This window comes from Virgibacillus carmonensis (assembly GCF_057836705.1).
The window spans coordinates 1-115,343 of sequence record NZ_JBYQFJ010000005.1 but is presented as its reverse complement, the minus strand read 5'-3'; the positions used below and the strand labels follow the sequence as shown (position 1 = coordinate 115,343).

The 115,343-nt window shown below is 36.3% G+C and carries 123 protein-coding genes, 2 pseudogenes and 1 riboswitch (1 of these 126 running past the window's edge); of the genes and pseudogenes, 18 read left to right on the top strand and 107 right to left on the bottom strand.

Annotated elements, in window-relative coordinates; all coding sequences use genetic code 11:
- Positions 1-708, top strand: the 3' portion of a protein-coding gene (locus AC3G7N_RS05795; protein ID WP_489421197.1) for a PBP1A family penicillin-binding protein. Its footprint begins 2,049 nt before the window's first position; the window shows 708 of its 2,757 coding nt (coding positions 2,050-2,757); its start codon lies off the left edge, out of view; its stop codon occupies positions 706-708.
- Positions 709-722: 14 nt separating this feature from the next.
- Here AC3G7N_RS05795 and nth read toward each other — a convergent pair whose 3' ends face one another.
- The 16 genes from nth to AC3G7N_RS05715 form a co-directional block, all read right to left on the bottom strand.
- Positions 723-1,397, bottom strand: coding sequence for an endonuclease III (nth, locus tag AC3G7N_RS05790; protein WP_489421196.1), 675 nt, complete (start codon positions 1,395-1,397; stop codon positions 723-725).
- 4 nt (positions 1,398-1,401) lie between these two features.
- Complete coding sequence (locus AC3G7N_RS05785) at positions 1,402-2,085, bottom strand: DnaD domain-containing protein (RefSeq protein WP_489421195.1); 684 nt, start codon at positions 2,083-2,085, stop codon at positions 1,402-1,404.
- Positions 2,086-2,302: 217 nt separating this feature from the next.
- Positions 2,303-3,595 (bottom strand): asparagine--tRNA ligase, encoded by a 1,293-nt coding sequence (asnS, locus tag AC3G7N_RS05780; protein ID WP_489421194.1) that lies wholly within the window; start codon positions 3,593-3,595, stop codon positions 2,303-2,305.
- 157 nt (positions 3,596-3,752) lie between these two features.
- The gene (locus AC3G7N_RS05775; protein WP_489421193.1) at positions 3,753-4,934 is read right to left on the bottom strand and encodes a pyridoxal phosphate-dependent aminotransferase; all 1,182 of its coding nucleotides are present in this window, start codon (positions 4,932-4,934) and stop codon (positions 3,753-3,755) included.
- A gap of 12 nt (positions 4,935-4,946) precedes the next feature.
- Complete coding sequence (locus AC3G7N_RS05770) at positions 4,947-5,489, bottom strand: cell wall elongation regulator TseB-like domain-containing protein (protein WP_489421192.1); 543 nt, start codon at positions 5,487-5,489, stop codon at positions 4,947-4,949.
- Positions 5,443-5,613 carry a YpmA family protein gene (locus tag AC3G7N_RS05765; RefSeq protein WP_489421191.1) on the bottom strand — a complete coding sequence of 57 codons (171 nt, stop codon included), beginning with the start codon at positions 5,611-5,613 and terminating at the stop codon, positions 5,443-5,445. The genes AC3G7N_RS05770 and AC3G7N_RS05765 overlap by 47 nt, the downstream gene beginning before the upstream one ends.
- Positions 5,614-5,822: 209 nt before the next feature.
- On the bottom strand, positions 5,823-5,948 hold the full coding sequence (locus tag AC3G7N_RS05760) for a hypothetical protein (RefSeq protein WP_489421190.1): 126 nt from the start codon (positions 5,946-5,948) through the stop codon (positions 5,823-5,825).
- Complete coding sequence (gene dinG, locus AC3G7N_RS05755) at positions 5,949-8,735, bottom strand: ATP-dependent DNA helicase DinG (RefSeq protein WP_489421189.1); 2,787 nt, start codon at positions 8,733-8,735, stop codon at positions 5,949-5,951.
- A 126-nt stretch (positions 8,736-8,861) separates the two neighbouring features.
- A complete protein-coding gene (gene panD, locus AC3G7N_RS05750) occupies positions 8,862-9,245 on the bottom strand; it encodes an aspartate 1-decarboxylase (protein ID WP_489421188.1) in 384 nt (127 codons plus the stop codon).
- A 12-nt stretch (positions 9,246-9,257) separates the two neighbouring features.
- Complete coding sequence (panC, locus tag AC3G7N_RS05745; RefSeq protein WP_489421187.1) at positions 9,258-10,130, bottom strand: pantoate--beta-alanine ligase; 873 nt, start codon at positions 10,128-10,130, stop codon at positions 9,258-9,260.
- Positions 10,131-10,155: 25 nt separating this feature from the next.
- Positions 10,156-10,956, bottom strand: coding sequence for a 3-methyl-2-oxobutanoate hydroxymethyltransferase (gene panB, locus AC3G7N_RS05740; RefSeq protein ID WP_489421186.1), 801 nt, complete (start codon positions 10,954-10,956; stop codon positions 10,156-10,158).
- On the bottom strand, positions 10,940-11,947 hold the full coding sequence (locus tag AC3G7N_RS05735) for a biotin--[acetyl-CoA-carboxylase] ligase (protein WP_489421185.1): 1,008 nt from the start codon (positions 11,945-11,947) through the stop codon (positions 10,940-10,942). The genes panB and AC3G7N_RS05735 overlap by 17 nt, the downstream gene beginning before the upstream one ends.
- On the bottom strand, positions 11,923-13,125 hold the full coding sequence (locus AC3G7N_RS05730; protein ID WP_489421184.1) for a CCA tRNA nucleotidyltransferase: 1,203 nt from the start codon (positions 13,123-13,125) through the stop codon (positions 11,923-11,925). Before AC3G7N_RS05730 ends, AC3G7N_RS05735 begins: the two co-directional genes overlap by 25 nt.
- Positions 13,126-13,142: 17 nt before the next feature.
- Positions 13,143-14,270, bottom strand: coding sequence for an N-acetyl-alpha-D-glucosaminyl L-malate synthase BshA (gene bshA, locus AC3G7N_RS05725; RefSeq protein WP_489421183.1), 1,128 nt, complete (start codon positions 14,268-14,270; stop codon positions 13,143-13,145).
- Positions 14,267-14,689 carry a methylglyoxal synthase gene (locus AC3G7N_RS05720; RefSeq protein ID WP_489421182.1) on the bottom strand — a complete coding sequence of 141 codons (423 nt, stop codon included), beginning with the start codon at positions 14,687-14,689 and terminating at the stop codon, positions 14,267-14,269. The genes bshA and AC3G7N_RS05720 overlap by 4 nt, the downstream gene beginning before the upstream one ends.
- 68 nt (positions 14,690-14,757) lie before the next feature.
- Entirely contained in the window at positions 14,758-15,057 is a 300-nt protein-coding gene (locus tag AC3G7N_RS05715; RefSeq protein WP_489421294.1) for a nucleotide pyrophosphohydrolase, read from the bottom strand.
- 206 nt (positions 15,058-15,263) lie between these two features.
- Here AC3G7N_RS05715 and AC3G7N_RS05710 point away from each other — a divergent pair, with 206 nt between their 5' ends.
- Positions 15,264-16,136, top strand: coding sequence for a YitT family protein (locus AC3G7N_RS05710; RefSeq protein ID WP_489421181.1), 873 nt, complete (start codon positions 15,264-15,266; stop codon positions 16,134-16,136).
- A gap of 344 nt (positions 16,137-16,480) precedes the next feature.
- Here the strand turns inward: AC3G7N_RS05710 and AC3G7N_RS05705 are convergent, their stop codons facing one another.
- The 37 genes from AC3G7N_RS05705 to AC3G7N_RS05525 all read right to left on the bottom strand — a co-directional run bounded on the left by AC3G7N_RS05705 (position 16,481) and on the right by AC3G7N_RS05525 (position 49,387).
- Positions 16,481-17,158: a zinc metallopeptidase gene (locus AC3G7N_RS05705; protein ID WP_489421180.1), complete on the bottom strand. Its 678-nt coding sequence runs from the start codon at positions 17,156-17,158 to the stop codon at positions 16,481-16,483.
- Between the two features lie 64 nt (positions 17,159-17,222).
- Complete coding sequence (locus AC3G7N_RS05700; RefSeq protein WP_489421179.1) at positions 17,223-17,390, bottom strand: sporulation protein YpjB; 168 nt, start codon at positions 17,388-17,390, stop codon at positions 17,223-17,225.
- 72 nt (positions 17,391-17,462) lie between these two features.
- A complete protein-coding gene (lhaT, locus tag AC3G7N_RS05695; protein ID WP_489421178.1) occupies positions 17,463-18,044 on the bottom strand; it encodes a lipoprotein heptaprenylglyceryl N-acetyltransferase LhaT in 582 nt (193 codons plus the stop codon).
- 94 nt (positions 18,045-18,138) lie between these two features.
- Positions 18,139-18,909 (bottom strand): menaquinol-cytochrome c reductase cytochrome b/c subunit, encoded by a 771-nt coding sequence (locus AC3G7N_RS05690; protein ID WP_489421177.1) that lies wholly within the window; start codon positions 18,907-18,909, stop codon positions 18,139-18,141.
- Between the two features lie 15 nt (positions 18,910-18,924).
- Positions 18,925-19,599, bottom strand: a complete 675-nt coding sequence (qcrB, locus tag AC3G7N_RS05685; protein WP_489421176.1) for a menaquinol-cytochrome c reductase cytochrome b subunit — start codon at positions 19,597-19,599, stop codon at positions 18,925-18,927.
- 3 nt (positions 19,600-19,602) lie between these two features.
- On the bottom strand, positions 19,603-20,115 hold the full coding sequence (locus AC3G7N_RS05680) for a QcrA and Rieske domain-containing protein (protein ID WP_489421175.1): 513 nt from the start codon (positions 20,113-20,115) through the stop codon (positions 19,603-19,605).
- Positions 20,116-20,265: 150 nt separating this feature from the next.
- Positions 20,266-20,736: a DUF2487 family protein gene (locus AC3G7N_RS05675; RefSeq protein WP_489421174.1), complete on the bottom strand. Its 471-nt coding sequence runs from the start codon at positions 20,734-20,736 to the stop codon at positions 20,266-20,268.
- Between the two features lie 87 nt (positions 20,737-20,823).
- Entirely contained in the window at positions 20,824-21,399 is a 576-nt protein-coding gene (locus AC3G7N_RS05670) for a ReoY family proteolytic degradation factor (protein ID WP_489421173.1), read from the bottom strand.
- A 28-nt stretch (positions 21,400-21,427) separates the two neighbouring features.
- Entirely contained in the window at positions 21,428-22,690 is a 1,263-nt protein-coding gene (locus AC3G7N_RS05665; protein WP_489421172.1) for a tetratricopeptide repeat protein, read from the bottom strand.
- 54 nt (positions 22,691-22,744) lie between these two features.
- Complete coding sequence (aroA, locus tag AC3G7N_RS05660) at positions 22,745-24,034, bottom strand: 3-phosphoshikimate 1-carboxyvinyltransferase (protein WP_489421171.1); 1,290 nt, start codon at positions 24,032-24,034, stop codon at positions 22,745-22,747.
- A gap of 13 nt (positions 24,035-24,047) precedes the next feature.
- Complete coding sequence (gene aroB, locus AC3G7N_RS05655) at positions 24,048-25,124, bottom strand: 3-dehydroquinate synthase (protein ID WP_489421170.1); 1,077 nt, start codon at positions 25,122-25,124, stop codon at positions 24,048-24,050.
- Positions 25,124-26,290 (bottom strand): chorismate synthase, encoded by a 1,167-nt coding sequence (gene aroC, locus AC3G7N_RS05650; protein WP_489421169.1) that lies wholly within the window; start codon positions 26,288-26,290, stop codon positions 25,124-25,126. Before aroC ends, aroB begins: the two co-directional genes overlap by 1 nt.
- A 112-nt stretch (positions 26,291-26,402) precedes the next feature.
- Complete coding sequence (locus AC3G7N_RS05645; RefSeq protein ID WP_489421168.1) at positions 26,403-27,176, bottom strand: CheR family methyltransferase; 774 nt, start codon at positions 27,174-27,176, stop codon at positions 26,403-26,405.
- Between the two features lie 66 nt (positions 27,177-27,242).
- Complete coding sequence (gene ndk, locus AC3G7N_RS05640) at positions 27,243-27,689, bottom strand: nucleoside-diphosphate kinase (RefSeq protein ID WP_489421167.1); 447 nt, start codon at positions 27,687-27,689, stop codon at positions 27,243-27,245.
- Between the two features lie 190 nt (positions 27,690-27,879).
- On the bottom strand, positions 27,880-28,851 hold the full coding sequence (gene hepT / locus AC3G7N_RS05635; RefSeq protein ID WP_489421166.1) for a heptaprenyl diphosphate synthase component II: 972 nt from the start codon (positions 28,849-28,851) through the stop codon (positions 27,880-27,882).
- A gap of 29 nt (positions 28,852-28,880) precedes the next feature.
- Positions 28,881-29,600 carry a demethylmenaquinone methyltransferase gene (locus AC3G7N_RS05630; protein ID WP_489421165.1) on the bottom strand — a complete coding sequence of 240 codons (720 nt, stop codon included), beginning with the start codon at positions 29,598-29,600 and terminating at the stop codon, positions 28,881-28,883.
- A 3-nt stretch (positions 29,601-29,603) separates the two neighbouring features.
- A complete protein-coding gene (locus tag AC3G7N_RS05625; protein ID WP_489421164.1) occupies positions 29,604-30,380 on the bottom strand; it encodes a heptaprenyl diphosphate synthase component 1 in 777 nt (258 codons plus the stop codon).
- Between the two features lie 118 nt (positions 30,381-30,498).
- On the bottom strand, positions 30,499-30,726 hold the full coding sequence (gene mtrB, locus AC3G7N_RS05620; RefSeq protein ID WP_489421163.1) for a trp RNA-binding attenuation protein MtrB: 228 nt from the start codon (positions 30,724-30,726) through the stop codon (positions 30,499-30,501).
- Positions 30,727-30,846: 120 nt separating this feature from the next.
- On the bottom strand, positions 30,847-31,119 hold the full coding sequence (locus AC3G7N_RS05615) for an HU family DNA-binding protein (protein WP_089532356.1): 273 nt from the start codon (positions 31,117-31,119) through the stop codon (positions 30,847-30,849).
- A gap of 455 nt (positions 31,120-31,574) precedes the next feature.
- Positions 31,575-33,053, bottom strand: coding sequence for a stage IV sporulation protein A (gene spoIVA / locus AC3G7N_RS05610; protein ID WP_489421162.1), 1,479 nt, complete (start codon positions 33,051-33,053; stop codon positions 31,575-31,577).
- A gap of 454 nt (positions 33,054-33,507) precedes the next feature.
- Positions 33,508-34,233, bottom strand: a complete 726-nt coding sequence (locus AC3G7N_RS05605) for a YphF family lipoprotein (protein WP_489421161.1) — start codon at positions 34,231-34,233, stop codon at positions 33,508-33,510.
- A 21-nt stretch (positions 34,234-34,254) separates the two neighbouring features.
- Positions 34,255-34,452 (bottom strand): DUF2768 domain-containing protein, encoded by a 198-nt coding sequence (locus tag AC3G7N_RS05600; RefSeq protein ID WP_489421160.1) that lies wholly within the window; start codon positions 34,450-34,452, stop codon positions 34,255-34,257.
- Between the two features lie 300 nt (positions 34,453-34,752).
- Positions 34,753-35,013: a stage VI sporulation protein F gene (locus AC3G7N_RS05595; RefSeq protein ID WP_489421159.1), complete on the bottom strand. Its 261-nt coding sequence runs from the start codon at positions 35,011-35,013 to the stop codon at positions 34,753-34,755.
- A gap of 61 nt (positions 35,014-35,074) precedes the next feature.
- Positions 35,075-36,109, bottom strand: coding sequence for an NAD(P)H-dependent glycerol-3-phosphate dehydrogenase (locus tag AC3G7N_RS05590; protein ID WP_489421158.1), 1,035 nt, complete (start codon positions 36,107-36,109; stop codon positions 35,075-35,077).
- Between the two features lie 14 nt (positions 36,110-36,123).
- The gene (gene der / locus AC3G7N_RS05585; RefSeq protein ID WP_489421157.1) at positions 36,124-37,434 is read right to left on the bottom strand and encodes a ribosome biogenesis GTPase Der; all 1,311 of its coding nucleotides are present in this window, start codon (positions 37,432-37,434) and stop codon (positions 36,124-36,126) included.
- Between the two features lie 129 nt (positions 37,435-37,563).
- A complete protein-coding gene (locus tag AC3G7N_RS05580) occupies positions 37,564-38,175 on the bottom strand; it encodes a YphA family membrane protein (RefSeq protein WP_489421156.1) in 612 nt (203 codons plus the stop codon).
- A gap of 147 nt (positions 38,176-38,322) precedes the next feature.
- Positions 38,323-39,456, bottom strand: coding sequence for a 30S ribosomal protein S1 (rpsA, locus tag AC3G7N_RS05575; protein WP_489421155.1), 1,134 nt, complete (start codon positions 39,454-39,456; stop codon positions 38,323-38,325).
- A 124-nt stretch (positions 39,457-39,580) separates the two neighbouring features.
- Positions 39,581-40,270 carry a (d)CMP kinase gene (gene cmk / locus AC3G7N_RS05570; RefSeq protein WP_489421154.1) on the bottom strand — a complete coding sequence of 230 codons (690 nt, stop codon included), beginning with the start codon at positions 40,268-40,270 and terminating at the stop codon, positions 39,581-39,583.
- A 159-nt stretch (positions 40,271-40,429) separates the two neighbouring features.
- Positions 40,430-41,089 carry a flagellar brake protein gene (locus AC3G7N_RS05565; RefSeq protein WP_489421153.1) on the bottom strand — a complete coding sequence of 220 codons (660 nt, stop codon included), beginning with the start codon at positions 41,087-41,089 and terminating at the stop codon, positions 40,430-40,432.
- Positions 41,090-41,220: 131 nt separating this feature from the next.
- Positions 41,221-42,558, bottom strand: coding sequence for a germination protein YpeB (ypeB, locus tag AC3G7N_RS05560; RefSeq protein WP_489421152.1), 1,338 nt, complete (start codon positions 42,556-42,558; stop codon positions 41,221-41,223).
- 15 nt (positions 42,559-42,573) lie between these two features.
- A complete protein-coding gene (sleB, locus tag AC3G7N_RS05555; RefSeq protein ID WP_489421293.1) occupies positions 42,574-43,320 on the bottom strand; it encodes a spore cortex-lytic enzyme in 747 nt (248 codons plus the stop codon).
- Positions 43,321-43,516: 196 nt separating this feature from the next.
- Complete coding sequence (prsW, locus tag AC3G7N_RS05550; RefSeq protein WP_489421151.1) at positions 43,517-44,194, bottom strand: glutamic-type intramembrane protease PrsW; 678 nt, start codon at positions 44,192-44,194, stop codon at positions 43,517-43,519.
- A gap of 98 nt (positions 44,195-44,292) precedes the next feature.
- Positions 44,293-45,276, bottom strand: coding sequence for an asparaginase (locus AC3G7N_RS05545; RefSeq protein WP_489421150.1), 984 nt, complete (start codon positions 45,274-45,276; stop codon positions 44,293-44,295).
- A gap of 31 nt (positions 45,277-45,307) precedes the next feature.
- Positions 45,308-46,285, bottom strand: a complete 978-nt coding sequence (locus AC3G7N_RS05540; RefSeq protein WP_489421149.1) for a YpdA family putative bacillithiol disulfide reductase — start codon at positions 46,283-46,285, stop codon at positions 45,308-45,310.
- A 188-nt stretch (positions 46,286-46,473) separates the two neighbouring features.
- Positions 46,474-47,754, bottom strand: a complete 1,281-nt coding sequence (locus AC3G7N_RS05535) for a Glu/Leu/Phe/Val family dehydrogenase (RefSeq protein WP_489421148.1) — start codon at positions 47,752-47,754, stop codon at positions 46,474-46,476.
- A gap of 187 nt (positions 47,755-47,941) precedes the next feature.
- The gene (locus AC3G7N_RS05530; RefSeq protein WP_489421147.1) at positions 47,942-48,520 is read right to left on the bottom strand and encodes a genetic competence negative regulator; all 579 of its coding nucleotides are present in this window, start codon (positions 48,518-48,520) and stop codon (positions 47,942-47,944) included.
- A 99-nt stretch (positions 48,521-48,619) separates the two neighbouring features.
- Positions 48,620-49,387, bottom strand: coding sequence for a metallophosphoesterase (locus AC3G7N_RS05525; protein ID WP_489421146.1), 768 nt, complete (start codon positions 49,385-49,387; stop codon positions 48,620-48,622).
- A gap of 122 nt (positions 49,388-49,509) precedes the next feature.
- On the opposite strand from AC3G7N_RS05525, the gene AC3G7N_RS05520 reads away from it, so the two are divergent.
- The 3 genes from AC3G7N_RS05520 to AC3G7N_RS05510 are packed head-to-tail and all read left to right on the top strand — an operon-like array spanning position 49,510 to position 50,608.
- Positions 49,510-49,740, top strand: coding sequence for a spore coat associated protein CotJA (locus AC3G7N_RS05520; protein ID WP_489421145.1), 231 nt, complete (start codon positions 49,510-49,512; stop codon positions 49,738-49,740).
- Complete coding sequence (locus tag AC3G7N_RS05515; protein WP_489421144.1) at positions 49,733-49,996, top strand: spore coat protein CotJB; 264 nt, start codon at positions 49,733-49,735, stop codon at positions 49,994-49,996. Before AC3G7N_RS05520 ends, AC3G7N_RS05515 begins: the two co-directional genes overlap by 8 nt.
- A gap of 42 nt (positions 49,997-50,038) precedes the next feature.
- Positions 50,039-50,608 (top strand): manganese catalase family protein, encoded by a 570-nt coding sequence (locus AC3G7N_RS05510; protein WP_489421143.1) that lies wholly within the window; start codon positions 50,039-50,041, stop codon positions 50,606-50,608.
- A 44-nt stretch (positions 50,609-50,652) separates the two neighbouring features.
- Here the strand turns inward: AC3G7N_RS05510 and AC3G7N_RS05505 are convergent, their stop codons facing one another.
- From AC3G7N_RS05505 to AC3G7N_RS05490, 4 genes are read right to left on the bottom strand one after another with little or no spacing between them, the layout of a single operon-like run.
- A complete protein-coding gene (locus AC3G7N_RS05505) occupies positions 50,653-51,015 on the bottom strand; it encodes a hypothetical protein (protein WP_489421142.1) in 363 nt (120 codons plus the stop codon).
- The gene (locus AC3G7N_RS05500) at positions 51,005-51,595 is read right to left on the bottom strand and encodes a CPBP family intramembrane glutamic endopeptidase (RefSeq protein ID WP_489421141.1); all 591 of its coding nucleotides are present in this window, start codon (positions 51,593-51,595) and stop codon (positions 51,005-51,007) included. The genes AC3G7N_RS05505 and AC3G7N_RS05500 overlap by 11 nt, the downstream gene beginning before the upstream one ends.
- A complete protein-coding gene (locus AC3G7N_RS05495) occupies positions 51,588-53,141 on the bottom strand; it encodes a RecQ family ATP-dependent DNA helicase (protein ID WP_489421140.1) in 1,554 nt (517 codons plus the stop codon). Before AC3G7N_RS05495 ends, AC3G7N_RS05500 begins: the two co-directional genes overlap by 8 nt.
- A complete protein-coding gene (locus AC3G7N_RS05490; RefSeq protein ID WP_489421139.1) occupies positions 53,134-54,195 on the bottom strand; it encodes a YpbB family protein in 1,062 nt (353 codons plus the stop codon). The genes AC3G7N_RS05495 and AC3G7N_RS05490 overlap by 8 nt, the downstream gene beginning before the upstream one ends.
- Positions 54,196-54,306: 111 nt before the next feature.
- Between AC3G7N_RS05490 and AC3G7N_RS05485 the strand changes: the two genes are divergently transcribed.
- A complete protein-coding gene (locus tag AC3G7N_RS05485; RefSeq protein WP_489421138.1) occupies positions 54,307-54,561 on the top strand; it encodes a ferredoxin in 255 nt (84 codons plus the stop codon).
- Positions 54,562-54,751: 190 nt separating this feature from the next.
- On the opposite strand, the gene AC3G7N_RS05480 is transcribed toward AC3G7N_RS05485, so the two are convergent.
- The 15 genes from AC3G7N_RS05480 to AC3G7N_RS05410 form a co-directional block, all read right to left on the bottom strand.
- Positions 54,752-55,732: a hypothetical protein gene (locus AC3G7N_RS05480; protein ID WP_489421137.1), complete on the bottom strand. Its 981-nt coding sequence runs from the start codon at positions 55,730-55,732 to the stop codon at positions 54,752-54,754.
- On the bottom strand, positions 55,732-56,265 hold the full coding sequence (sigX, locus tag AC3G7N_RS05475; RefSeq protein WP_489421136.1) for an RNA polymerase sigma factor SigX: 534 nt from the start codon (positions 56,263-56,265) through the stop codon (positions 55,732-55,734). Before sigX ends, AC3G7N_RS05480 begins: the two co-directional genes overlap by 1 nt.
- 285 nt (positions 56,266-56,550) lie before the next feature.
- Positions 56,551-57,081 (bottom strand): ECF transporter S component, encoded by a 531-nt coding sequence (locus tag AC3G7N_RS05470; protein WP_489421135.1) that lies wholly within the window; start codon positions 57,079-57,081, stop codon positions 56,551-56,553.
- 6 nt (positions 57,082-57,087) lie between these two features.
- On the bottom strand, positions 57,088-57,531 hold the full coding sequence (locus AC3G7N_RS05465; RefSeq protein WP_489421134.1) for a DUF4430 domain-containing protein: 444 nt from the start codon (positions 57,529-57,531) through the stop codon (positions 57,088-57,090).
- 197 nt (positions 57,532-57,728) lie between these two features.
- Positions 57,729-57,909, bottom strand: a riboswitch (cobalamin riboswitch).
- Positions 57,910-57,966: 57 nt separating this feature from the next.
- A complete protein-coding gene (locus AC3G7N_RS05460; RefSeq protein WP_489421133.1) occupies positions 57,967-59,730 on the bottom strand; it encodes an ATP-binding protein in 1,764 nt (587 codons plus the stop codon).
- Positions 59,730-60,449, bottom strand: coding sequence for a response regulator transcription factor (locus tag AC3G7N_RS05455; RefSeq protein ID WP_489421132.1), 720 nt, complete (start codon positions 60,447-60,449; stop codon positions 59,730-59,732). Before AC3G7N_RS05455 ends, AC3G7N_RS05460 begins: the two co-directional genes overlap by 1 nt.
- Positions 60,450-60,548: 99 nt before the next feature.
- Positions 60,549-61,730 carry a c-type cytochrome biogenesis protein CcsB gene (ccsB, locus tag AC3G7N_RS05450; protein ID WP_489421292.1) on the bottom strand — a complete coding sequence of 394 codons (1,182 nt, stop codon included), beginning with the start codon at positions 61,728-61,730 and terminating at the stop codon, positions 60,549-60,551.
- Positions 61,731-61,765: 35 nt separating this feature from the next.
- On the bottom strand, positions 61,766-63,403 hold the full coding sequence (gene resB / locus AC3G7N_RS05445) for a cytochrome c biogenesis protein ResB (RefSeq protein ID WP_489421131.1): 1,638 nt from the start codon (positions 63,401-63,403) through the stop codon (positions 61,766-61,768).
- Positions 63,404-63,434: 31 nt separating this feature from the next.
- Positions 63,435-64,007, bottom strand: a complete 573-nt coding sequence (gene resA / locus AC3G7N_RS05440; RefSeq protein ID WP_489421130.1) for a thiol-disulfide oxidoreductase ResA — start codon at positions 64,005-64,007, stop codon at positions 63,435-63,437.
- A 50-nt stretch (positions 64,008-64,057) separates the two neighbouring features.
- Positions 64,058-64,801 (bottom strand): pseudouridine synthase, encoded by a 744-nt coding sequence (locus AC3G7N_RS05435; RefSeq protein ID WP_489421129.1) that lies wholly within the window; start codon positions 64,799-64,801, stop codon positions 64,058-64,060.
- A gap of 84 nt (positions 64,802-64,885) precedes the next feature.
- Positions 64,886-65,416 carry a spore maturation protein gene (locus AC3G7N_RS05430; protein WP_489421128.1) on the bottom strand — a complete coding sequence of 177 codons (531 nt, stop codon included), beginning with the start codon at positions 65,414-65,416 and terminating at the stop codon, positions 64,886-64,888.
- Complete coding sequence (locus AC3G7N_RS05425) at positions 65,413-66,003, bottom strand: nucleoside recognition domain-containing protein (RefSeq protein ID WP_489421127.1); 591 nt, start codon at positions 66,001-66,003, stop codon at positions 65,413-65,415. Before AC3G7N_RS05425 ends, AC3G7N_RS05430 begins: the two co-directional genes overlap by 4 nt.
- Positions 65,996-66,880, bottom strand: coding sequence for a D-alanyl-D-alanine carboxypeptidase family protein (locus AC3G7N_RS05420; RefSeq protein ID WP_489421126.1), 885 nt, complete (start codon positions 66,878-66,880; stop codon positions 65,996-65,998). The genes AC3G7N_RS05425 and AC3G7N_RS05420 overlap by 8 nt, the downstream gene beginning before the upstream one ends.
- A 255-nt stretch (positions 66,881-67,135) precedes the next feature.
- On the bottom strand, positions 67,136-67,711 hold the full coding sequence (gene scpB, locus AC3G7N_RS05415) for an SMC-Scp complex subunit ScpB (RefSeq protein WP_489421125.1): 576 nt from the start codon (positions 67,709-67,711) through the stop codon (positions 67,136-67,138).
- On the bottom strand, positions 67,711-68,448 hold the full coding sequence (locus AC3G7N_RS05410; RefSeq protein WP_489421124.1) for a segregation/condensation protein A: 738 nt from the start codon (positions 68,446-68,448) through the stop codon (positions 67,711-67,713). The genes scpB and AC3G7N_RS05410 overlap by 1 nt, the downstream gene beginning before the upstream one ends.
- A 137-nt stretch (positions 68,449-68,585) precedes the next feature.
- On the opposite strand from AC3G7N_RS05410, the gene AC3G7N_RS05405 reads away from it, so the two are divergent.
- On the top strand, positions 68,586-68,669 hold the full coding sequence (locus AC3G7N_RS05405) for a YjcZ family sporulation protein (protein ID WP_489421291.1): 84 nt from the start codon (positions 68,586-68,588) through the stop codon (positions 68,667-68,669).
- A 216-nt stretch (positions 68,670-68,885) separates the two neighbouring features.
- On the opposite strand, the gene AC3G7N_RS05400 is transcribed toward AC3G7N_RS05405, so the two are convergent.
- The 19 genes from AC3G7N_RS05400 to AC3G7N_RS05310 all read right to left on the bottom strand — a co-directional run bounded on the left by AC3G7N_RS05400 (position 68,886) and on the right by AC3G7N_RS05310 (position 85,158).
- Positions 68,886-69,251 (bottom strand): GNAT family N-acetyltransferase, encoded by a 366-nt coding sequence (locus AC3G7N_RS05400; RefSeq protein WP_489421123.1) that lies wholly within the window; start codon positions 69,249-69,251, stop codon positions 68,886-68,888.
- Between the two features lie 329 nt (positions 69,252-69,580).
- Positions 69,581-70,018, bottom strand: a complete 438-nt coding sequence (locus tag AC3G7N_RS05395; RefSeq protein ID WP_489421122.1) for a peptidylprolyl isomerase — start codon at positions 70,016-70,018, stop codon at positions 69,581-69,583.
- A 337-nt stretch (positions 70,019-70,355) separates the two neighbouring features.
- Positions 70,356-71,663: a diaminopimelate decarboxylase gene (lysA, locus tag AC3G7N_RS05390; RefSeq protein ID WP_489421121.1), complete on the bottom strand. Its 1,308-nt coding sequence runs from the start codon at positions 71,661-71,663 to the stop codon at positions 70,356-70,358.
- A 100-nt stretch (positions 71,664-71,763) separates the two neighbouring features.
- Positions 71,764-73,194: a spore germination protein gene (locus AC3G7N_RS05385; protein WP_489421290.1), complete on the bottom strand. Its 1,431-nt coding sequence runs from the start codon at positions 73,192-73,194 to the stop codon at positions 71,764-71,766.
- An 88-nt stretch (positions 73,195-73,282) separates the two neighbouring features.
- Positions 73,283-73,702 (bottom strand): stage V sporulation protein AB, encoded by a 420-nt coding sequence (locus tag AC3G7N_RS05380; RefSeq protein WP_489421120.1) that lies wholly within the window; start codon positions 73,700-73,702, stop codon positions 73,283-73,285.
- Positions 73,689-74,303 carry a stage V sporulation protein AA gene (locus tag AC3G7N_RS05375; protein ID WP_489421119.1) on the bottom strand — a complete coding sequence of 205 codons (615 nt, stop codon included), beginning with the start codon at positions 74,301-74,303 and terminating at the stop codon, positions 73,689-73,691. The genes AC3G7N_RS05380 and AC3G7N_RS05375 overlap by 14 nt, the downstream gene beginning before the upstream one ends.
- Before the next feature lie 123 nt (positions 74,304-74,426).
- On the bottom strand, positions 74,427-75,179 hold the full coding sequence (gene sigF / locus AC3G7N_RS05370; RefSeq protein WP_489421118.1) for an RNA polymerase sporulation sigma factor SigF: 753 nt from the start codon (positions 75,177-75,179) through the stop codon (positions 74,427-74,429).
- Positions 75,180-75,189: 10 nt separating this feature from the next.
- Positions 75,190-75,630 carry an anti-sigma F factor gene (spoIIAB, locus tag AC3G7N_RS05365; protein ID WP_489421117.1) on the bottom strand — a complete coding sequence of 147 codons (441 nt, stop codon included), beginning with the start codon at positions 75,628-75,630 and terminating at the stop codon, positions 75,190-75,192.
- Positions 75,627-75,974 (bottom strand): anti-sigma F factor antagonist, encoded by a 348-nt coding sequence (gene spoIIAA, locus AC3G7N_RS05360; RefSeq protein ID WP_489421289.1) that lies wholly within the window; start codon positions 75,972-75,974, stop codon positions 75,627-75,629. Before spoIIAA ends, spoIIAB begins: the two co-directional genes overlap by 4 nt.
- 101 nt (positions 75,975-76,075) lie before the next feature.
- Positions 76,076-77,260, bottom strand: a complete 1,185-nt coding sequence (locus tag AC3G7N_RS05355) for a D-alanyl-D-alanine carboxypeptidase family protein (protein WP_489421116.1) — start codon at positions 77,258-77,260, stop codon at positions 76,076-76,078.
- Positions 77,261-77,392: 132 nt separating this feature from the next.
- Positions 77,393-78,697 (bottom strand): pyrimidine-nucleoside phosphorylase, encoded by a 1,305-nt coding sequence (locus tag AC3G7N_RS05350; protein ID WP_489421115.1) that lies wholly within the window; start codon positions 78,695-78,697, stop codon positions 77,393-77,395.
- 24 nt (positions 78,698-78,721) lie between these two features.
- Positions 78,722-79,540: a purine-nucleoside phosphorylase gene (locus tag AC3G7N_RS05345; protein ID WP_489421114.1), complete on the bottom strand. Its 819-nt coding sequence runs from the start codon at positions 79,538-79,540 to the stop codon at positions 78,722-78,724.
- 14 nt (positions 79,541-79,554) lie between these two features.
- Positions 79,555-80,733, bottom strand: coding sequence for a phosphopentomutase (deoB, locus tag AC3G7N_RS05340; RefSeq protein WP_489421113.1), 1,179 nt, complete (start codon positions 80,731-80,733; stop codon positions 79,555-79,557).
- Between the two features lie 93 nt (positions 80,734-80,826).
- On the bottom strand, positions 80,827-81,717 hold the full coding sequence (gene xerD, locus AC3G7N_RS05335) for a site-specific tyrosine recombinase XerD (RefSeq protein WP_489421112.1): 891 nt from the start codon (positions 81,715-81,717) through the stop codon (positions 80,827-80,829).
- 5 nt (positions 81,718-81,722) lie between these two features.
- The gene (locus AC3G7N_RS05330; protein ID WP_489421111.1) at positions 81,723-81,929 is read right to left on the bottom strand and encodes a DUF4227 family protein; all 207 of its coding nucleotides are present in this window, start codon (positions 81,927-81,929) and stop codon (positions 81,723-81,725) included.
- Positions 81,930-82,126: 197 nt separating this feature from the next.
- Entirely contained in the window at positions 82,127-82,582 is a 456-nt protein-coding gene (fur, locus tag AC3G7N_RS05325) for a ferric iron uptake transcriptional regulator (protein ID WP_489421110.1), read from the bottom strand.
- Between the two features lie 115 nt (positions 82,583-82,697).
- Positions 82,698-83,336, bottom strand: a complete 639-nt coding sequence (spoIIM, locus tag AC3G7N_RS05320; RefSeq protein WP_489421109.1) for a stage II sporulation protein M — start codon at positions 83,334-83,336, stop codon at positions 82,698-82,700.
- Positions 83,337-83,439: 103 nt separating this feature from the next.
- Positions 83,440-84,606 carry an endonuclease Q family protein gene (locus AC3G7N_RS05315; protein ID WP_489421288.1) on the bottom strand — a complete coding sequence of 389 codons (1,167 nt, stop codon included), beginning with the start codon at positions 84,604-84,606 and terminating at the stop codon, positions 83,440-83,442.
- 6 nt (positions 84,607-84,612) lie between these two features.
- Complete coding sequence (locus AC3G7N_RS05310) at positions 84,613-85,158, bottom strand: NUDIX domain-containing protein (RefSeq protein WP_489421108.1); 546 nt, start codon at positions 85,156-85,158, stop codon at positions 84,613-84,615.
- A gap of 130 nt (positions 85,159-85,288) precedes the next feature.
- Here AC3G7N_RS05310 and AC3G7N_RS05305 point away from each other — a divergent pair, with 130 nt between their 5' ends.
- The 3 genes from AC3G7N_RS05305 (at position 85,289) to AC3G7N_RS05295 (ending at position 89,243) form a co-directional block, all read left to right on the top strand.
- Positions 85,289-86,206 carry an aldo/keto reductase gene (locus AC3G7N_RS05305; protein ID WP_489421107.1) on the top strand — a complete coding sequence of 306 codons (918 nt, stop codon included), beginning with the start codon at positions 85,289-85,291 and terminating at the stop codon, positions 86,204-86,206.
- Positions 86,207-86,334: 128 nt separating this feature from the next.
- The gene (locus AC3G7N_RS05300) at positions 86,335-87,585 is read left to right on the top strand and encodes a Y-family DNA polymerase (RefSeq protein WP_489421106.1); all 1,251 of its coding nucleotides are present in this window, start codon (positions 86,335-86,337) and stop codon (positions 87,583-87,585) included.
- Positions 87,586-87,674: 89 nt separating this feature from the next.
- A complete protein-coding gene (locus tag AC3G7N_RS05295) occupies positions 87,675-89,243 on the top strand; it encodes a hypothetical protein (RefSeq protein WP_489421105.1) in 1,569 nt (522 codons plus the stop codon).
- A 73-nt stretch (positions 89,244-89,316) separates the two neighbouring features.
- Here the strand turns inward: AC3G7N_RS05295 and AC3G7N_RS05290 are convergent, their stop codons facing one another.
- The 5 genes from AC3G7N_RS05290 to AC3G7N_RS05270 all read right to left on the bottom strand — a co-directional run bounded on the left by AC3G7N_RS05290 (position 89,317) and on the right by AC3G7N_RS05270 (position 92,493).
- Positions 89,317-89,874: an NAD(P)H-dependent oxidoreductase gene (locus AC3G7N_RS05290; RefSeq protein ID WP_489421104.1), complete on the bottom strand. Its 558-nt coding sequence runs from the start codon at positions 89,872-89,874 to the stop codon at positions 89,317-89,319.
- 275 nt (positions 89,875-90,149) lie between these two features.
- Positions 90,150-90,500, bottom strand: a complete 351-nt coding sequence (locus tag AC3G7N_RS05285) for a VOC family protein (RefSeq protein WP_489421103.1) — start codon at positions 90,498-90,500, stop codon at positions 90,150-90,152.
- 233 nt (positions 90,501-90,733) lie between these two features.
- A complete protein-coding gene (locus AC3G7N_RS05280; RefSeq protein ID WP_489421102.1) occupies positions 90,734-91,183 on the bottom strand; it encodes a GNAT family N-acetyltransferase in 450 nt (149 codons plus the stop codon).
- 121 nt (positions 91,184-91,304) lie between these two features.
- Complete coding sequence (locus AC3G7N_RS05275) at positions 91,305-91,484, bottom strand: NUDIX hydrolase (RefSeq protein WP_489421101.1); 180 nt, start codon at positions 91,482-91,484, stop codon at positions 91,305-91,307.
- A 112-nt stretch (positions 91,485-91,596) separates the two neighbouring features.
- Complete coding sequence (locus tag AC3G7N_RS05270; protein WP_489421287.1) at positions 91,597-92,493, bottom strand: LysR family transcriptional regulator; 897 nt, start codon at positions 92,491-92,493, stop codon at positions 91,597-91,599.
- 139 nt (positions 92,494-92,632) lie between these two features.
- On the opposite strand from AC3G7N_RS05270, the gene AC3G7N_RS05265 reads away from it, so the two are divergent.
- The 4 genes and pseudogenes from AC3G7N_RS05265 to AC3G7N_RS05250 all read left to right on the top strand — a co-directional run bounded on the left by AC3G7N_RS05265 (position 92,633) and on the right by AC3G7N_RS05250 (position 96,815).
- Positions 92,633-93,196: a flavodoxin family protein gene (locus AC3G7N_RS05265; protein WP_489421100.1), complete on the top strand. Its 564-nt coding sequence runs from the start codon at positions 92,633-92,635 to the stop codon at positions 93,194-93,196.
- Between the two features lie 828 nt (positions 93,197-94,024).
- Positions 94,025-95,776, top strand: coding sequence for an alkaline phosphatase PhoD (gene phoD / locus AC3G7N_RS05260; protein ID WP_489421099.1), 1,752 nt, complete (start codon positions 94,025-94,027; stop codon positions 95,774-95,776).
- A gap of 36 nt (positions 95,777-95,812) precedes the next feature.
- Positions 95,813-95,903: pseudogene (locus AC3G7N_RS05255) on the top strand (twin-arginine translocase TatA/TatE family subunit); the annotation flags it as partial.
- Positions 95,904-96,188: 285 nt separating this feature from the next.
- A complete protein-coding gene (locus tag AC3G7N_RS05250; protein WP_489421098.1) occupies positions 96,189-96,815 on the top strand; it encodes a metal-dependent hydrolase in 627 nt (208 codons plus the stop codon).
- Between the two features lie 127 nt (positions 96,816-96,942).
- Here AC3G7N_RS05250 and AC3G7N_RS05245 read toward each other — a convergent pair.
- The 4 genes and pseudogenes from AC3G7N_RS05245 to AC3G7N_RS05230 all read right to left on the bottom strand — a co-directional run.
- A pseudogene (locus AC3G7N_RS05245) lies at positions 96,943-97,688 on the bottom strand (class I tRNA ligase family protein); the annotation flags it as partial.
- Positions 97,689-98,074: 386 nt separating this feature from the next.
- On the bottom strand, positions 98,075-98,869 hold the full coding sequence (locus AC3G7N_RS05240; protein ID WP_489421097.1) for an SDR family NAD(P)-dependent oxidoreductase: 795 nt from the start codon (positions 98,867-98,869) through the stop codon (positions 98,075-98,077).
- A gap of 9 nt (positions 98,870-98,878) precedes the next feature.
- Entirely contained in the window at positions 98,879-99,841 is a 963-nt protein-coding gene (locus AC3G7N_RS05235) for an MBL fold metallo-hydrolase (RefSeq protein WP_489421096.1), read from the bottom strand.
- A gap of 75 nt (positions 99,842-99,916) precedes the next feature.
- Entirely contained in the window at positions 99,917-101,542 is a 1,626-nt protein-coding gene (locus tag AC3G7N_RS05230) for a M20/M25/M40 family metallo-hydrolase (protein WP_489421095.1), read from the bottom strand.
- Between the two features lie 72 nt (positions 101,543-101,614).
- On the opposite strand from AC3G7N_RS05230, the gene AC3G7N_RS05225 reads away from it, so the two are divergent.
- The 4 genes from AC3G7N_RS05225 to AC3G7N_RS05210 are packed head-to-tail and all read left to right on the top strand — an operon-like array spanning position 101,615 to position 105,728.
- Positions 101,615-102,343: a glycerophosphodiester phosphodiesterase gene (locus tag AC3G7N_RS05225; RefSeq protein WP_489421094.1), complete on the top strand. Its 729-nt coding sequence runs from the start codon at positions 101,615-101,617 to the stop codon at positions 102,341-102,343.
- Positions 102,344-102,390: 47 nt separating this feature from the next.
- Positions 102,391-103,407: an NADPH dehydrogenase NamA gene (gene namA, locus AC3G7N_RS05220; protein WP_489421093.1), complete on the top strand. Its 1,017-nt coding sequence runs from the start codon at positions 102,391-102,393 to the stop codon at positions 103,405-103,407.
- Positions 103,408-103,419: 12 nt separating this feature from the next.
- Positions 103,420-104,340: a ribonuclease Z gene (gene rnz / locus AC3G7N_RS05215; protein ID WP_489421092.1), complete on the top strand. Its 921-nt coding sequence runs from the start codon at positions 103,420-103,422 to the stop codon at positions 104,338-104,340.
- A 17-nt stretch (positions 104,341-104,357) separates the two neighbouring features.
- Positions 104,358-105,728 carry an aldehyde dehydrogenase gene (locus AC3G7N_RS05210; protein ID WP_489421091.1) on the top strand — a complete coding sequence of 457 codons (1,371 nt, stop codon included), beginning with the start codon at positions 104,358-104,360 and terminating at the stop codon, positions 105,726-105,728.
- A gap of 60 nt (positions 105,729-105,788) precedes the next feature.
- Here the strand turns inward: AC3G7N_RS05210 and AC3G7N_RS05205 are convergent, their stop codons facing one another.
- The 7 genes from AC3G7N_RS05205 to AC3G7N_RS05175 form a co-directional block, all read right to left on the bottom strand.
- On the bottom strand, positions 105,789-107,432 hold the full coding sequence (locus AC3G7N_RS05205; protein WP_489421286.1) for a peptide ABC transporter substrate-binding protein: 1,644 nt from the start codon (positions 107,430-107,432) through the stop codon (positions 105,789-105,791).
- A gap of 436 nt (positions 107,433-107,868) precedes the next feature.
- Entirely contained in the window at positions 107,869-109,623 is a 1,755-nt protein-coding gene (locus AC3G7N_RS05200) for an acyl-CoA dehydrogenase FadE (RefSeq protein ID WP_489421090.1), read from the bottom strand.
- A gap of 29 nt (positions 109,624-109,652) precedes the next feature.
- On the bottom strand, positions 109,653-110,432 hold the full coding sequence (locus AC3G7N_RS05195; RefSeq protein ID WP_489421089.1) for an enoyl-CoA hydratase/isomerase family protein: 780 nt from the start codon (positions 110,430-110,432) through the stop codon (positions 109,653-109,655).
- Positions 110,433-110,506: 74 nt separating this feature from the next.
- Positions 110,507-112,105 carry a long-chain-fatty-acid--CoA ligase gene (locus AC3G7N_RS05190; RefSeq protein ID WP_489421088.1) on the bottom strand — a complete coding sequence of 533 codons (1,599 nt, stop codon included), beginning with the start codon at positions 112,103-112,105 and terminating at the stop codon, positions 110,507-110,509.
- Positions 112,106-112,200: 95 nt separating this feature from the next.
- Complete coding sequence (locus AC3G7N_RS05185; RefSeq protein ID WP_489421087.1) at positions 112,201-113,175, bottom strand: quinone oxidoreductase family protein; 975 nt, start codon at positions 113,173-113,175, stop codon at positions 112,201-112,203.
- Between the two features lie 22 nt (positions 113,176-113,197).
- Positions 113,198-113,761, bottom strand: a complete 564-nt coding sequence (locus AC3G7N_RS05180) for a TetR/AcrR family transcriptional regulator (RefSeq protein WP_489421086.1) — start codon at positions 113,759-113,761, stop codon at positions 113,198-113,200.
- A 165-nt stretch (positions 113,762-113,926) separates the two neighbouring features.
- Complete coding sequence (locus AC3G7N_RS05175) at positions 113,927-115,174, bottom strand: DNA polymerase IV (protein WP_489421085.1); 1,248 nt, start codon at positions 115,172-115,174, stop codon at positions 113,927-113,929.
- Between the last annotated feature and the right edge of the window lie 169 nt (positions 115,175-115,343).

Sequence of the window (115,343 nt, the reverse complement as noted above, 5' to 3'; positions counted from 1 at the left end):
AAAGGACTACAAGCAAAATATGACAAAGATTCACAGTCTATTCAAGTGAAATGGGATTATGATTCGAAAGACGTAGAATTTCAAGTAAGTTCTAGTGTTGATGGGGGTTCGATGCAAGAACTTTCCTCTACTGAAGAAAAGTCACTTGAAATTTCAAATGTTGAACCGGGATCTGAATATGAAATACAAGTTATAGCAGTAAGTAAAGATGATTCTACCAACACTAGTGAAGCAGAAACAACAAGTGTCACTGTTCCAGAAGGTAATGAAGATGAAGCAGAAGAGGAACAAGAAGAACAAACCAAGGAAGACGAAGAAAATGAAGGTGAAAATGGTAACCAAGATGAAAAACAAGCTGCAGAGCCTGTAAAAGGGTTAAGAGCAAAATATGATAAAAATGCAAATGTGATTAACGTTGCTTGGCAATATAACAGACCGTTTTCCGAGTTTGAAGTAACAGTTACTCCTAGTGGAGGATCACCGCAGATACAACAAGTTCAATCAAAAGGTCTTGTGATTGAAGGTGCTGGTGTTCAACCAGGGCAATCGTACACGATATCGGTTGTAACGATAGACGAAGCTGGTAATCGCAGTGAACCCGCATCGACTTCCGCACAAGTTCCAGAAGCTGAAGCTCCTCCAGAGGAACCAACAGAAGAAGAGCCAGCGGGAGATCAGCCAGAAAACGAAGACCAACCACCAGAATAGACACAAAAAAAAGATCACTCATAAGTTGAGTGATCTTTTTTTAGTCGACTTTTCATTCGTTTCTGCCCTTCTCGGCATATATCCAATAAAGGACATTCTGGGCAATTTGGATTTTTTGCCTTGCAATGATATCTTCCAAAGAAAATTAACCGATGATGTGTAGCGGTCCATTCTTCTCTTGGAACCTTCCTCATTAGTGATTCCTCGACTTGTGTTACAGAATCCTTCCAACGACAGATTCCTAAGCGCTTTGAAACACGTTCAACGTGTGTGTCAACTGCAATGGCTGGTTCTCCAAAAGCCACCGAGGCTACTACATTTGCAGTTTTCCGCCCTACACCAGCTAACTTTACTAGTTCTGGCTTTGTATTTGGAACTTCCCCGTTATATTCATCAATTAAAGATCTACATAATTTCTGAATATTTTTTGCCTTGTTTCGATACAAACCTATTGATCGGATATCTTGCTGAAGTTCCTCTAATGGGACAGCCAAGTAATCCTCAGGCTTTTTATACTTTTGAAACAGGCTTTTGGTTACTTTATTTACTAGAACATCCGTACACTGTGCAGAAAGTGAAACTGCAATTACCAATTCAAACGGATTTTTATGGACAAGTTCACATTCCGCATCAGGGAACATTTTCGTTATTTCATCTAAGGAGTACCTTACTTGCGCTTTTGTTAACAAGGTTCTAGTCCTCCCCCTCTAGCCAATTATAATAAAATGATGTATCTCGCTTTTCTGTCTTTTGGCTAGGTGTTGTTTGTTTTTTGTGGAACTTTTTACTCGACTGCCTTGCCTGCTCAACCGTTAAGATACCTTTCTTTTTCCATTCCCGTAAAATTCGATCAATATATTTAAAGTTTAACTTTCCCATTAATACAGACTCGCGTAGTGCTGCTTTAATCAATGACGGCTCTAATCTATCTTCGTCTAACCAAACATTAATTGTTTCAATTTCAAAAGGTGAAATAGGCCTTCCAAATTCTTGTTCAAACAAAATAAACAAGGTGCCATCCTCCAAATCGGATTTCGGCTTTGGTTTCGTGTCATTAAAAATTTGATTCCAAAGTGGATCTAAAGAATATACTTCGGATACCCGGTCTTCGTCATTTTGTTTTTGCTGAATTGATAAGTAATTTTTTTGAATTAGTTTCCTTAATGTTTTGGCACAATCCTGTTCGGTTAGGGTTAACGTTGAAGCTAATTCATATGGTGTAGGAAATTCATTTTTCTCATATAAAAACCGATGTAATTGTAAAATTAGCATCGTTTCGGTTTCGTTTAATCCCAATGATTTATATGTTGTAAGCAACTTTATCGGTATTGGTAGTTGTTCGGTTAACACGTTTTGATATTGCACTGTTTTAGTCATAATTAATTTACACCTCATTGCTAGTATAGCACGAATTACTTTGTAAAATTAGTTAAAAAAACCCTTGTACAATTATTATTGACAAGGGTTTTTTTATACTGTCTAGCTCCAGCGTTTATTCCATTCGAGGAAATCAAAACCCCTATGTGATAATAAAACCATTACTATGGTTTGACTTAAGCTTATCGGGCCTGGTCAAGGCAATTGTGCTTTTTGTTTATGGATATAAACGATTCAGTAATCGAGGAAATGGTATGGTTTCTCTTACATGATCCACCCCAGATAACCAAGCTACTGTACGCTCTAGTCCTAATCCAAATCCAGAATGCGGAACACTACCATATTTAGATAGCTCTAAATACCATTTATAAGCTTCACCTGTTAATCCATGTTCTTCAAAGCGTTCAATCATCAATTCCAAATCATCGATACGTTGGGATCCTCCGATAATTTCTCCATACCCTTCAGGTGCAATTAGATCTGCGCATAATACAACATCTGATCGTTCTGGGTCTGGTTTCATATAAAATGATTTGATGGCTTGTGGATAATTCGTGATAAATACCGGTTTATCAAAATGCTCAGCAATTGCAGTCTCATGCGGTGAACCAAAATCCTCACCCCATTCAATATCTTCAAATCCTTTTTCTTTTAATAACGTAATGGCATCATCATATGATATACGAGGAAATGGTGCTTTAATCAATTCGAGTTTTGTTGTGTCGCGTTCTAAAACCCCTAACTCAAGCTTACAGTTAGTTAACACAGATTGTGCAACAAAGCTTACATACTGTTCCTGTATTTCCAGGCTCTCTGCGTGGTCAACAAAGGACATCTCCGGCTCAATCATCCAAAATTCAATGAGATGTCTCCTGGTTTTTGATTTTTCTGCCCGAAATGTCGGTCCAAAAGAAAATACTTTTCCGAAGGCCATCGCAGCAGCTTCCATGTATAACTGTCCGCTTTGAGATAAATATGCTTCCTCCTCAAAATACTTGGTATGAAATAATTCTGTGGTCCCCTCCGCTGAAGAACCGGTTAGAATTGGCGGATCTATTTTGACATACTCATTTTTATTGAAATACTCATATGTTGCACGAATAATTTCATTACGAATTTTCATCACAGCATGTTGTCGTTTCGAACGAAGCCACAAATGGCGATGATCCATTAAAAATTCCGTGCCATGTTCTTTTGGAGTAATTGGATAATCGATTGCTTCATGAATTAGTTCAATATCACTTACCTGCATTTCATAACCAAATGGAGATCTTGTATCTTCTACAATTTTACCAGTTATGTACATCGAGGACTCTTGTGACATATTCTTTGCTAATTGGAATGTTTCTTCTGACACATCACTTTTAGCTACAACCGCTTGCATAAACCCGGTTCCATCACGAAGTTGTAGAAAAGCAATTTTTCCACTTGATCGTTTATTTGCTAACCATGCCCCAATCGTGACAGTTTGTTCTTCATTTTTTGGTGATTGTGATATTGTAATTTTCAAGTTAATTCCCTCCGCATTGCTATTAGTTGAGTGTTAAAAAAGTCTCGGTAAATTAGAATCAAGATCGATAAAATACTCGGGCGTCCTCTTTGCGTCAAATTCAAGACGAGAAGGTTCTAAGTTTTTTATCATTTGATGACTTTTTAAACAACCTTTATTATTGATGGTTCATTACAAATCGTTTCATTCGTTTGGCAGCTTCTGTTAGTGAACCAATTGAGGTAGCATAAGATAAGCGCACATTCCCATTGGAACCAAACCCTGATCCCGGAACGAGTGCAACCTTCTCTTCTTCAAGTAAGGCTGTTACCCATTCATCAACAGAATCAAATCCATTATTTCTTACAGCTTCTTCAACATTTGGAAAAAGATAAAAGGCACCTTTTGGCTTTTTACACGTAATACCAGGAATATCTGCTATCAATTCGTATAACGTATTAAGGCGTTGTTTAAATGCCTGTTTCATCTCTAGTGTCGGATCTTCTGATGATTCATATGCAGCAAGTGCTGCATATTGCGCAATAGAGGTAGGATTAGACGTAGAATGCGACGCTAGATTAGTCATCGCTTTAATAATCGTTTTATCGCCCGCAGCATACCCTATACGCCATCCTGTCATAGCATGCGATTTTGAGACCCCATTAATGATAATGGTTTGTTCTTTTAATTGCTCAGATAGCTGTGCAATCGATACATGCTTATCATCTGTATAAATCAACTTTTCATAAATTTCATCTGAGATGATAATAATATCATGCTTTAGACAAATTTCACCCAATGCTTTTAATTCCTCTTCATCATACATCATACCCGTAGGATTGCTAGGAGAGTTGATAATGATTGCCTTAGTCTTAGTAGTAATCGTATCTTCCAATTGCTCTGGAGTTAATTTAAAGCTATTTTCTTCTGCAGCTTTAACAATAACTGGATTACCTCCAGCAAGCTTAATTTGTTCTGGATAGCTGACCCAATATGGTGCAGGAACAATTACCTGGTCACCAGGGTTAATTAAAACTTGAAATAACGTATATAAAGCATGTTTTGCGCCTGTAGTGACAATTATTTCATCTGACGTATAGCTAAGGTTATTGTCATTTTTAAATTTAGTACAAATTGCTTCACGTAACCCCAATACTCCACCAGATGGGGTATATTTTGTCATTCCATTTTCCATTGCATGTTTAGCGGCATCTATGATGTAATGAGGTGTATTAAAATCTGGCTCCCCGGCTCCTAATGCAATCACATCATGTCCCTTTTCTTTCAAGCTTTTTGCCATTGCTGTTATTGCGAGGGTTGATGATGGTGTCAACGTCCTTACCCTATTTGCTAATTCCATGTTATCACCTTTCTAATGAAAAATTGATTTAAGTCGATATTGTTGCGTACGTGTTCCATCGTATATAGACAAGTAATCAAAAATATAGCGTTCTGAACCATCAACATAAGTCACTTCCCATAATGGTTCATTGCTTTCCATTGCAGGAGTAATATCTACTAATTCACACCGTTGACATTGCTGTTTCCATTGGTCCTTAATTTGTTGCTTTGTAATAATTTCTGACTCTTCAATTACGGTTAGTTCATTATTTTTCTTGTCCAATGGAACAAAAACAATTTTATTATCTCCATTTTTTGTTGCACCAAAAACCACATGAAATTGATTTTCCCCATTGTAATCTGTAATGGTTTCAATCCGCGATACATCTGTATTCCCTAATACTTGCTCTTTTGAATCTTGGTATTTAATCGTTCTGCTTTGTTGAATATCACTATATAAGAAAAAAAGATAAATAAAACAAGAAGTTAACACAAGAATTAATCCTATAATTCCCCACTTCACCCAATTACGTTCGGTAAATTGTGAATTTAGCTTGCGCATTATTCTTTTCATCTAATGCTAATCCAAACATTAGATTTTCTTCCTTTAGCGTTCGATTTAACGTATCAACAATCTTGTATAAATCTGATGAATAGGCTATTTTTACAGTAGAAAGTGTTTCATATTTTTTATCCATCAATTTCCCTCCAATTAAAACCTTCTTGTTTTATCAATTTTTTCTAGACATTGTAAACGATTCTTCGTACATACTATAAATACCGCTTAAAAACAATTCATCACCTAATTATAACAAGCATTTTGATTCGTTTGTTGTACTTTTTAACAAAATAATTCTCCTAACCCAAACTTTTTCTCTGGTGTACTTTATTTGTGCACCAGTTCTTTTTATTCTCCAGAAAGATTTAATACATAATCAGCAGCGTACAGCCTGGATGTAATTTGTGAGTGATAAGCACTTTCACCTAATGTCATTCGTTCATACAGGAATAAACGGTCGCTTCCCCTTTTCATTTAGAACCACTCTTTCGCTTTTTCCATGAGTTCATGTGTCGAGGCAAAGTTTGTTGGTACGGTTGGGATAGATTCTGTAAAGTATTTGCTGTACCGTGCTTTCATCATGCGTGCATCACACACGAAGACAATCCCTCGGTCATTTGATGAACGGATTAATCGCCCAAATCCTTGCTTGAAGCGAATGACAGCATTCGGTAATGATAATTCAAAAAAGGCATTCTTTCCCTGCTCTTTTATGTAGCTTGATTTTGCTTCATAAACCGGATGATTTGGTGGTTGAAACGGAAGCCTAACAATCATTAAGCAGGATAGATCTTCTCCAGGAATATCTACACCCTCCCAGAAAGAGCTTGTTCCAAGTAATATTGCTTTATTAAAATTGATAAAGTTTTTCTTTAACCTTGAACGACTACCACTAGAAATTCCTTGTGCAATTAACATGTATTGTGTATCTAATGTCTCCTTTAATAAATAATAGGAGCGCTTCAACATATCATAAGATGTAAATAATACTAACATACGTCCCTGCGTGATTTCCGCTAATGATAAGATTGCTTCACAGGTAGAATAAATAAAATCATCTATATTACCACCCTTTACATCTGGAAAATCATTAGGAACTAAAAGTTGTACTTGATCAAAATAAGAAAATGGAGACTTTATTTTATTTGTTAGTAAACGATCCTCAGGTATTCCTAGCCTCTGCTTAATAAATGAAAAGGATTGTTTCATTGTTAGTGTAGCGCTAGTTAAAACAATACTCTCTTTATCCAAGAACAAATCATTTGCTAATAAGTTAGAAACTTCGATTGGTTCACTGTACAAGAATGCGGCATTTTTTGCACCATATGCCTCAATTTCAATCCATTTCACATGCCGTTTATGATCATCCATCAAAAATAAATGTTCGATCCGATCAATAAACGATTGCATGGTTTGAATGGTGATAAGAAAGTCATCTTGTTTTGATTTGTCTAATGCATCTATTTTTACTAATTGCTGTTCTGTATATGCTAGTAAATGAATAATGTCACGAAGGTAAAAAGTCAATCTTGTTGCCATCTCTTTGATGGTATTCCAGTCCTTTGTGTTCTCTTTAGCTTCATCAAAACGATATTGAATTCGCCCAACATCACTAACTGCTTTCTTGCTTCGATTCTGCTCTGTGACAAACTGAAATAGCATACGAAATAAATCGTCTATTTCATACTTGGTCAGCGAGAAAGTTTCATTCCACCCAGGTAGCTGGATGTCATGACTGCCTATAATACGTGCGAGCCAATTTCCATCATCAGTTGACCCAATGTTGTTTAATGTGTATTGAAAATTAGTATAATCAAGTTTTAATCCATAGTGTTTTGAAACAGTCTCTTCTAAGTGATGCGCCTCATCAATAATGGCTTTTTGATAGGTAGGAATAAATTGAAAGTCATTAGACATATCGGTACATAATAATGCATGATTGGTAATAATAATATCTGCTTGCTGCGCATTTCTACGTGCTTTTTGATAAAAGGACTTTGTTGACCATGGTGAGTTTTGATCATAGACACCTTCAGTTTCGGCTGAGATACGTTTATTAAACAGAAAACCTTTGGATGATAATTGAATTTCTTCAAAATCACCGTTTTCAGTTTCGGTCAACCAAACGAGAATCATTGCTTTTGTTAATGTAATATCGTAATTATCATTCGTTGCTTCTATTAGTTCTTTTTGAAATTTTTCAAGGCTTATATAATGCTGTCTTCCCTTTAACAGAGCTGTTTTAAAATCAAAAGAAATCAAACGCTTCACTAATGGTATTTCACTATCCAAAAGTTGAGATTGTAGTTGTGTCGTATGTGTGCTTATGACAATTCTTTTCTTCTTTACTACCGCTTCAAACACAGCGGGAATTATGTATGCTAATGACTTTCCAGTTCCTGTTTCTGCCTCAATTAATGCGTGTTTCCGTCCTTGAAAGGCATCAAATATTTCTTCGGACATTTCCCGTTGTCCAGTTCGCTTTTCATAATGATCCATCATGCTGTCCATCGATCCATTTAATTCATAAATTGAATCCAAATATTCACCAAATGAAGGATAATCATTCGATCTTTTGACTTGCTTATCAATCACCTTTTTAAAAGCTAAACCTTTGTAGGATGTAATATCTGGTTGTTCTTCTACTGAAAATGCAAGTGCTTCTTTTCTTGTAAAAAGAAGTTCATATAAATCTGATTTCAGCTTATTTTCTAATCGAAGCAAATGGTCGACTGTTTCATACGGTAATGAGGCAAGCTTTTGTTTTAAATTTATAAATAATAAAGCTGTTACATACGCATCAGAAAGTGCGCGGTGCGGATCCATATGTTGTATATCTGCATATTCAGCAAGTTGGCTTAATTTATAGCTTGGTGCTTGCGGAAACAGAATCCGTGCAAGTTCAACCGTATCAATAAAAGGGTTTTTTAACGGCTTATTATTATTTTTGATTAATTCAGCATTTAAGAAGCCCAAATCAAACGGAACATTGTGGGCGATTAGATAACTATTATCAAAAAGTGCTACTATTTCATCAGCCTCTTCTGAAAAACTTGGTGCATCTTTCACATCTTCATCTGTTATTCCGGTTAAATTTGATATGAATGATGGAATTGACTTATTTGGATTAAGAAAGGTTGCATATTCTCCTATAATCTTATCATCTTCAACAATAACAATTCCTACTTCAATAATTTTATCATTATTTGTTGGTGAATGACCTGTTGTCTCAAGATCAATAACCACATACCTATTCATCATTCCACCTCAGTCGTTATCCAGCTTCAGTGCCCGTTGCCTTTCATGACAATTTGCGGGCGCTTCCTATATATGAAAACTCTTATCACGCGGATATGATAAGAGTTTTTTTCCATTTATACAAAACTTTTACATTTCCGTAAGTGGTGGTTCTTGTTCAATTACCTGTTCAACTTTATTCGTTTCATTCATTAATGCAACTTTAGGTTTAAATGAAACTAATTCTTCATCTGAAAGTATTGCATAGGTAACAATTATAACGGTATCCCCTGTTTGAACTAGTCTTGCTGCTGCGCCATTCAAGCATACAATACCTGAACCACGTTCACCTGGAATGACATACGTTTCTAAACGGGCACCATTATTATTATTTACAATTTGTACTTGCTCGTGCGGTAAAATTCCTACCTTATCAATTATATCTTGATCAATCGTTACACTGCCAACATAATTCAGATTAGCCTCTGTAACTCTTGCACGATGAATTTTAGCTTTCATCATGGTGCGAAACATACCTATTTCCCCCTACTTTAAACGTTTAGCTATTTTGCCACTTTTATCAAACAACAGATTATCAATTAATCTCGCTCCCTCAAAGTAAACTGCAGTTGCTAAGATCACTTGTTGGTCAATTACAGAAATTGGCTGTAACGCTGGATAGCTTAATAGTTCAACATAATCTATTTTACCACTAGTATGATTATCAATGGTATCCAAAACCTCTTTTACAACTATATCAGGATTTTTCTCTCCGTCAACTACTAGTTGTCTTCCTTGTTCTAAAGCTTTATAGATCCAAGGAGCCTCTTCACGATTGTTTTTAAGAAGGTTAATATTTCGGCTGCTTTTAGCTAATCCATCTTTTTCTCGTACTGTTGGTAATGCAACAAGCTCGATAGGGAAATTTAAATCACCAATTAAAGCTTCAACAACAGCAATTTGCTGCGCATCTTTCCTGCCAAAATACGTTTTTGTTGGTTGTATGATATGAAACAGTTTCGACAATACAGTTACCACGCCTTGAAAATGGCCGGGACGAGATCGACCACACAATACATTAACACGGTCTGTTATATCCAAATTTATTACCATTTTTGTTGGATACATATCTTGTGTATCTGGTATAAAGACGATATCAACACCTGCTTTTTCCGCGTGCATAACGTCTTCCTCTTCGTCTCTAGGGTATTGCTCATAATCTTCACTAGGACCAAACTGTAATGGATTAACAAAAATGCTAGTAATTACTATATCCGTATCTTGTCTGGCATGCTCCATTAATCCAATATGACCTTCGTGGAAAAAACCCATAGTCGGAACAAAACCAATTGTTTTATTATCTTTTAGTAATGAGAATGCAGTTTGCTGCATTTCATTCACCGTTCGAATAATTTTCATATTTTTCTACCTTCTTTTTTCTATATCAGTTAGTAAAGCTGTGCTTTTTTGTAGGGAACGTATGATTAACAACTTCTTCGCGATAGGATTCAATCGCTTGTTTAATCGTAATGTTTAAATCCGCATGCGATTTAACAAATTTCGGCAAGCGATCTACACCATATTTTAAAATATCATGATAAACTAATACTTGTCCATCACAGCTTATTCCTGCACCAATGCCAATAGTAGGTATAGATAAGGCGTCTGTGACTGTTTTTGCAAGTTCCATAGGTACACACTCCAAAACTAAAGCAATAGCGCCATTCGCTTCTAATTGTTTAGCATCCTGGACTAATTTATCAGCAGCTTCTTTATCTTTTCCTTGTACCTTATAACCACCTAAAACATTAACTGATTGCGGGGTTAATCCAAGATGTGCAACTACTGGTATACCCGCTTCCGTTAATCGTTTCGTTAAGGTTAATAACTCTGTTGAGGCGCCTTCAATTTTTAATGCCTGCGCATCTGTTTCTTGGAAGATAATACGGGCATTCGTAAGTGATTCTTCTAATGAAACATGATAAGACATAAATGGCATATCAACAACCATGAATGTATTTGTTGCACCACGTCTAACTGCTTTTGCATGGTGAATCATATCATGTACTGTTACTTTTACAGTTGAATCATATCCTAAAACCACCATACCTAATGAGTCACCAACTAAAAGCATATCCATCCCTGCTTCTTCAGCTAATTTTGCTGCTGGATAATCATAAGCCGTTAACATCGTTATTTTTTTGTTTTCTTTTGTCATACGTTGAAGGTCAATTCTCGTTTTCATATTTATCTCCTCCTCCAAACCAATCAATTTCAGCAGAATACATTTTTTTAATCTGTCCATCATCGTTTTCGATTAATAATGCACCATCGTTAGCAATCCCACTAAATTTAGCAGTCCAGGATTTTTTCAGGGTATTTATTTGAATTGCTTGACCTATTTTAAAACCATAACTTTCCCATTTTTCCTTAGCATCTGAAAAACCATTTGTTAAATAGTTATCATAAGCCGGTTCAAAGGATTGCAATAGGTGTTGTATTACACCCGTAATCGATCTTTCAAGCTTAGATGATATATATAATGAAGTTGCTTTTTCAGTAAGTTCTTCTGGAATATCGTGGATTGTATGATTTACATTTATCCCAATTCCAATCACAACATATTGAATTTGATCCTGCTCTGCTTGCATTTCGGTTAAAATACCAGCTGTCTTTTTTTGGTTAATTAACAAATCGTTTGGCCACTTTATTTGCGATTTAATTCCGAACTTCTTGTCAAAAACATCGGCAAGCACAGTTGCTGTTAAAAGGGTTAACTGTGGCGCCAAATACGGAAGAATTTCAGGTCGCAGGATAATACTCATCCAAATACCTTTATCTTTACTTGAATACCATTCTCGATTCATTCTTCCTTTTCCCTCGGTTTGTTCATCAGCAATTACAATCGTCCCATGCGGAGCATTCTCTCTGGCTAATTGATGAGCTAGATGTTGTGTCGATGTTGCAGATGTTTTATGTACGATTTTTTTCCCTAGCCAATTGGTTTGAAGTCCCCATTGAAGGGTATTCTCACTTGTTTTAGCTGGATATTCAATAATCTTATAACCTTTTTTGGTTTTCCCTTCAATTTTATAGCCGTCTTCTTCCAGTTTTTTCATATGTTTCCAAATAGCTGCGCGCGATATTTGCAAGTCATTAGACAATTGTTGTCCTGAGATATAATTGGAGTTATTTTCAGCTAATAATTTAATTAATTTGTTTCGGGTGGATTCCATTTTATCCAATCCTTCAATTCATTTTTTTTATTAGGCACAAGGTTTAGAACCACAGCTTTTTCTACATTATTTATTGCCTCTTGTATCCACGGACCTCTAACTTTGTTTGGAAATAAAGCAATCAAATCGTGACCGTTCACTTGCAACTCTTCTCTAGAATGGATGACAAGTGAATCATGTATGAAATCTATCTCTTTTTTAATAAGCATTTTAAATGGGTATAACAAGTTTAATAAGCGTACAAATGCATCAAAATATGGCGCACGTAAACAGTAAATCAACCATTTATCTAGTCCATAAGCCTTATAATAATCAATTGTTTTAATCAATTGTTTTACATCTCGCTTTTCATGATTGGAACACTTCCATGAATCAAGCCATTCCTCAATAGAAATAGATGGTTCCAAATAGTGGAAAAGAGTTACGATTTCTGAGAACCCATATAGTGGATCACACTTTGCTGGTAGTTTGTCGATTATATAAGGATAGTTTATCATAACTGGAAGGTACAGATAAATTTCTGTACTTTTTAAATAATCAATTCCATTGTTAATATAATCTCCACCAAAAAACTTGGTGATTTCTACACGAATTCGTTCAACAGCAAGCTTTGTAATTTCAGGACTAATTACAATCATATCTTTTAACGTTTTAGCGTCGATATCAAACCCGAGTTGACTTGAAAAACGAAGCGCGCGGATAATTCTAAGCGGGTCTTCATGAAACCTTTCACTGCCCTTACCAACAGTTCGAATGACCTTTTTACGAAGATCTTCAGTCCCATTACACAAATCAATGATGCTACCTGAGCTATCCATTGCTAATGCATTTATTGTAAAGTCTCTTCGTTTTAAATCCTCGTCTATTGTTTGAATGAATTTGACATCATCTGGGTGACGATTATCCGAGTATATCCCATCAATGCGAAAAGTAGTTACTTCATACGACTTGTGTAAATGTCTAACAATCACAGTACCGTGCTTTAATCCTATTGGGATTACATTTGAAAATATCGCTTGAACCTCTTCAGGTGGTGCGGATGTTGCAATATCAATATCTGAAATTGGTCGTTCCAACAGATAATCACGTACACATCCACCTACAAAATATGCTTGATAATCGTGTTTTTCTAATTTATTTATAATATAAATTGCCTCTTCAAATGTTTGATCAAGCATTTTGTTCACCACTTTTTTTAGTTTCCTGCTAAAACTCGATTATATATATCTAAATATTGATTGACAATAATTTCTGAATGAAAATATTTTCTAGCCCGGTTGTAAGCATTTTGTGAAAACTTCTGGAGTAAAACGTCATCCTGTAACAATTGTACAGCATACTTGGCAGCCTTTTCGGTATCCCCTATATCTACAATATAACCAGTTTCATTATGTGTAATTACTTCTGGTATACCACCAGCTGCAGTTCCGATACATGGAACTTCACATGCCATCGCCTCTAACAGCACTAGACCAAAGCTTTCCTTTTCTGATAAAAGTAGCTTTAAATCAGATATGGATAATAGATCACTAATGTTCTTTTGTTTACCTAAAAATAATACTTGATTACTAAGTCCTAGAGAATCAACTTTTTGGCATATGTTTGAATATTCAGGTCCATCGCCTACAAGAAGCAGTTTTGCATCTATGTATCCACTCACTTGTTTAAATGTTTCAATGACATCCTGTATTCGTTTTACTTTACGAAAATTTGAAATGTGGATCAGTACCTTTTGATTTTCTTTAATACCATATTCTTTTTTTATTTCAGGTAATGCCTTCTTTTTATACTCGTTCTCATTTACAAAGTTATACACCACATCGATATCCTTCGTTATGCCAAGCATTTCGTTTGTTTGTTTAACTAGACTTTGTGATACTGCTGTTACTGCATCAGATTGCTCAATCCCATGTGTTATCATCTTTTTAAAGGATTGATCTATACCTAATACAGTGATATCAGTTCCATGTAAGGTAGTAACTATTTTAACATCATGCTTCGCAATATCCCTTGCTAATATCGCACAGATTGCGTGTGGCATCGCATAATGTACGTGAAGGATATCTAGTTTCTCTCTATCGATTACATCCGCCATTTTATTGGCTAATGCCAAGTCAAAAGGAGGATATTGAAAGACTGGATAATGATTTAGATCCACTTCATGATAAAATATTAATGGATTAACTTTATTTAAACGGAAAGGTAGGCTGGATGTAATAAAATGAATTTCATTACCCTGCTCAGCAAGTAACATACCTAGTTCGGTTGCTATTACACCTGATCCCCCCACAGTTGGATAACACGATATTCCTATTTTCATCATTTATCTATTTCCCTTTGTTTATTTTGTTTTACAACTTCTCTCCATTGGAAGTCTCCACGCTCTAAAGCCCGAATTAATATTTCCCCAGCTGCTAAATTGGTCGCTAAAGGGATTAGATGGACATCACAAAGTCGCATTAATGCACTAACATCTGGTTCATGTGGTTGAGCTGTCAATGGATCACGAAAAAAGATTACCATGTCCATTTCATTATTGGCTACCATTGCGCCAATTTGTTGATCCCCACCTTTTGGTCCAGATTGGAATCGATGGATAGCAAGATTTGTGGCATCTGTTATTAAGGATCCTGTTGTACCAGTAGCAAATATGGAATGTTTTTTTAATACGTGACTATAAGCGATACTAAAGCCAATCATTGCTTGTTTCTTTCCGTCGTGTGCTATTAATGCAATATTCATCTTTCTACACCTACTCTACTATTTTCTAATCCATCGACCGTTTCTATTGCTGTGTACCTCATGTTTCCCTATTTTTTATCCCAACGATCTCTATCGCGTGTCTCTATTTTATTAATCGATCGATTAAATGCATCGGATAAATCAATCTCTAATGAATTAGCAAAACTAATTAGAACAAATAACATATCTCCTAACTCATCCTCAATTGCCTTTTCCTGCTCTGAATTTTTTTTTGGTTTTTCTCCATAAAGATGATTAACTTCACGGGCCATTTCACCAAGTTCTTCGGTTAATCTTGCCATTTGAGCTAATGGGGTAAAGTATCCATTTTTAAATTGTGAAATATAATCATCCACTCTTAGTTGCATTTCCACTGTAGTATACGTTTGTTTATTCGAAACCAATTATATTCCCCCATAAAAGTTTTAACTCCCTTTATGTTAGCTAAAAGGCTTTAATTTGACAAATTATTAAACTGTACATCCCATTGTACATTGTTCATTTTATTAAAATTGACTATACTAGTAAAAGTGTATTCACGCCTAGACATGAAGAAGAAAAGGAGGATTTAAGAATGGTTTTTGGAATAAAAATTAAAAATGTTATATTTATTTTAATTGGTTCGGCAATATTTTCATTTGGACTTGTACATTTTAATATGCAAAACAACCTTGGTGAAGGCGGATTCACTGGTATTACACTATTAATGTATTTCTTATGGGGCTGGGATCCTGCCGTAACAAATATTATACTAAATGTTCCCGTCTTTTTAATAGGCTGGAAGTTCCTAGGCAGAAACACGTTTATCTATACAATTATTGGCACGTTATCCGTATCCTTATTTTTAGCAGTTTTCCAAATTGAACCCTTTCAAATGAACTTGCAATCGGATATGACCTTAGTAGCGTTATTTGCTGGTGTATTTATTGGGGTAGGATTAGGAATCATCTTCAGATATGGAGGAACCACCGGCGGGGTTGATATAATTGCTCGGCTTGTTCATAAATATGTTGGTTGGAGTATGGGTAAAACTATGTTCCTTTTTGATGTAGTGGTAATAGCAACCTCTGTTATCACCTATTTGGAATTGGTTGAAGGCATGTATACTTTAGTAGCTGTTTATATAGGTGCCCGCGTAATTGACTTTATCCAAGAAGGTGCATATTCTGCACGTGGAGCAACTATTATTTCAAGCAAAAGTGATGATATAGCTAAAATCATCATTAAAGATATGGACCGTGGTGTAACAGTTTTAGCAGGAAGAGGAAGCTTTACGGGTGAAACGCGCGACGTTTTATATTGCGTGGTAGGAAGAAACGAAATAGTACGATTAAAAAATGTTATTAAAAGTATTGATCCTCATGCTTTTGTAGCGGTTAGTTCTGTTCACGATGTTGTAGGTGAAGGATTCACATTAGATGAAAATAAAAACCCCATTATCGATTAGGGCATTATAAGAAAAGCTCAGGGCGCCTTGAAAGACACGACAAGCATAAGCAGAGCGATGCAGTGTGAGTGGGTTTCATCGCGCGGAAGCGAACTGCTTATGTCTCGAGTGTCTAGGCGCTGGAGCTAGACCTAGACAGACACGAAAAGCTCAGGGCGCCTTGAAAGACACGACAAGCATAAGTAGAGCGGTGCAGTGTGAGTGCTTTGCTCGCACGTAAGCGAACTGCTTATGTCTCGAGTGTCTAGGCGCTGGAGCTAGACAGATCATCGCCAAAATTTCATACTTTCTTTGCTCTCAAAAAAAGGATGGCAAAATAGCCATCCTTTTTTGATATCCACTATTTATTCACTTGCTGTATACATTAAGATAAAACGTATTAATTCTGCAAGAGCAACTAATGCTGCTGCAACATATGTTAAAGCTGCTGCATTAAGAACTTTTTTCGTCTCACGCTCTTCATTGTTATTAATAACACCAGTCGATACCAACTGCGTCATTGCTCGACTGGAAGCATTAAACTCAACAGGTAATGTTACGAATTGGAAAAGAACTGCTGCTGAGAAAAAAACGATTCCTACTAATATAAGGTTACTCATTCCAAAGAGAAATCCACCGATGATTAAAAACATCGACATGTTTGATCCTAGGTTAGCGACCGGTACTAATGCATGTCTAAATCGCAAAAATGTGTAAGATTCAGCGTCTTGAATTGCATGACCTACCTCATGTGCTGCAATAGCTGAAGAGGCCATTGACTGCCCGTGATAGTTACCACTGGACAAGCGTAAAACTTTCTTTCTTGGATCATAGTGATCAGATAAAAAGCCACGCGTTTCTTCTACTTGTACATCATAAATACCATTATCATTTAATATTTTTCGAGCAACCTCTGCCCCAGTCATGTGAGAAGACGTTGCTTTTTTTGAATACTTTTTATATGTTCTTTTTACTCTAGATTGCGCCCAAATTGGGATGATCATTAACAAGGCAATATATACGATATATCCACCAAGTGACATTTTCATTCCTCCATAATGTAATATATCTTTCTAAGGTCAATTTTAGTCAAAAATAAGGAATAAGTCAACTGTTTGAATCCCTTTTTTGACGTTTTTTTTCTTCCTTATACTTTACCCAACTAACATAGGCTAATACCACCACAATCGTTCCTCCAACAGCGAGGATAACCCAAAATAAAGAAGTCATGCTTTGAACGAGATTCACTATCGATGAATAACTAGCATTTCTCATATGTGATCAACCTCTCGCAGACATTTACTTTATAAATTTATGTTAGAAAACGGGAGGATATAACTAGATCTATTAAAGGCTTTGCTTGTTTTTATTTTTCATCGTTAACAGATAGGCAATATAAATTGATAATATACTTAGCCAAAAAGTAAAGTAGCCAATTCCATTCGTATACTCACTCAAAGAAGAGTATATAGGCATCATTCCATATACATAATCAATAATATCATTATGTAAAGTCCAGATTGCTGCTATTACAATGTGTCGTAGCTTCATTCGATAGTAAGGCGCATACAGAAGGCCCTGGATTGCCATTGCACCATGCGAAGCGATTAACATATAGCCTTGCCAACCAATAGACCCGTCAACAATTAAGGTGAAAACATTCATAACTACGGCCCAAACACCATATTTAAATAAGGTGATAATTGCAAGTGCTTCTATATATGGTACATTTTTTTTAAATAAGAAAAAGAAGATTACAATTGTAAAGAAAAGGCTTGCGGTCGGACTATCCGGAACAAATATAAGGAAGATATCTGGTGTTGCCGCTAGTTGGTATCTATACCAGATATATCCATATATCGTTCCAAATAAATTAACAAAAAATAATAAAAGTAAAAATAATTTATCTTTCAGTATGTAATGAAACATGTCAAAATTCCTTTCTTATTACATTACTAACAATCTAAAAAGACACCTTCACCAATTCTGTTGGCAAAGGTGTCCTATATAACTATGCAATCATTTATTTAGCTTCCTCATTAACGGATACGATAAATTCTGCCAATGCTTCTAGCTCTTTATCTGTACCTTTGAAAACTCCAGCAGGCATTGTTCCAATACCTTCCTGGGCAATTTTCATAATTTCTTCTTTTGAATAGTCAATTCCAATTAATGAAGGTGCCGCAGCACCACCTTGAAGTGAATCCCCATGACAAGTCATACAGTTGCTTTCAAATACTGCATAACCAGGATTTTCTTTATCAATTTCAGTTGTAGGAACTGGCTTATTTGCTTCGGCACGAGCTTCCCAGTCTACATGAGAAGCGGATTCCCAAGTCAATAACATAACAGATGCAAGACCTAAAATCATCATTGCAACTGCAATTGGTCTTTGGTGCGGTCTACGACCTGGTCCACGATCCAAAAATGGTGCCAGTAGTAACCCACCAAATGCTAGGCCAGGGAGAATAATGATACCAAACAATGTATATGGTCCACTTGCAAAGTCATATTTTAAGAGTTCATATAGAAATAAGAAATACCAATCTGGCAACGGTATATAAGTTGCATTTGTTGGATCAGCTACACCTTCCAGTGGCGAAGGGTGTGCAAGTACCAAGCACAGAAATCCAACTAAGAATACAGCACCAACTAACCACTCTTTTAACAAGAAGTTAGGCCAGAAGGCTTCCGTTCTTCCAGGATACTCAGAATAATCTTTAGGTATATTGGGTTTACGATCGGTTGATATACGAGAATCACCGACAAACTTCATTCCTTTACCCTTATGCACAGCTTTCCCTCCTTTTTATAGTGGTCCAGAAATTCCTTGTTTACGTATTAACATAAAGTGAGCAGCCATTAATCCGAACAATCCAGCTGGTAAGAAGAATACATGGATTGCAAAGAATCTTGTTAACGTTTGTGCCCCAACAATTGATGGATCACCTGCTAGTAATGTTTTTAATTGCTCGCCAATAAACGGTACTTGTTCAGCGATATTTAGTCCAACCTCTGTTGCAAAATAAGCTTTGTTATCCCAAGGCAATAAATAGCCAGTAAAACCAAGGCCAAGCATAACAAAGAATAATAATACTCCAATCATCCAGTTAAGTTCACGTGGCTTTTTATATGCGCCTTGGAAGAATACACGCAAAGTATGTAACAAGAGCATCACGATAACAACACTAGCACCCCAGTGGTGCATCCCTCGCACTATTTGACCATGTGCTACCTCTGTTTGTAAGTAATATACAGATTTCCAAGCATTTTCTATATCCGGAACATAGTACATGGTTAGGAACATTCCAGACAAAATCTGAATAACCGTTACAAAGAATGTTAATCCACCAAAACAATAAACAAAAGCTGAAAAATGATGGGCAGGGTTAACATGTTCTGGTACTTCATGATCTGCAATATCACGCCACAAAGGCGTAATGTCTACACGTTCGTCGATCCAATCATACAATTTCTGCAGCATTTTTTACGCCTCCCCTTTCGGATGTGCATTACCTAAATACAACATACCATTTTCAACTTTTGACTCGTAAACATCAAGTGGTGCTAATGGAGGTGTGTTAGGAACATTGGTACCATCTTTTGTATAACGACCAGCATGACATGGGCAGTAAAATTGGTCTGGATACTGTTCGCTACCTTCCCAAGAAACAACACAACCTAAGTGTTTACATATTGGGGAAAGTGCCACGATATCACCGTTGTCATTTTTATAGACCCACGCTGATTTACTAACTTGCGACTCATACCAAGCATCTACTTGATCGATTTTCCAATCCACTCGCTGTGGTTCATTAGTAATATCATCGACGGAAAGATTTATATTAGCTAAGTCTCCAGATGATGTTTTGGTTAATATTGGATCAACTGCCATTCCCAACATTGGAACAAGCATGCCTGCTGCCATAAAACCACCTACACCTGTAAGTGTATAGTTCAGGAATTGTCGACGGGATACTTGTTGCTTTTTTTCGCTCATGATTTTCCCCCCTCTTTCATTTAATCACGGACATTACTAATTTTAATCAGATTACTAGGACATTACCATGATAGCGCAAACTGCTTGTTCGGTCAATATGTATTCAAAAATGTTAACAAAACAGATGCAATTTAAATTTTCTTTAATTCTTTACTCCATTGTTTCCCAATAAGACCGTATTAATTCACTAATTTGTGTTACTTGATCATGGATAACACTGTGCATTTCCTTTGAATACAAATCACCAGATTGTAACCCCGGCAACCATAAAAGAGTTCCATTCACTAATGGTTCGTGTTTTTTCCATTTTGAATCAAATGTAATAAAGAAAATATGGTTAAAAGGTTGAACGGACATATCTTCCACCCACTCATTTAATCTAGCAATTTCTTGCTGCTTGTCCGCATTTTTTAAATAAGTGTAATTCGGGGTCAACATAACTCTACCCGCTAAATCTTTTTCTATTTGATTAATAAATATGGAAAGGGCTTCAGCTTGAAACCCGCTTTTAGCCAGCTCTGTATCATTCGATAAATGAAATGGTGTTAAGGGTACGATTATAGTATCAACATATTCTTTTGCTTGTATGTATTGTTGTAAATCTTTTTTTCCCCATTGCATTTCTAAAACTTCCTTTCTAGTCTTGAATGCACATGACTATACAGTCATGTTATTAAATTTTATCCTATTTAAACAAAAAAAATCAACCTATTGTTTTAACAATTTAGGTTGACATTCATTAATCGTATCTAGTTTATGTAATTTTTTCGTAAGTTTCATAAACATTTGCTGGTCATTTATATCAAGACTGTAATCAATAGCCTCTTGTATTTTTTTCTTTTCACGGTCATACACTAGTTTTTTTAAAAGTTTATTTGCGTTTTCTTCATCACTTTTAGTTATATAATAATCTTCAGGTATAAAGGGATTATCCTCTAGTACCGCGACATAAGATGCATTTTGAATAGAATTGTGAAAATTTAATTGAACATAAAGCGCCTCTTCTCTATTCATTCGAATATCATGAAAAGACTTTTCAGCGTCTGTAGTAACTAAATGATTCTTATAGAAGCGGAATGGTGCGTCATCTGAACATTGACTGGAAATTATGATACCCCTCGGACAGAATTTCGCTTCCCTAATAAAATGTACGTTATCTAAGAGGTTATCATGATTAACCAAGTAATTTAAAATCCAAACACTTTCACGTTTCTTTAGTTGATAATGATTTAAAAACCATTCAATAAAGGCTTTTTTATCTTGAATGGAAATAGGAGCTTGCATAACCTTTTCCTCCCTCATTACATCTATACTAAACCTCGGTAGATTGAATTAAACGGTCCACATATTCCTCAACATCAGTATCCAACGGTTGGATTCCCAAATATTCTTGAAAAACACTTATAGCCTTCTCGATTCTCCCCTCCTCGGTTAAAAAGTATCCGTATTCTTTTAAGAAATCACTGTCTTGACTTAGTCTATTGTATGCTTCATTGTACTGAATTAATGCATCATTATATAATTCTATTTCATTAAATGCACGGGCAAGTTCCCAATCGTAAAGCGGATCATCGGCACCTATCTTTTTAATCTCCACCAATAGTTCACGTATTTCTTCAGATTTTTCTTGTGCTTTTAATATTTCGATTAAGAATAGCACAGCCTCTTTATAGTCAGGGTCAAGTGCAACAGCTTCACGGATATATTTTTCACTTTCATCGTTTTTACTTACTTGGTGTGCTAAATTAGCGGCATAAAAATAGAGCTCTTTATTAAAATCGTCAAGTTGCAATCCTTTATTGATCGTCTCATATGCTTCACTTGTACGTTCTTCGATCTCATATGCTTTTGCAAGTTCATAATAAACAGAGAGGTAGTGAGGGTCGATTTCTATAACATGCTCCCAGGCCTTTATTGCGATATCATTTCGATTAGCATGTGCTGCGGTAAATCCATACTTGAACAGTGTATCAGGGTTTTCACTTTCTATCTCTTGGAAATAGGTTAGTGCAAGTTCATATTCTCCAGATGCGGCATATGCCTCAGCAAGGCGGTCATTTATAGATATATTGGCTACTTCGTTAGTTTTAGGGAGAATTCTTTCATAAAACGTTATTGCTTTTTGATATTCCCCAGTTGAAAAAGCGAGCTCAGCTAAAGCAAAATCAACCAGGGCTTCTTCTGGGTCAAGCTGTTTTGCTGCTAATAACTTCTGTTCTGCAACTTCAAACAATCCCTGGGCCTGATAAAGATCAGCTAATTGAATTAAAGCCGGTAAATAAGCTGGATCATCTGTCTTGATTTCATTTAATAGATCAATTGCTTTTTCATCGTCTTCCAATTCGATATAGATATCAGCCAGCATGACACGTAGTTCACTTTCATCAGGGTATTGTTGTAATAAATCCTGCAAAATATAACTCGCCTCTGGATATATCCCCCACTGTATATATAATTCGGCAATCGTGAATTTTTCATCTTCATCTGCTGTTGGAAGGTGCCTTTCTAATAGATCTATCGCCGCTTTTGTTTTATTGTTTTCCATTAGATGAACTGCTTCCATGATTGTTTCCATTCTATACACTCCTTCTACTCACACTTCTTACTACCATGACCACACGACACGATGTTAGCTAAGTAATTTTTCTAAATCCTGAAAAAATCCAGGATAGGAAATATCAATGCTTGAATCGTCGTCAAGCATAACTTCATCACTGGTAATTAAGGAAGCAATTGAAGCCATCATTGCGATACGATGGTCATGGTAAGTCGAAACCGATCCACCTATTAATGGCGTTTTGCCGTGTATAATCATGCCATCTTCTGTTCCTTCAATTGATGCTCCTAGTTTTGATAAAACATCAACAACAGCAAGAATTCGATCTGTTTCCTTGTAGCGAAGTTCCTCTGAATCTTTTATTATAGTTGTCCCGTTTGCTTGTGTGGCTAATAAAGCTATAATTGGGATTTCATCGATTAAACATGGGATGACGTCACCTTCAATCACTGTCGCCTCAAGCTCCTTATAGGCTATCGTTACATCTCCAATTAATTCACCGTTTACCGCAACAACATTGGTTACTTCGATATTAGCTCCCATTTTCTTGAAAACATCAATTATTCCCGTTCTAGTTTCATTTAATCCCACACGCGAAATAGAGATTTTACTACCAGGAATTATTGCTGCACCTACAAGTAAAAAAGCCGCAGATGAAATATCTCCTGGTACTGTTACTTTTGTTGCTTTAAGTGGCTTATTACTTGTTATTGTAGTTGATAAACCATGCTGAACTATATCTGCCCCAAAAGCCCTCAACATATGTTCAGTGTGATCCCGTGTAGGGGTTTTTTCGATAACTTCTGTACTATTAGTTGCAAATAAACCAGCTAATAGTATTGCGGATTTAACTTGTGCACTTTTAACTGGTAATTTATATTGAATTCCAGCTAACTGTCCTTGCTTTATGGTTAAGGGCAATATGTTTTTCTCACCTTTAGCTTCAATCTTAGCACCCATCTCACGCAAAGGTGAAACAACTCGATTCATAGGCCTTTTGGAAAGAGATGCATCGCCAGTTACATATGTTTGAAAGGATAAACCTGCAAGTACTCCTAACATCAGTCTAGCTGTTGTACCAGAATTTCCAAAGTACAGCTCATTACTAGGTTTTTTTAAAGCGTCTATCCCCTTTCCGTGAATGACAAGATTTGACTCACTCTTCTCTATTGTCACGCCCATCGCCTCGAAAACATCGATCGTTCGCATGCAATCTTCACCTTCCAGAAAATTGGACACTTCTGTTATTCCGTTTGCTATCGACCCAAAGATTACAGCACGATGTGAAATAGATTTATCTCCTGGTACCTCAATTACACCAGAAAGTATACCATTTTGTCGGGATAACTTTTTTTCAGTCATTTTTAATCACTTCCTAATTTTTCTTCATCTTATTTATAAAAGATTGCAAGTATTTCTGTATTTCTTCATCACTTATTTCTACCAGTATGGGGTTTTCAATTTCTTTTAATAGAACCATCTGTACATGATTGTTTGAGACCTTTTTGTCCGACTTCATTCGATTTAATAATGTACTGCTATTAATTTCATCTATTTGTAATGGATAGTTATTAACTTCCAACCATTTTTGAAGCACTTCGACAGGCAAGCCATTTGAAAAAATTGCATTACTAACATCCATAGCAAACAACATGCCAAGTGCAACGGCTTCCCCGTGTGATAATTTACCATAACCATATTCCGATTCAAGTGCATGTCCAAGAGTATGACCAAAGTTAAGAAATGCGCGGATCCCTTTTTCTTTTTCATCTGCCTCCACGAAATGGGTTTTTATTTTGATCCCCCGAAAAATATGATTCCTCAAATTTGCATTCGTTACTTGACTGAGCTTTTCTTGTATCACATCGTCAAATAATACTTTATCTGCAATCAAAGCTTCCTTAATTATCTCTGCATAGCCCGATCGAATTTCTTTTGCTGGTAACGATCGTAATGTTTGAATATCATAAACAACCGCTACTGGTGGGTAAAAATTTCCAATTAGGTTCTTCCCTAATGCATGATTAATTGCAACCTTTCCACCGACACTGCTGTCATGGGCTAGGATAGTTGTAGGAGCCTGGATATAATCAATGCCCCGCATAAACGTTGCTGCAACAAAACCTGCTAGATCTCCTACTACACCACCACCTAGCGCGATAATGAGAGAATGTCGATCAAGTCCGCATTCTATTGCTTCTGTATGCAATTGATGAAACGTTTCTATACTCTTCGATTGCTCCCCATCAGAAATCACCGTATGAAAGACTCGAGGATGACTAGTAAGACCTTCTTTAACATCTTCCAGGTATAAGTCAGCCACATGTTCGTCCGTTACGATCAAAATCGCTGAATATTGTTTTGATACGTACTGGTTAAATTGGTGACGAATATTTTCACCAATGCTGATTGTATACCTATTTACACTTGTTTCCACTTCTAATTGTGTCATTAAAAACACCTAAGTTCCTCACGATATTCTTGTAATGCCCGTTGTAAAGTCGGAAATTGATCAGATGGAAATTGCTCTGTAATAGCTTTTGCCAGTTCGAATGCGACGACGTGTTCCATCACTACGGATGCAGCTGGTACAGCGCAGGAATCAGAACGTTCGATGCTTGCATTAAACGGTTCTTTTGTTTCTATATCAACACTTTGTAATGGTTTATATAGTGTTGGAATTGGTTTCATAACTCCTTTTACAATTATTGGCATCCCCGTAGTCATTCCACCTTCAAAACCGCCTAAGTTATTCGTTTTTCTGTAATATCCAATCTCTTTGTCCCAAGCAATTTCGTCATGTACTTGACTTCCGTTCCTTCTTGCAGCTTCAAATCCTAAACCAAATTCAACACCTTTAAAAGCATTGATGCTCGACACACTTCCTGCGATACGCCCATCTAGTTTACGGTCATAATGAACATATGACCCGACTCCAGCTGGCATCCCTTCAATATATACCTCTGCTACTCCACCAATAGAGTCTCCCTCTTTTTTTGCCTGATCAATTGCGTCCATCATTTTTTTCTCTACTTTTTTATCCAACGTTCGTACTGGTGACTCCTCAGAGATATTTTGACGTTCCTGTATGGTTAACTCTTCGACCTCTTCTGCTTTAATTCCTGCAATTTCCCTCACATAACCTGCTACTTCAATACCTAGTTGTTTTAATAGTGTTTTCGCTACTGCACCTGCAGCTACTCGTGCAGCTGTTTCGCGTGCTGATGACCGTTCAAGAACATTCCGCATATCCCGATGCCCGTATTTGAGTGCACCATTCAGATCAGCATGACCAGGTCTTGGTCTAGAAACGGTTCGCCTGATTTTGATGTCATCTTCCAATGGATCTTCTCCCATAACATCGGTCCAATGCTTAAAGTCATCATTATGTATAACTAAAGAAATAGGTGATCCCATTGTATACCCATGTCTCACTCCACTAGTTATCTCCACCAAGTCTTTCTCAATTTGCATTCTTTTTCCTCTGCCATGTCCTTTTTGTCTGCGTAACAAAGAGTGATTGATATCGTCCTTTGTTAGTGGCATATGTGATGGCAAACCTTCAATAATTGTCGTCAATTGCTTTCCGTGTGATTCTCCTGCAGTTAAATAGCGCATTAGGAGCCCTCCTTCATGATAATAATTTCTACTTATACCATAACAAATTTATTGCGTAATAAGGTATTAAAAACATTTATAAGGATTAAAAAACTCCTGCCGGAGACAAGAGTTACTTCTTTTGGTAAAAGAACGTGTCTATTAATGTGAGGTTATATGTTTTCGGGGTAAAAATTTGCTCTGTACTTCCCACAAACAGCACACCATTATCTACTAAAGATTTACTGAAATTACCGTAGACGATTTCTTTTGCAGTATCGGTAAAATATATTAATACATTTCGACAGACAATTAAATCTGTTCCACTAGGATGACGATCTGCTAACAAATTGTGTTTTTTAAAAAGGATCATCTTTTTAAGTTCTGGATCGATATGATAAAGGCCGTGGTGAACTGTAAAATATTTATTTTTCAAATCAATTGGTAAATCCTTTAATGCCTGTTCATGATAAATCCCTTCCTTTGCCTTAGCAAGGGCTTGATCGTCTATATCTGTGGCAATAATTTTAAAGGAATGTTTTGGAAAGAACTCAGTTAATAACATTGCCAAACTATAGGCTTCTTCACCAGTAGAACAAGCAGCGCTCCAAATTGCGGTTTCCTTTGTGTTATCAATAAGCATAGGCATTATTTTACTTTGTAGAATATGCCATCTTTTAGGGTTACGGTAAAATTCTGAAACATTTATGGTAAGCCTATCAACAAATTCTTTTAGTAGTAGATGATCTTGGCTCATTGCACTTATATATGCATCAAAATTTTTATACCCTCGTTTATTTCGTAATGAAGTTATCCGTCTTTTCATTTGCGTTTCTTTATATAAACCAAGGTCAATCCCAAGTTTTCGTTTAATATGTAAAGTAAATTCGCTATATTCTACTGACATTTCCTTACTCCTCTGTTCAGGACAGTATTTAAAGAAAGCCTCCGTCAGGAACGGAGGCTATATCTATTAGTAAATCCAGTCGCTATCCTGTTTAGAATAGGAAGATACTTCTTTTTCATCAAAAAATAAGTTTAGCTCTCTTTCTGCACTTTCAGCAGAATCAGAACCATGAATAATATTTTTTCCAACAGTCATTCCGAAGTCGCCACGAATTGTACCAGATACAGCTTCTAGTGGATTCGTTTTACCCATCATATCACGTGCTGATTTGATTACATTTTCGCCTTCCCATGCCATCGCAAAAACTGGACCCGATGTGATGAAGTCAACTAATTCACCAAAAAATGGGCGTTCTTTATGTTCACCGTAATGAGTTTTAGCTAAATCATCTGATATGACCATAAGTTTAGCTCCCACTAATTTGAAGCCTTTGCTTTCGAAGCGTTTAACGATTTCTCCTACGAGATTACGTTGTACGCCATCTGGTTTTACCATTAAAAATGTTTTTTCCATTTTCTACACCTCTTCTATTATGTATGTTGTTAGTATTCGATCAGCCGTTAAAATTTTATCAAACTTTTGGAAAAATGACAATGTATTTATCACCGTTTGACGGGCGGTGATACCTCATGTGTTAAAAATGAAGGATAACCAAACATTTTAGGTAGGGAAAAAGCCCCCTAATCTAATGCTCGGATTTACTTTATGAACGACGTCTACCGATATAGGTAGCAATTCCAATCAACGATTGCTTTGCACGATGATCTGGAAGTTTATCTAGGATATGAAGTGCCTTATTTAAATACATATCACTTACCTGATAGGAACGTTCGATTGCGTCTGTTTGTTTCAGTAAATCAATTAATTGCTGCATTTGTTTTTCTGTTACCGAATTAGACTCAGTAAATGTGTTTCTTACCAATGAATTAAAAGCTGGATATTTCATAGCATACAGCACAGGAAGCGTTACATTACCTTGTAATAAGTCGTGTCCAGCAGGTTTACCTAATTCTTTTTCAGAAGAAGTGAAATCAAGGATATCGTCAATTATTTGATAGGACATGCCAATACAATACCCATATCTAAATAAACGGTTGGCATCTTTTTCATTAACGCCTGCTGCAATCGCACCAAGTTTACAACTAGTCGCTATCAGTAACGCTGTCTTTCTTCTGATTCTACGTAGGTATGTACGCATTGATTGATCCCAGACATGTTTATCTTTGATTTGTTCTATTTCACCGATGCAAACTTCTACTATTGTTTTTGCCAATGTCTCATGCGCTTGTTTTTCGTTTAAGGTAGTGATGATTTCCAGAGATCGGGCAAGCAAATAGTCACCAGTATACATGGCAACCCTGTTATCATATTGTTCCTTAATTGTCGGCCCACCTCGACGTATTTCTGCATCATCAATTACATCATCATGAACAAGTGAAGCCATATGAATCAATTCTATAGAAGTAGCAACAATGTTCATTCGCTCAATATCATAATTACCAAATTGCCCTCCTAAAAGGACAAAAACGGGTCGAATTCTCTTCCCACCAGCTTTAAGCAAATGGATGGATGCTTCTCTTAAAACGGGATGATCAGCTTGTATTACGTCATCTACAGCTTTTTCTATATAATCTAAATCTTTTTTTAAATAATTATACGTTTTTGCTAATTTCATGCCATTCACCTTTTAACATTCACGGACTTTTATTCATTATTTTTTTCTTTAAAACCCATATGCATCGCTGCCACTCCACCAGTATAACTTTTCACCCTAACATGAGAAAAACCTGCTTGGAAGAACATGTTTTGAAGTTCCTTTTTGTCGGGGAAGTCCTTAGCAGATTCATGTAACCATGCATATTCTTTATAACTTTTTGCGATTAACCTACCAAACAAGGGCATTACAAATCGGAAATAAATGTAGTAAAGCTGTCTATACCCAGCTAAAGTGGGTTGCGATGTTTCCAGGCATACAACTTTTCCACCTGGCCTTACCACTCGATACATTTCTTTTAATACCGTCATGTAATCGGGAACGTTACGTAATCCAAAACCAATGGTAACATAATCAAATGAATTATCTTCAAACGGAAGCTCCATAGCATTACCTTGAATAAATGTAAGTTGCTTCAAGTCAAGCTCATCTTGTTTTTCCTTCGCTACTGATAACATGTTATGGCTGAAATCAAGGCCGTACACCTTTCCGTTCGGACCAGTTTTATTCGCTATTGCGATTGACCAGTCTCCGGTTCCACAACATATATCTAGGGCTTTGGCGTTTTTAGCTACTTGCATGCGTGTCATTACATCTTTACGCCAAGCTTTATGTCGTTGAAACGATATAATGGAATTCATTGAATCGTAATTGGTATAAATTTTCTCAAAAACATGATGTACACGTTCTTCTTTTGATTGTTGTTGCATGTTTCACCCTTCTTTTGCCATGGATGTATTATTTCTTAGTATATCATCTAAAATTTTCTTCAGATCACTTTTTAATGTCACGAATTGAATTGGAATCTCGTTGATATGTTTCTCAATAGATTTGATTTTTTGGTTAATGATTACGTCGAGTTTAGCACGTAAATCCTGATCAGTATCTCCCGAAATCGCTAAATCATCAAATACCGGCGAACTACCATTGCTTATTAATAAATGCTTCTCGCGTAAAAGAGTAGTTAAACTGATAATATGTTCAATAAGTTCTAATTCTGGCAAGACTTGAACCTGTTTAAGTATACGTGAGATTAGTAATGATTCAATTTTCATCAATAAGTCGATAGCTTCATCCACTGAAGTTATTTGATTGTAATAAAAACGCATTTTATATTCATTTATTTCTTTAATTGCAGTTGCTAGGATATGTATAACTTTAAAGTCTTCCGTCTTCGAAAGCAGTGAATAAAACAAACCACTATAATAATCACCCGCTAAGACCATCAGTTGCCGCTTTTTTTGATTTGAGCTACTTTCGTTCTTATCATTTTTAATTGGGACAATTTCATGTATGTCTAAGGCTAATTGTACAAATATAGTAGATAATATATATTGTTCTTTTTTTGACTCTGGCAAATTAGATTGCTTCATGATGGTATACAAAAGTACTAACTTAGTCTCATCGATTGCTGGCTTTTGAATAATTTCATCTACATAATCGTGTTGTATTTTTTCTTCAATCAATGACCGGAGTTTATTAATCTCCACATTAGAAGTTGGCAACATAATCACCTAAACCTTTTCATACATACTTTATTCACATTTGATATTATAGCACACTTTTCGTGACCAATCATATCAAACGCAATGTTTATAATTAGTCACTTTATTCTTCGTTACTAATTTCACCATGACTAGTCTGTATGATGGCTTTACCTCTAACTTTAACTGCGGAAGTGTGTTCTGTGAATTGTGCAATCATCACTTCATTACAATCTAGTTTTTCAGAATGATGAAAGCGAGTATCAGATCCACGAGTTAAACCGATAACATTCACACCATCTTCTAATGCTTTAATTACAAAAAAATCAGTCTTATCCATTGAGTTTCCCATAAGAAACCTCCCTAGTTTATGAATTAATTCTATCACTTAATAAACCTAGTACGCCAACGTATAGAAGAGAAATTAAAAAAGGGTGCGAAATACGCACCCTTTTCACCCTATGTATAAGTATTATTTAACACTTTCCTTTAGGGCTTTACCTGGTTTGAAAGCAGGTACTTTACTTGCAGGAATTTCGATCTCTTCTCCAGTTTGTGGATTACGACCTTTACGAGCTGAACGCTCACGTACTTCAAAATTCCCAAATCCAATTAATTGAACTTTCTCACCGCTTTTAAGTGAATCCATGACAGATTCAAAAACTGCGTCTACAGCTTTTGTAGCATCTTTCTTAGAAAGTTCGCTTTTATCAGCAACTGCATTTACTAAGTCTGTTTTATTCATGACATTCACCTCCTCCCAAAAATATTTCACTCGACATTGGAATAAATAATGTGTATCTCATTATTTGACCAATTTGCCATCAATTATACTTTGTGCCAACATTTTCATGTGTGACAAGGCTTATATTAACCGAGATTGCTTTAGAATTCAACAATAAGTAGCAATTTCTCAATATTTATTTGCTATTTAGCCCATATTTACCAGTAAATGCGATTTTAATTTCCATTTATTGTAAATTTGCCCAAGCTGTTGTTAAGCCTATACCAACGCGCTTTTCAATAACAAAGTTTATTGCTTATAAGAGATATACGACACAAACTATTATTTTCCTGCTGTTCTGCTTAATTTTTTTATACTAAAGGCTATTTTTTAAAGGGGAGTACGAGGATCTGGTGCACCCAGGCCCCTGGTCGATGGTTTTTATCCACAAAAAAAATAGCAGCCATATTGCGCTGCTATAAGATTATCGCGATAAGACCGCCAGAACCTTCATTTATAATTCGTTCCAATGTATCTTTTAACTTATATCTTGCATTTTCAGGCATCAATGCGATTTTTGCTTGGATCCCTTCCCTAACTATGGAACTGAGCGATCTTCCAAAGATATCAGATTCCCATATAGATAATGGATCTTCCTCAAAGTCTTGCATCAGATACCTGACTAATTCTTCACTTTGCTTTTCAGTTCCAATGATAGGAGCAAATTCAGATTCAACCTCAACTCTAATCATATGAATGGATGGGGCTACTGCTCTTAATCTGACACCAAACCTAGATCCTTGTCGTATGATCTCTGGTTCATCCAGTTCCATATCTTCAAGAGAAGGAGCGGCTATCCCATATCCGGTTTGTTTTACCATCTTCAACGCACCTGATACATTATCATATTCTCGTTTTGCATGGGCAAAATCTTGCATTAATTCCAATAAATGATCTTTACCTCTAATTTCTTCGCCAACAATTTCTTTTAGGATTTGATCGTACAAATATTCTGGCGCATGTAAATCAATTTCCGCAACACCATCACCAAGTTCCATGCCTGCTAAGTTAGCCTTCTGGATGTATTCATATTCATCAAAGTTCCTAACAATATGATCTACATCCCGCAGTCTTTTAATGCTTTTAACAGTTTCCTGGATAGCTTCTTGATAATTTGCACGCAACCAATGGTCTTCCTTCAATACCATTACCCAGCTAGGAAGATTAACATTTACTTCTAGCACTGGAAACTCGTATAATGCTTCTCGTAGAACATTATTTACATCATGCTCAGTCATGGTCTCAATGTTCATAGCCAGTACTGGGATATCATGCTTGTCAATTAGTTCTTGTCGCATACGTTCTGTTTCTTGACTAGTTGGTCTCAGTGAATTCAAAACCATTATGAATGGTTTTCCAACTTCTTTTAATTCATCTACAACCCGTGACTCAGCATCTACAAAATCGTTGCGCGGTATTTCACCGAAAGTACCATCTGTGGTAACAACCACACCTATTGTAGAATGCTCTTGAATTACCTTTCTAGTTCCGATCTCCGCAGCATCATGAAATGGTATTGGATCCTCGTACCAAGGAGTGTGAATCATTCTAGGACCATCTTCATCCTCGTATCCTTTTGCACTACTAACTGCATATCCTACACAGTCCACCAGCCTAACATTAACGTCTAGACCTTCATCCACTTCGATACTCACAGCCTGATTCGGTATGAATTTTGGCTCTGTGGTCATAATCGTTTTGCCTGCAGCACTTTGTGGCAATTCATCTTGTGCTCTTGAACGATCACTTTCCTCATGGATATTCGGTAATACAACCAGTTCCATAAATTTCTTTATGAACGATGATTTACCTGTCCTAACCGCTCCCACAATACCTAAATAAATGTCTCCGTTTGTCCGTTTCGAAATATCTTTAAAGATATCAATTTTTTCCAAACGATCCCCTCCCAATTTCCTTAACCAATTAATCATGAACAACATACGTATAATTGACATTACAAGTCTATGATGTTGTCCTATCAAATTATGACTTAAATCATAAAAAAATTATTATGTATGTTGTAATGTACAAAAGTGCAAGTGCCCGGTTATTGCCGTATGACCTGTGCCCATGCAACGTGGGTAGTTCGGTGTTGCCGCAAAAGTGCTAGTCTTAACCGAACTTCCGTCCGTATGAGATAAAGGAAACACGGTGAGTGTAAGCCTTAAGAAGTGTCGGAAGGGCACTAGGCAATGGGCACTGGAGCTTGGACGTGGCTGATTATGCCCGTCAGTTATTCATAGTGTTCTAGTTTATACCTAACCAAATGTATAAGAAACTAGTTTCTATTGAAATAAAAAATAACCCCTTGTAACACTTTATGCTACAAGAGGTTATTTATGAATATTTTTATTTTTTAGGATTCATATAAACTGGTTCCCCATCTTTTACCGTGTAAGGGTACGAATAAACTGGTAGAAAAGGTGTATTCTCAGCCAATATATAACGAATGTCTTCACCTGTTTTATATGGATGATCATATTCTTTTAGTGCTTCATATAAATCAGCACGATAGTCTACGTATAATTTTCCCTCAGTGTCCATGATGAACGGAAGATTCTTTTGCGAATATGGACTAACCACATATGGTTCGTGTTCAAAACCAAGCTTTTCATAATCAATTTTATATAAGTGGTTTGTAATAGGTTGTCCAAAAGGTGGGTATAAGTTTTCATTTCGATATATTTCTAATTTAATTGCCACTTCACGAAGCGCATCTGATATTCTCAAATCAATTAGCTTAACGCGTGGGTCTTTTTCAGGCGTAAGTAATGCGTATTGATAAATACCACCATTTTCATAAGCAGTACCTGGTATTTCACCCAATATACCCTTTTCCTGTAAAGCACTGAAATCAAGTAAGTATTTACGAAAAATGGGTGTATCGTTTTCTGCTGTTTTAATCGGAACTAATCCTTGTGTATTTTCGCGATAAGTATCTACTGCCGATTGAACTGCTTCTAATTGTTGCTCATTTGGCACTTGGTTTTTAGATAATTCACTCTGAGGGTATAAACAACCACTAAGCAAAAAAATCAAAAAAACAGCTATGGCACGTATATATATATGTTTCATGTATAAATCCTCCTAAACCATTTACCCCGTTGGCCCACTAAGTACAATATAAACGATTATGACACTTCCCAACAGTAAGCTTATGTATGCGACAGTTGCTACAATACCAGCAAACCATCCTGTTAGTTTATATCTACTAAGCAAAATTAGGCCAATTGCCAAAATCAAAAGTCCCATACCAACAAAAGAAATATACATTTTCAGCATGGAAGTCGACATATCATTTCCTCCTAAAATTACGGTTATTGAATGCCAACCGTATTATAACATATGAGAACAGTTAATCAGTCAAACGTTTGTGACTAAAATTAAACAAAATCTAGCGCACGAAGCATGGATGTAGCTCATTACGCAGTATTCCAGTAGTGCCTCTTAAACAAAATAAACGACCGAGATGAAGAGGGCAGGCCCCATCTCAGTCAGACTAAATAAAATCCTCAGCAACTTTATCCATGAATGCTTGTGCGATTTATATTATGCGAGCTCACGATTCTTTGCATCATCACTTGCCCATGAAAACTACTTTTTAAAAAGTTTATTTAACGATTGCATATCGACAGGCATATTATTTTTAGTTATAGATTGTACAATTTTGTCTTCTTTTTCTTTTGATATTGGTTTATTTGCCATTCGTGACAACTGTCTAATAAGGTTCCTGACTGTTTTTTCGTCCGAAAAATTGGCATGCTTAACTGAATCTGCAACCTTGTAAATATCATCTTGTTTAATGTTAGATTTCTTTTCTATATTATTAAAAAGATTATCTTTAAAATTACTCACACGCTTTCCTCCTTGCAATGTTTAGTCAACATAGTATATGCAAGGAAATTACCTGCGTGCTTTAAGAATAATTCTTACTTAATAATGCAGCTAAATCGTCCATTTCTTCCCGTTTCGATCTACTCATCAATTGGTCTACAACCGTTTTAGGTTTTTCATCTTCAAATAGGATGCTATATAGTCCATTTGTAATCGGCATCTCAATTTGTTGTTTTTCAGCAAATTGATGGGCAGCCTTTGTAGTTCGTACACCTTCGACAACCATCCCCATTTGATCTAAAACTTCTTCAAGCTTTCTCCCTTTACCCAGCAAATTACCTGCACGCCAATTTCTGCTATGGACACTTGTACAGGTAACGATCAAGTCACCAACTCCTGGTAATCCTAGGAAAGTAAGTGGGTTTGCTCCTAGTGAAGTACCTAATCGAGCAATTTCGGCTAAACCTCGAGTTATTAATGCAGCTTTAGCATTATCCCCATATCCCAGTCCATCTGAAATACCAGCTCCAAGCGCTATGATATTCTTTAATGCTCCTCCTAGTTCAACACCTAAAATATCTGGGCTTGTATAAACTCGAAAAGCCTCATTGATAAATAAATCCTGGATTATCTCAGCATTGTTTTCATTTAAAGATGAAACGGTAACGGTAGTTGGTTGACGCTTTCCAACCTCTTCTGCATGACTTGGACCAGATAAAACAACAATATCTTCATAGGCATAGTTTGTCATTTCTTCATCCATCATTTCAGAAATCCTTTTTAATGACTCTGGTTCAATTCCCTTTGAAGCATGAACAATCGTTGTAGTTGAAGAAATATAATCATTTAATTTAGCACAAACATCTCGAATCGCACTAGATGGTACAACAACTACTACTGCAGAAACATCTTCAACCGCCTTGGCTATGTCATCATAGGCTTTTATTTGTTTAGGAATCATGATCTCTAAATACTTTTCATTTTTATGCGTGGAGTTAATAATATCAGCTTGTTCTGTACGGTGTGTCCATAAGCGAACATCATGGCCGTTATCAGCTAATACGATACTTAAGGCAGTACCCCAGCTTCCAGCTCCTAATACAGCTACTTTACTCATGATTTGTCTCTCCTTTATTGTCTTCTTCTTGCAAAGATTTTAATTGGTGTTCCAACAAAGCCAAATGCTTCCCTAATTTTGTTTTCTAAAAATCGTTTATAAGAAAAATGCATTAATTCTGGATCATTAACAAATATCACAAAGCTTGGCGGTTTCACGGCTACCTGCGTCCCATACAATACCTTTAGCCGCTTTCCTTTTAGTGTTGGCGTTGGATTCATTGCTATAGCATCCATAATTACATCATTTAAGACGTTAGTTGCTATACGTATTGAATGATTTTCACTAGCCATTTTGATTGCAGGTATTAACGTATGCAACCGTTTTTTAGTTTTAGCCGACAAAAAGACAATAGGTGCATAATCCAAGAATAGAAAATGGGCACGAACTTTTTCTTCAAAATTTTGCATAGCTTTTTCATCTGAATCTATTGTGTCCCATTTATTAACCACGATTATGATTGCACGACCTGCTTCATGCGCATATCCTGCAATTTTTTTATCCTGTTCGCGAATACCAGTTTCTGCATCGATTAATACTAATACAACATCTGAACGTTCAATAGCCTTTAACGCACGTAATACACTATATTTTTCGGTTGTCTCATACACTTTCCCGCGTTTCCTCATGCCAGCTGTGTCAATTATAACAAAGTCTTGGTCATCTTTATGAAGGTGTGTATCGATGGCATCCCGTGTGGTACCTTCCATTTCACTTACAATAACACGATCTTCATTTAATAATGCGTTAACTAGTGAAGATTTTCCAACATTCGGGCGGCCTATTAGACTGAAATACACCGTTTCTTCATCTGGTATTTCTGTCTCTCGCTCTGGAAAGTTTCCAACAACTGCATCTAACATATCACCTAATCCAAGACCGTGAGCACCTGAGATTGGGAACGGTTCTCCGAATCCGAGGGAGTAGAACTCATAGATTCTTTCACGCATTTCAGGATTATCAATTTTATTGACACCTAAAACAATCGGTTTGTTCGATTTATATAAAAGCTTCGCAACTTCCTCATCAGCAGCTGTTATCCCCTCTTTACCATTAACTAAGAAGATAATAACATCTGCCTCATCAATTGCCACTTCAGCTTGATGGCGCATTTGAACTAATAAAGGCTCATCTCCAATTTCAATACCCCCAGTGTCAATCACATTAAAGGTAGAAGTTAACCATTCACCTTCAGCATAAATGCGATCTCTTGTGACACCTGGAATATCTTCAACGATTGATATACGTTCTCCAACTAATCTATTAAAAATGGTTGATTTACCAACGTTTGGTCTTCCTACAATTGCTACTACAGATTTCCTCATGAAAGGAACATCCTTTCTTTTAAATCATAATTTTATATCGTACCATACTTGTTATAACTTTATTAATTCTAGCAAAAGAACATAATATAAACAATTGTTTTCGTGGCAGTCATAATTGTCTATTCGACATTATTTTTCACTTAATACATGAAAAGATTTTTTATAGATAAGCACAATAGACTTAATTTTAGCCCTTAGGCTATATGTTACTTCAACTCCTATAATCAAAAATAGCATAATTAGCACACTATCAAAAAATACATACCCACCAATTGGTTCTTTGATTGCATAGCTTGACATAATAAAACCATACATTATTTCACCACTACTGATTCCTAGTAATATAATGGAAACCCTACTATAAAATCCTTTAGACACCATAAGTAAGGTGACAAAAACAATAATCATAGGAGAAATAAATGTTTTAGAGAGCATCATCCATAATGGAAAATAATTTCCCCATAATATAATGGCCATATATAGTATCATAATCGTTAATGAACAAAATAAGTGATAGAATAAATGCCTGTTTTTTGCCAATAAAAACATAGCACCAAAAACTAAAAACAAATAAGACAATCCAATTTTGTACCCTAGGACGGATACATAAACGGATGAACCACTCAAAATAAGTAGAATCCATAGTGCAAATAATGTACGATCTTTGCCCTTCCTCATCACGAATGTTATATAGACCCACAACAACCAACTAAACCAATAAAAGAATAAACCATTAGCCATTTTCATCACCTATCTCTAAGTATGACAAATTCCTGACAAATTTAAACTGTTCAGGAACACATAAGCTCATAAATATTTAGGCTATAAATTTAAGCAACAAAAAACGTAACCCTATATTTGAAAGGGTTACGCTGCATCAACTTTCAATTATTTTTTATATTTGTCAAGTTTGTTCCCAATCATATCGCCTAATTGAAAACTGGACTGTTCATCATCTTTTTCATATTTCTTATATTCAGCGGCAGCCTGTTCTTGTTCAATTTCTTTAATACTTAATGACATTCTTTGTTCTTTTTCGTTAATATCTAGTACTTTGACTTCTATTTTTTGCCCTACTTCTAATACCTCTTGCGGAGTACCAATGTGGCGATTAGCGATTTGTGAAATGTGAACTAACCCTTCTATACCTGGTAGAACTTCAATAAATGCACCAAAATTTACAAGGCGCTTAACTACACCTTCCAGTATATCGCCACGAGATACTTTCTCCTCAATACCTGTCCATGGTCCTGCTAACGTTTTCTTATGAGATAATGAAATACGCTCATTATCACGGTCTATCGAGAGAACCTCCACTTTTAATACTTGACCTTCTGAAACAACATCTGAAGCTTTTTCAACATGTTGATGCGATAGCTGTGATATATGAACCAATCCATCTATGCCTCCAATATCAACAAAAACTCCAAAGTTTGTCATTCGTTGTACGGTTCCTTCTAATACTTGTCCTTCTTCCAAAGATTGCAGAATATCCTGTTTTTGTGCAGCTGATTCTTCTTCTACTATTGCACGATGAGACAATATTACCCGGTTCTGTTCTCGATCTAAATCGACAATCTTTACGCTTAATTCCTTATTTATATAATCCGAAAAGTCATCCACATAATATGTTTCAACTAGAGAAGCAGGAATAAATCCCCTTAGTCCCACATCAACAACTAGTCCACCTTTTACTATTTCTTTTATTTCAGTAGTAAAGATTTCATCATTTTTATGTTTTTCTTCCAGTTCTACCCACGCCTCATCCGAATCAACCGCTTTTTTTGAAAGGATGATATCATCATCTTCCACTTTTTTAACCATCAATGTAAGTTGATCTCCCACGTTTACAATATCACTAGAAACGTCAATATGAAGGTTGGATAATTCACCAATGGGAACAATTCCTTCCGTTTTATAGCCAATATCAACTAAAACCTGTTTATCTTCAACTTTTACAACAGTCCCTGTAACTGTATCACCGACGTTCACTTCCATCATTTCATTTCCTAAATCACTCATTTTAAAAGCCTCCTTATAATACATATAACAACAAATATAAAACATTCTTTTTTATAACTTCTAATATTTACAATTATTTGTCAAGTAAAGTAGTCTACGATGAAATAAGATATTGACTCATATCCTATTTTCTTTCTCCTTCTAATACCCTCAAAGCTTCATTCAATATTCGTGTTGCTACATCATCAATGGATAATGAAGTTGTGTCTATTTCAACAGCATCCTCTGCCTTAATCAATGGAGCTGATTCTCGTTTTGTATCGATTAAGTCGCGTTGTTCAATCTCTTTTTTTAATTCCTCAATGTTTGAGTTAAAACCTTTTGCAATATTTTCTTCTAGACGTCGCTTTGCTCGCTCATCAACCGTTGCGTGCAGAAATATTTTGACTTCTGCATCTGGAATTACGTGAGTACCAATGTCTCTACCATCCATTACAACTCCGCGTTTTTCCGTTAAAGCCTGTTGACGCTTAACCATAACTTTACGTACACTGGCATGTTTCGCAACATGAGAAACATTATTTGTAACTTCTAGAGAACGAATTTCTTCTGTTACATCATGTTGATCTAAATAGACCTTTTGTCCATCTTTTGATTGTTTAAGTTCGATTGTTGTCGACGTTAGAAGCGTTGCTAAATCAGCCTCACTTTCTAATGATACAAGTTGCTTAAATGCTTTTAATGTTAACGCTCGGTACATTGCACCAGTGTCAATATAAATATAAGCTAGCTTTTTGGCGACTAATTTAGCAACTGTACTCTTACCTGCTGCAGCAGGTCCATCAATTGCTATTGCTATTTTACTTTCCTTCATTAATTCTATTCATTCCTCTCATTAAGAAAAGCGAGTGTCCGTAGATTTATTTTCTACTCCATTTTACTAAAAAAACTTGGCAAATGCCAAGTTAGAAAAAATGAAATGCTATTCTAAATATAACATAAATAAGATTTCATGGTCTATTTTTTCAGTGGGTTACGTCATTTCTTTTGATCGTAACTCTCTTTGTTTCTCAAAACAATAACGAATTACTACTTGCTGATCTTGTTTAGATAAATCCGCAAACATAATGGAGGCTAGATGCACATTGTTCTTATCAGTAAACTCTCTAACCACTTTAGACTGCGTATGAATATATTGAAATTCCCCATTTTGCATCTGTAGGACAATCCATACATCCAAATCATCATTTTCCTGTAACATATTGTTCCCAGGTATTATAACCGACATCCCACCACCGCTTATATCTGAAGTAACTGTAGCGAAAGAATCTGAGTTCGGTTCATTGCTATGGATAGATACATCTACTGCAGTTTCTATTCGTACAAATGCACGACGTTGAATTCGTTTAATTTCCGTTTTCTTTGGGATGCTTATGGCTAATGCGGGAATAGTTACATTTACTTTCGCAACAACTTTTGTGCTAAATGAATAAACTGATTGATCACTTCCAATATAGGAAATCTGTAAATAAGTTCCTTTTGGCAATATTGCTGTTCTTTTAGTTTTTTTATTTACAGGATAATCAATAAACAAATAATGTTCGTTTTTCTCTATAATTTTACAGCGGTATTTTGTATTGACCTCTGTCATTGGGTCAATCGCGGTAAGTGTAAGTAATGTACCTATATCCATAATATCCCCCCTACCCTTCGAAAAGTCACTACTATATACCTATTATTACAGAAAATAAAAAAAGTGCAAGCGCGTATGGACTGTGTCCACGCAACGTGGGAACATAAAAAAGGGAAAGAAAAATTCCTCCCCTATAATACTAAATCTAAATTAACTTCGGTACCATTTAACTTCTCTATTTTCTCTTCGGTTCCATCCATTGCGTTGATGAATATACGAAATGTCTCATCATTTAAGACACCCATAAACTCATAAGTTAAAACTTCTTCACCAATGGAATTATCGATAACAGCCAAATTTTGTTCATGTATCTCCACATCCGGATTAATTTGATCCTTTGCTTCTTCCTCAGAAATACTTGGTGACGGTATATCACGTTCTTTATGATTCATGAAATAGTTTCTAGCGGTCATTCCTATAATATCACCGTTATCTAATGCAACTTTAACCTCTATTTCATCAGAATATATTCGCACTCCATCCTGCTCATACAAAAACGAATATACGCCTATATTACTATATTCGTCACTTTGAAAAGTAACCATATTCCCAAAACCCTGTTCATTTAAATAAGCGGTTGCTTTCTCAAGTCCTTGATTTAAACTGATTTTATTTTGATTGATAGGTCTATTAACTAATAGTGTGATGGGATGCCCACCTTGTTGTGACATGTCCATATACGCATTTTTATCCGATCCTCGATAAGAAATGCTATACATTGGAAAATCAGCACCTTTTCCAGTTTTAGTTATATTAAGTTTCGCATCCTTATTCACATTAAAAAGCTTTCTACTTAGTTTTAGAGCCTCTTCCTTACTGACGTCGTCCCCAGATAAAAATTCATAATCATGTTCTTTAGAAGAATTACCAGTAAGCTCTACATTGCTTTCTGTAAAACCTTCCACCTTCTTTTCAACTGTCTTAAAACCATCAATAATTGTGTTATCTGCCTGTTGGTCCGTAGAGGCTAAAGCAAGTTGTACGTCCATCCATCGCAAATTATTTTTTAATACTAAATGCTGTACTTCCCGCAACTCTTTTTTAATATCACCTGATTGTTCATATAATTTATTTAATCTTTTCGTTTCTTCTTCCGATAATGGTTCTGTTGTTAAATCCCTTACAGCAGTCTTATACGTAAAATCCCCTATATTCGCAAGAAACTCTTCTGTTTTGTTAAATGGAATTAACGCAAGTGGTAATTGACCTACATCAGACAATGCCTGGGATGTTATTCTCCAAATCTCAATTAATTGTGGTGACAGGCTATTTGGTGAATTCATTGCTAAGGAACTGCCAATCTTGTTATGAAGTAAATCCACGTGATAGGTCAATTCATGGAATGCTCGCTGATAGTCATTTTCGGCTTGAATTAGGATTGCATTTTTTTCCTGATGCTCTTGAAAACCCCAAACTCCTACCCCTACTATACCTATTGTAAGAACAGTTATCAAAATCCATCTAACCAATGTGATCACTCCTTTCTATTTACAAAATATATGTTTTCCTATTTTTTTGATTTGTGGCCTTGACCATATCCAATCCGAGGTGGCAGTAACTGGATTGAAATAATATAATGCATTACCAGAAGGATCCCATCCATTAATAGCATCAATTACTGCTTGTTTAGCAGTTTCATCAGGTGTTAACCATATCTGACCATCAGCTACAGCAGTAAATGCTCTAGGCTCAAAAATTACACCTGAGACTGTATTTGGGAATGTTGCACTTTCCACCCGATTCAAAATAACTGCAGCCACTGCTACTTGCCCCACATAAGGTTCGCCTCGAGCTTCTCCGTGAACCGCATTTGCTATTAGTTGAATATCATTTTGTGAATAACCTTCAGGTACGTTAATCGCAGTTGGAGCAGATGCTGCGTTTGAACTTTTTGTGTTGGTTGTATTATTTGCGTTAGAGGCTCCTTTATTATTCGCCCCACTATAATCGTATTCACTTGCGTCTACTAATTTTTGCCTAGTAGTCAAACCTGCTAATCCATCGACTTTAAGTCCGAATTCATACTGAAAGTTTCGTAATGCCCAATAAGTCCCCCATCCAAATACCCCATCTATTTCGCCATTGTAAAAACCTATATATTGTAATCTAGACTGCAATTCGATAACATTATCACCCACTGCCCCTTGTTGAATCACCTGTTGGGTAAATGCAGACACGGAATGATTTGAATTAGTCGAATGTACTAGAAAAGTCATACAATATATACTCATTATTACCAGCCCTATTTTTCGCAGCATTAATTTTCCTCCTGACAGCTTCTGAACTTCATAACCCTATTTTTCGAACATGTTGTTTTTTTTATGCATCAAATAAAAGAAAAACTCCAAGATTGAAATATGATAGTGACGAAACCTTTGTTTTTTTTCATTAAAAAAATCCTTTATTTTGGTAAACAAAGGATTCACTTTATACATTTTTATTCGGTAATGTGGCATTTTTTTTGATTTTCAAAGCATTGGCTACTTTTACCCTCCTGAGAGCCATAATCCATAAAAGAATCATAAATGGAATCAATAAGATTAACCAATCACTTGTAACTTTAAACAATATATAATTATAGATACCATGCAGGAGAAAAGGAATAAAAAGAGCAGATGCTAAATTCATTTTTTTATGTGTAACATCCATTTTAGCTTTACCAAAATAATATCCCATAATAACACCAAATAATGCATGTGAGGATACTGGAAATAACGCCCGAGAAAAGGCATATTCAATGCCATTAGATAATAAGTATAGAGAATTTTCTACTGTTGCAAAACCTAAACTTATTGCTACAGCATATACAATGCCATCGTAATGCGCGTCAAATGCAGTATGATGATAAATTATATAGATGAAAATAAACCACTTAAAAAATTCTTCCATAAATGCGATGATAAAAAAGGATTGAACAAAGTCACTATTTCCAATCCCTTCTGCTTGCAATGCATATTGCATAAACATAATTGGAAATACTAAAATTGCACCATATATAAAATTACGAATGATTAAATGTAAGGGTTCTGTAAAACGATCCTTTAAATAAAAAAAGGACATTAACGCAAATGCAGGTGCAACACCAGCTGATAAAATGGCAAGCATAGTCCTAACCTCATTCCAAATAAGTTAGTTCAATAGTAACATTAACTTACTCTCCTGAAAATACAAACTAAACCAGTAGGAATTGAACTGATGAAAACTTAATAATAAGAGGGGTCATATATACGTTCTATATTAGGATATTCACTAGCTAGCCCAACCATGAGTTTAATTCTAGCTTTTTTACTATCGTAATCTCTTCCTAAAATAACACCGTTTTTGTATAAGTCATATGCACTACCCAAATAATCATATGTCGTATATACTTCGCCTTCTTCAGCTGATGTCGTAATGACAACCTTGATGCCTTTTTCTATGCAACGTTTTATCTCATTTACCATGTTAGGTGGCACCTGGCCTCGTCCAACGCCTTCAATTATTAATCCTTTAATGTCTGATTCCCTTGCTGTTCGAATATATTTACCATCTGCATCCATATAACATTTAATGATATCAACTTCTGGCAGCTTTTTTTTCAGTTGAAAATATTCATTATTAATTGGTTTTTGATGTACATGCACGTACCCATTATCAATTATACCTAAATAACCAAACCCAAAAGAATTAAAGCCCTGTATGTTAGATGCATGTTCTTTTTTAACGTACTTAGAATGAAATATTCGTTCATTAAATACAACTACTACTCCTACATCACTTAAATCATTACTACAAGCAGTAAGAATAGAATGTTTTATATTCACAAATGAGTCTGTACCTATCTCGTCAGGAGAACGTTGTGAACCAGTAACTACAATGGGCTTTGAATGATTGGTAACCAAGTTTAAAAAATAAGACGTTTCTTCCAAAGTATCCGTACCATGTGTAACCACTACACCATCGACTTCAGGTTTAGTCAAATGTAGATCTATCTTTTGTTTTAGAAGTAACAAATCGGTATATGTGATGTGCATACTTGCTTTTTGCAACACTGATTCAACCTCAATATCTATATCTATATCATGAGGAATATCGCATAGCTCCAATAACTCATCTCCGTTGATAACACCTGATTCAAGTAATCCAGAATCATTATTTTTTTTGCTTGCAATTGTTCCTCCAGTTGTTAAAACTACTACCTTTTTCACGTAATATCCCCTCTTCACAGTGCATTTGTGATCATGATTTTTTTGCAATTGAATTAGCTATTAACTCTCCATGATGTCTTCCGTTTTCAATGAAAATTTCATTATTATTGTACCCAGCTGCAATTACACCCGCTACAAAAACACCCCGGATATTCGTTTCAAGGGTTTTTTCTTCAAATTGTGGACGTCCACTGTTTGCATCAATTTTCACCCCAACTTGTTTTAAAAAGTCATGATCCGGTTTATATCCAGTCATGGCAAAAACGAAATCGTTGGCAATAGATTTTTTCTCACCATTGACTTCATAGAAAACGTGTGAATCCGTTATTTCTGACACTTCTGCATTAAATTCCATTTTCACTCTATCTTTACGTACTAACGCATCAAATTCAGGTAAAATCCATGGTTTTACACTTTTCGAATACGTTTCTCCCCTGTATAAAACCGTCACATTTGCTCCAGCTTTGTGGAGCTCCAATGTAGCATCAACCGCAGAGTTTTTACCACCGACTACCAAAACGTTTTTCTTGAAATACGGGTGAGCTTCTTTAAAGTAATGCATAACTTTATCAAGATCTTCACCTGGAATTTTCATATAATTCGGTTGATCATAATATCCAGTAGCTATAATTACATTCTCTGATTGATAATCTATTTCCTCACCGTTAGCTGTTTCAGTATGCACATAAAAAAGTTGGTCCTTTTTCTTAACAGTCAGTACTTTTTCGAAAGTATTGATCCGCAATTTTTGTCTCTCAGCTACTGATCTATAGTAGGCTAATGCTTGATTTCGTACTGGCTTTTGTCTTTCAGTAATAAAAGCAACATTTCCTATTTCTAGTTTTTCACTCGAACTAAAAAACATTTGGTGTGTCGGAAAATTATATATGGTATTTACAATATTTTCTTTTTCAATGACTAAGGCTTTTATGTTTTGATTTTGTAATTCTATAGCACATGACATGCCACACGGGCCACCGCCCACAATAATGGTATGTTCCTTTTGCAACTACTACACTTCCTTTATTCTAAAAGTACACAAAAAAAAACTCCTATCTAACTATACATGATAAGAGTTTCTTCGTCATTTATTTCGGTTTCTTCAAAGCCGATCCTAGTCGAACTTCATCTATCGCGTTCTCCGGTTCCCTACTTATGCGTTTCACCCCTAAAGAGTCGCTCTTTCACTTCTTGCTTTTATACCCAACCACGGAAACGTGAAGCTTCGGCCATTTTTCTTACACCAATCATGTAAGCAGCTAAGCGCATATCAACGCGTCTTGTTTCAGCTGTGTTATAGATTGAATTAAACGCCTTAACCATAATCTTGTTAAGTTTTATTTCTATTTCTTCTTCTTCCCAATAATACCCTTGATTATTTTGTACCCATTCAAAATAAGATACGGTAACACCACCAGCTGATGCAAGAACATCTGGAACAAGTAGAATACCACGATCGGAAAGAATTTTTGTAGCTTCTAATGTAGTTGGACCATTTGCAGCTTCAACTACAATACTCGCTTTAATTTTATGTGCATTTTCTTCTGTAATTTGGTTCTCTACCGCGGCAGGAACTAAAATATCACAGTCTAATTCAAGCAAATCCTGATTTGAAATTGTGTTATCAAACAATTTAGTAACAGTTCCAAAACTATCACGTCTGTCTAATAGATAATCTATATCAAGACCTTCTGGATCATGAAGCCCACCATATGCATCTGAAATACCTACGACCTTAGCACCAGCATCGTGCAAAAATTTTGAAAGGAAACTACCAGCATTTCCAAATCCTTGAACAACGACTCTAGCGCCTTTTACATCAATTCCTTTTTTCTTCGCTGCTTCATTAATACAAATCGTAACACCTTTTGCAGTTGCAGATTCTCTTCCGTGTGATCCACCTAAAACAATTGGTTTCCCTGTAATAAACCCAGGGCTATTAAATTCATCAATACGACTGTATTCATCCATCATCCATGCCATAATTTGTGAGTTGGTGAAAACATCTGGTGCAGGAATATCCTTATTCGGACCAACTATTTGACTTATTGCCCGCACATATCCACGACTGACACCTTCCAATTCACGAAATGACATCTCGCGAGGATCACATACAATTCCACCTTTTCCTCCCCCATATGGAAGGTCTACGATACCGGCTTTTAAACTCATCCAAATAGAAAGCGCTTTTACTTCAGTCTCCGTAACATCTGGATGGAAACGTATGCCGCCTTTAGTAGGACCAACTGCATCATTGTGCTGAGCGCGATAACCAGTGAAAATTTTCATTGACCCATCATCCATTCGGACTGGGATTCTAACAGTCATCATTCGTATAGGTTCTTTTAAAAGTTCAAATACCTCATCAGGATAACCCAACTTTTCTAATGCGGTTTTTACAACAGTCCTTGTTGAAGTTAATACATTGTTTTTATTGCCTTGTTCATTAGTAGAATCTGCTGCTTTATCGGCTACCATGAATTTACCTCCTAGTAAATCTACTCAATATTATATATATATAGCTGTACTCAGAGATTAGTATACACTTTCATCATAAATATGCAATAAAAGAAAGGCTTTTTTCTCCAATTAATTTTTTTAATTGAAAACGATGTCAATTATCATGGATTAAATGGTGTTATGGGTCATTTGCAATCATTTTCAGTTAATAAAAATTAGCAATTATTTGATTGATTGCATCGCTTTCCATGATTACTTTTCCATATTCATTTAATCTGGCAGATGTCACGATACTTGGTGAAGAAAACTCAGACAAAATCGCAATCACATTTTCCTTGTAAGACATATTTATTTCCGCGTCCTGCAGTAAAATATAATATCGATTGTTCATAAAGTATACTTTTCCACCTGTAATTGAAATATTAGCCAGATACGTGGATACTTGAATTAAGTCCTCAAATTCCTGAAAAGAAAATATTAATTCTTTACTTTCATCTAATGTAACTTTCATTTCAATAAAATCCTCATCCCAATTTGTGTGTTCCATTTTCTGTGTTACATATACATGCATTCCTTGTGCTTGCATCAATTGCACATGTACAAGGAGCATTCCTTCTAATTCAATGCCAAGCTCGGTACTAGCTTCGTACATCATGTCACTAAATAAATTACCCGCATTTTTAACATCATTCCACAGCTCATGTGTTGTGAATCCTCGTTCAATTAAATCATCAAAGGTTAGAAATATGGTAAATTGATCATTTGATACACGTTCAATACGCATTATAGAAACCCCCTTCACACACTAATATGACCTGTATTTTGAAACCTTTTAACTACTAGTAATACTATATGCAACCAAAGTGTATATTGCACATACTCTTTACGGTTTTTGTTTAAATGTTATAATATGACATTCAGATCTTGTTCCTAATCGAAATGGTAGTCTAGTGTAACCATAACCTTCACTAACCAATACAAATGTGTTTCTTTTCTTTTTAAAGCTCCCACTTTCATATAAACCATATCCAAATACCCGTATTTGTCCCCCGTGTGTGTGTCCAGCTAAAACTAGATGAACATCTGCTTTATCACTTTCGGACATATCATAAAAAGCACTTGGAGCGTGTGTTATCAATATCGTATAATTACTCTCAACATCTTTCATAGCTAAATCAAAACGTGCTTCTTTGTATTTACAACAATCGAGCCCGACCAAGTTAAGCACGTCTCCATTATTCGAAACAATACGTTCTGCCTTATTCGCTAAAATAGTTACGTTTTCCTGTAGTAGTAACTGATATAATGCTTCAGGCTTTTCTTCATAATCGTTATTACCCCAAATAAAATAAATTGGTTTATTCCACTCTTTTAACAATTCCAAATTTCGTCGTACCCTTTCAATGGGTACGCCCTTTTCTGTTAAATCTCCACCAATAATGATGAGATTAATCTTTTCATCAATTTTATTTAGCGTAGTTTGATTTAATTTTCTACGATGTATATCCGAAACGAAAAAAACCCGAAAAAGATCAAACCCAGATGGAACATCTGTGACGGTTTGATAATCTATTGTATCATGATGGGCTAAATAAACCATATAAATGATTACCGTTACTCCACATATTCCTAAAATCAAAAGATATGTCATTTATCTGTTATCCTCTCTTGTTCCATATTCAGAAATATTATTTAGTAAGTTACAGAATAGGACAAATTGTCCAATCATACATATGAATAGATCACGAATTAACATAACGAAAGGAGATTTGTATGTTTACGCAATTTAAATATTGGGAGCCATACATTAGTCCATATGATCCATGTCCACCAATTAAAATAAAAAGCTATCCTACACCCCCACAATTATATATTACCTTTCAACCTCCTGGATTATCACAATTTGATCCAGAAACTGCTTTATTTCATGGAACCTTATGGCCAGATCTATCTAGTCCATGGCCAGATCCACATTCCGTAAAAAGAGGTGACTCCAATGAATAAAACGATGCCTCCTGAATATTATCAGCTACTCGAGGAGATTCAGGAGGTCGACTTTGTCTTGGTTGAATTAAACCTATATTTAGATACACATAATCAGGATTATGATGCAATCGAACAGTTTAATCTAAAAGTAAAAGAAAGTAAACAATTAAAGAATGCTTTTGAAAAAAAGTTTGGCCCATTGATGAACTTTGGAAGAAGCTATTCCAATTATCCGTGGGATTGGGATAACACTCCTTGGCCTTGGCAGGTTTAGCAAAGATGGAACTTATATCCAAAGAACAGGAGGGGAATCTTCGTGTGGTATTATGAAAAAAAGTTACAATATCCAGTAAAAGTTAGTGAATGTAATCCTCGTTTAGCTAAATATTTGATGGAACAATATGGCGGTGCGGATGGAGAGCTCTCTGCCGCCTTACGCTACTTAAATCAACGCTATACCATTCCAGATAAGGTTGTTGGGTTGTTGAATGATATTGGAACAGAAGAATTTGCACATCTTGAAATGATTGCCACCATGATATATAAACTTATGAAAGATGCCACACCACAGCAAATCGAAGAAGCAGGTCTTGGAGCGTATTATGCTAACCACAGTAAAGCACTATATTACCAGAACGCAGCAGGTGCACCTTGGACAGCATCTTACATTCAAGCTAAAGGTGATCCAATTGCTGATTTATATGAGGATATCGCAGCTGAGGAAAAAGCAAGAGCAACCTATCAGTGGATTATTAATATGAGTGATGATCCAGACTTAAATGACAGTCTGAGTTACTTACGTGAACGGGAAGTCGTTCATTCTATGCGGTTTAGAGAGGCTGTAGAAATACTGAAGGAGGAACGCGATAGAAAAAAAATATTCTAGTTCAAAGAGTGTCACTGACGAACAGTGGCACTCTTTGAATATGTCTAAAACTTTATTGGCAATTTTATAAGTTCTTCGTCCCACACATAATATAAAGAAAAAATAATGGCAACTATCATTAAAATAACTACACTGAACCGGGCAAAAGGACGGCTAATTTTTATCCGTGCTCGCTTCTTATTACTGCCATGAACTTCCTTGCGTGGTGGAAGATTTAAAATATCAATTTGACGTATGGATTTATCAATCTCAGTTGAACTATTTTCTAAGGTAAAATCTCTATTCTCACGATCTGTATTTTCTTCTTTTGGTAATGCACTGGTTTCTTTCCCCTGCCCTTGAACCTCATTAAACAAATTCCTAAGCTCTTTAGCCTGGTCATCGCGTTCAGTGTTTTTATTGCTCATAATTAGCACCTCTTTTTTGAAAACGAATTACTAGACCTAAAATAAAATCAATAATAAAATGTGCCGTGATGGTTACAAGTAAGTTTTCAGTAAGTACAAAAATATATCCTATATAAAAGCTTACAAATAAAATAGATACGAGTAAAACAGGCTTCTTCAAATATCGAAAGTGGATTAAGGCAAAAACGATACTAGCAGTTAGGTATCCAAATGTAGTTTGTATTACCCCCCGAAACAATAATTCCTCTGCAATTGCCACCATCAGTGCTAAAAGGAAAATTCCCCCGACAGATCGATCATGAAAAATTCTTTTGTTTATCCCACCATCATCATAATATTTCTCAGGAAAAATATACATGCATACCAAATCTATTAACACAATTAGTAAACCAGGAATTAATCCATACCATACAATATCGTAATAAGAGAGTTTAAAGTAATTCAACCAATCAGTGAAAGAATTAAATAAAAAGTAACTTAAAATAATACTGATAAGAACGAGTAATAATTGAGATATGATTAATTGAACCCTTAGTTCATGATCGGACAATTGTTTAATGATATCACTTTGTTTACGCATTCTTTCCTCCGGTTGTAAAAAGTGCCTGCAACTTTTCTTCCCAATTGTGATAGTTTTGTTCTGCCACCTGTTGTTGTATTCCCCAGTTTGATAGATTAAATCCACAATTGCTGCAACATGAATGAAGTGGAATCGTGTAATTTGATTGAAATCCCTTATAAAGTTGTTCTCGTAAACAACTTTCTGTCTCAATCCAAGCTATCATCGCACGTAATTTTTGTTCCTTTAAAATAAGACGCTTATTAATAAAGTGTTGAATCTCGTGAAAAGCTTGCTTCCATTTTTCTTTTTGATATACAATATGATTTCCTATTATCATACCATGGTTTTCAAATTGGTAGTGTAAAAATCTCCATTGAATTTCATTTAGATGAAAGATTTGTTCAAGCTGCTCAATTTTGTGTGGCAGTTGTTCTTTTTGTTTGTATAAAGCATTTAATTGCTGAAATACGAACGTAAGATCATCTTCTCGTGGAAGTTCTTTTTTTAGTAAGTTTGACGGTAGATAATGATCATGATCCGAGTAAAGTAAAAGGCTAACACTCTCTTCACCATCACGTCCAGCCCTTCCTACCTCCTGAATGAAGGATTCTAATTGAAGAGGTAAATGATAGTGAATAATTAATCGGATATCTTTTTTGTTAATTCCCATGCCAAATGCACTTGTACAACATATAACGTCTAATTGATTATTCATAAACTGCTGTTGTACTGAAATACGATCAATCGTGTCCATCCCGCCATGATAAAAAGCTACTCTTAGTGACGGATGTTCTTTCAATAAAAAACTGGTTAATTGTTCAGTAGCTATCCTACTTGAAAAATAAATAATTGTTGGCACACGAATACGATCAAACAATTTTTTTACCTTTTCGTTTTTCTCGATGTCATTTGTTACTTTTTCTATCGAAAAAATAATATTTTCTCGATCCATTGGATAAATATGATCAACCATATCTAGGCTTCTTAAAACCTTTTTAATATCAAGTTGAATTTCTTTTGTGGCCGTAGCGCTTAATGCAAGAATCGGTGGATTATTCAGCTCAGCCACAACATCACTTAGTCTTAAATAATCCGGCCTGAAGTCATGACCCCATTGCGAGATGCAATGTGCTTCATCAATGACTAATAAATTTACACTTAATCGTTTTAAACGATCAAGCAATTCAGTCTGTTGTATTAGTTCTGGTGAAACATATATCAACTTGTAGTTTTCTAAATGGTGATAAAGTACTTTCCGTTCTTTTGGATTGATAAAGCTATTTAGTGCAATTACCTCTTTAAAATTAGATGCTTTAAGCTCCTTAACTTGATCCATCATCAGAGAAATTAATGGTGAAACGACAATAGTCGTACCTTCTAAAAGTTTAGCAGGTAACTGATAACAAAGCGATTTGCCCATTCCTGTTGGAAGGATTCCTAACACGTCTTTCCCTTGCATAACATCTCTGATAATTTCCATTTGTCCAGTTCGAAATGTTGTAAAACCAAAATAATCCTTTAATTTATGTTCTAGAACTAAACTCGAATCTATCATCTCATTCATTTTGTTCACCTGCACGTTGCATAGTTGCTAAGACCAATCGAATTTGAAAATAACTAATGCGCTGATCAACCATTTGCTTTATTGCTTTTAATTTATTTGTACTTTCTTCATAAACCGCAGTCAGAATCTGTTGTTGTTGATCTTTAGACAGATAGTTTAATACTGGAAAATCATGAGTAAAAAGCGCAACTTCCACTACATGATCATAAACTGTATTTTCTTTTAAATTCCTTATTTGTCCAATTTCATTAATCGAATAATTTTCTTGTAATAAATGATATGTTTTCTTCGCTGAATCAGTAATAAACTGTTTATTTGCAAGGCCTTCCATAAGAATTAAAATTGCAGGAAAATTATTCGGACTAAGATAAATCTGGTTTAACATGTAGTGATTCATTCGCTCGATAATAAACGATATATCCAATTTTTCTTGTTTATAGTCACTTGCCAATTGCTCTTTACTTTTTCCGTAATGATTGTATCCTGAAAAACGATCAACATAGATAGATGCCTCTTTATTTGAAAAAGAACTTAATAATTTATGTAACTCATGATGCAGCTGCTCAAAATAAGATTCCATTTTCCGCTTTAATTGATTAAACACCCGTTTGACCCAGTCTAATACCGGTTGCTTATCAATAACAGGGATAAATGAATATTGATTATTACTGCTATTCGATAACGTTTGAATAAGTAATAACAGCCGATCATAAAAAGCCGAGGAAACAGTGTGGTAGTGCAATCCGTCATAATCACCTAAATGCAAACAAGTTTGGTTTTTTTTCAACCAATCCATACCACTTGGAGTAACTGAACAACTCATTGATTCGTCCAACTCCAGAAGATTATTAGAAACCAATGTATTTATTATTTTATCAAAATCACGTTTTTGTAACGAGCGGTTAATTCCATAAAAGTTTTCCAATTGATAAATGTGTGCATCCTGTACAGTTTGTATGGATTTTTTTCCTGTAATCAAATGATAGATAGCTGAACTTGTACGACTTTGATTGAACTGTAAGCTACATTTTAATAAAATCCCTTCTGCTAACATGTCATAACTCCTAGAAAGTAAAGTTTTAATGATTTTCTTCATTAGTTGAAATGTCTCAAATTCCGTTTTACAATGATAAGGAAAGCTTTTGTTTATAATGGGGGATTTAGAATGGCTAACTATACAATTGTTGATAAGGAAACGTGCATAGCTTGTGGAGCCTGTGGGGCTACCGCACCTGACATATATGATTATGACGATGAAGGTCTCGCTTATGTAGGGATTGATGATAACGCGGGGACAAAAGAAATACCTGAAGTGCTTGAAGAAGATATGGTTGATGCTTTTGAAGGTTGCCCAACGGATTCCATTAAAATCTCTGACAGAAAATTCGATGGAGACCCGTTAAGATTTGAAGATGAATAACATAACTGGTTTTTTTCAAAGAGCCAGTCTTTACTGGATCTCCATCCAGTGAGCAATTATTTCATTACATAAACCACATCTTCACCAATCACTTTACATATATTTGTTAGAGAACTATCAAAAAACGTTTTCGAAACGTTTTATTTATCTTTATATTAAATTGACTCCAATGGAAAGTCAATCTAAAAAATCAACCAAGGGGATCTATCGGATTGACAGCAATTGGTACATGAATAGCCTCTTTTAAATAATAGGGACCTATCTGTTCAACGGTAGGGTTTTGAAATTTCACAGTTCTATAACCAAAACTCTTTGCTGATATTAGAATAGCTTCTATCATATTTTTATAATGATTATTATCTTCAAAAGAAGTATTATCTTGTAACGTCAATTGAATCTGGTCTCCAAATTCTTTTGTTGTAAATTTGACATTGCTTGGAATTGATTGACTAACATTGATTTCTTCTTCTGTACTTCCCATTTCACGTAATGCCATTTCAAAGTCCGTATTTTCTTCTAATGTAATGGGTAATAAGAACTTTTTATTACTATCTATCACCGTGTATATTTTATAACTCGTTTTTTTTATAACTTCACTACTTTCACTTTGTTTCTTTTCATTAGTAAAAATTTTGTGATTAAATTGACTGGAATGAAACATTTTGGATAATGTATTTTCAGCTAGCATTACTTGTTTAGCATGAAGATCCCTTGGAGTTATGAAAGATACGGGAATGACATAACCCGTATTTTTGTCAGTTACCTCTCCATGAACAATTATTTCGGTATCACTAATATCATGGATAACTAAATTAGAATCAGTATTTTCCACAGTACTCCTTAGTTGATTTTCCTGCGTACTTTTGTCACCTTCACTCACAGATTCCTGTGAAGTTGAATGTTGTTGATCACTCATTTTATCTGCTGCGTTTTCATCATTTAGTGTTGTATATTCCCCAGTGTTCATCACTATAACAATAACCAACAATGCTACAAAAATGGTGCTGAATACCGGAATTAAAATCAATCTTTTCTGTTTCCTTTTTGGTTGACGATTCATTTGGGTAGAGATGCGCTCATATAACGCTTCTTTTTTAGTATCAGGAATAATATCAGGCATTTCTTCTAATACTTTTTTGATGTGTTCTTCTTGCTGATTGGATGTCGCCATTATGCATCTCCCCCTTCCTGTTCATTGTTATTGATTAGTTTTTTTAGTATCTTTAGTCCCCGATGTTGTGTTGTTTTTACCTTACTTTCACTAAAACCTAGTATTTCTGCAGTTTCTTTAATCGAAAATGATTGTATGTATCTTAAAATGATGACACTCTTTTGAGCGGGGGTACAATAATCTAGATAGCTATATATTTTTTGTATATCCTCATTTTGTACAGCTATTTCTTCAGGTAATGGTTGCGTATCTGAAAGTGATGGACCTTTTTCAGCCCAGTCAAAAAATTCATAAATCCGATTTCTTTTTCTTTTTTGCGCACGAAAATAATCAATTATAATATGCCTAGCAATAGAAAACAACCACGTCTTCTCACTGCTCTCCCCCCGGAAGTTTTGGTAAGAGCTGAGTACTTTAATATAAACTTCCTGAACAAGATCTTCTGTTAGTTGTTTATCTTTTACCATGTAAAAAACAAACTTATTCAAATCACGATGATAGTTATCATACAAATCTTCAAAAATATCTTTCATAACGATTCCCCATTCAACTATTAGTCGTATCTATGAATCAAAACGTTACAGCTTACTATAAGGTGCTTGTTGAAAAAGTCGACAAAGAACGAAACGTCCTGTGGGCGCAAAGGTTTCTGAGGACCAGAAAAACTGAGCACTAAAATCACCCCCGAAGCATTACTTCGCACGCAGAAAAAGTATTCTTCTTTTTTAAGGAACGTAAAAATTCGCCGTTTATCATTTGATGACTTTCTGAACAATCTCTATAACTATAATCAAAAAAAGAAAAAATACCAACCCAGTTTAGTTGGTATTTTGAAGAGGAAATCGTTCCTTTGCATATCTTTCAAAGAAATAAGATATAATTGGATAAAGTAAAACTATAAATACTCCGTTTCCAACTGCATGTGCTGTATCAAAAGGAAGTCCAGCCAAATAATAAGGAAGAAATTCACCTGCTATTGTATATGTAGTTAGCGAAAGAACAAATCCATACAAATAGCCACAGAATACAGCATAAATAGTTAGCAACATGATTGAATGCTTCTTTCTATATTTGCCAATTAATCCACTAATCAATCCAATTATGGCCCATGCTACAATCTGCCAGATGGTCCATAAACCCATTCCCAGTATCATATTAGTTAGAAATGTAGTTAATACTGCCAACGTCATGGCAGCGACTGGTCCTAAAAATAAACCGCAGACGATGATAATTGCCGTAACCGGTTGCACGTTAGGCAAAAATGAAAACGCAAATCTACCGACTACACCAAGCGCTGCCAATAGTGCAAGTAATGTTAATTTATAGGTATTCATTTTATGGTTGTTCATTTAACGTCATTCCCAAGATTGTAAATCGAAGTTAACGGAATCACCAGGTGTTAATTCAAGCTCTTTTGCTCCAACACTTGCCATCTCATCATTAACGAAGACCATCCAAGCCATTTGTTCACTTTCCTTTGCCTCAATTCCTTCAATGGATGTAATGTAACCTGCGTCATCTTTAACTTCAAAGTTTTCCTTCATAACATCGTAAAGAATTGCCCCATCTTCTATCGCAATTTCTTTTTCTTTAACCGTTTCTTCCCCTTTACTTTTCGTAATAGCAATGGTTACTACATCTTCCTCTTGATTTTCTTGGTCAGAAGTAGTAGTTTCAGTAGATTCTGTTTGCTCATTTGTAGCATTTGATTGTTCATTGTTAGTGCCTTCAGAACTACATCCTCCTAAAACAACAATAACAGCTATAAATGACACTAGAAAAAGTTTAACCTTACTCATCTTCTAAAACCCCCAATTTTTTATTGTGAAGATTTAGGCGTTAGATATCCGATATAAACATAGATGAACGTTGTATTAAAATCAAAAAAGCTAACTCTTCACCTGAGAGTTAGCTAAATCTAAATAAGACAATCGAACAATTATATATATACATACTACTATTCGGGTTATCTCAAGTCGCTTTTATCCTCGAAGCATTGAAACATCAGAAAAAGGCAGGTCTACTGACTTGTGATATCACCCTACTCTAAGCCCTTCCCATATGGTTACATACAGTGGATTCGCCTATTTCGTACACCACTTACAGTTGCGAGGACAGTTCTAGTTTTCCACTAGATTCCCTATTAAGCATAAGCACCCTTTTCACGATTTTTATTCAATTATTGTACAATTCTTATCTTACCAAACTAGACCGAATTAAGCAATTTTATCTGATTATGACAGAGGAATTTTAAAGGTAAAGGTTGTTCCTTCATTAAGTTTGCTTTTTACCGATATTGTTCCTTGATGGGCATCAATAATATTTTTAGCAATTGCTAGACCTAATCCAGTACCTTTTTTCTCCTTGTTTCTAGTTCTCGACTTATCAGCCTTGTAAAACCGTTCAAAAACAAAAGGTATATCCTCTTCAGGAATCCCACTGCCACTATCCTCAATGGAAACGTGCAATTCGTCATTATTTATTTCAACTAAAACATTTACAAATCCATTTTCAGTTGTATGCCTTATAGCATTGTCAATTAAATTAGTAAAAACTTGTTCCATTCGATCTGGGTCAATAGTAATAAATGAATCTTTACTGGTAGTAGATTGTAAACTTAAATCTATTTTTCTATCCAGTGATATACCATTGAATTTCTTGATGATACGATTTATATAACTGTACGCGTCGACTTTTTCCATATTTAATTGGATATGTCCTGCTTCCATTCTAGCAAGATCCAATAACTCATTTACCAAACGGCCCATGCGCAATGATTCTTCATGAATTATTTTTGCCAAATCATTTTTATCTTCTTTGGTTTCTGCTACATCATCTACTATTGCTTCACTATACCCTTGTAACATCGAAATCGGTGTCCGCAGCTCATGGGAAACATTGGCTATGAAATCCTTGCGAAGTTTGTCTAAGCGTCGTTCTTCAGTCATATCACGAATAACTGCAACAGCGCCACGTACGTAGGATTGATCATATAATGGCGTCATAATCATAACCCAGTTTCTTCCTTGCAAACTTATCTCATGTATGGCTGCCTTTTCACTTTTAATTACACCCTGTAAAATTAGGTTTAATTCTTCAGGTAGTTGATTGTGTGATTCTGTTAATTGCTTACTATTTTCAAAATACCAGCTTTCAATAAATTGTTTAGCAGGTGGATTGGTAACAATCATATCCCCATTACGATTCAACGTTATTACTCCATCAGCCATGGAACTAACGATACTAGACAGCTGTTCTTTTTCTTGACGTAAGGCATTAATATGAAATTTTAATTGTCTTCCCATCCGGTTGAATGCCATGGCTAGTTCACCAATTTCATCATGTGTTAAAATGGGAACTTTTGTATTAAACTCTCCCCTTGTTAAATCAAAAGCTGCCTCACGCATTTTAATTAAAGGAGAAGTAATTCTTGTTGATAAAAAAAATGCAAAAATAGTAGTTAAAATAATGGCTATTCCAGCAGCTAGAAATATGATTTTCGTTGTTTCAGCTTTTGTCTTGTCCACTACCTCCAAGGATTGATAAACATATACTGCCCCACTCCCATTTCCAACGGGGGTGCCAACTATCATGACTTTACTATCATTATTTGGAAGGGTCATTTGTTTTTTCACCTGTTGATCGTCTGATATTACTCTTGCTAACCTGTCATCATTCTTAATCCACCCTGGTTGAAGTGCAGGTAAATCATCATTACTACTTTTGGAAACCCAAATCGTTCCATCATTAAAAATAATGGCAACTCGGCTAGAAGGTTCTTTCACACGATTGGTTGTCTCGTAAACTAAGTTTTCGTTTTCGTATTGTTTAACCATTACAGATACTTTTGTTGCTGTTTGGAGTAAGTCTTCTTCAGCCTCATCTATATGAAAGTTCTCGAAGAATTCAAGTAAAAAAATGGTTAGAATAAATAATACAAAAGAAACTAGCAATAAAATGGTAACTGCTAGTTTCCCGACCACACTACGCCAAAACATTATACATCATCTACTTCAAATTTATATCCCACGCCCCACACCGTAACAATCATCTTGGATGCCTCGCTGGATACATTATTTAACTTTTCTCTTAACCGTTTTACATGTGTATCAACTGTGCGTAAGTCTCCAAAAAACTCATATTGCCAGACTTCTTTTAGTAATTGTTCCCGATTAAATACTTTGTCTGGTGCTTTAGCAAGGAAACAAAGTAATTCATATTCTTTTGGTGTTAAGCTAACCTCTTTACCATCTGCTAATACACGGTGTGCATCATGATTAATTGATAAGTGAGGGAAAACAAGCATATCTTTTGGTATAGAATCATTTTCTTTAAAATTTGTTTGTGATGATGATCTTCTAAGTATAGCCTTGACACGTAAAACAACTTCTCGGGGGCTAAATGGTTTCACAATGTAATCATCTGTCCCCACTTCAAATCCTTGAACCCGATTGGCTTCTTCTCCCTTTGCAGTCAACATGATAACAGGAGTTTGTTTTTCTTTTCTTAATTCCTGGCAGACTTCTATTCCATCCATACCAGGCATCATAATATCCAATAGGACAACATCATAATCATTTTCTAATGCCAGCTCTAATGCATCTGTCCCATTATCAGCTTCTTCAACAATAAATTCTTCTCGCTCCAAATACATTTTAATTAGATGACGTATTCTGTCCTCATCGTCTACCACCAATACTTTTGCATTTTCATCCATGTGATTCCTCCTCATTAGATCACGATATGAAAAACAAGGCACTATTTATCCTGATGAATAACAATGCCCTGTTTTATACTTCATTCAATGTAATAAAATTTAAGCGTATGAATGCAGTCCTGCTAAAACAAGGTTAACTGCAATTAAGTTAAACATGATGATTGCAAATCCACCAACTGCAAGCCACGCTGACTTTTCACCATGCCATCCTCTTGATAGTCGTAGATGTAGAAATGCTGCATAGAAAAACCAAGTCACTAAGGCCCAAACCTCTTTTGGATCCCATCCCCAGAATCTATCCCACGCTATTTGTGCCCAAATGGAGGCGAATATAATACCACCCAGTGTAAACACAGGGAACCCTATAGCAACTGCACGATAAGATATTTCATCTAATAAGTCAGGTTTCGTTTTCATTAACGCTGGTTGTATTGCTGCACCGATTCTTTTACGTAAAACTATGCGTAACAGGCCGTATAAGACTATTCCAGCAAATACAGACCAAATTAACGTATTAAACTTTCTTCCAGCATCAACACCGTGCATCCATGATGGAGCATCGAACCATGGCTGCATCACACCTTCCGTAACTAGTGTACCCTCATATGGACCAGCAATTGCTGGTAAAGTATAATCTGCTGTTACTGTTGTATTATTTGTAGTGTATTCAAATTGCGCTTCATATCCAGCGACATTGAAAATCACATTTACTAAACTAAAACCAATAAAAATAAGTAGCGAGAACAATACAAGTTCAAGCCATGTTGTTCGCTTACTGCTTTTTGATTGATCAATTGTACGAATTAAGTAAATTAACCCAACTACGAAGCTGATAGACAATATTGCTTCACCCAATGATACGGTTGTCACATGAATATACAGCCAGTGACTTTGTAAAGACGGTACCAATGGTGATATTTCAGTTGGGAACATGCTAGCATAAGCAATTACGATTAAGGCAATTGGCAAAGCGAACAATCCTAAAATACTAACTTTGTAGATGAAATACAGAATAATAAACGCAAATACCATGGCCATTCCAAAGAACGTAACAAATTCAAATAAGTTACTTACTGGGGCGTGTCCACTAGCAATCCAGCGCGTGATGAAATATACGATTTGAGCTGAAAAACCTATAATTGTTATGGTGATACCAATTGTTCCAGCTTTCCCTTTACTTCCCTTACTACGCTTGTCACGTATGGTTGCACCAAAGAAAAATGTAGCAAGTAAATATAAGAAAAATGCTGCATACAACATCGTACTACTTATATTTATCATTGTGTCCATGTAAATCCTCCTTCAAAACGAACTGTTTAATCAGGTAATTCTTGTTGATCGTTAACCATTTTAACATTGGTGTTAGCTATCGATTTTTCAATATCATTTTTAACACCATGCCAATTCTTGTTTGTATGTGCAGCTATTAACAGGTTACCTTTATTAGGATGGATCCAAATTCTTCGATGTTGCCAATACATACCCTGAATGACACCAATCATAAAGATGATTGCACCAATAACAAATAATGGCAACGTATAATCTCTTCGAACAGTAATACCACTAACATCCCGCAATTCAAAATCTTGTAATCCTAATTTGTATTCATTTTCACCAGTAGCATCAATATTTTTACGAATACCTACAAAACTTACTTCAGGTTCATCACTATTTGGTGGATAGATAAAAAACACAAATGCTGGATTTCTTGCATACTTCGATTCTGATCTAGGCTCTCCATCATCTAGGTAGTATTCAGGATAGTATTGATCAATTTCTACACGGAATCCATTGTCTAAGTTATATTCTGATTTCGGCTCTGTAAGATCAATCGTAAATGACCCTAAAGCAGTTTCATTTTGATCATCGGTTTCATGTATCTTAAATGACATACTTGTAAACTCATTTTTTTGGTAGCCCGCCTGATACAATGTATAACCGTCGAATTTTAATGGATGATTTAGTTTTATGCTGTTCTCTTTAATTTTTTCCAGCTTAGGTTCTGCACCTGTGACAGATTCTGCCTTTTCTTGATAAATAACTAGTTCCGTTTCAAAGTTTTTTGCAACTACTCCCTCTTTTTTGATTGCTTCCTTGAAACGTTCATTATCTTTATCGTAAGTTTCTAGTATAAAATTTTTATTTTTTGCATAATATTCACCATGGGTTCCAGGAATGACTTGTTGTTCTCCCTCCCGGAGCCACATGTACTCATCTATATACATTGGTGTAGTCATTCGAAGGATCGCTGCGATTAAAACAATTATTAATCCAATGTGGTTAACATAAGGTCCCCATCTAGAGAACCTTCCTTTTTCAGCCAGAATGTGACCTTTTTCATTACGAACCTTATATCGTTGTTTCTTTAATGACTCAACTATTTGTTGTTTTTCTGCATCTGTAACATTTTCTGATTTGCTATATAAACGTTGTCTATTTAAGAATGTCTCATGCCTCTTAGCTTTTTGTGTTTTTAAAGCTTTATATAATGGCACAAAGCGATCAATACTACAAATTACTAATGAAATACCAATGAGTGCGACTAATAGCATGTACCACCATGAACTATAGAGATCATAGAACCCTAACTGATAATATATCTGTCCAAAAATTCCATATGTACTTTCATAGTAAATTGCAGGATCTCTAGAAACTGCATTTGCAGGAATATACTGTTCCTGTGGGAAAATTGTTCCTATCGCTGATGCGACTAATGTTAAAACAATCAGCCATACTCCTACTTTTACAGAGGAGAAAAAGTTCCATATTTTATCAATTATTGACTTTTTATATGTTTGTGACCGACGAGCACTCCCGTCATATCGCATATTTAACAGCTTAGTTTTGTCATTTCCATCAATATGTTGGTTTCCTTCAATTGGCTTCCCACATGCTTCACAAAGCACTGTTCCCTCAGGATTCACGTGCCCACATTCACATTTTATTTTATTCATTCGTATCCCTCACAATAGTAGTGTTAAGAATTTACTCGGGCTGAATTTTTTTTAAATATCCTTCTAAACTTTCAAGCGTCAATGCACCTTCAACAATTTCCACCACTTCACCCTCTGGATTGATGAAAAATGTACTTGGAATAGGTCCAACTCCATATAAATCCATTACTTGACCAGTATCATCGTGTGGAATCGGAAAAGTTAAGTCATATTGATCAATGAAACGATTGATTACCAATTCTGTAGCATCCAAGCTTACCGCAACAATTTCAATCCCTTTCTCTTTATACTCAGGATATAATTTTTCCATGTATGGCATCTCGGCTTCACATGGTTTGCAATATGTAGCCCAAAAATTCAACATAACACCTTTACCTTCTAAATCACTTAATTTCACAGTCTCAAGTTCGTTATTTTTGTTAACTTGTTCCAACTTAAAATTAGGCGCCTGTGATCCCACATCAATTTTTGTCGTATCCTTACTTAAATTTGAAACTAGTGCATAAGCGACTGCCGCAAGCAAAATTACTAATACAACTGTACGAAAGATTAAACGATTTCGTTTTTTTCTTCTTTTATTTGCTTTTATATCATCTACATTCACGATATCCACTCCCAAGTCATTATACCATGCGAAACAACAGTCAAATTTGACTATTCTTTAACAATTTCACTTGCGATATGCCGCATTTGCTTGACTTCATGTGGGGTTAATGGCCTTGCGTCCCCCGATTGGAGTCCATGCAGGGTTAACACTCCATACCTTTCTCGTTTAAGCTTTTTCACTGGAAAGCCTATCTGCTCCATCATTCTTCTTATGTGCCTGTTTTTACCTTCAGTTAATGTTAATTCTATAATAGAAGCATTTTTACTTTTATCCGTTGATAATATTTTATAACTTACAACTCGTAGTAAATCATTATCCACCTTGATTCCTTTGCGAAGAATATTAAGCTCGCTTTTCTCTGGTATGCCACTAACCTTGGCAACATATACTTTATTGACCTCATGTTTTGGATGCATGAGTAGGTTTGCAAATTCCCCATCATTCGTTAATAGAAGTATGCCTGATGTATTATAGTCTAAACGTCCAATAGGAAAGACCCGTTCTTTAACATCCTCTAAAAAGTCAGTAACAATCGTTCTATTTTTATCATCTTTTAAACTCGAAATAACTCCTCTTGGTTTATAAAGCATGTAATATACTGGAGCTTCCTTTTGTAACGGAACCCCATCTATTTCAATTTCATCAGTCGGAGAAGCCTTTGTCCCAAGTTCTGTCACTGTTTTATTGTTCACTTTTACCTTCCCATCAAGAATCATTTGTTCCGCTTTTCTTCTTGACGTTACACCACTTTGGGCAATAATTTTTTGTATTCTTTCTAATGAGTTTGTCATGAAATCACCAAATTTCCTATAATTTTACTAAAAATCGTTAACATAACAATAGCGTTAACAGTATGCTAACGCTACATTCTTATCTTATCCAAACACAATCGTTACAATTACGATTGACGCTATTATACCAATTAAATCGGCTAATAGTCCAACCTTTAGTGCGTAACGCATTTTTTTAATGCCAACTGCACCAAAGTAGACAGTCAAAATATATAATGTTGTATCTGTACTACCTTGCATGGTAGACGCCAACCTCCCAATAAAGGAGTCTGGTCCAAACGTTTCGATTAAATCCGTCGTCATGCCTAATGCAGCTGTCCCTGATATTGGTCGTACAAGCGCAAGTGGGATTATCTCAGGAGGAACACCTATAGCTACTAATATTGGTTCAATTAAATGAATAAAAGCTGTCATTGCACCTGATGCTTGCAAAATGCCAATAGAAACGATCATTCCCACTAAAAAAGGAAGTAGAGAAAATGCCAGTTTGACACCCTCTTTACCTCCTTCAACAAATGTTTCATATGTGGGTACTCGCTTATACGTTGCAGTCAACAACACAATTAAGATAAAGCAAGGGATAAGCCAGGCACTAACTGTTGTTATATAGCTCATTTATTACCTCTCCTCACACTCTTATAATAATAATACCGATCGATAATAAGTGCACTTAACGTTGACACAATCGTAGCTATAATCGTAGTTCCAACTATTTCGGTTGGAGAAACAGAATCATATTGCATCCGAATAGCGATGACGGTTGTTGGGATTAATGTCAAGCTAGACGTATTAATTGCTAAAAACGTAATCATTGATCTAGACGCGGTATCCGTTCCGCTTAATACCTTCATCTGTTCCATTGCCTTTATCCCCATTGGTGTAGCGGCATTTCCTAGACCAAACATATTTGCCACTATATTCGACAATATATAACCCATAGCTGGGTGGTCTCTTGGAATATCCGGAAAAATCTTTTCAACTATTGGTCTGAATAGTCGAATCAAAAATTTCAGTACTCCTGCCGATTCAGCTACTTTCATTATACCAAGCCAAAATACTAGGACACTAATTAATCCAATGGACAATGTAACTGCATTATTTGCGCTTTCAAATAATGCTTTATTTACATTGTCCATTGTGCCATTAAACATGGCATAAACAATACCGATCATTGCCATGCAAGCCCAAATAAGATTAACCATTCACATCTATTCCAATAATTTGTCTATATATATTCCCAAAAACTGCTAAAAATCTACTAGCATCATTAGGTGAAGCCATAGTTGGTTTATCTGTATTCTCAAAACCCCATTCGTATAAATTGATATGATCAATCCAATCATTGGGGTCCTGTAATGTTACAACTATTAAATCTGTACCGTCTTTACTAGCAGTTGAAACTAAAGTCCGTCCAGCACTTTTTGTATAGCCAGTTTTACCGCCTGTACAATATGCATAATAGGTTGTAAGTAGTTTATTTTTGTTTCTCCAAGCATAATCTCGAGCTTCGGATTTATACATTTCTGTTTTTGTTACTTTTTCAAAGATTTTATTATCCATTGCATAGCGCATTAGCAATGCCATATCGTAGGCTGTTGAGTAATGTTCTTCTCCATCAAGTCCACTAGGGTTTTCGAAATGTGTATTCGTCATTCCAATCCACCGTGCCTTTTTATTCATTAAATAGACAAACCCTTCTAGACTTCCTCCAACGTGTTCACTAATTGCAACTGCAGCATCATTACCAGAACGTAACATTAACCCGTAAACTAGATCTTTTAACAGCATTTTTTCCCCTTGCTTTAAATAGATAGATGAGCCTTCTGTATAAACTGCACGTTTACTTGCTTTTACGGTTTCATCCATTTTACCTGATTCAATTGCTATAATAGCTGTCATTATTTTGGTAATACTTGCAATTTTTTGTTTCTCATGAGCCTTCTTTTCATATAATACTTCACCAGTACTTTCGTTTATCAACACTGCATTTATAGCTGAAATACCAGGCTTCGCTATTCCATGTAGAGGGGATAGTAATATCAATCCTATTAGAAAACAAGAAAAAAGTGCCATTCGCATAAAGGGATCCTCCCAAGAACTTTAGTCTGTATATTGTATGCTTGGACACCCTCGATATGAACCTTTTTAGAAAACTTGTCCACCAAGCTTTAATACTGTAAGTCTTAGTTACACTTATACTAATATCCACTAATCTTATCCGTGCATAGAAAAACCCGTTAGCTTTAAATTAGCTAACGGGTTAATAAAGTGAAACTTCATTCAGTGAGGGTTTTACAATCCGCCTAACCGCAATAACGTTATGTTATTTATTTTCTAATCCTTGGTTAGTTTCTCGAAAAATAAATCTGCCTCTTGTTCTACACTGCTGTCTCCTAAGTTCTCTGGTAGTGGTGGCAGTTCCTCAACGGATGATAATCCAAAATAGGTTAAAAATTCTTTACTTGTGCTAAACAATACTGGGCGTCCAATACTTTCTTTACGTCCAACCTCTTCTATTAGAGACCTAGCTAGCAATGTCTGAACAGATCGATCACTTTTCACTCCACGGATTTCTTCTATTTCTGTTCGTGTAATTGGTTGCTTATACGCAATAATTGCAAGCGTTTCGAGTGCAGCTTGTGACATCCTGTTCATTTTTGGACTTTCAAATAACTTTTGAAAATATTGGCTGTGTTGTGGCTTAGTTGTAAGATGGAACGTATCATGTGATTGCATAATCGTGATTCCGCGATCCGTATGTCCGTAATCAAACTTTAATTCTTCTACTATATGTTCAATCGTTATCGGATTTATTTCTATTATTTTTGCAAGCTGTTTTACTGTGATGCCCGTGTCCCCACTTGCAAATAATAACCCTTCAACAATTGCTTTGTGTTCCGTATTTCCCACTATTTTTCCTCCATATAGAAAACCTGTAACAATTCAAAATGTCTTTTTTGTTCACAGTATACCTTTTTCGTCTTCATTAATTCTAATAATGCTATAAACGTAACTACTATATGTGCACGAGATTGATAGACAAATAGATCATAAAAGGAAATTCCTTGCTTTGACTTTCTAACAGTATCTAACACTTCTGTCATTCGCTGTCCAATTGGTATATCCATTTTTTTGATTGTTGTATCTAAAGGTTCAGTCCACCTTTTACGTTCAAACAATTTGTTTAAGGCGCCTAACATATCATAAATAGATGTATCATCATTCAGCATTGGCTGATTAATGTCTACCTGATTTAAAACAGCACGCTCTCGCATGTATATCTCATTGGATTCTAATTCCTTTTCTTTCAATGTTTCTGCAGCTTCTTTGTATTTTCTATATTCAATCAGACGATGCATTAATTCCGCTCGAGGATCTTCCATATATGCTTCGTCTTCTTCATCAATTGGTTCATCTGGTAATAACATTTGGCTCTTTAAAGCTATTAATGTAGCTGCCATGACAAGATATTCACTAGCAATGTTTAATTCCAAACGCTGTAGAGTATGTATATATTGCATATATTGTTCCGTAATGGTTGCGACTGGAATATCATAAATATCAACTTCATACTGCTTTATTAAATGAAGTAATAAATCAAGCGGTCCTTCAAATGCATCTAATTTCACCTGGTATGCTTGATTCACGTCACTTACTTCCTTCCTAAAAAAAATTATTAAGCATTATTGTACAATTCGCCTATACACTATGACCCATGTCAACATAAGTTATTAACGTAAGATAAATGTTAGTTGAAACATTTACAAAAAGGAGGAATTTTATTATGAGTAATTCTTATGGCGGTGGATTTGCGTTAATCGTTGTATTGTTCATTCTTCTCATCATTGTTGGAGCTGCATGGATGTAGTTTTCATAAGGTGAAACTACATTCAGTTTCTGATTTTTTTCTCACACTGAATGTAGTTGAACCAACCTTAGCTTGTACGAACAGTTATCTCTCACCTATATATTCGTTTTATAATAATTTTTGGGTGTAGGTCACTGCCCGTTAAGCTGCAATAAGGCAAGACAAATAAATTATACCAACAGCCAGCCCATTTACTTTCGTGAGCTGGCTGTTGGCTTATTCATCCTCATTTATAGCCTCATCGCATTTATTATAAAACTGCTGTGTTAGATCATCTGCACAAACGGCATATTTATTTTGATAAACCTTATTTACCTCGTATACCATCTTTTTACCAATACCCAAATTACGGTGTGAAGGACTTACAGATATGTGTTGGATTACTGCATTAATATCATCCTCAATCCGTACACCTATTGCACCAATTACATCCTCATCTTTCCATAAATAAAGATGCCAATTTGCATTGGTTTCATATTCTTTAATTGTTTGTTGCAATTTTTTTACTTCCTTTTCTTCTGGCATAAAGGAAAGTAAACCCATCGCAATTTTTTCAAGATTTTTCTTAAACCTAATTAACATAGATACCCCTCATTATGAAAATAACTTACCTACCATGGAGAGCAAAAATATATTTTTGTACCTTTACTCATTATTAAATCATCCTCGCAGGAGTGTATATATAGTTATGCCTTACTCTGCACTATTTGTCAACTTTCAGTGCAAAACTAAAAAACAAATATAAGCCAATATGCTATACCCCAAATACTGCCTAAAGTAACTAACAATGAAAATAGGATCCAATTTTTTTTACGTTGACTCAAAGCGTCTTCATCCTTTAACAGCATTAACTTATTTCATTTAAATCATACTACTATTTTACCAATTTGTCATGGACAATTACTTGTAATTTAGTCGTTAAAAATTTTCATTTCTTTCATTTCATCACCATTGTTCATTGCTTTGGCATGCTCAATTCCGGAAGTAACTTGTCCAAAAACAGTATGAACACCATTAAGATGCGGTTGAGTATCATGCACGATGAAAAATTGGCTACTTCCCGTATCTTTACCAGCATGTGCCATCGACAATGATCCTTCTACATGTTTATGTGGATTTCCTTCTGTTTCACATTTTATTGTGTATCCAGCAGATCCTGTACCATTTCCTTTAGGGCAACCACCTTGGCTAACAAAACCATCAATTACACGGTGAAATGTTAACCCATCATAAAAGTTTTCATTTGCTAGTTTTTCAAAATTTGCCACAGTACCTGGAGCTTCATTTGGAAAAAGTTCAAATTCTATTTTATTTCCATTATCCATCAAAATAAATCCTTTTTTCGCCATTTTTCATATCCCCTTTAAATGATTGTTCAAAAAGTCACCAAATGATACACTACGAATTTCTTCGTTGGCTGGTCTTTTCCGGTCCTCATGACTTCGCCACCTTGAAATTCGGCGCACAGGACGTACTAGTGTCGACGTTACAACAAGATAAAGAAAGCTCCCCCTGAAAAAACATCGCACGAAGAAAATTGTTTTTTATTTTCGAGGACGCCTGCGAACTTAACCGACCTTGTTTCTAGTTTGGCACCTTTGACCATCTTTTTTAATTAAATTGAAAATAACACATTCCTTATCTTATCACTTTATCAATTTTATTCAAATAACTAACCATTTTTTATTATTCATAGGATAAGTCATTTTTACTAAGATCCTGATAGGTTTCCCGTTTCACTACTAACTTATCTATCCCATTTTCCACAAATACAACTCCAGGATTTGGAAACCGATTATAATGGTTCGCCATCGAATATCCGTAGGCACCAGTTGAAAATACGGCTAAGGTATCACCCGGTCTGACCTCAGGAATGGGCAGATTCCATATTAACATGTCACCTGATTCACAGCATTTCCCAGCGATAGAACTTTCCGCTATAACTTCTTCATTAGCTTTATTCGCTATTATTCCTTCGTACTTAGCTTGGTATAATGCAGGTCGTAAATTATCCGTCATTCCTCCATCTACTGATATGTAAGTACGAATTCCCGGAATATGTTTCATTGATCCAATCGTGTATAATGTTATACCAGCATTCCCCACAATAGAGCGCCCTGGTTCAATCCAAATTTCTGGCATAGGTATTCTCAACCTACTGGCATGTCCACTGATGGCATTTGTAATGGCTTGAACATAATCACTTGCTTCAAGTGGATTATCCTCGTTGGTATAACGAATACCAAAACCACCACCAACATTTAATACTTCAGGAATATACTGATGATTTTCTTTCCAATTGGTAATCGTCTCAAACAATTGATCAATTGTTTTCATGAAACGATCTGTTTCAAAAATTTGAGATCCAATGTGACAATGCAAACCTCTTACATGTATTTGATTATGTTTATGCATCTGAAGAAAACCTTGTTCAGCTTGACCATTTTGTAAACTAAATCCAAACTTTGAGTCTTCATTTCCTGTCATTATATACTGATGTGTATTTGATTCCACACCAGGTGTTACCCGTAATAATACATTAATTTCATAATTATTGTTTTGTAAAATGCTCTCAATTAACTCTATTTCATGAAAATTATCAACAACGATGCATCCAACATTATTTTCAATCGCCAGCAAAAGTTCATCATAGCTTTTATTGTTTCCATGTAAGTGTATTCTTTCAGTTGGAAACCCCGCTTTTAATGCTGTATGTAATTCCCCTTGTGAGACAACATCCAAGCTTAAATTTTCCTGTTTAATGACCTGAAGCATAGCAATTGATGAAAAAGCTTTACTTGCATAGGCAACTTGAGCCTGTACATCCAAGTCCTTAAACGATTGTAGAAATGATCTGCAATTCTCCCTTATAATTGATACATCGTATACATATAAAGGTGTTCCATATTTTTCGACCAGCAACATTGCATCCATTCCTCCAATCTCTAGGTGTCCTTTTGAATTAATCTGAAATGGATGATTTTCTATAATCAATGGAGGTTCCTCCTACTTTAGTGAGATAAACATTTAAATAGTAAAAATACTTTACCACACCATGACAAAAAACGAAAGCACTTTACAACGTGCCATCGTTTTATCTAAGTTCTTTTTTCCTAGGTGGCTGTCGATAATTATTCTTCGGATGAACGATGCTGGGACGGTCATTTGATAATGGAGCAGGCACCCGAAAGAAAACCTGTACCATTGCTTTTGGATTAAACGGTAATAATGGCCATAAGTATGGTGTCCGAATTGACTTTAAGCTAGTTAAAAATAACATGTACATGGTGAAACCAATTACGAATCCGATTAACCCGAAAAGCGCTGTAATAATAACCAGTAACATTCGCGCCAACTTGTTGGCTGCGCTTAGTTCATAACTTGGCGTAACATAGGAACCAATAGCTGCAATAGAAACATATAGAATAACTTCAGGACTAAACATTCCTACATCAATTGCAATTTGTCCAATTAACACTGCTGCAATTAACCCCATAGCAGTTGATAATGGTGTTGGCGTGTGTATGGCTGCCATCCTTAAAAACTCGATCCCTAAATCACCCATAATGATTTGAATATAGACCGGTATATTCCCTTCTTCATTCAAGCCGATGAATGACAATTGTTTAGGTAATAAAGATGGTTCCATCACAAATAAAAGCCATAGTGGGAGAAGAAATAAAGATGCTAAAATGCCTATATATCTTGTCCAACGAATGAAAGTTCCAACTGCAGGAGCCTGCCTGTACTCTTCAGCATGCTGCAAATGATGAAAATAAGTTGTAGGCAGAATAATCACACTTGGCGATGTATCTACGGTAACTAAAACATGACCTTCCAATAGATGATTTGCAGCTACATCTGGTCTTTCCGTATATCGAACTAATGGGTATGGGCTCCATTTACGTTTAATAATAAATTCTTCAACCGCTTTATCCGCCATAGGTATGCCATCCACTTCAATAGCTTGTAATTTTTCTTTAATTACTTTTAAAAGGCCATCATCAGCAACATCCTGTAGATAACTAATACAAACATCTGTTTTTGAGCGTTCACCAACCTTTAACATTTCATTCCGAAGTCTCGCATCACGGACTCTTCTTCTTGTTAGGGCAGTATTTTGGATAATATTTTCCGTATACCCATCTCTTGAACCACGAATTACTTGTTCTGTATCTGGTTCGGATGGTTGTCGACCTGGGTAATTACGTACATCTACTACATACGCCTGCTTTTCACCATCGACAAAAATTACCGTCAATCCTGATAAGACCTGATCCACCGCTTCATCCATCGTTTTTATAGCTTCTACTTGCTGATGAACTAAACGATTCTTAATAATTTCTGGTATTTTTTTTTTATTACTTTCATTATCATTTATGTCGATCAATTTTTTAATGACTTCCAATGTAACGGACGTGTCAGTAAGCCCCGTCACATAATATAACTGGATTTTCTTTTTCATGATGATAAGCTCTCGAAAACCAAGATCAAATGATAAACCTGCACCGACTTGCTCTTTCATGAAAGTTTCAACACTATCTATATTTGTTGAAATGGGTGTTTTAGATTGATTAGATTGTTTTGTTGTCAATACCTATTCCCTCCATCGATCATTTTACAAAGAAGGTCCATTGAAAAATGGAACCAGTAATTTTCCCGAAAACAATCGCCATTAATAACCATAGCAATTGTTTATCGACACCAATACGTTTTGACAAAATTGGAAATACGTTTAACACCTCTGTCAATGCCGCTGCAAGCATTCCAGTAAATATTCCATGAAACACTCCCCACATCGCTAATATAATAAGCGGCTGATCCCACGTCGTTGCAGTAAAGGACAAATAAACTCCAAACAGCGAACCAGCAATAACACATGGACCATAAAGATATATTAATTTCATTGAACGACTTAGTTGAATTAACCTTGGTATAATGCCTAATACCATTAAAAACGCTATAAACCCGGATCCGACTGCAAGACCACTAGCAAGCCCAATAATTACCTCTACAAGCTTAATCAGGAACATGTTTATCGTTTAATTTGTTTTCATGATAACTTACATATTGATCCAGGTTTTGTTGGTAATTGTAAATTTCTATTTCGAGTGGGCTTGGTTCTTCATTAAATCGTTTTTTAAACCAATGGTTGAAGTAGAGTAACATTCCTAACCCTAAACCTACTGAATAAGGTATCTGTATCCATAAAGGAAATTCATTATGTTCTCCAGTCAATAAATAGTGTAATTTTTGTTGAACTGCCTGCATACTAACGTCATAATGGAAGTTCATAATTGTCATTGCTGTCCCGATAAATAACAACAGCCAAACGAATGCAACAACTAATACGGATGTTTTCTTTTTATGTTTATCCACACGAATTATCGACTGTTCTGGTCCCATTATTTGAAACTCCACATTTGGCAATAAGTTGGTCAAATGATCAATTATTATGAAGCTATCGATTATAACAATGTTGTTGTCTTTTTGTGTAATTCGGTAAATAGGAGTTTCTTCTAGTTGTTTTTTCATTTCTGTGGGTGCAGAGGTGTAAGCAATATGTTTTAATTTCACGTACTGTAACTTTTCAACGGTTATACTTTTTTTCATTCGCAAGTAGACAATTTCCATAACCTGTCTCTCACCTCTTTTTCATGTATAGTTCATAGTCTTTGTTAAAAAGTTATTTTTATCACGTTTGATTAATAAATATGAGAAAAAATAAAAAAAACACCACTGTAAAGTGATGTCAGATTAGTCCATTATTTTTTTCATTTCATCTAGAATCTTTTTCTCTAAACGTGAGACTTGAACTTGTGATATCCCAAGCCTTTCTGCTACTTCTGATTGTGTTTTATCCTTATAATAACGCAAATATACGATGAGCCGTTCTCTTTCATTTAGCCCTCTAATTGCCTCTTGTAGTGTTAATTTATCAAACCATCTTGTATCTTGATCGGCGATTTGATCTAGTAATGTAATCGGGTCGCCATCATTTTCAAAAACCGTCTCATGGATCGAGTGTAATGTCTTTGTAGCCTCTTCCGCTTGAACTACTTCTTCAGGGGTAATCTCTAAAATATATGCAATTTCATTCACCGTAGGCGACCGGCCAAGCTCTTTGGTTAATTCATCCCTTTTTTTTCGGATTTTATTACCAATTTCTTTTAGTGAACGACTTACTTTTACACTACCATCATCACGGATGAAGCGTTGAATTTCACCGATAATCATTGGTACTGCATAGGTGGAAAATCGTACATTATATGATAAATCAAATTTATCAATCGACTTGATTAAGCCAATACTTCCAATTTGAAAAAGATCATCTGGATCATATCCACGATTAATGAACCGCTGAACAACCGACCATACCAATCGGACATTCCTTTCAACCAATATATCTCTAGCTGATTTATCACCATTTTGGCTTTTATAAATGTATGCTTTCACTTCTTTATCCGTTAATTGTTCTTCCCGTTTATGATGCTTTACATTTACATCCATAGGCATATCCCTATTTACAAACCGTTTTACTTTTTGTTAATTGCTTTTTCATCATTACAGTTGTGCCCTCTTGTACGGTCGAAATTACATTAACGGAGTCCATAAAGTTTTCGATTATGGTGAATCCCATCCCTGAGCGTTCTAGTTCAGGTTTGGATGTAAATAAAGGTTGACGGGCTTCATCAATATCAACAATTCCAATTCCATCATCTTTGATTAAGAGTTCAATTTCGTCCTCATACAGTTTACATTCAATAGCTATTTTATGATTGGCTTCGTTATTGTAACCATGAATGATTGAATTTGTTACCGCTTCTGAAACCACTGTTTTAATTTCAGTTAATTCATCCATTGTTGGATCGAGTTGTGCGATAAACGATGCAACTAATACACGTGCAAATGATTCATTTTCACTAACACTGGAAAACTCTACATACATCTCATTCTTCATGAAGCCACCCCCAACGTAAATAGTGCACTCTGCTCATCATCTTCCAACCTGATAATCTTAAAAAGCCCAGACATTTCAAAAAGTCGTTTAACAGGCAATGAAATAGAACAAACTACCATTTCCCCTCCAAGCTGCAAAATTTCCTTATACCTACCAAGGACAACACCCAACCCCGAACTATCCATAAATGAAACGGATTCTAAATTTAAAATTACATGCTTCACTAGATTTTTTTCAATCATATTTTTCCACTGATTTCTTAATGCTTCTGCTTCATGATGATCTAATTCCCCTTCTAAGCGAACAATTAGAACATCCTCTACTACTTCGAATGTAGAATTCATCCCCACAAATTCTCCTCCTTACTAAAAGTTATATAGTTTACTTTCTCTACTGAGCAACACTATTCCTGCAAGGTGTCAAAAGAAGAAGATATTCGACAAAACTAGTTGTATTTAGCTATTTTTTGTAACGTGCGATTAAATAACGTAAATATATTAGCAGTATCTGCTTCCTCCTCAAGTACTAATGGTGTTTCAGATAAAACCTTTCCGCCGTTTTTGACAACCAATGTCCCAACTTGCTCCCCTTTTTTTAAAGGAGGGGCAATTAATTGATCTAGTTTTACAGATGTTGTAAACTTTTCGGCTTTCTCACCTTTTTTATGAACAGTGCTTATTGGTTGTGAGGAAACAACCTTAATATCGCTCTTTTTCGCTTTAAGTAGGTTTAATTTAGCAACCTGTTCCCCTTTTTTGTAGAGATTAGTGGTTTCAAAGTGCTGAAAGCTATAATCCAACATATTTGAGACGATAGAATTACGTACTTTTGGTGACTCAGCGCCCATAACAACCGTTACTACACGCATATCGTTCTTTTTTGCAGTAGCAGTTAAACAATATTTTGCTTCGCTGGTGTAACCTGTTTTCAATCCATCTACACCTGGATAAAATTTAACCAGTTTGTTTGTGTTTACTAACCAAAACTCATCCTCTTGTCCTTTTCTCAAATAATCTTCATAGACAGATGTATAATCAGTTATTTCTTCATGGTTTAGCAAATGCTGTGCGATGATCGCCATGTCATATGCAGTTGAATAATGATCCTCAGCAGGTAGACCTGTTGGATTTTGAAATTTAGTATTCTTAAGTCCCAACTCCTCCACTTTTTCATTCATTTTTTTAACAAACGCTTCTTCACTTCCAGAGATACGTTCAGCAAGCGCAACACTAGCATCATTTCCAGAGGCGATTGCTACACCTTTTAATAAGTCGTTAACTGTCATTTCTTCTCCTGCTTCTAAGAAAATTTGTGAACCCCCCATAGATGCAGCATATTCACTAATACGGATTTTTTCATCTAATTCAATTTTTTCATTGTCTAATGCTTCCATAATTAACAATAGGGTCATAATTTTTGTCATACTGGCCGGTGGAAGCTTTTCATGTGCATTTTTATCGTAAAGTATCGTACCTGTATCTTGTTCAATTAATATAGCAGATTTTGCCTTCGATGCTAGATTTAATGAATCAGTTTTCTTATCTGAAGTACTTTCTTCGGCATAGACCGGTATTGAAATTCCTACATAAACTATAAAAACAGTACAAAGTATAACTATCCAATTTTTCATTACTGTTACCTCCAACATTCTATTTATTTCTAGGTTTTCCAATATATTCACTTTTTATAAGTGGTTATAAGAATAAAAAACACTCAGAATTTCGTCTGATCCGAAATTCTGAGTGTTTAGCGCTTTCTTCATTTATTTTGTTTTAATATCATAGATTAAGGAAGGAATATCAACTGAACCAGTAGTAATTGTAATACTTTGATATAGTTTCCCCTTAACTTTATCAAGATTTGAATCATTTGCATGAATGGTTAGAAGGGATTCACCTTCTTTAACAGAATCCCCTATTTTTTTGTGGAGAATAAGACCAACTGCTAAATCGATTTCCGATTCTTTTGTTGCTCTACCTGCTCCAAGCATCATAGCAGCAGTGCCAATGTCATTCGCAACAATTTCAGAAATGGTACCTGAAGTTTTAGCAGGTAATTCCACTTTATGTGTCGCTTGTGGTAACAAATCAGGATTATCTGCTACACTTCCATCTCCGCCCTGTGCCTCTAAGAAAGTTTTAAACTGTTTAAATGCTTTACCATTCTTAATATTTTCTTCAAGCATCTTTCGTGCTTCTTCAATCGTGCTTGCTTTTTCAGCTAACACTACCATTTGACTACCGAGCGTTAAACACAACTCAGTCAAATCCTTGGGTCCCTGTCCTTTTAATGTTTCAATTGCTTCTTTTACCTCTAAAGCATTACCGATTGCTCTTCCTAATGGCTGTGACATATCAGAAATGACTGCCATCGTATTTCGTCCAACCCGATTTCCGATTGAAACCATAGCTTCTGCTAATTCTTTCGCATCATCAAGTTCTTTCATAAACGCACCAGCACCGGTTTTAACATCCAGAACAATTGCATCTGCACCCGATGCAATTTTTTTACTCATGATTGAGCTTGCAATTAACGGAATAGAATTAACAGTTGCTGTAACATCTCGCAAACTGTATAATTTTTTATCTGCTGGTGTTAAATTACCAGTTTGGCCGATTACAGCAACTTTATTTTTATTAACTAATTCAATAAATTCCGCACTAGTTATCTCTACATGAAAGCCTGGAACAGCTTCCAACTTATCGATTGTTCCACCAGTGTGTCCAAGACCGCGCCCACTCATCTTAGCAACCGGAACACCTAGTGACGCGACAAGGGGGGCCAAGATAAGTGTCGTCGTATCACCAACCCCACCAGTTGAATGCTTGTCTACTTTAATTCCTTCTATATTCGATAAATCAATTGTATCACCAGAGTTTACCATTGCAGATGTAAGCAATGCTCGTTCATCGTCAGACATATCTCGAAAATAAATAGCCATTAGTAACGCACTAACTTGGTAATCAGGGATTTCATCCTTTGTATACCCGTCAATAAAATACTGAATTTCTTCCTGTGTTAAATCGTTACCGTCACGTTTTTTTTCAATTAAATCATACATTCTCATGATAAAAACACTTCCCGTCAAAATTTAGGATTCTGTTTGGATAATCTTCTTTACGAATTGTAAAAAGTTCTCTCTTACTTTTTCAGTTGTTTCCATTACTTCATCATGTGTTAACGGTTGATCAAGTATTCCAGCAGCCATATTTGAAATACAAGAGATACCTAATACACGTATACCTGCATGACCTGCTACAATAACTTCTGGAACAGTTGACATTCCAACCGCATCTCCACCTAGAGTCCGAAGCATATTGATCTCAGCTGGGGTTTCATATACTGGACCTGTATTGCCGACATAAACACCTTTTTGAACCGTTAAGCCAAGTTCACTTGCACAGGACTCAGCATGGGAAACAAGTTCTCTATTATATACTTGTGACATATCAGGGAAACGTACTCCCAAACAATCATCATTGGGTCCGAGAAGCGGATTATCGCCCATGTTATTAATATGATCGGATATTAGCATTAAATCACCAGGATTGAACGCTTTATTTATACCACCAGCTGCATTTGTTACAATAATCGATTCGATACCTAATTCTTTCATTACTCGAACTGGAAATGTAACCTGTTGCATGGTGTAGCCTTCATAGTAGTGAAACCGCCCTTGCATTGCTATTACCTGTTTCCCCTCAAGTGTTCCAATTACGAGCTGACCTTTATGCCCTGTAACAGTGGACTCCGGAAAATGTGGTATGTCCTTATAAGGAATAGTAACTGGATTTTCAATCTCATCACCCAATACTCCGAGACCAGAACCTAGAATTAATCCAAAGCTTGGCTTAGAAGATATTTTACTGTCAATAAATGTACATGCCTCTTTTATCTTATTACTATACATAAATTCTTCTCCCCCTATCGAATCTCTTTTAAAAAGCTTATTCCATGCTCAGGCATTTTTATATTAAAGTTTTCGGCAATTGTTGCCCCAATGTCTGCAAAAGTCTCTCTTTGATCTATATGTGAGCCATTATCAATATTTTTGTGATAAGCTAATAATGGTACAAATTCACGTGTATGATCTGTACCAGCGTGGACAGGATCGTTACCATGATCAGCCGTAATTAACAACAAATCATCTTCCTTCAGATTGTTTAAAACCTCTGGAAGTCTTGCATCATACGCTTCTAACGCTTTACCATATCCTTTTGGGTCACGACGGTGTCCGTATTTCGCATCAAAGTCAACCAGATTTAAAAAGCTAATGCCATGAAAATCTTTATTCATTGATTCAACTAATTTCGTCATCCCGTCTTCATTATCAGTTGTTCGAATTGCTTCAGTTACACCTTCACCATCATATATATCGGAAATTTTACCTAACGCTATGACCTCATGGTTCGCATCTTTCAATTCATTCATAACCGTCCGGCCGAATGGTTTAAGTGCATAGTCATGTCGATTTGATGTGCGTTCGAATGCCCCAGGTATCCCGACGAACGGGCGTGCAATCACGCGCCCAACCATATACTTTTCAGCTAATGTTAATTCCCGTGCAATTTCACAAATACGATATTGTTCTTCAAGTGGCACAACTTCTTCATGTGCGGCAATTTGTAATACAGAATCCGCTGATGTATATACGATGAGCGCACCAGTGTCCATGTGCTCTTTACCTAACTCCTCTAATATTTCAGTACCAGAAGCTGGCTTGTTTCCAATAATCTTTCGTCCAGATTCAGTTTCTAATTTTTGTATAAGTTCTACCGGAAACCCCTCTGGAAAGGTACGGAACGGATGTTCAATATGCAGACCCATTATCTCCCAATGCCCAGTCATTGTATCTTTTCCATTCGAAGCTTCCTGCATTTTTGTATAATGTGCTTGCGGACTATCTTGACTTTCAATTCCTTTAATTTTGCGAATATTACTAAGACCCAATTTTTCCATATTAGGCATATGAAGCCCGTTCATGTGATCCGCGATATGTCCTAATGTATCTGCACCTTTATCATTAAACTTTTCTGCATCGGCGGCCTCACCAATACCAACGGAATCCATCACAATTAAAAAAACACGTTCAAAATTTTTCATGCTAATACCTCCCGTATTTATATTCCCAAACTTTTATTAATATATGTCATTATATATGAGTTGTAGGATGTCAGACAACTAAAATCAAAAAACTTATGCTCTAGGATGAAACGCCTTATATACATCCTTAAGTCGGGACTTGGACACATGTGTGTAAATTTGTGTTGTTGATATGTCTGCATGTCCTAGCATTTCCTGTACAGCCCTTAAATCAGCTCCATTTTCTAACAAGTGTGTCGCAAATGAATGGCGTAAGGTGTGCGGTGTAATATTTTTTTCAATATGCTTATCTTTTGCTGTACCCTTAAGAATTTTCCAAAACCCTTGTCTGGATAATGGCCTACCATGCTGATTGACAAACAAAACATCCTCTTTCCTTTTCTTAAGGATAATAGTACGTGAGTGTTCCATGTAGTCTTCTATGGCACCTTTTGCCACGTCACCTAGTGGAACGATACGCTCTTTAGAACCCTTCCCTAGACAACGGACAAATCCCATCGTTAAATGAAGATCATTTACTCTTAGAGTAATCAGCTCTGAGACACGCAGCCCTGTAGCATAAAGCAACTCAAGCATGGCTTTGTTTCGAATTTCCAACGGTTTACGTCCATTAATTGTAAGCAGTTTTTCCACATCTTTTGACGACAGTATCGCTGGTAATTTCTGTTCTCTTTTTGGTGTTTCAATATGTATACTTGGATCTTGATCAACGAGTTGCTCACGCAATAAAAATTGATGAAACAAACGAAAGGATGAAAGTGAACGTGCAATAGTTGCGGAAGATTTGCGTTCATCCTTTAACACATGTAAAAATCCGAGTAAATCAGTACGGGAAATGGTGTTCCAATCAGTTTTATGAAGCTCACTCTCCAGATACTGTACATACCGTTTCAAGTCACGCCGATAAGAATTGATTGTATTGACAGAAAGTCCACGTTCTACTTGTAAATAATGAAAGAAATCCTCAATCGAACGTTTAAGCATACTCGTTACTCCCCTAGTCGAAAAAATAGATTAAAGCGATCCATAAAATCGTTTTCATTTCCATAAACTTTTACAGCAGGCCCTTCAGGTGGATCATACTGATGATATTCTTTGTACTCTGCGTGCATAATTCGTAACCCAAAATAAAATAAAAACGTACATGCAGTAAATATAACGAAAACTTTTAACGTATCCCAAAACATTCGCTTCATCTAGCATATCTCCTTTATTCATAGCTTCCCTATTAAAAGATATGCCAAAAAACAGGAACAATATACATAAAACTATAAAACTAGGGTTAAAAATTATCCATTTTAAAAGTAACCTATTTTCTAAGATTTGTAAAACACCAAACAAAAAAGCCCTCTTTCGGTTTGCTAACAGAAAAAAGGCACTTCATTATGTGTTATTACGTGGTTTTAACAGCTACTTTTTGACACTGTTTACAAATCCCGTGGAAAGTTAAACGATGATCTTTCACTTGAAAACCCCAATCGTTTTCTACTATTTTTTCAACATCTTCTAACAAGTCATCAACAATTTCTTCAACTGACCCACACTCAATACAAACCAAATGATGATGAAAGTGTTCTGCACCTTCTTTACGAAGATCATACCTTGAAACACCGTCACCAAAATTAATTTTATCCACAATTTTCAGTTCTGATAATAACTCTAATGTACGGTACACTGTTGCAAGTCCAATTTCTGGTGCTTTATCTTTTACTAATAAATAAATTTCCTCTGCACTTAAATGGTCTTCTTCTCGTTCCAATAATACTCTAACTGTTGCCTCGCGTTGTGGAGTCAGCTTATAGCTTTGTGCATGGAGTAGCTTTTTAATTCGATCAATTCGGTGTTCCATGGCAAGTCTCCTCCCTCACTATTCCCACCTATTATTATATGCACAGTTGAAACGAGTGTCAAAGTATAATTATTATAAATAACTAACAATAATCATTATTATATAACATTAATTATTATTTATAATACATTCTGATTAAGGCCTCCATCGCCTCATTTGAAACATACGCTTCCATTAGTGCAGCGAGTAATGCCCCTGCTAATAATAAAGTAAATACAATCGCATACCGACTAAGCGGCTGCAATATTGGTTGTGATAACCGTCTGGAAAATAACTTATTTAGTAACGTTAAAGAGAAAATCATCGATAAACTACCTGCTACAAGGTATATTGGTATGACTACTAGATTCTGCGGTGCAATGGACAATGACGCAAGAAATAATCCTTCAAACCCAAGCTGGTTGACAATAAATCCGACTGAAAATCCGACAACCAATCCTTTTAAAAACAATAAAATCCACACGATTGGCAAACCTATAACCGATAACCCAAGAATAAATAACAAAAGTAAATATTTGGCGTGATAAAAGAAACTATTTTTAAGTATTTCACCATTATCAATTTCTTGGCTACCAGCAATTTTCTCAAAGAACCTTTCGAGATAAAAGAATAAATCCTGCTTCTGTACAAAATTCATGCTGTTCACAATAACTGCACCAAAAATAACTCCTGTTAAAAACAGAACTAACATAAATAAGTAGATGGTTGCGTATTTTTTTACATGATTTACAATTGGTATTTTACTTTGAAACATCGGAGTCCTCCTTAAGTGGTACAAACTATCGTATACTTAAAAACTATGAGGAATTCCGAATAAAAATACCAAAATCTACTTTTTTCTTATATTAATTTTAGAATTAAGAAGGATTAATACTCCCATATTTCCCCCCTCCACCAGCTGAGATTAGTAATTCTCCATTTCGCATTTGAATAATGGCTTTTGCTAACTTTTTTGGAACGACCTCTTCCAATCTGTTCAACGGTACCTGGTGAATAATGTTCATCTCTGTATTAAAATTTTCTAGTAGTTTTTTATATGTTTTTGGACCAAGCGATGGCAAGTATTCAAGCGGAACTTGATACATATATAGTGGCCTGTTCACCCTATTTCCGTTTGCATTGGCAAGCTCTTTTATACGGTCGTAAACTCCTTTTACAATTTTGGTTGAACTGCACGTTGGACAGACTGTAACACTTGTTGTTAACGGTTTAAAGCAATTACTACAAACAGTTGTGTGATATTTCCCGAGTTTCGGGTTCATTCCGAAATTGCGGCTTATCTTTCTGCCCTTCACCTGATGTAATGCCCAGTTAAACTCCATGAATGAAGGCTCTACCATTTCGATTTCTTGATACTCACGTGCAATTTTCCCTAAGGAATGGGCATCTGAGTTAGAAACAAACGTGTAATCATGTAATTCTTCAATTTGATCTGCCATGTTTGTATCTGAGCTAAGACCTAACTCAATCGCATCAATTAAATCTGGATCAAAAATTTCTTTAAGTGACTGCTTTACACCTTTTCCATATGTACTTTTAAATGGTGTAAATACATGGGCTGGGATAAATAAACCATCTAGCTCTTTCACTTTGTACTGCAGCGCTTTTGCTGAGCCGTAATAACGTTGTGAACTCAAATTAATATTTGTCATTCTGGTAGCCAACCACTCGGTAAACTCTTCCATTTTTGCTAGTGTTGGGAGATAGCATAAGACATGTACTGGTCCCTGACAATTCTCATCATATACCTCTATTTCTGAACCAAGAATCAATGTCACATCCTCAAACTGAATACCACCATCATCAAGCTCTTTTGCCTGATTGTTGTCCAATAATTCCTTTAATTCTTGTTGAACATGTGGAGCATGACTATCAATTATGCCTACTAAATGAATACCTTTATTCCTACTTGATTCGAGTAAAATATTTGTTAGTGTTAGGCTTTTTGCTCCAGTAATTTTGACTGGCTGGTCGTACATATCACGACCAATGTGAATATGCAGATCTGCAAAGAATGACTCCATCATTGCTTACATCATCTCCAATGTCTGTAAATAAAGAATTGCATAATTCGTTTTCGCATCTTGTATACGATTTTCCTTCACGTATTGTTGCGCTTCTTCTAGTGTTAGTTCCATTATTTCCACAAACTCATCCTCGTCACCGTCTACCTTTTCCTTTAAGGCTTCCAGTCTACTGCTTATGTATATATACATAATTTCATCTGCAAAGCCAGGTGACGTATAAAAAGATGCTACAAATTCTAATTCGTTTGTTGTATAACCTGTTTCCTCCTCCAATTCCCTGATTGCTGTAGCTTCCGGTTTCTCTCCCGGTTCCAATTTACCTGCGGGAATCTCAACAAGTGATTTTTCTAAAGGTTTACGATATTGTTCAACAAACACAATCTTGTTATTCTTTGTAATTGGGATAATTGCAACTGCGCCAGGGTGCTTGATAATTTCACGCTTAGATGTCTTTCCATTTGGCAACGTCACATCATCTACTTGTAAATGTACCACTTTACCATCGTATATTTTTTCAGAACGTATCGTTTTTTCTTCAAATTTCCGCATAAACTACCACCCTCTACCTACTTTCCCCCATTTTAACATAATTTAATAGTGGATTTATGCTGAAATAGTTGTAATCCCGCCAGCCAGTTTTTACACTAATACTATAGAAAGTGAAAATGGAGGTTAAAGGATGAACACAAACCGTTTAGGTAAATCAGATTTATATGTATCAGACTTAACGCTTGGTTGCATGTCACTTGGAACCAACGCTACTAAGGCAAAAGAAGTTATTGACGAAGCTCTGGATGCAGGAATCAATCATTTTGATACAGCCGATTTATATGATTTTGGAATGAATGAAGAAGTTGTTGGGGAAGCCATTAAAAATAAGCGTAAAGATATTATTTTAACAACAAAAGTCGGCAATCATTTTGACCGCGCCAAAAAGGATTGGCACTGGGACCCATCAAAATCGCATATTAAAGATGGATTAAAAGATAGCTTGCGTCGGTTACAAACGAATTATATTGATTTTTACATGCTACATGGCGGAACAACTGATGACCCCATTGACGAAACGATCTCAGCCTTTGATGAACTGAAGCAAGAAGGAGTTATTCGTGCATATGGTATTTCATCTATTAGGCCAAATGTAATACGTGAATATGTAAAGCGTTCATCCATCGATGGCGTAATGATGCAGTACAATATGCTTGATCGTCGCCCTGAAGAAGAAGTGTTAAATTTACTGGAGCGACATACTATTAGCGTTTTAGCTCGTGGTCCTCTAGCTAAAGGCATGCTTACGGAAAAAGGAAGCCAACAAATTGAAAAGAAAGGCCAGGATGGATTTCTCGATTATTCCTATGAAGAGTTAACACATATTTATCAGGAGTTATCAGAGATGGTGGATGGTTCTTCGCTTAGCAGTGTGGCTTTACACTATATTTCACATCATCCTGCTGTTGCGAGTGCTGTATTTGGAGCAAGCTCGGTTGCACAGGTTAACAACAATGTAACTTATAGAACTTCACAACCACTAACCGACGAAATGTATGCATCCCTTCAAGCTATTACGAAACCAATTAAATATGATAAACATAGATAATAAAAACCGGGGCGTGTGTTGCTCCGGTTTTGTCCTTCTTACAGACTAGAATTAATTTCCATTGATAATTAACTGCCCACCGCATACAATAAGAACAAATGTTCCTATTAATGGCGAGGTGAGTTAAAATGGATTACTCCACATACCCACGAAATGATGTACTTTGTATCGATATGCGTTCATTCTATGCAAGCGTTGAAGCCGTTAAATTAGGGCACGATCCAATGAAGGTTCAACTAGCTGTTGTTGGTGACACAAATAGAACAGGTAGCATCGTGCTAGCTGCTTCTCCGGCATTAAAGAAGAATCACGGCATTAGCAATGTAAGTCGATTTTTCGAACTACCGAATGATCCCGATATTCACATCGTAAGTGCACACATGGCCGACTACTTAGCCGTTTCGATGGAAATCACAAAGTTAATTAATCAATATGTACCAAAAGAAGCTATCCACCAATACTCTGTTGATGAAGTTTGGGTTACCGTAAATGGACTCCAAAAATTATTTGGAGACAGGTGGCAAGTGGCTAAGCTAATTAAGCAAGATATTTTAAAAAGCATGGGTATTACTTGCTCGATTGGTATCGGTGATAATAAATTTCTTGCAAAGGTTGTTATGGATTTACACGCAAAAAAAGCAGGAATAGCTGAATGTAAATACGGGGACGTGAAAGAAAAGTTATGGCCATTTCCAGTTCAAGATATTTGGGGGATAGGCCGAAAAATGCAAAATAACCTAAACAGAATGGGAATCGTAACCCTTGGACAGCTAGCAAACTTTTCCTTAGAACCATTAAAAAAACGTTTTGGGATTATGGGAGAACAGCTTTACTGGCACGCTTGGGGCGTTGATCTTAGCCCTGTTTTAGGAAATTTCACAAAGTCTGAACAAAAAGGATTCGGTCATGGAATTTCTTTATTACGTGACTACTCAAAAGAAGAAACCGCCGCTTGTATTCTCGACCTTTGCGAAGAAGCATGCCGTCGAGCAAGAACCGCTAATAAAGCCGGAAGAACCATTCACCTTGGTATATCGTATTCGAAAGTAACGGGTGGAGGCTTTAGTCGATCAAGGTCGATTACGCTTCCAACTAATATTACGATGGAAGTCTACGGTATTTGCATGCAACTATTTACTGAGTTTTATGATGGATTCAGTGATATCAGACACGTGTATGTGACCTTAGATAAACTTTATGAAAACGCGGAAACGCAATTAGATTTATTTGATGATAAAGCCAAGAAAAAGGATATCGGCTATGTAATGGATTCCATTCGTGATAAATATGGTTCAACCGCAATACTTCGAGCCACCAGCTACACCGAAGCAGGAATTACCATCGGAAGAAGCAAAAAAATAGGCGGTCACAGAGCCTAATGTATAAAGTTTAACATCTTCTTTCAGAAATATGATAATATTGTTATATCAAATGAAAAGACTAATTATTAGCAAAACGGGGGTTAACAATGAACAGAACTCTACTAAAACAGCTGTATTGGATCATACCTGGAATCATTATTATTGTAGGATTAACATTATTATTTTATCAAAATTTCTCTAAGGTTACGGAACCACCTGCACCCAATTGGAGTAGAAGTCTAACCGTTGGTAAAACGGACGTAAATAGGCTACCTCCCATTAAAAAAACAAAAGATGGGACGTATATCATTACTAGCTTCGAGGGCGAAAAATTAGTCACAACAACAATCAATAGTGAATTCACCGTACAAGATAAAAAAACCTATGACATACCCGTAGACAAGTGGACACAGGTTTATCAACAAGACGCGAATCTTATTTATTTTGATTTTACAAATATATACGATAAAAATAGGAATAAAATAATCTCTGATGTTGAGCGGTTTTATCCGCTAGAGAGCACAATTCTTTATGTGAAAGACAATGTATTATATCAACTTTCTCCAGATAACAAAAAATCGACAAAAGTTATGAATATTGATTTAAATAAGAAGGAGATTACCCCAAAAGAAAACGAAAATGGGGTAAATATATTAACCTATGCAACTGAGAAGGGTGAAATCAAAATAACGTTGCAACAACTAACTAATGGAACTGTTAAACAAAAGTATCAAACAAGCGTGCATATAAACCCTGGAAAAGTTGTAAACAATGTTTCGTTTGCGCTGGAAGATAAAAGACTGGGAATATTACTACAAGAGGAACTCGAATCACCTCAAGGGGCACAAGAGTTTTTTAACTATTTTATGCAAACAACGATTTCGGAACAAAATCCGCAAGCGTTACATGAATTAACACTACATGACCCAGCTGGAAGTAATGATTTAACAGAGATTTCCAATGTTGATCTAACATACAAAAATGGCATCCCAAGCCTATTATTTCAAGCAAATGGTCAAACCGAAACGCAATATAATGATAACACCGCCTTCAATATTTATAAGGCAACGATAAACGAGGATGGTACAACTGTTACCAAGCGACGAAGTAATACACCTGCGATATCAGTCAAGCCGCAATGGGTGAATGAGAAAACAATTGCATGGCTGGATTTAAACTCAGATGGCAACGCAATTAACTTTTCATCCAGTGATATTGCTGCAATCAGTCAAGCGACTGGGTTTAGTCAAGATGACTGGGTACGAACACTAGGTAAAACGCTTGGTATGTTATCTGCATCTCTATTTGCTGTTGCCATTTCTTCTGTATGGTTTATATGGCCAATAGTGTTCATTGCTTTAATGTATTTCTTCAGAAGCAGAACAATTGACCAGGATCCTATTTGGGTTTTTTATACAGGGATTGGGATTTATACTATTGCAGCATTAGTATGGAAAAATCAATTTTTCGTAAACAACATTTATATAAATGCACCAAGTTATTTAACCTTTGATGGCAGCTCCTATTTTTACCTGTTCTTATTTGCTGCCGTATCTTTCGGTATCGTGCAAGTAATAAAAAGGACACATGAATGGGATGGCACCATACGAATCATGTATTTTGTAGGAATTCACATCCTCCTGTTAACAACATTCTTTGGCCCTTACGTACTTTAAAAAACAGATCATACTGTGTGCAGTTCTATTACGAGACCCCACTGATAATGTAAGAGCAAAGTAATGAACCATCCTAAATGTTAAAATAGTGGCTCAAGTGATTTTCTAAAGAATCCAGATGTACGTTTATATCTGGATTCTTTTTAACATCAAAACAAGAAAAGGTTTTTAAACCTTCCATACCAGCATATTTGTGACTTAAATAAAGATGAAATAGAACATCTTCAACATTCCTTCCTTCAAAAAAAGCGTTTTTGTCATTAAAGGCATCAGAAGGGGCGTTCCACGTGGTTGAAAACATATAACTCTTACCTGATAGCAACCCTCCTCCAATTCCGTACTTCTCTGTATTTCCACGAAAGTAAACACCATGTTCGTGTGTTTGGTCTATATATTTCTTAAATAAGGCAGGAACACTATAATTGTAAATAGGTGTTTGATATATAATATAATCAGCCCACTTTACTTTTTCTTGCTCTTCCTTTTTCTCAAAACCATCCTGTAAAATTGTCGTTTTTGATTCATAATTGGAGGATAATTTCTCAACAATTTTATTAAAAAGAGCCATATTCAATTGCCCTTTCGAGTGTTCATAATATTCGTGACCATTTATCACAAGGATATTTCGCATTTTATTTTTACCCCTTTGTTAGAGATTTTACTACTTGTATGTTTTGTAGTTAAAAGCTTATTATTCAAGTTTAGCGATGGCCTAACCTGAAATAGTGAATTTTCCAAGAGTTCACTCTATGTTAATAGCCTGTGCAACAACTAACTCTGCATCCCTGGTCGTTATTAGAATCACCCGTTTATTACGGGACAAGCGAAGAAATTTCAATTTCTTGTTCTAAACCATCTAGAACATTTAGGAATGAACTAGAGTATGACCTGTATTTTTTCTAATTATTAAAGATCTTGGTATAAACCAATTCTATTTCCATATGGGTCTTCAAAAGAGCACCATGCAGCTGGTACACCTTCTCTTGTATTAATACTTTCTATCTTTAAATTCAGTTCTTCCATAAGCCGATCTCTTTCTTTTTCAATATTTTCTACCCCTAACCGCAAAGGACCATTCCCGATGGTAGGTTCCCCTTTAGCAACCTGAAGCCATGCATCTGTAGTTATTTCCCATTCCGCAAAGTCTTCGTGAGGGATGAAATCAGGTTTTCTGTTGAAAAGTTTCTCGTACCATTTCAGACCTTCATCAAAAGTAGAAACCCTTACTTGAAATGTTACTCCTGTATTTTTCTTCATTAAAATAACCTCCTGCGTGTAATCCTTTCAGTTTTAGCAATTCTATTTTTAAAAGGCGCCTCCCATATGATAGTTTAGCTTAATAACAATTATTTCAAAATTAGTACATTTAGGCAATCGCTTATTCCACTATTCTGCCCTTTAACGGAGCAATGCTCAGTTCTTTTGAAAATACTTGATAAACAGAAAACACCCGACTGTATTACGTAGTATACATTAGAAAAGTTTTCGACTTAAAAGATTAGTTTCATTCCTTCATGACTTGCCAAAAACCCTAGACGCTCATAAAAACGATGGGCATCGCCGCGTTGCTTGTCAGTTGTCAATTGCACAAGACCACATCCATCAGACTTCGCAATTGCAATAGCTTCTTTAAACAATGCTTCCCCAATCCCTTTTCCGCGGTAGCATTGATTGATACGTACTCCCTCAATTTGCGCTCGTTTCATCCCTTGTCTTGCTAGACCTGGTATGATTGTCAACTGAAGGCAGCCAATCACCGATTGATCTTCAACAGCTAATATAATCTGATTTCCGACCTGTGCTGTAATCGCAGCAAATGCTTCATAGTAATTAGTTGGCAATGGATCCTCATTACGCTCGCGTTGGGATCCTAATTTATCATCGGCAAGTAAACTAACTATAGCCTGTAAATCTTCTACATTTGCTGTTCGAAAGTTCATTGAAAATTCACTCCTTCAGTCAAACTTTTACAATTACTCCCAGAACAATAGACATAAAAAACGGTCCGAATAATGCTTAGTTCTTAAAAGCTATATAAACGGGTATAGTTTCTACGCATTCCTAACGATAGATCCCATTTCTATTATTAAGGAAGTCATCAAGAGCATCTTGTTGCTGTTTATTAAATAACAAAGGAATGTTTTGCACATCATAAAATACGAGATCTAATGTCTCCTCGTGATCAATACCGCTGCAAAATTCAAAATAAGGCACTCGTGCCCCACTTTGCTTCGAATCCATTTTATGTACTCCGTAATAACCCCTCCTCAATAAATCCAATATTCCTTAATTTTAAGTATTTAAGTCCTCTAAATAAGACCGGATTTCTTTCTTACTTTTCAATCATTGAGTTTCAGTATTGTTCCTTAAAAGTTTTTCGAGTTAACTCGATGAAGGCCTCTAAGGGCGGTGTCATCCATTTATCCTTGTGCCATGCAATTTGAGTAAAAATGGGATCTGTGAAATATTCCCATGCCAGTTCTTTCATACGTCCTTTACTAATATCTGATTCTACTACCATTGCTGGTAATACAGCTATTCCAAGTCCTGCAATCACACATTGTTTAATTGCTTCTATGCTAACGAATTCCAATTTATTTAGCCGATAAACCCCAGCCGAACGGAAGCTTTCTTCCAAAATATTGCGGTAAGAACATCCCGTTTCCGTAAGCAATAACGTTTCATGTTCAAGGTCTTCTGGAAAAACTTCAGATTTAGTAAGTAATGGATGATCTGGAGAAACAACCATTTTTATGTTTTCTTGGGTTAGAGACTCTACTCTGAAAGCATCTCCAGGTCTGGATATATCCGTAATGAAAGCAATATCGAGCAAACCCTCCAGCAGCTGTTCCCTAGCTTTTCCGTCAGAATGAGCTGGTTTAAATATGAGTTTAACACGGGGAAACTGAGCTTTAAACTCTTTTAAGATTGGTGGAAGACGATACGTGCACTGACTTTCCTGCGCTCCAATGATAAGGGTTCCAGCCGGTTCTTCAACTCCGTCAATAGTGCTTTTTGCCTCTTCAGTCAGCTTAATCATTTTATCAGCATATATTTTAAACTGACGTCCGGCTTCTGTCAGAATTAAACGTTTCCCTAAACGTTCAAACAATGGTCTTCCAAGTTCCGCTTCAAGGGTCTTTATTTGTGAAGTTACACTTGATTGAGCAAATTTCAACATCTTGGCTGTTCGGGTAAAGTTTAAGTTCTCACTAGCCACCTTAAAAGTAATAAGTTGTTTTATCTCCATTTCATTCACCACTTTCAAATCGTTATTTCCGATTGATTCAATCGGAATAATCATCTTTATTGATTTGTGATTCCATTATAAGATAGGAGTAAGCAAAACAGCAAGACTAAAAAATAAAATGTAAAGGGGCGTATAACATATGACAATTGCAATTATTTATGGAGGGACCCGTCAAGACGGCAATACAGAAATTCTAACTGAACGGGCTGTGCAAGGATTATCTGTAGAAAAAATATATTTAAAAGATTATGAAATACAACCGATTGAAGATTTGCGCCATTCCCAAGGTGGATTCCATAAAATAAATGATGATTATAACGCAATCATTGACCGTATTCTACCACATGACATTCTTATATTTGCTACACCGATTTATTGGTATAGCATGTCGGGAACGTTGAAAAACTTTATTGATCGCTGGTCACAAACACTAAAAGACTCCCAATATCCTGATTTTAAAACAATTATGTCTGCTAAAAAAGCATGTGTGATTGCAGTAGGTGGAGATGAGCCATCGTTGAAAGGACTTCCACTGATTCAGCAATTTCACTATATATTTAGTTTTATAGGAACTTCATTTGATGGATATATTCTTGGAAAAGGAAACAAACCCGGTGATATTTTTCAAGATGATAGTGCTTTATTTTCTGCAAGTCAACTGCAACACAGATTAAAAACGAAGGCTGACGAAGGGGAAAAATAAAATAGTTTTTGGAATACTGAAACTTAAAAATTCCGTAACTTTTTCCTTTCCGAAATGAGCGCCACCCGCTAAAAAGATATCTAATAATGGAATGATAACGATTTTTTTCCTCATATCAGTTGATATTTTGTTTGCCTTTGCATTTTATAACTATGCGATGATTTTATTTTTAGGTAGTCTTTTATTTACACTAAGAGTGCATAACATTTATAATTAACCCCGCACGAGAACGAATGTTCTGATATAATTAATTCAGAGAAGGAAGAAATGTTTATCAATTAGTGACCTCCCCGGAAATCTAGTTGTTTTACGGACTCATTCCTTCTCTTGCTTATTATAATACTACTTATTTATGAATCGCACAGAACATCAATCTTTTGTGGAAGCATCTACAAACGTAAACTTTTGTGCATCATCTAAAATACCTGGTAGAAACGTGATCACCCCCTCCTGTTGTGTTTAATTGACTACATCCACGAGAATTCAATGTGAGGGTAACAGTATCGCCTTGTTCCAGTCCCTCAGCCTTTCGACATGCTCCTTTCCACGATCCGGAATTATTTTATTTCCGTTAAGTTAGGGTAAATAAAAATGGGAATGAAAGACCAAGAATAAAGAACGAGCCGATCGAATTATGCATACTTATTTCGATTTAAAACATCTAATATGGACAAATTCAATTTTTCCTATTCCATTATCCTATTAGATATTACCTACTTTTACCGCCAACATATTTTGCCTCTTTACAATCCTTAACATTGAATTAATATATACATTCTATAATAGGGTCGATTCAAAAAACAGGGATAAGGAAAGGAGCACGATGATATGTCTAAAGAAAGATCAATGGATGATTTGATTCAAAAATTGAATGAGGAAACCTTGCAAGAAGACGTCGATAGACGCGGATTTCTCCAAGGGGCTGGAAAAATTGCTGGCGTTTCTCTAGGTGTGGTAATCGCTCAATCCATGGGCGGAATTAAAGTTGATGCAGAAGCAAAATTCAGCGACTACCCGTTCTCACTTGGGGTTGCTTCCGGGGACCCTCTTTCTGACGGGATCGTACTATGGACAAGATTGGCTCCAAAGCCTCTTAAAGGAGGTGGAGCACCTAAACGTAATATTCCTGTGCATTGGGAGTTAGCAAAAGATGAACACTTTCGCTATATTGTTCAACGTGGAACAGAAATAGCAAGGCCAGAATTAGCTCATTCTATCCATGTAGAAGTTAACCGTATGCAGTCTGACACAGTCTATTTCTACCGTTTTAAAGCTGGACATGAATATAGTCAAGTTGGAAAAACGAAAACACTTCCTGCAAGTGGTTCCAGTGTATCTAGCCTTGCCTTTGCTTTTGCCTCTTGCCAGCAATATGAACACGGCTACTATACAGCCTACAAACACTTGGCTAAAGAAGATCTCGATCTTGTTTTCCATCTTGGGGACTACATATACGAATATGGTCCGAATGAATACGTGTCCGGTACAGGTAATGTCAGAACTCACAGCGGACCAGAGATTAAGACGCTAGAGGATTATCGTAATCGCCATGCCCAATACCGAACAGATGAGGATCTACAATCCGCTCATGCTGCTTTCCCATGGGTAGTGACTTGGGACGACCATGAAGTGGAAAACAACTATGCCGATTTAATTCCGGAAAAAGGGCAATCCGTGGAGGAATTTGTGAAACGGCGTGTTGCAGCTTATCAGGCGTATTACGAACATATGCCGTTGCGTAGATCATCTATGCCTCATGGGATCGATATGCAGTTATACCGCAACTTCTCTTATGGTGATCTAGCAAGTTTCTTTGTATTAGATACTCGTCAATACCGATCAGATCAGGCGAATGGAGATACGAGTTCTCCACAAACAGCAGAATCGTTAGATCCATCCCGGACTCTTTTAGGTAATAAACAAAAGGATTGGTTACTTGATAACCTTAACAGATCACAATCGAATTGGAACGTATTGGCACAACAGATATTCTTTGCAAAACGGAACTATGGTCCAGGTCCGGATGAGCCGTTATACAGCATGGATGGCTGGGACGGTTACACGCCTTCCCGACAGGAGATCACTGACTTCGTTAGTAATAAAGACATGAATAATTTGATCGTCCTAACAGGTGATGTGCATGCTAATTGGGCATCCAACCTGATGGCTGATTTTAATGATTTGAACTCCCGCATTCTCGGAGCTGAATTTGTCGGAACATCAATTACGTCTGGTGGAAACGGAGCAGATAAGCGTGCTGATACCGACCAAATTTTATCGCAAAATGAACATATCAAATTCTTTAACGATTTTCGCGGCTATGTTCGTTGCCATGTCACCCCTACACAATGGAAAACAGACTATCGTGCCCTTCCATTTGTTACAACACCGGGAGCAGACATTTCTACAAGAGCATCCTTTGTGTATGAGAAGAACCAAGCAGGCCTGAAAGAAGTATCTGCAACTATAGTTCCACATGGTAAGCAAACATCCAGTGAAAAGGAAGAAGATCGTCTTCAAGCCCATGACCTTGCACATAAAAAACAAATAAAGAAAAAGAAAGAAAAACAACCGAATTAAAATAAAATTTCTGAGGTAGAAAAAACAGTACGACAAATGCTCACAAATATTGGCATTCCAGGATTAATTTTAATACTCGTTATTGCCCTGATTATTTTTTCGCCTGTCTAAGCTTCCAGAAATCGGCTAGATTCGGTGAAAAAATCCGTCCAATGATTTACTATCCAGGGATAGTAAGGTGAATAAAGAAAAAGACCTGCTCATCTTCCGTCTAGAACGAGCAGGATAGATCTTGCAGGCTAGAAAAGAGTAGGCGAGGCAACTCGTCTACTTCTTTTTTTGAAGATAGGGGAAGAACCTTGGCATTAATTCACGCAGCATAACTTCCATCTAAACAGAACAAACATTTTGTTGTAAAATAGAGTGTGGTATTGAAATTACCACAAAAATCTTTATAGAGGTGAAATGAAAAGTGAATGGTACAGCACATGCAGCAATAGGAGCAGCAACAGGATTTATCGTTGCGAACACGTATGATACCGCCCCTTCTACGACTCTTTTTTTAGTTGGATTAGGAATTGTTTCAGGCTTAATCCCCGACCTCGATATTGATGGAAAGCTTCGTGGAAAAATAACCTTATCCCATAAAATGATTCAGAGTGTTGCTCAGTTGATTGGGGTTCTGATCGTCTTTTATAGTTTTTATGAGGGAGCTAGTAATGAGATATACATTGGTGTTGGAATCGGATTGGGGATGATCGTCGTATCGTCATTGATTAAACAAAAGCATATGTTAGCCATCACGGGAGTCGGTGTATTAGCGGGAGCGATCTCCCTGCAAGAAATCTGGTTGATACTACTCGGGATATATATTTTAATAGCGTCTTTTGTTTCTCACCGTAGCTATACCCATTCGATAGCAGGGATTATTTTCTTCGGAATCATCGCCATCAAATTGGAAGCATCTCTCGGAATAGAAGGCATTTATTACACCTGCCTTTCTGGATACATAAGCCATTTAATTGCGGATAGTAAACTGCTGCCGTTTAATAAACGAGGAGTTAAGCTGTTTTTACCAGTTTCATCAAAAGAAATATAAAGAACTAACATGGCTACGTTTGCCGTAGCCACCATCTACTATTTTTTATTCAGTATAATCTAGTTAGATTAATCTAATTTGGAATAAATAAACTTCATTCTATTATCAAAAATACTTGGAAACCCGCATCGTATCTCTCTAGAAAATACGGAACCCAGACAGCCCAATTTTGACTTGTCGATAGCTTACGTTTTTCCAAAGTTAAATTAGTAAAGAAGGCCAAATGACTGTATGGAACGGAATATTATCCTTTCCATGAATGTAATAAGAAATGGTATCTTTATTCCAACAATCTTCAATATTCTCATTATGATGTTTCGTCCACTCTATACTTGCTGTTAAATAGCCTGCCACCGCTTCAATCCAAACATAAATTTTCTTACCTTCAAAACCAGCTGTTGGAACATCAACACCGGTTGGTAAATCGCGCGTCAAGCTCTGTCAGGTACACCTTCTTTCAAGTATCTCGTTTTTAATGAAACCGCATTCCCACGCCATCTGTTCTCCTGCACTACCTTTTTTACAAATGATTCTAATTTCTTTTGGAATTGACTAAATGAAAAATAAAAATGCTCTGCTTCTTTAATGGTGGGCTGATTCCCACAAATCTTACAGCGCTTTTTCACTAAATCAAGTGGATCTAAAATTGTAGAACAATTATCACATTGGTCCCCCCTTGCTTTCGCATCACAATTTGGGCAAAGACCTTCCACAAACGATCTGGTGAAAATTGATAATCTGTTTCACAGTAGGCCTGCTCAATTGTTTTTTTGTATAGATAGCCGTTTTCAAGTAGTTTAAAAATATAGCCTGGACAGACTTGTGATGATGTTCAGCATCAGTACGCGTGTACAAATCGCAGGAAAAAAATAAATAAACCTCATCCTTAGACAAAATGATTGCCTAAGGACGAGGTTTATTTCGTGTTACCACCTTTAATTTACTAATAACTTTACATTATCAGCCTCAATAAGTACAGAGCGATTAAATTGCTCTTATACCTTGATCTTTAAAACGAGTGTCAAATCTCGTCAAGATCTAATTACTGACGTAATGTCGACCTTGTAGCTCAAAGACCATTTTCAATCAATTATTTTCTGTTTCTTTTCAGCTACCGAATCTCTCTGCAAGAAAATAAAGGTTGATTTACTTTCCTCATATCGCGTTTAACAACTATATTTTCCATATTATTACACAAGAATGAAAAATATAAAAGTATTAATTATCTCAAGATAAAAGTTTGGTTACTTTTTTTCTAATCACTTTTTATTAAACTGGCTTTTTAATACCAATTCCATTGTCTTTGGAAAAAGTGTGTAGAGCTTACTTCCAAACTCCATCCATCCTGGCATATTGATTTCACGTTTCTTTTTAAATAAATGTTTTACAATCCTTTTTGCAACACGGTCTGGATCAAGCATATATGCTGCTATCTTGACTTGATAACCTCCAGTGGGATCAGCATCAACAAAGAAATTCGTTCGAACAGGCCCAAGATTAACTGCTGTGACAGCAATATGCTTACTTGCGACTTCCATTCGTAATGCATTGGTAAAACCAAGAACTGCATGTTTGGTAGAAGCATAGACAGATGATTTGGGTGTTGCCATTTTCCCTGCCTGTGAAGCAATATTTACAATATGTCCTTCTCGATTAGTAAGAAAGTGGTTTAATACTTGCTGTGTCCCCTGAACAAGTGCGAATACATTTAGTTCAAACATTTTTTTGGCTTCTTGCCAGTTCATCGACTCGACATATTCAAACAACCCAGAGCCAGCATTATTGATCAAACCACACACATGTGGATGATCGATTAAAATTTGTTTAAATACTGCCTCCCGTTTCTCCTCGTCCAGTAAGTCAACCTGATAACTAAATGCTTGTATACCAAACGCCTGACTAATCTGGTGTTGGATACCTTCTAGTTTATCAATCGATCGTGCAAGCATAATTGGGATTCCGCCATTTTCAGCAATATGCCATACAAGCCTTTCTCCAATACCACTTGAGGCACCCGTAACGATGACCTTTTTAGCTATTAATCGTTTATTCATTCTAACCACCTAAACCGCTCTATAATAGTAGACACCATTATTCATTGCTTTTACTATCTTCCCTTGATCTTCAAGAAAATCAAGCTGTCCGATTGTTTCTGACATGGTAAGGTCAAGCTGTTTGTCAATTTGTTTAGGAAAAAGTTTTTTACAAATGTGAAAGGGTGTTTGTTCCTCTACTTGCAGCATATCAAAAACCTTTCCAGCTCGTTGCTCTTGTCTGTTTAATTGAACAGGAACTAATTCATTCAAATTGGTGACATTTTCTCCATGGCCGGGATAAACGGTTGAAATTCCGAGTGGTAAACACTTCAAAAGATTGCTGCGATATTGAACAAGCGGTCTTGCCCGTTCCTCTTCCCTGTCGTGTGGTGGTTCAATAATGGGATTCGGTGTTATATGTTCCATTATATGATCTCCACCAATAAAGGCCCCATCCTTCTCACGGAAAAAAGACAGATGACTTTGTGCATGGCCTTTCGTATCAATAACTTGCCACTCCGCGTGTCCGGGCAAACGATTGCCTTCTTTTAAAAATGTGGTTAACTTTCCTTCACCAGCATAATGTAAAGGATCTTCTAATTTTTTCAAAAAGCCTTTAAAGGACTCTGGTACTCCTGAAGAAATAAAAAAATCACGATAAAATTGTTCATATTGGCGAAAAAAATCCTGGTTTCTTGTTAGCCATACATCATTATTTTTGTGTCCGGCTAGCGTATCAGCTCGTGGAAATTGTTCAATAAGACCTGTATGATCTGGATGATGATGCGTTAATATAATTTGTTCAATATCATTTGGGTGGTATCCTAATACCTTCAAATGGGTTTTCAACGTTTCCCAAGCTTCCCTCGTTTTTACGCCAGCATCGATTAATGATAATCGATCCCCTTTTAATAAGTAAACATGTGTATCCCCAACCGCAAATGGTGTGGGTATGGTAAGTTTCGTAATTGTGTCATGTAGTACTTGCATTGCAGCTCCCCCATAATGAATGATCATTCATTTTTCTTTCTATTTTATCGCTAATTCAGCTGAATGTCACCCATATTAACTTTTGGGGATTAATAAACGGTGAATCGCCTTTGTTAAGATACGTGGTAAATATTCAAAGCTGTATACTAATTCCACACGTTCAGTCCATTGGTGTGGTGACTTTCCTAATGGCCCAATATTTAAAATAGGCATCGTTAATTTTTCCATAATATCTTCTGGAAAGACAAACCCATTATTTTGAAGTGGCATGTTTACCGTCAACTGATTTAATTTACCTTCTGATGAAACAGGACCAAGGAAACTCAAGTCAGATAGTCCAGTAAAAAACTCTGCAACCGTTAAATCCATTTCATAGGTAGATGATGTATAAGATTTCACATGGTCCATCACGTCCTTAATATATGGATCATCATAGGATGAAACAGCAGGATAAAACGGTGGACTATAGAATAAGATAATCATTGGTGCTAGGTCCTTGCACATAGATGCTAGGTCCTGCACAAGCAGGGTTGAGAAATCACGATCCCCCTTGTCACGTTGACTTACCAATAAGTTTTGGCGGCGGACTACTTCATGCTCACCATATCGTTTTGTCGCTTCTGCGTACAAATCTTCGTACATCAAGACAGAGACGTTAAAATCAGGCATCGTAAAATCTGTAGCAATAGTTGCATAGTTGTTCGCCTTTTGTTTAATATAATGTTCTATTTCTTGTGCAGCTTTTTTTGTGCTTGTAAGCAATTTTTTATTGATTTCATCAAATGTTTGCTTTAAATACAGCACATTATACATAGAAATAGCTGCGTTAGGTGTTTGAACTGAATATTCTTCTTTTAGGTCACGTTGCATTAGACTGACAGGAGGGGGAGTCACCTCATCATCAATTTTTTCGATAAACGCTTCATTCAGTTCTAATTGTTGTGACAAAAAGCTCACCATTAAATTGGGGTTAATTCCTGCAAATGGCTCCCCCACGTGTGATTCTTTTCCGTAACAATAAAAGCCTGGCAACACCTTTCCAATCGATCCTGCATACACATAGTAGGCAGAATCGCCTGGATATTTACTAAACATCGGCTCTCCGTTTAAACATGCTTGGTAGGTTAAACCTTCTTCTTCCTTAAGTTGATTTAAGACAGGTAAAGCAGTCAACATACCTTGTGAATTCACTTCTTCATCAGGCACCGTTACAAGTAAGATATTGCCATCAAATTCATCGTCTATTGCTTGCTCGATTAATGACAGGTGTAACGATAGCCCTGCTTTCATATCCATCGATCCACGCCCAAATAGCCACTCCCCATTTTCGATATCCTTTTGAACTTCATCAGGCAGCTTATCTTTTATCTTTTTCATTTCTTGGGTCAATTCCCGTGGGTGAAAAGCTAAATTTTGCAAAGAACCATAATCCTCTACTCCAACGACATCAAAGTGGCTTAACAAAATGACGGTTTCCTTTTTATTGCCCTTTTTCACTAAAGCGGTTAATAACCGTCTCCCATCGTCTAAAGGATGCAATTTCAAATGATGATTATTCGATTGAAAATATTCCTTTTGAGCCAATAAATGATGGATATATTCTGGAAGCGCAATTTCAGCCATACTTCCTGTTATGCTTTGATGGTTTATAAGTGAACAAAGAAGATCAGTTAATTCTTCTTTCGTTTGCCAGTTTTTCATATCAATAAGCCCCCTATATATAAATTGACTTTTTAGTAAAAGTAAAACAAAATCATACATGAGGTGAAGCGATTGTCTACAAAAATAATAGCACATCGTGGTGCGAGTAAACTAGCACCAGAAAATACATTACCCGCCTTCGAACTAGCTTATGATTTGGGTGCAGATGGTATTGAAACAGATGTTCAATTAACAAAAGATCAAATACCCATCCTTATTCATGATGAAGGGTTAAAACGAACTACGAATGGATATGGTTATGTAAAAGACTATACATACCAGGAATTAAAACAATTGGATGCGGGTTCATGGTTTTCCATATCTCATGCTAATACAACCCTTCTATCCTTAGAAGAATTTCTAATTTGGATAAAGGATAAGCCTTTATGCTTAAATATTGAACTGAAAAATAATAAGATAGACTACAAAGACTTAGAAAAAATTGTTTATACGATGTTAATGGATTATCAATTATTAAATCGTACCACATTGTCATCGTTTAATCCAAAGAGTATAAAACGAATGAAAAAGATTGATAAACGTATTGATTCCGCCTTTCTTACATCAAGAAGGAGAAAAGATTTGGTGGCCTATGCAAAATCGCTTGGGGCACACGCCATCCATGTGAAATATCCATTACTAAGTCGTAAGCTTGTAGATAGATGCCATCAGGAAGGGATGGCTATCCGCATCTATACAGTTAATAAAACCGTACGCATAAAGCGCTGTTTCAATTTAAACTGTGACGGGATATTTACCGATGTACCAGGTAAAGCCCGTAATGTTGTAAAAAAAGCGTAGGCGACCGGTTAGCAACCGCAGCCAAACGAGTAACTAGGAGGATATAAATGAGTAAATTATTTTCGCAAGTCCAATTCGGAGACGTAACACTAAAAAACAGAATAACGATGTCACCAATGTGTATGTATTCATGTTTTGATGAAGATGGCAAACTCACTCCATTTCACATGACACATTATGTCTCACGTGCCGCAGGACAAGTAGGACTTGTTTTTACTGAAGCAACTGCCGTACAGCCTGAAGGCCGCATTTCAGCACAGGATTTAGGAATTTGGAATGATGTACATGTTGAAGGATTAGAGAAATTAAACGAGCAAATCCATGCTTATGACGCTAAATCAGGTATTCAATTAGGTCATGCTGGAAGAAAAGCGGATTTAGAATCGACCATTCATGCCCCTTCTGCCATTACCTTTAATGAGAATTTTAAAGAACCGAAAGAAATGTCAACTGACGATATTAAAGAAACAATAGTTGCTTTTAAGAATGGAGCTAGAAGAGCAAAAGAAGCAGGATTCGATATTATTGAATTACATGGTGCGCACGGCTACTTAATTAATCAGTTTTTATCTCCATTAACCAATATACGCACAGACTCTTATGGAGGTTCAAAGGAAAATCGTTATCGTTTTCTATCCGAAATTATTGAGTCGGTAAAAACAGAATGGAATGGTCCTATTTTCGTCCGGATTTCAACGGATGAATATAATGAGAATGGTAGTAAACTTGATGACTTTTTCTTTTATGCAAAAGAGATGAAAAAGCAGGGAATTAAGCTAATTGATTGTAGCTCAGGAGGCGTTGTCCCTGCAAAAATATCAGCATATCCTGGCTATCAAATTCCGCGGTGTGAAGCAATTAAAAAAGAAGTCTCGATAGCAACTGGTGCTATTGGCCTTATTACAACAGGTATCCAAGCAGAAGAAATCCTGCAAAATGATCGGGCTGATCTGATTTTTGTTGCTCGCGCACTGCTAAGAAATCCGTATTGGTCTAAACAAGTTGCAGACGAATTAGGTGAATCAATAGAAGCACCAACACAATACAAGCGTGGCTGGCACTAGGAGGCGATTCACATGGAATTAATTTTCCTAGGAACTGGATCAGGGGTGCCGTCGAAGGAAAGAAACGTCTCTTCTCTTGCGCTAACATTACTACAAGAACAAAACAGTATATGGTTGTTTGATTGTGGGGAAGCGACACAACATCAAATTTTACGGACTTCGATTAAACCAAGAAAAGTAAACAAAGTATTCATCTCCCACTTACACGGAGATCATTTATTTGGACTTCCAGGATTGCTAAGTAGTCGATCATTCCAAGGTGGGGATGACTTACTTACTATATATGGGCCAAGGGGCATTAAGGAATACGTTGAAACGAGTCTTCAAATAAGTGGGACCCATTTGACTTATCCATTAAAGTTTGTTGGGCTTTCAGAAGGGAAATTGTTTGAAGACGAAGCATTTAAGGTATATTGTAAAAAGCTCCAACATGGAATCCCGAGCTACGGGTTTCGCATCGAAGAAAAAGATAAGCTAGGGGAATTACTAGTCAAAGAATTAAAAGAAAAAGGTATTGCTCCAGGCCCTGTTTATCAACAAATTAAGGATCAGGAGACAACGGTTTTACCCAATGGCGAATCTGTAGCTAGAGTCGACTTTTTAGGACCTGATAAAAAAGGCCGAATAATTTCTATTTTAGGAGATACCCGTAACACTGAAAATAATTCAGAATTTGTTTCGGGTTCAGACGTATTAGTTCATGAAGCTACTTTTACACATGAAAATGAACAACTAGCTGAACAATATTTTCACTCTACAACGACACAAGCAGCAAGCTTAGCTAAGCATAGTTCTGTTCAGAAATTGGTATTGACCCATATTTCATCACGTTATCAAAAAAAACATTACCATGATCTTATTCATGAAGCAAAAGCTATCTTTCCAGCTACAGAACTGGCATATGACTTTTTTGTAATGGACATATCAAAATAGTAAAAGGAGTTGTTATAATGAGTCTGTTCCAACTACTACTAGCTGAACAACGTACATTTTTCAAATCCGAAAAAACATTTTCCTACTCATTTCGTAAGGAACAACTGGAAAAGCTTAAAAAAATGCTGAAGTCTCATGAAAAAGAAATCTATCAAGCACTAAAAGATGACTTAAACAAATCAAAAAGCGAAACATTGACGACTGAACTGGGCTTTCTCTATAGTGAAATTGATGTTACATTAAAGAACTTAAAAGAATGGATGAAAGACAAAAAGGTTGACACACCAATTACGCACAAGGGATCAAAAAGCTTCGTAATCGCTGAGCCATATGGTGTAACACTTACCATTGCTCCTTGGAACTACCCATTACAATTAGCAATCGCACCAGTAATTGGCGCGCTAGCAGCTGGTAACACAGCAGTAATCAAACCGTCTGAATTCACGCCAGCAACATCAGAAATTCTTGCAAAAATGTTTGGAAAAACATTTGATCAAAACTATGTTGCGGTAGTCGAAGGTGCAAAAGAAACTAGTCAGCAATTACTCGAGTTAAAATTCGACTATATCTTTTTTACAGGTAGTACAAACGTTGGAAAGATAGTCATGAAGCAAGCAAGTGAACATCTAACACCTGTTACATTAGAACTTGGCGGAAAAAGCCCAGCAATTGTGGATCAGGATGCCAATATCAATTTAGCTGCTAAACGAATTGTTTGGGGGAAATATACCAACGCTGGTCAAACCTGCGTTGCACCAGATTTTTTATATGTACATGAAAAAGTAAAACCCAAATTGGTAAAGGCCATGAAGAAATATATTAAAGCTTTTTATGGTAAGAATCCTATTAATAATAAAAATTATGGCCGAATTGTGAATCGAGAACACTTTGATCGCTTAAAAGGTCTATTAACTGAGAGTAATATTGTTCATGGTGGAGGTATGAATCCAGAGCTGTGTTCAATTGAGCCGACCATAGTAGAAGACATAACTTGGGATGATGCGATTATGCAAGAAGAAATATTTGGTCCATTATTACCTGTAATAACATTTCAAAATTTAGAAGAAGCAATTTCAGTCCTTAAAAACAAAGAAAAAGCCTTATCACTTTATTATTTTGGTGAAAACGATAAATCCCAACAAAGGGTATTGGATAGTTTATCATTTGGTGGTGGATGCATAAATGATACCCTATACCATTTAGCCAATCCAAACTTACCTTTCGGTGGTGTTGGTAGTAGTGGAATGGGGTCCTATCATGGTAAAGATAGCTTTGATACCTTTTCACATAAGAAAAGCATCCTAAAACAAACAACAAAATTTGATATTCCATTACGCTATCCTGGAAGTAAAATTGCTCACAGTATAACGAAACGTGTTATGAAGTAAGCATCAAATAAAAGAAGCTCACACTTTTCAAGTTCATTGAAGTGTGAGCTTCTTTTATTATTATTTACTTTTGACGTCAATCCATTTATAGTTGTCTGCACCAACCTTGTATGTCACAAAGTTCTTCACGTAATCTTGTTGCAAAAATGCTGAGCCGTTTTGATAAAGTGGTATTAGTACAGCACTGTCCTCAATCAACATTTTTTCCGCTTTCAGCATCGCATTCCAGCGTTTTAGTGGTTCGTTTGCCAAACTTCCTTTTGCACCTAGCACAAGTCGATCATATTCCTTATTTGAATAACCGGTATGGTTACCTGGACTATCCGTTATAAATAAGTTTAGATACGTAAGTGGATCATGGTAATCTCCATTCCACCCTGTCATGATCATCTCATAATTTTGCCCGACATTGGCTGCTATACTTGCTTTCGGGGTTAAATTCCTAATCGTAAGCGTTAGACCAGGAAGATTATTTTCCAATTGATATTTTATGTTTTCCGCTAATTGCTTAGATGTACCAGAATCAGAGCTGATTAATTTAATTTCAAGTTTTTCCTTACCAAGTTCATTTAATCCTTTCTCCCAATGTTCCTTTGCTTTCTCCGGATCATAGTGTGTTAAATCACCATTTTCAGCACGGAAATCCTCACCCGTTTTTGGGTTTTCTGCTAATCCCTCAGGCACATTCCCATTGGCAACGACCGATCCATTATTAAGAATCGAATTGACAATTCTATCTTTATTTATGGCTAGGTTCATTGCTTTACGAATATTTAAGTTTGCTAGATTTGTTTTCTCGCCATCTTTCCCTTGATTCATTTTAATATACGATGTTGAACCAGATAAAAAGGTTTGATATTCCTCATTGCTTCTATATTTGTCCACATATTCACCTGTTAAACTAACCCGGTCTAACTTACCTTCCTGATATAGGCTTACAGCAGTCCCAGTATCTTTAACAACATTTACATGAATCGCGTCTACTTTTACTGCCTCTTTATCCCAATACTTTTCATTCTTTTTGTAAGTCCATGATTGATCTGTTCCTTCCCAATCCGCTAAGACAAATGGTCCATTATATAGAGTATGTTTACTATCTGACGCATATTGACCATTCTGTTTTTCAATAAACTCTTGTGGTTGTGGAAAGAAAATGGCTGTCGTTAACAGTTCTTTGAAAAAAGGAATCGGATTTTCCAACGTTACTCTTAATTTACGATCATCTAACGCTTTCACACCTAATGAATCGGCAGGCATCTCACCTGTTAAAATTTCCGAAGCGTTAGAAACGATTTCCTCAAACTGTGGTCCATAAGCAGCGCCAATTTCGGGATCTACTGCTTTTTTCCAAGCATATTCGAAATCATGTGCGGTTACAGGTGTTCCATTCGACCATTTCGCATCTTTTCGTATTTTAAAGGTATACACTTTATTGTTTTCGCTAACTTTCGGTTCTTCTGCTGCTAGAGCTAATTCTGGTTCCCCTTCTTTATTAAGACGGTATAAACCTTCAAACACCTGATTAATGATTTTAAAACTGAAATCATTATCAGCTATTGTAGGACTAAGACTAGGAATTACTCCTGGAGCACTCAAGTAGACTTCTTTCTTGTCAATTTGAGAATGCCCTGAGTCAGATGATTCATTGCTTTCATTACTACTGCACGCTGCCAAAACTAGTGACAGTATTAGTATAATTGGCATGTATTTCTTTATGTAGTTCAACAGTTACCCCTCCTATTTTTTCAAATCAACGTTTTCCATTATAAGGGGGATTAGTAGAAGAATACAACTGGAAAGCCTATCAATAAGAAAAGCGCAAGCGCCTTGTAAGACACGACAAGCATAAGCAGAGCGGTGCAGTGTGGGTGCTTTGCCCACGCGGAAGCGAACTGCTTATGTCTCAAGTGTCTAGGCGCTGGAGCTAGACAGATAAGAAAAGCGCAAGCGCCTTGTAAGACACGACAAGCATAAGCAGAGCGGTGCAGTGTGGGTGCTTTGCCCACGCGGAAGCGAACTGCTTATGTCTCAAGTGTCTAGGCGCTGGAGCTAGACAGATCATCACCAAAATTTGTACTTTTTTGCTGCTCTGAACAAAAGCTGCCACCAATAAGTGACAGCATCAACTAAAGTTAACTAGTTAACTTAAATATTCGCCTTTTTTGTAAATGGTAGCAGCGATCGTTCTATTTCTGTTAATAGAGTTCGAGAATGAATAGGACAATAGTGAAGCATACACGTGATCCCGAATATCATCCTCATTTTCCAATAACTCTTGATCCAATTGTTTTACAATAAGTATAACTTGATTAAGTGCTTCCTCAAGGGACGTATCCATCAACATCTGCTTCAAAGTGGTGTCATTCCCACTGGCTACACTCTTTTTCGTACGCAGGACGATTGATTCCGTTGCATATAAGTGAATGGCTAAATCGGACAATTTCATCAGAACCTCTTGTTGGGTTTCTAAATGCTCACCAAATTTTTTCCGGGCAAGCTCTACCAATACAAGATAGACAGATCGGAAATCTTGTATTAATTCTAAATTCTTGTCATTACTAGTAGCAGATTGCTTTTGTTCCAATCGTAGAAAGGCGTTTTTCACAGCATGCTCGTATGGTAGTTCACCTTTCATCGACTTTTTCAAAAACTGACCTGTTATCAAAAGACGATTTATTTCATTCGTTCCTTCAAAAATGCGATTTATTCGAGAATCCCGATACATTTGTTCAATTTGATATTCGCTGATGAATCCTGCCCCACCATGTAGTTGGAGGCCTTCATCAACAAGGTAGTCCAATGTTTCTGAACTATATACTTTACAAATCGCACACTCCATTGCGTATTCTGAAAGTCCTGCAATCACTTGTTTTCGATCTGCTTCAACCGCCAATCCCCCAAGGGCATCTTCTAACAACATAGATGTTCTATATTGTAATGACTCAGCAGCATATATACGGGCTGCCATTTTAGCTATTTTTTCTTTAGAAGCGCCGAATTCGGAAAGTGTTTGACCAAATTGTTTTCTTTCAAGGACATGATTAACTGTCTTTTTCAAAGCGAACTTAGAAGCTCCAACACAGGCCGATCCTAAGTTAAAACGGCCTAGATTCAATACGGTGAAAGCAATAATATGCCCTCTTCCTATGTCACCGATACTATTTTCAATCGGTACCTTACAATCTTCCAAAATAACAGACCGTGTGGACGATCCTTTAATACCCATCTTTTTTTCCTCAGGACCAAGTTTTAATCCAGGAAAGCTCTTTTCCACAATAAAAGCGGTAAAGTGTTGGCCATCCACTTTTGCATAAACTATAAATGTATCGGAAAAGGAAGCATTGGTAATGTATATTTTCGTTCCATTTAAAAGATAATGTGTCTTGGCTTCATTTAAGACTGCAGTAGTTTTCCCAGACATTGCGTCTGAACCAGCATCAGGTTCGGTTAAACAGTAAGCCCCGATACACTCACCACTTGCTAGTTTAGGCAAATACTTTTGCTTTTGCTCTTTGGTACCAAAGTACGTTATCGGTAGCGTGGCAATACATGTATGATTCGACTGGGCAACCCCATAACTCCCAGTACGTCCAATCTGTTCGCCTACAATGCCTTTACTAACTTTATCTAAACCAAGACCACCATACTCCTCTGGGATACTATGTGCAAGTAATCCTAAAGCTCCTGCTTTTTTTATCAATTTAACAACAACATCAAAGTTTTGTTCCTCAATTTCCTTGTAATTAGCTTCAACCTCTTTGGTAGCGAATTGTTGTGCGGTTTTCTGAATCATTTTGTGTTCCTCTGTTAAATCTTCAGGAAAGAATGCATCGTTTTCCTTAATCTGATTTACTAGGAAGGAACCACCAATAATTCCTGTCTTTACACTTAACAAACATTATCCCTCCCTTTTTGACCACTAGCTTATTTATGTTTAAAGTTCGGCTTTCTCTTACCAATAAATGCTTCCACGCCCTCTTTTACATCTTCTGTTTGAAAGACTTCGCTAAAAAGGGTGGCTTCTTTTTCAATACCATCCGATAGGGTTGTTTCCAGTCCCACGTCAACAGCTTGTTTAATACGTGACAGTGCCTGAAGTGATTTAGTTGCGATTTGAGCAGCCAAATTCATTGCAACTTCCATTCCCTGACCAGAAGGAACAACCTGGTTTACAAGTCCTATTTTCTCAGCTGCATCAGCACTAATAGGTTCGCCCGTATACATTAATTCCTTCGCTTTGGCTTCCCCAACAAGTCGAGGAAGTCTTTGCGTTCCACCACCACCAGGAAACAAACCAAGCTTCACTTCTGGAAATCCCATTGTTGCGTGTTCTTCCGCAATTCGAATATCAGATGTTAAGGCGAGTTCACATCCTCCCCCGAAAGTAAGCCCATCGAGTACCGCAATTGTCGGCTTTGGTAGATTGTCCATTTCATTTAGCATCTCATGAATTTCTATTACTTGTGTGCGCATAGTAGGGTTTCCAATCATCGTTGGAAATTCTTTTATATCTGCTCCAGCCATAAATGCTTTATTACCTGCAGAGTTTAGAACAACACAGACAACTTCATTATCATGTTTTATTTCACCGATTATACCCTGAATTTCCTCCTGTACTTGCTTGCTCAGAACGTTTAATGGTGGATTATCAATCGTGATAACTGCGATGCCGTTTTCTTTTTTATAGGAAACTAGTTGTGCCATTTTATTTACCCCCTCTGGGCGTAGTTGTACCAACCCTTGTCTGTTTTATTATGTCCAAGATTTTGAACGAGCAATTATGCTTCTTCCCTAATTGCTCGTCTTAAAATTTTCCCTACATTTGTTTTTGGTAGCTCTTCTCTGAATTCTACAACTCGAGGTACCTTATATGCCGCCATATTAGTTCGACAGTAAGTGATTAGTTCTTCCTCATCACAATAATTGCCATCTTTCAGAACAACTACAGCTTTAACAGTTTCTCCTCGATATGGATCAGGAATTCCAACTACGACTGCTTCTTGAACAGCAGGATGCTCATATATGATCTCTTCCACATCTCGCGGATAAACATTGTACCCGCTGGCAATAATGAGATCTTTTTTACGATCAATGATAAAGACATATCCATCTTCATCCATATGCGCTATGTCACCTGTATAAAGCCATCCATCACGTAACGCATGTGCTGTTTCTTCTGGCATATTCCAGTAGCCCTTCATTACTTGCGGTCCTCTAATAACAATCTCTCCAGCCTCACCAAAAGGAAGTTCCCGCTTCCCTTCATCTAAATCAACAATTTTATAATCAGTTGATGGAATGCCTATGCCTATGCTTCCAGGTTTTCGAGTTGCGAACATCGGATTACAATGCGTAACTGGTGAACTCTCTGATAGTCCATATCCTTCAAGAATCTCAGCTCCAGTTTTCCTTTCAAAAGACCGAAGTAATTCGCCAGGCATCGGGGCACTTCCACTGTTGCAAAGCTTAATACTATCAATCCCATATTGTTCTGCCTTCGGATGACTTGTAAGGGCTACATACATCGTTGGAACCCCTGGGAATGAGGTAGGCTTTAAGTCTTTGATCGTTTGCAGAACTTCCTCAAGCTCAAATTTAGGCAGCATGATGCTCATAGATCCAGTGTAGATAGAAAGATTCATACAAGATGTCATGCCAAACACGTGAAAAAGTGGTATAACAGTGAGATAGCGATCCTTTCCAAGTTCAATACCGTCTTTAAAATACTCGTATGTCTGCATCACATTGGCCAGTACATTACGGTGTGTGAGCATAGCACCTTTCGATCTACCTGTAGTTCCACCAGTATACTGCAAGACTGCAACATCCTCAGATGTATTAATTTCCACTGGTTCTGGGGGTCTAGTTGCCTGCTTGAGAAAATCTGAAAAACCCACTGCTATACTATCTTCCGTGTCACGTCCGGCCAAATTAACCTTAATAATACGCTTAACAGATGTATTATCCAGAATCTGATTTAATACTGGAAGTAAGGGCTCATAAATAACAATTGTTTCCGCGCCAGAATCGATCAGTATGTGTTCAAGCTCTTTACCTACTAGCATCGGATTAACCTGTGTAACCACACCACCTGCTTGTAATATCCCGTAGTATCCAATTACAAATTGGGGACAATTAGGAAGCATAAGTGCAACTCGATCTCCCTTGGTGAAACCGTTTTGTTGCAATGATGATGCAAATGCACCTGATTGCATACCAAGCTCATTATAAGTCATTTCGTTCCCGTAAAAGTGAAGTGCTGAGTGAGCCCCATATTTAGTAATTGTTCTCTTTAACATGTCTGGAATTGATTCATCTGGTATCTCAAGATCGTTTTGAATGTGTTCTGGGTAATGCTTTAACCATACTTTTTCCATTAGTTATTCCTCCCCTAAAATAAAATCCAACACTAGTGATAACGCTTACATATTGGCCTTGTTTATACATCTGATTAACCCATCTGAACTGTCTTTTATGGAATTAACACTATCTTCCCCTTTGTTTTTCTTCCTTGCAACAACTGATGAACTTGCACGGCCTCAGATAATGGATATGTCCCCCCAATTGTGAGCTCAACCTGCCCCCTATTTACATAGGTGAGAAGCTCATGTAAACTATGTTGAAATAAATCAGGTTTCCGCATAATTTGTGGTAGGAAAAATCCAACAACAGATTGGTTGCGCTTCATTAACGTCGATGGATAAAATTGCGCCTGCTCCCCACTTGCAGCCCCGTATATTACGAGACGACCAAAAGGGGCTAAACATTTAATTGTTTTATGAAAAACATCGCCACCAACCATTTCAAGTGCTACATCAACTCCTTTTCCATTGGTTAATTCGTGAATTTTATCCTCCCATCCATCTTCCGAGTAATTGACAAGATGATCTGCCCCCATCTTTTCTGCAAATGCCAGTTTTTCTGGATTACTAGCCGTTGCAATAACCTTTTCTGCACCAAATAGCTTTGCGAGCTGAACTGCCAATGACCCAACACCACCAGCGGCTGCATGAATCAGAACAGTTTCCCCCTTTTCCAAACGTCCCATTGTTTTTAAAATATGGTAGGCACTTAATCCTTGTAATGGAAGGGCGACAGCTTTCTCATATGTGATACCATCAGGAATTGAAATCATCGAATCAGCTGCTACAGCCACATATTCCGCATAGCCTCCTGACTCGATTAACGTTACAATTCGCATACCTTTTTTCACGCCTTGAACGTTTGCACCTACCTCGGCAACCACACCAGCAACCTCTGCACCCGGAATAAATGGTAACGCTGTTGGTACTACATACTGTCCTTCACGGCGTGCGGTGTCAGCATAATTCACCCCAACCGCCTTCACTTCAATCATGACGTCATTTTTTCCGATAATGGGAATTTCCAAATCGATAACCTTTAGCACCTCTGGTCCGCCATACTCTTTTATTTGAACTGCTTTCATCGCCTTTCCTGCCCCCTGTCCTCTACTTTGCAATACCAGTTAAAAGCATATCTCCATAAATTTTTGCTAATTCTGCTGGTGTTACTTCACCATTTGTTTTATACCAATTATAACTCCAATTTGTAACACCTAAGATCCCAAACGATAGCATATCGGCTCGTAATTCATGACGAAATTCTCCTTGTTTACTACCTTCTTCTATAACCTTTTCAATGTTTAGTCGAAATTGATTTCTTTTTTGCTTAATAGTTTCTATATTTTCATCAGATAGGTGCCGTATCTCTCGAAAGAAAACACGCGCACTAGGGCCTTGATCGACAATATCCGTGATTAACAAGTGAATAATATTCATAAGCTTTTCTTTTTGTGTAAGGTATTCATCATCCACAATGCCGTACTGTCGTTTCAATAGATTCGTAATATAATCATGGTGGATATCCATTAATAGTTGTTCCTTACTAGCAAAATAGTAATAGAATGTCCCCTTTGTCACATCTAATCCATTTACAATATCCTGGATAGACGTTTGACTGAAACCTTTTTTTTCAAAAAGGAGAATGCTTTGTTTTGTTAGTTTATCTTTCATATGAAAACCTCTCTAGCTTGTTATTTTCTTGAATCTAACTACAGTACCTATACTGCAAATTCTTTCAATGCCTGAGTCTTTACTTTCAAAACCAACCGGATAGTATGTTCAGAATATTATATTTAATTATAGACAAGTAGAGAGCTAAATGCAACTTCTATCTCTCTACCTTTTGTAATCATCTAAAAAATCTTTTTGAAAGCTAGTTCGTGGCTGTTCTTGATCTTTGACTTCATTTAGTTTTTTAAACGTGTTTTTCCCATACTTAGTAGTTAATTCCTCCATCACGGAGTATAGCTTTTCCTTTTCTGCTTCTTTTTCATAGGTGAAAATATCCAATTGATGAGCGATATGTTGTTTTTCTTCCGCATCTTGAACAGTAATTCCTAACAACCTTATTGGATCCAGATTCCAATGTCTTTGTAATAAATCATTGGCTACTTGTAAAATGTCTTCTTTTGTTTCAATGTAAACTTTTAGTTTTTTGCTACGAGTGACTGTCTTTAAATCGTGATAGCGAATCATCAATTGTATACCCCGACCAGCAGCGTTTTTACGCTTCAATCGCCGTTCTACATTATCAGCAAGAGAATGCATTAATTTACGAATCTCTATCTCACTAGTCGTATCTTTTGGTAACGTTTGTGAACTGCCAATACTTTTAAATTCATACACAGCGTTTGGGTCAACCGGCCTTGTATCCACACCATTTGCTCGATTCTTTAATCGCTCTCCATTTATTCCAAGCACCCGTTTTAATTGATGAACATCTGAATTTGCTAAATCACCAATTGTTTTAATGGAAACACTACTTAACTTTGTTGCTGTTTTTTCGCCAATCCCATGCATTTCTCCTGCAGGAAGTGGCCATAGCTTATCTGATAAGTCTCGTTTTCGTAAGACAGTAATTCCCATTGGTTTTTTCATATCCGAGGCCATTTTAGCTAAAAATTTATTCGGAGCAATGCCGATACTACAAGGTAAATCCAATTCCGTCTTAATCTTTTGCTGAAGATTCTCAGCAATTTTTATTGGACTTCCTAGATCCTGACATTCTGAAATATCCATGTAGCCTTCATCAATAGATACCGGTTGTACATGTAAAGTAATTTCTGCAAGCATTTTAAACATCTCTTTAGAAGCCATACGGTACCGATCAAAATTAGGACGCATCACGATAAGGCTTGGACAAAGTTTTCGTGCCTCCCATAAAGGCATGGTTGTTTTTACACCCTTAGCTCGTGCCTCATAACTACTTGTCACAATAATACCTCTACGTTCTTCAGGATTTCCTGCTATCGCTAATGGCCTTCCCTTAAGCTTTGGATCATATGCCATTTCAACAGAGGCATAAAAGCAATTCATATCGATATGAAAAATAACCCGCCCATTTTTCGGATACCACTGTGACATCATTAACACCCTTTTCACGAACTCTTGTTTGTTTATTTATTAGTATAACATAAAGTGAAACATCATTCAGTGGGAGCTTTACTGCCTGTCAAATTGCGATAAAAGGAGAAAAAAGAGGCTGGGACAAAACCCAGTAAATAAAAAAGCGTGGCTATCACCGTGTAGGTGA

Excerpts from the sequence above, each read along its gene's own strand:
- AC3G7N_RS05295 (WP_489421105.1), top strand. The coding sequence starts at position 87,675 with ATGAACAGAACTCTACTAAAACAGCTGTATTGGATCATACCTGGAATC.
- aroA (WP_489421171.1), bottom strand. The coding sequence starts at position 24,034 with ATGACTGAAAAAAAGTTATCCCGACAAAATGGTATACTTTCTGGTGTA.
- AC3G7N_RS05490 (WP_489421139.1), bottom strand. The coding sequence starts at position 54,195 with ATGTTAGCAGAAGGGATTTTATTAAAATGTAGCTTACAGTTCAATCAA.
- spoIIAB (WP_489421117.1), bottom strand. The coding sequence starts at position 75,630 with ATGAAGAATGAGATGTATGTAGAGTTTTCCAGTGTTAGTGAAAATGAA.
- resB (WP_489421131.1), bottom strand. The coding sequence starts at position 63,403 with ATGAATAAAATAAAATGTGAATGTGGGCACGTGAATCCTGAGGGAACA.
- AC3G7N_RS05270 (WP_489421287.1), bottom strand. The coding sequence starts at position 92,493 with ATGGAGATAAAACAACTTATTACTTTTAAGGTGGCTAGTGAGAACTTA.
- dinG (WP_489421189.1), bottom strand. The coding sequence starts at position 8,735 with ATGATGAATAGGTATGTGGTTATTGATCTTGAGACAACAGGTCATTCA.
- AC3G7N_RS05785 (WP_489421195.1), bottom strand. The coding sequence starts at position 2,085 with ATGACTAAAACAGTGCAATATCAAAACGTGTTAACCGAACAACTACCA.
- AC3G7N_RS05290 (WP_489421104.1), bottom strand. The coding sequence starts at position 89,874 with ATGCGAAATATCCTTGTGATAAATGGTCACGAATATTATGAACACTCG.
- AC3G7N_RS05605 (WP_489421161.1), bottom strand. The coding sequence starts at position 34,233 with ATGAAACATATATATATACGTGCCATAGCTGTTTTTTTGATTTTTTTG.
- AC3G7N_RS05680 (WP_489421175.1), bottom strand. The coding sequence starts at position 20,115 with ATGAGCGAAAAAAAGCAACAAGTATCCCGTCGACAATTCCTGAACTAT.
- AC3G7N_RS05485 (WP_489421138.1), top strand. The coding sequence starts at position 54,307 with ATGGCTAACTATACAATTGTTGATAAGGAAACGTGCATAGCTTGTGGA.
- AC3G7N_RS05205 (WP_489421286.1), bottom strand. The coding sequence starts at position 107,432 with ATGCCAATTATACTAATACTGTCACTAGTTTTGGCAGCGTGCAGTAGT.
- AC3G7N_RS05715 (WP_489421294.1), bottom strand. The coding sequence starts at position 15,057 with ATGCAACTAAGAGTGGATGATTATATTTCACAATTTAAAAATGGATAC.
- panD (WP_489421188.1), bottom strand. The coding sequence starts at position 9,245 with ATGTTTCGCACCATGATGAAAGCTAAAATTCATCGTGCAAGAGTTACA.
- AC3G7N_RS05240 (WP_489421097.1), bottom strand. The coding sequence starts at position 98,869 with ATGAATAAACGATTAATAGCTAAAAAGGTCATCGTTACGGGTGCCTCA.
- AC3G7N_RS05310 (WP_489421108.1), bottom strand. The coding sequence starts at position 85,158 with ATGCGGAAATTTGAAGAAAAAACGATACGTTCTGAAAAAATATACGAT.
- AC3G7N_RS05190 (WP_489421088.1), bottom strand. The coding sequence starts at position 112,105 with ATGGAAAAAGTATGGTTAAAGCATTACCCAGAACACATTCAAAACGAT.
- AC3G7N_RS05645 (WP_489421168.1), bottom strand. The coding sequence starts at position 27,176 with ATGTCAGTAGAATATAGCGAATTTACTTTACATATTAAACGAAAACTT.
- AC3G7N_RS05720 (WP_489421182.1), bottom strand. The coding sequence starts at position 14,689 with ATGAATATTGCATTAATAGCACACGACGGAAAGAAACAAGCAATGATT.
- AC3G7N_RS05375 (WP_489421119.1), bottom strand. The coding sequence starts at position 74,303 with ATGGAAATTGTCTACTTGCGAATGAAAAAAAGTATAACCGTTGAAAAG.
- hepT (WP_489421166.1), bottom strand. The coding sequence starts at position 28,851 with ATGAAATTAGCAAAAACGTATAATTATTTAAAAAAAGATTTAGATTAT.
- AC3G7N_RS05275 (WP_489421101.1), bottom strand. The coding sequence starts at position 91,484 with ATGGATTCGAAGCAAAGTGGGGCACGAGTGCCTTATTTTGAATTTTGC.
- AC3G7N_RS05520 (WP_489421145.1), top strand. The coding sequence starts at position 49,510 with ATGTTTACGCAATTTAAATATTGGGAGCCATACATTAGTCCATATGAT.
- xerD (WP_489421112.1), bottom strand. The coding sequence starts at position 81,717 with ATGCTTAAACGTTCGATTGAGGATTTCTTTCATTATTTACAAGTAGAA.
- AC3G7N_RS05315 (WP_489421288.1), bottom strand. The coding sequence starts at position 84,606 with ATGGAGTCATTCTTTGCAGATCTGCATATTCACATTGGTCGTGATATG.
- AC3G7N_RS05230 (WP_489421095.1), bottom strand. The coding sequence starts at position 101,542 with ATGAAAAACTGGCAAACGAAAGAAGAATTAACTGATCTTCTTTGTTCA.
- AC3G7N_RS05580 (WP_489421156.1), bottom strand. The coding sequence starts at position 38,175 with ATGGCTAATGGTTTATTCTTTTATTGGTTTAGTTGGTTGTTGTGGGTC.
- sigX (WP_489421136.1), bottom strand. The coding sequence starts at position 56,265 with ATGAAAGATATTTTTGAAGATTTGTATGATAACTATCATCGTGATTTG.
- deoB (WP_489421113.1), bottom strand. The coding sequence starts at position 80,733 with ATGAAAAATTTTGAACGTGTTTTTTTAATTGTGATGGATTCCGTTGGT.
- mtrB (WP_489421163.1), bottom strand. The coding sequence starts at position 30,726 with ATGGGAAACTCAATGGATAAGACTGATTTTTTTGTAATTAAAGCATTA.
- spoIIM (WP_489421109.1), bottom strand. The coding sequence starts at position 83,336 with ATGTTTCAAAGTAAAATACCAATTGTAAATCATGTAAAAAAATACGCA.
- lhaT (WP_489421178.1), bottom strand. The coding sequence starts at position 18,044 with ATGTTTCATTACATACTGAAAGATAAATTATTTTTACTTTTATTATTT.
- namA (WP_489421093.1), top strand. The coding sequence starts at position 102,391 with ATGAGTAAATTATTTTCGCAAGTCCAATTCGGAGACGTAACACTAAAA.
- AC3G7N_RS05465 (WP_489421134.1), bottom strand. The coding sequence starts at position 57,531 with ATGAGTAAGGTTAAACTTTTTCTAGTGTCATTTATAGCTGTTATTGTT.
- AC3G7N_RS05495 (WP_489421140.1), bottom strand. The coding sequence starts at position 53,141 with ATGAATGAGATGATAGATTCGAGTTTAGTTCTAGAACATAAATTAAAG.
- AC3G7N_RS05425 (WP_489421127.1), bottom strand. The coding sequence starts at position 66,003 with ATGGTTAATCTTATTTGGGCTTGCATGGCAATGATCGGTATTGTTTAT.
- AC3G7N_RS05330 (WP_489421111.1), bottom strand. The coding sequence starts at position 81,929 with ATGAAGCGAATGTTTTGGGATACGTTAAAAGTTTTCGTTATATTTACT.
- AC3G7N_RS05395 (WP_489421122.1), bottom strand. The coding sequence starts at position 70,018 with ATGGCGAAAAAAGGATTTATTTTGATGGATAATGGAAATAAAATAGAA.
- AC3G7N_RS05630 (WP_489421165.1), bottom strand. The coding sequence starts at position 29,600 with ATGCAACAACAATCAAAAGAAGAACGTGTACATCATGTTTTTGAGAAA.
- AC3G7N_RS05735 (WP_489421185.1), bottom strand. The coding sequence starts at position 11,947 with ATGGAATCCACCCGAAACAAATTAATTAAATTATTAGCTGAAAATAAC.
- AC3G7N_RS05565 (WP_489421153.1), bottom strand. The coding sequence starts at position 41,089 with ATGGATATAGGTACATTACTTACACTTACCGCGATTGACCCAATGACA.
- fur (WP_489421110.1), bottom strand. The coding sequence starts at position 82,582 with ATGGAACACCGAATTGATCGAATTAAAAAGCTACTCCATGCACAAAGC.
- rpsA (WP_489421155.1), bottom strand. The coding sequence starts at position 39,456 with ATGAGTGATTTAGGAAATGAAATGATGGAAGTGAACGTCGGTGATACA.
- AC3G7N_RS05235 (WP_489421096.1), bottom strand. The coding sequence starts at position 99,841 with ATGCAAGTACTACATGACACAATTACGAAACTTACCATACCCACACCA.
- AC3G7N_RS05300 (WP_489421106.1), top strand. The coding sequence starts at position 86,335 with ATGGATTACTCCACATACCCACGAAATGATGTACTTTGTATCGATATG.
- AC3G7N_RS05355 (WP_489421116.1), bottom strand. The coding sequence starts at position 77,260 with ATGAAAAATTGGATAGTTATACTTTGTACTGTTTTTATAGTTTATGTA.
- panB (WP_489421186.1), bottom strand. The coding sequence starts at position 10,956 with ATGAAAACGAGAATTGACCTTCAACGTATGACAAAAGAAAACAAAAAA.
- AC3G7N_RS05420 (WP_489421126.1), bottom strand. The coding sequence starts at position 66,880 with ATGCGAATGGCACTTTTTTCTTGTTTTCTAATAGGATTGATATTACTA.
- AC3G7N_RS05180 (WP_489421086.1), bottom strand. The coding sequence starts at position 113,761 with ATGAAAGATAAACTAACAAAACAAAGCATTCTCCTTTTTGAAAAAAAA.
- AC3G7N_RS05455 (WP_489421132.1), bottom strand. The coding sequence starts at position 60,449 with ATGGATGAAAATGCAAAAGTATTGGTGGTAGACGATGAGGACAGAATA.
- prsW (WP_489421151.1), bottom strand. The coding sequence starts at position 44,194 with ATGCTTGCCATTTTATCAGCTGGTGTTGCACCTGCATTTGCGTTAATG.
- AC3G7N_RS05305 (WP_489421107.1), top strand. The coding sequence starts at position 85,289 with ATGAACACAAACCGTTTAGGTAAATCAGATTTATATGTATCAGACTTA.
- aroB (WP_489421170.1), bottom strand. The coding sequence starts at position 25,124 with ATGACACAATTAGAAGTGGAAACAAGTGTAAATAGGTATACAATCAGC.
- AC3G7N_RS05380 (WP_489421120.1), bottom strand. The coding sequence starts at position 73,702 with ATGTTCCTGATTAAGCTTGTAGAGGTAATTATTGGGCTTGCTAGTGGT.
- AC3G7N_RS05195 (WP_489421089.1), bottom strand. The coding sequence starts at position 110,432 with ATGGCACAACTAGTTTCCTATAAAAAAGAAAACGGCATCGCAGTTATC.
- bshA (WP_489421183.1), bottom strand. The coding sequence starts at position 14,270 with ATGATGAAAATAGGAATATCGTGTTATCCAACTGTGGGGGGATCAGGT.
- AC3G7N_RS05400 (WP_489421123.1), bottom strand. The coding sequence starts at position 69,251 with ATGTTAATTAGGTTTAAGAAAAATCTTGAAAAAATTGCGATGGGTTTA.
- AC3G7N_RS05280 (WP_489421102.1), bottom strand. The coding sequence starts at position 91,183 with ATGAACTTTCGAACAGCAAATGTAGAAGATTTACAGGCTATAGTTAGT.
- AC3G7N_RS05730 (WP_489421184.1), bottom strand. The coding sequence starts at position 13,125 with ATGCTTGATCAAACATTTGAAGAGGCAATTTATATTATAAATAAATTA.
- sleB (WP_489421293.1), bottom strand. The coding sequence starts at position 43,320 with ATGAGTATATATTGTATGACTTTTCTAGTACATTCGACTAATTCAAAT.
- AC3G7N_RS05765 (WP_489421191.1), bottom strand. The coding sequence starts at position 5,613 with ATGGATAAAAAATATGAAACACTTTCTACTGTAAAAATAGCCTATTCA.
- qcrB (WP_489421176.1), bottom strand. The coding sequence starts at position 19,599 with ATGCTGCAGAAATTGTATGATTGGATCGACGAACGTGTAGACATTACG.
- AC3G7N_RS05470 (WP_489421135.1), bottom strand. The coding sequence starts at position 57,081 with ATGAACAACCATAAAATGAATACCTATAAATTAACATTACTTGCACTA.
- AC3G7N_RS05460 (WP_489421133.1), bottom strand. The coding sequence starts at position 59,730 with ATGTTTTGGCGTAGTGTGGTCGGGAAACTAGCAGTTACCATTTTATTG.
- AC3G7N_RS05430 (WP_489421128.1), bottom strand. The coding sequence starts at position 65,416 with ATGAGCTATATAACAACAGTTAGTGCCTGGCTTATCCCTTGCTTTATC.
- panC (WP_489421187.1), bottom strand. The coding sequence starts at position 10,130 with ATGAAAATTATTCGAACGGTGAATGAAATGCAGCAAACTGCATTCTCA.
- AC3G7N_RS05675 (WP_489421174.1), bottom strand. The coding sequence starts at position 20,736 with ATGCAATGGGGAAAAAAAGATTTACAACAATACATACAAGCAAAAGAA.
- AC3G7N_RS05350 (WP_489421115.1), bottom strand. The coding sequence starts at position 78,697 with ATGAGAATGTATGATTTAATTGAAAAAAAACGTGACGGTAACGATTTA.
- AC3G7N_RS05665 (WP_489421172.1), bottom strand. The coding sequence starts at position 22,690 with ATGGAAACAATCATGGAAGCAGTTCATCTAATGGAAAACAATAAAACA.
- ndk (WP_489421167.1), bottom strand. The coding sequence starts at position 27,689 with ATGGAAAAAACATTTTTAATGGTAAAACCAGATGGCGTACAACGTAAT.
- AC3G7N_RS05435 (WP_489421129.1), bottom strand. The coding sequence starts at position 64,801 with ATGACAAACTCATTAGAAAGAATACAAAAAATTATTGCCCAAAGTGGT.
- AC3G7N_RS05405 (WP_489421291.1), top strand. The coding sequence starts at position 68,586 with ATGAGTAATTCTTATGGCGGTGGATTTGCGTTAATCGTTGTATTGTTC.
- rnz (WP_489421092.1), top strand. The coding sequence starts at position 103,420 with ATGGAATTAATTTTCCTAGGAACTGGATCAGGGGTGCCGTCGAAGGAA.
- AC3G7N_RS05385 (WP_489421290.1), bottom strand. The coding sequence starts at position 73,194 with ATGAAAGAGCAAGTCGGTGCAGGTTTATCATTTGATCTTGGTTTTCGA.
- AC3G7N_RS05500 (WP_489421141.1), bottom strand. The coding sequence starts at position 51,595 with ATGCGTAAACAAAGTGATATCATTAAACAATTGTCCGATCATGAACTA.
- AC3G7N_RS05705 (WP_489421180.1), bottom strand. The coding sequence starts at position 17,158 with ATGTCACTTGGTGGATATATCGTATATATTGCCTTGTTAATGATCATC.
- AC3G7N_RS05505 (WP_489421142.1), bottom strand. The coding sequence starts at position 51,015 with ATGAGCAATAAAAACACTGAACGCGATGACCAGGCTAAAGAGCTTAGG.
- AC3G7N_RS05535 (WP_489421148.1), bottom strand. The coding sequence starts at position 47,754 with ATGGTAGCCGATAAAGCAGCAGATTCTACTAATGAACAAGGCAATAAA.
- AC3G7N_RS05185 (WP_489421087.1), bottom strand. The coding sequence starts at position 113,175 with ATGAAAGCAGTTCAAATAAAAGAGTATGGCGGACCAGAGGTGCTAAAG.
- spoIIAA (WP_489421289.1), bottom strand. The coding sequence starts at position 75,974 with ATGAATTCTACATTCGAAGTAGTAGAGGATGTTCTAATTGTTCGCTTA.
- AC3G7N_RS05265 (WP_489421100.1), top strand. The coding sequence starts at position 92,633 with ATGACAATTGCAATTATTTATGGAGGGACCCGTCAAGACGGCAATACA.
- AC3G7N_RS05210 (WP_489421091.1), top strand. The coding sequence starts at position 104,358 with ATGAGTCTGTTCCAACTACTACTAGCTGAACAACGTACATTTTTCAAA.
- AC3G7N_RS05525 (WP_489421146.1), bottom strand. The coding sequence starts at position 49,387 with ATGACATATCTTTTGATTTTAGGAATATGTGGAGTAACGGTAATCATT.
- AC3G7N_RS05285 (WP_489421103.1), bottom strand. The coding sequence starts at position 90,500 with ATGAAGAAAAATACAGGAGTAACATTTCAAGTAAGGGTTTCTACTTTT.
- AC3G7N_RS05770 (WP_489421192.1), bottom strand. The coding sequence starts at position 5,489 with ATGAAAAGAATAATGCGCAAGCTAAATTCACAATTTACCGAACGTAAT.
- AC3G7N_RS05615 (WP_089532356.1), bottom strand. The coding sequence starts at position 31,119 with ATGAATAAAACAGACTTAGTAAATGCAGTTGCTGATAAAAGCGAACTT.
- AC3G7N_RS05760 (WP_489421190.1), bottom strand. The coding sequence starts at position 5,948 with ATGAAAAGGGGAAGCGACCGTTTATTCCTGTATGAACGAATGACATTA.
- AC3G7N_RS05700 (WP_489421179.1), bottom strand. The coding sequence starts at position 17,390 with ATGAGAAATGCTAGTTATTCATCGATAGTGAATCTCGTTCAAAGCATG.
- AC3G7N_RS05710 (WP_489421181.1), top strand. The coding sequence starts at position 15,264 with ATGGTTTTTGGAATAAAAATTAAAAATGTTATATTTATTTTAATTGGT.
- AC3G7N_RS05670 (WP_489421173.1), bottom strand. The coding sequence starts at position 21,399 with ATGCAAGCTCCTATTTCCATTCAAGATAAAAAAGCCTTTATTGAATGG.
- AC3G7N_RS05530 (WP_489421147.1), bottom strand. The coding sequence starts at position 48,520 with ATGCGTATTGAACGTGTATCAAATGATCAATTTACCATATTTCTAACC.
- AC3G7N_RS05515 (WP_489421144.1), top strand. The coding sequence starts at position 49,733 with ATGAATAAAACGATGCCTCCTGAATATTATCAGCTACTCGAGGAGATT.
- der (WP_489421157.1), bottom strand. The coding sequence starts at position 37,434 with ATGAGGAAATCTGTAGTAGCAATTGTAGGAAGACCAAACGTTGGTAAA.
- sigF (WP_489421118.1), bottom strand. The coding sequence starts at position 75,179 with ATGGATGTAAATGTAAAGCATCATAAACGGGAAGAACAATTAACGGAT.
- phoD (WP_489421099.1), top strand. The coding sequence starts at position 94,025 with ATGTCTAAAGAAAGATCAATGGATGATTTGATTCAAAAATTGAATGAG.
- cmk (WP_489421154.1), bottom strand. The coding sequence starts at position 40,270 with ATGAAGGAAAGTAAAATAGCAATAGCAATTGATGGACCTGCTGCAGCA.
- AC3G7N_RS05775 (WP_489421193.1), bottom strand. The coding sequence starts at position 4,934 with ATGGAATTAGCAAATAGGGTAAGGACGTTGACACCATCATCAACCCTC.
- AC3G7N_RS05480 (WP_489421137.1), bottom strand. The coding sequence starts at position 55,732 with ATGGCGACATCCAATCAGCAAGAAGAACACATCAAAAAAGTATTAGAA.
- ccsB (WP_489421292.1), bottom strand. The coding sequence starts at position 61,730 with ATGATAAATATAAGTAGTACGATGTTGTATGCAGCATTTTTCTTATAT.
- AC3G7N_RS05175 (WP_489421085.1), bottom strand. The coding sequence starts at position 115,174 with ATGTCACAGTGGTATCCGAAAAATGGGCGGGTTATTTTTCATATCGAT.
- aroC (WP_489421169.1), bottom strand. The coding sequence starts at position 26,290 with ATGCGCTATTTAACTGCAGGAGAATCACACGGAAAGCAATTGACGACA.
- AC3G7N_RS05600 (WP_489421160.1), bottom strand. The coding sequence starts at position 34,452 with ATGTCGACTTCCATGCTGAAAATGTATATTTCTTTTGTTGGTATGGGA.
- AC3G7N_RS05345 (WP_489421114.1), bottom strand. The coding sequence starts at position 79,540 with ATGTATAGTAATAAGATAAAAGAGGCATGTACATTTATTGACAGTAAA.
- AC3G7N_RS05590 (WP_489421158.1), bottom strand. The coding sequence starts at position 36,109 with ATGAGTAAAGTAGCTGTATTAGGAGCTGGAAGCTGGGGTACTGCCTTA.